99 protein-coding genes, 1 pseudogene and 2 riboswitches (1 of these 102 running past the window's edge) are annotated in these 115,343 nt (G+C 47.7%); of the genes and pseudogenes, 76 read left to right on the forward strand and 24 right to left on the reverse strand.

Annotated features, from left to right (window positions below; all coding sequences use genetic code 11):
- A partial coding sequence (locus GT1_RS12470) for a hypothetical protein (RefSeq protein ID WP_223226226.1) occupies positions 1-1,649 on the reverse strand: 1,649 nt, incomplete at its 3' end.
- Between the two features lie 20 nt (positions 1,650-1,669).
- On the opposite strand from GT1_RS12470, the gene GT1_RS22250 reads away from it, so the two are divergent.
- Positions 1,670-1,912, forward strand: coding sequence for a hypothetical protein (locus GT1_RS22250; protein WP_146196583.1), 243 nt, complete (start codon positions 1,670-1,672; stop codon positions 1,910-1,912).
- A 240-nt stretch (positions 1,913-2,152) separates the two neighbouring features.
- Here the strand turns inward: GT1_RS22250 and GT1_RS22255 are convergent, their stop codons facing one another.
- Positions 2,153-3,400 carry a collagen-like protein gene (locus GT1_RS22255; RefSeq protein ID WP_223226227.1) on the reverse strand — a complete coding sequence of 416 codons (1,248 nt, stop codon included), beginning with the start codon at positions 3,398-3,400 and terminating at the stop codon, positions 2,153-2,155.
- A gap of 454 nt (positions 3,401-3,854) precedes the next feature.
- Between GT1_RS22255 and GT1_RS12480 the strand changes: the two genes are divergently transcribed.
- The 21 genes from GT1_RS12480 to GT1_RS12580 all read left to right on the forward strand — a co-directional run bounded on the left by GT1_RS12480 (position 3,855) and on the right by GT1_RS12580 (position 29,359).
- Positions 3,855-6,098 (forward strand): glycosyltransferase, encoded by a 2,244-nt coding sequence (locus GT1_RS12480; protein WP_223226228.1) that lies wholly within the window; start codon positions 3,855-3,857, stop codon positions 6,096-6,098.
- A 110-nt stretch (positions 6,099-6,208) separates the two neighbouring features.
- Positions 6,209-7,573: a bifunctional glycosyltransferase family 2 protein/class I SAM-dependent methyltransferase gene (locus GT1_RS12485; RefSeq protein ID WP_188399025.1), complete on the forward strand. Its 1,365-nt coding sequence runs from the start codon at positions 6,209-6,211 to the stop codon at positions 7,571-7,573.
- A 26-nt stretch (positions 7,574-7,599) separates the two neighbouring features.
- The gene (gene rfbB / locus GT1_RS12490) at positions 7,600-8,637 is read left to right on the forward strand and encodes a dTDP-glucose 4,6-dehydratase (protein ID WP_188399027.1); all 1,038 of its coding nucleotides are present in this window, start codon (positions 7,600-7,602) and stop codon (positions 8,635-8,637) included.
- A gap of 22 nt (positions 8,638-8,659) precedes the next feature.
- Positions 8,660-9,553 carry a glucose-1-phosphate thymidylyltransferase RfbA gene (gene rfbA / locus GT1_RS12495; RefSeq protein ID WP_188399028.1) on the forward strand — a complete coding sequence of 298 codons (894 nt, stop codon included), beginning with the start codon at positions 8,660-8,662 and terminating at the stop codon, positions 9,551-9,553.
- Positions 9,540-10,094: a dTDP-4-dehydrorhamnose 3,5-epimerase gene (gene rfbC, locus GT1_RS12500; RefSeq protein ID WP_188399029.1), complete on the forward strand. Its 555-nt coding sequence runs from the start codon at positions 9,540-9,542 to the stop codon at positions 10,092-10,094. The genes rfbA and rfbC overlap by 14 nt, the downstream gene beginning before the upstream one ends.
- A gap of 12 nt (positions 10,095-10,106) precedes the next feature.
- On the forward strand, positions 10,107-10,964 hold the full coding sequence (gene rfbD, locus GT1_RS12505) for a dTDP-4-dehydrorhamnose reductase (RefSeq protein WP_188399030.1): 858 nt from the start codon (positions 10,107-10,109) through the stop codon (positions 10,962-10,964).
- A 727-nt stretch (positions 10,965-11,691) separates the two neighbouring features.
- The gene (locus GT1_RS12510) at positions 11,692-12,705 is read left to right on the forward strand and encodes an FAD:protein FMN transferase (protein WP_188399031.1); all 1,014 of its coding nucleotides are present in this window, start codon (positions 11,692-11,694) and stop codon (positions 12,703-12,705) included.
- A gap of 98 nt (positions 12,706-12,803) precedes the next feature.
- Positions 12,804-13,460 carry a CoA pyrophosphatase gene (locus tag GT1_RS12515; protein ID WP_188399032.1) on the forward strand — a complete coding sequence of 219 codons (657 nt, stop codon included), beginning with the start codon at positions 12,804-12,806 and terminating at the stop codon, positions 13,458-13,460.
- Positions 13,457-14,722: an ATP-binding protein gene (locus GT1_RS12520; RefSeq protein WP_188399033.1), complete on the forward strand. Its 1,266-nt coding sequence runs from the start codon at positions 13,457-13,459 to the stop codon at positions 14,720-14,722. Before GT1_RS12515 ends, GT1_RS12520 begins: the two co-directional genes overlap by 4 nt.
- 29 nt (positions 14,723-14,751) lie before the next feature.
- Positions 14,752-15,612: a response regulator gene (locus GT1_RS12525; RefSeq protein ID WP_223226229.1), complete on the forward strand. Its 861-nt coding sequence runs from the start codon at positions 14,752-14,754 to the stop codon at positions 15,610-15,612.
- A 110-nt stretch (positions 15,613-15,722) separates the two neighbouring features.
- Complete coding sequence (locus GT1_RS12530; protein ID WP_188399129.1) at positions 15,723-16,847, forward strand: glycosyl hydrolase family 18 protein; 1,125 nt, start codon at positions 15,723-15,725, stop codon at positions 16,845-16,847.
- Between the two features lie 81 nt (positions 16,848-16,928).
- The gene (locus tag GT1_RS12535) at positions 16,929-17,243 is read left to right on the forward strand and encodes an MTH1187 family thiamine-binding protein (protein ID WP_075758041.1); all 315 of its coding nucleotides are present in this window, start codon (positions 16,929-16,931) and stop codon (positions 17,241-17,243) included.
- 224 nt (positions 17,244-17,467) lie between these two features.
- Positions 17,468-18,934 carry an LCP family protein gene (locus tag GT1_RS12540; protein ID WP_188399034.1) on the forward strand — a complete coding sequence of 489 codons (1,467 nt, stop codon included), beginning with the start codon at positions 17,468-17,470 and terminating at the stop codon, positions 18,932-18,934.
- Between the two features lie 129 nt (positions 18,935-19,063).
- Positions 19,064-20,878 carry a penicillin-binding protein 2 gene (mrdA, locus tag GT1_RS12545; protein WP_188399035.1) on the forward strand — a complete coding sequence of 605 codons (1,815 nt, stop codon included), beginning with the start codon at positions 19,064-19,066 and terminating at the stop codon, positions 20,876-20,878.
- 253 nt (positions 20,879-21,131) lie between these two features.
- Positions 21,132-21,776 carry a bifunctional precorrin-2 dehydrogenase/sirohydrochlorin ferrochelatase gene (locus tag GT1_RS12550; protein WP_188399036.1) on the forward strand — a complete coding sequence of 215 codons (645 nt, stop codon included), beginning with the start codon at positions 21,132-21,134 and terminating at the stop codon, positions 21,774-21,776.
- Positions 21,745-23,097 (forward strand): glutamyl-tRNA reductase, encoded by a 1,353-nt coding sequence (gene hemA, locus GT1_RS12555; protein ID WP_188399037.1) that lies wholly within the window; start codon positions 21,745-21,747, stop codon positions 23,095-23,097. Before GT1_RS12550 ends, hemA begins: the two co-directional genes overlap by 32 nt.
- The gene (hemC, locus tag GT1_RS12560) at positions 23,063-23,998 is read left to right on the forward strand and encodes a hydroxymethylbilane synthase (RefSeq protein WP_223226230.1); all 936 of its coding nucleotides are present in this window, start codon (positions 23,063-23,065) and stop codon (positions 23,996-23,998) included. Before hemA ends, hemC begins: the two co-directional genes overlap by 35 nt.
- Positions 23,999-24,009: 11 nt before the next feature.
- Complete coding sequence (cobA, locus tag GT1_RS12565) at positions 24,010-25,527, forward strand: uroporphyrinogen-III C-methyltransferase (RefSeq protein WP_188399039.1); 1,518 nt, start codon at positions 24,010-24,012, stop codon at positions 25,525-25,527.
- Between the two features lie 124 nt (positions 25,528-25,651).
- The gene (gene hemB / locus GT1_RS12570; protein WP_188399040.1) at positions 25,652-26,617 is read left to right on the forward strand and encodes a porphobilinogen synthase; all 966 of its coding nucleotides are present in this window, start codon (positions 25,652-25,654) and stop codon (positions 26,615-26,617) included.
- 29 nt (positions 26,618-26,646) lie between these two features.
- Positions 26,647-27,966: a glutamate-1-semialdehyde 2,1-aminomutase gene (gene hemL, locus GT1_RS12575; RefSeq protein WP_188399041.1), complete on the forward strand. Its 1,320-nt coding sequence runs from the start codon at positions 26,647-26,649 to the stop codon at positions 27,964-27,966.
- 355 nt (positions 27,967-28,321) lie between these two features.
- The gene (locus GT1_RS12580; protein ID WP_188399042.1) at positions 28,322-29,359 is read left to right on the forward strand and encodes a diguanylate cyclase; all 1,038 of its coding nucleotides are present in this window, start codon (positions 28,322-28,324) and stop codon (positions 29,357-29,359) included.
- 214 nt (positions 29,360-29,573) lie between these two features.
- Here GT1_RS12580 and GT1_RS12585 read toward each other — a convergent pair whose 3' ends face one another.
- The 3 genes from GT1_RS12585 to GT1_RS12595 all read right to left on the reverse strand — a co-directional run bounded on the left by GT1_RS12585 (position 29,574) and on the right by GT1_RS12595 (position 34,776).
- Positions 29,574-30,866, reverse strand: coding sequence for a dicarboxylate/amino acid:cation symporter (locus tag GT1_RS12585; RefSeq protein ID WP_188399043.1), 1,293 nt, complete (start codon positions 30,864-30,866; stop codon positions 29,574-29,576).
- 261 nt (positions 30,867-31,127) lie between these two features.
- Positions 31,128-32,426 (reverse strand): hydroxylamine reductase, encoded by a 1,299-nt coding sequence (gene hcp / locus GT1_RS12590; protein WP_223226231.1) that lies wholly within the window; start codon positions 32,424-32,426, stop codon positions 31,128-31,130.
- A 193-nt stretch (positions 32,427-32,619) separates the two neighbouring features.
- Positions 32,620-34,776, reverse strand: a complete 2,157-nt coding sequence (locus GT1_RS12595; RefSeq protein ID WP_223226232.1) for a cell division protein FtsA — start codon at positions 34,774-34,776, stop codon at positions 32,620-32,622.
- Between the two features lie 178 nt (positions 34,777-34,954).
- Here GT1_RS12595 and GT1_RS12600 point away from each other — a divergent pair, with 178 nt between their 5' ends.
- From GT1_RS12600 to GT1_RS12610, 3 genes are read left to right on the forward strand one after another with little or no spacing between them, the layout of a single operon-like run.
- Positions 34,955-35,791: a DegV family protein gene (locus GT1_RS12600; protein WP_188399044.1), complete on the forward strand. Its 837-nt coding sequence runs from the start codon at positions 34,955-34,957 to the stop codon at positions 35,789-35,791.
- A gap of 21 nt (positions 35,792-35,812) precedes the next feature.
- Positions 35,813-37,426, forward strand: a complete 1,614-nt coding sequence (locus GT1_RS12605) for a DAK2 domain-containing protein (RefSeq protein ID WP_188399045.1) — start codon at positions 35,813-35,815, stop codon at positions 37,424-37,426.
- 11 nt (positions 37,427-37,437) lie between these two features.
- Positions 37,438-38,085, forward strand: a complete 648-nt coding sequence (locus tag GT1_RS12610; RefSeq protein WP_188399046.1) for a cyclodeaminase/cyclohydrolase family protein — start codon at positions 37,438-37,440, stop codon at positions 38,083-38,085.
- An 85-nt stretch (positions 38,086-38,170) separates the two neighbouring features.
- Here the strand turns inward: GT1_RS12610 and GT1_RS12615 are convergent, their stop codons facing one another.
- The gene (locus GT1_RS12615) at positions 38,171-40,345 is read right to left on the reverse strand and encodes a Tex family protein (protein ID WP_188399047.1); all 2,175 of its coding nucleotides are present in this window, start codon (positions 40,343-40,345) and stop codon (positions 38,171-38,173) included.
- Between the two features lie 255 nt (positions 40,346-40,600).
- On the opposite strand from GT1_RS12615, the gene GT1_RS12620 reads away from it, so the two are divergent.
- Positions 40,601-41,905, forward strand: coding sequence for an MATE family efflux transporter (locus GT1_RS12620; RefSeq protein WP_223226233.1), 1,305 nt, complete (start codon positions 40,601-40,603; stop codon positions 41,903-41,905).
- A 32-nt stretch (positions 41,906-41,937) separates the two neighbouring features.
- Here the strand turns inward: GT1_RS12620 and GT1_RS12625 are convergent, their stop codons facing one another.
- Complete coding sequence (locus tag GT1_RS12625) at positions 41,938-42,984, reverse strand: HD-GYP domain-containing protein (protein WP_188399049.1); 1,047 nt, start codon at positions 42,982-42,984, stop codon at positions 41,938-41,940.
- A 187-nt stretch (positions 42,985-43,171) separates the two neighbouring features.
- On the opposite strand from GT1_RS12625, the gene GT1_RS12630 reads away from it, so the two are divergent.
- The 15 genes from GT1_RS12630 (at position 43,172) to GT1_RS22540 (ending at position 58,147) form a co-directional block, all read left to right on the forward strand.
- On the forward strand, positions 43,172-45,574 hold the full coding sequence (locus GT1_RS12630; RefSeq protein WP_188399050.1) for an MASE3 domain-containing protein: 2,403 nt from the start codon (positions 43,172-43,174) through the stop codon (positions 45,572-45,574).
- A gap of 60 nt (positions 45,575-45,634) precedes the next feature.
- On the forward strand, positions 45,635-45,832 hold the full coding sequence (locus GT1_RS12635) for a ferritin-like domain-containing protein (protein ID WP_188399051.1): 198 nt from the start codon (positions 45,635-45,637) through the stop codon (positions 45,830-45,832).
- A 15-nt stretch (positions 45,833-45,847) separates the two neighbouring features.
- Positions 45,848-46,165, forward strand: a complete 318-nt coding sequence (locus GT1_RS12640; RefSeq protein ID WP_188399052.1) for a spore coat protein — start codon at positions 45,848-45,850, stop codon at positions 46,163-46,165.
- 167 nt (positions 46,166-46,332) lie between these two features.
- Positions 46,333-46,764, forward strand: a complete 432-nt coding sequence (locus GT1_RS12645) for a Fur family transcriptional regulator (RefSeq protein WP_188399053.1) — start codon at positions 46,333-46,335, stop codon at positions 46,762-46,764.
- 86 nt (positions 46,765-46,850) lie between these two features.
- Positions 46,851-47,513 carry a deoxyribose-phosphate aldolase gene (deoC, locus tag GT1_RS12650; RefSeq protein ID WP_188399054.1) on the forward strand — a complete coding sequence of 221 codons (663 nt, stop codon included), beginning with the start codon at positions 46,851-46,853 and terminating at the stop codon, positions 47,511-47,513.
- Positions 47,514-47,695: 182 nt separating this feature from the next.
- Complete coding sequence (locus tag GT1_RS12655) at positions 47,696-48,577, forward strand: peptidase MA family metallohydrolase (protein WP_188399055.1); 882 nt, start codon at positions 47,696-47,698, stop codon at positions 48,575-48,577.
- Between the two features lie 91 nt (positions 48,578-48,668).
- Complete coding sequence (locus GT1_RS12660) at positions 48,669-49,895, forward strand: hydrogenase small subunit (RefSeq protein ID WP_188399132.1); 1,227 nt, start codon at positions 48,669-48,671, stop codon at positions 49,893-49,895.
- Positions 49,896-49,910: 15 nt separating this feature from the next.
- Positions 49,911-51,287, forward strand: a complete 1,377-nt coding sequence (locus GT1_RS12665) for a nickel-dependent hydrogenase large subunit (protein ID WP_188399056.1) — start codon at positions 49,911-49,913, stop codon at positions 51,285-51,287.
- Between the two features lie 140 nt (positions 51,288-51,427).
- Complete coding sequence (locus GT1_RS12670; protein ID WP_188399057.1) at positions 51,428-52,771, forward strand: phosphomannomutase/phosphoglucomutase; 1,344 nt, start codon at positions 51,428-51,430, stop codon at positions 52,769-52,771.
- Between the two features lie 82 nt (positions 52,772-52,853).
- Positions 52,854-53,636 carry an MBL fold metallo-hydrolase gene (locus tag GT1_RS12675; RefSeq protein WP_188399058.1) on the forward strand — a complete coding sequence of 261 codons (783 nt, stop codon included), beginning with the start codon at positions 52,854-52,856 and terminating at the stop codon, positions 53,634-53,636.
- Between the two features lie 11 nt (positions 53,637-53,647).
- On the forward strand, positions 53,648-54,772 hold the full coding sequence (locus tag GT1_RS12680) for a S1C family serine protease (RefSeq protein WP_188399059.1): 1,125 nt from the start codon (positions 53,648-53,650) through the stop codon (positions 54,770-54,772).
- Position 54,773: 1 nt separating this feature from the next.
- Positions 54,774-55,253, forward strand: coding sequence for a 23S rRNA (pseudouridine(1915)-N(3))-methyltransferase RlmH (rlmH, locus tag GT1_RS12685; RefSeq protein ID WP_188399060.1), 480 nt, complete (start codon positions 54,774-54,776; stop codon positions 55,251-55,253).
- Between the two features lie 100 nt (positions 55,254-55,353).
- Positions 55,354-55,839, forward strand: coding sequence for a hypothetical protein (locus GT1_RS12690; protein WP_188399061.1), 486 nt, complete (start codon positions 55,354-55,356; stop codon positions 55,837-55,839).
- A gap of 355 nt (positions 55,840-56,194) precedes the next feature.
- A complete protein-coding gene (locus GT1_RS12695) occupies positions 56,195-57,361 on the forward strand; it encodes a GGDEF domain-containing protein (protein ID WP_223226234.1) in 1,167 nt (388 codons plus the stop codon).
- Between the two features lie 567 nt (positions 57,362-57,928).
- A complete protein-coding gene (locus GT1_RS22540) occupies positions 57,929-58,147 on the forward strand; it encodes a ParA family protein (protein ID WP_188399062.1) in 219 nt (72 codons plus the stop codon).
- A gap of 319 nt (positions 58,148-58,466) precedes the next feature.
- On the opposite strand, the pseudogene GT1_RS12705 reads toward GT1_RS22540, so the two are convergent.
- Positions 58,467-59,822: pseudogene (locus GT1_RS12705) on the reverse strand (molybdopterin oxidoreductase family protein); the annotation flags it as partial.
- 252 nt (positions 59,823-60,074) lie between these two features.
- Between GT1_RS12705 and GT1_RS12710 the strand changes: the two are divergent.
- Positions 60,075-60,614 carry a GNAT family N-acetyltransferase gene (locus GT1_RS12710; protein WP_188399063.1) on the forward strand — a complete coding sequence of 180 codons (540 nt, stop codon included), beginning with the start codon at positions 60,075-60,077 and terminating at the stop codon, positions 60,612-60,614.
- Between the two features lie 235 nt (positions 60,615-60,849).
- Here the strand turns inward: GT1_RS12710 and GT1_RS12715 are convergent, their stop codons facing one another.
- Positions 60,850-61,314, reverse strand: coding sequence for a GNAT family N-acetyltransferase (locus GT1_RS12715; RefSeq protein WP_188399064.1), 465 nt, complete (start codon positions 61,312-61,314; stop codon positions 60,850-60,852).
- Positions 61,315-61,607: 293 nt separating this feature from the next.
- On the opposite strand from GT1_RS12715, the gene GT1_RS12720 reads away from it, so the two are divergent.
- Positions 61,608-62,930 (forward strand): FAD-binding oxidoreductase, encoded by a 1,323-nt coding sequence (locus GT1_RS12720; RefSeq protein WP_188399065.1) that lies wholly within the window; start codon positions 61,608-61,610, stop codon positions 62,928-62,930.
- Positions 62,931-63,054: 124 nt separating this feature from the next.
- On the forward strand, positions 63,055-63,360 hold the full coding sequence (locus GT1_RS12725) for a hypothetical protein (protein ID WP_188399066.1): 306 nt from the start codon (positions 63,055-63,057) through the stop codon (positions 63,358-63,360).
- 191 nt (positions 63,361-63,551) lie between these two features.
- On the opposite strand, the gene GT1_RS12730 is transcribed toward GT1_RS12725, so the two are convergent.
- On the reverse strand, positions 63,552-65,993 hold the full coding sequence (locus tag GT1_RS12730) for a PAS domain-containing protein (protein ID WP_188399067.1): 2,442 nt from the start codon (positions 65,991-65,993) through the stop codon (positions 63,552-63,554).
- 658 nt (positions 65,994-66,651) lie between these two features.
- Between GT1_RS12730 and GT1_RS12735 the strand changes: the two genes are divergently transcribed.
- Entirely contained in the window at positions 66,652-67,569 is a 918-nt protein-coding gene (locus GT1_RS12735) for a helix-turn-helix domain-containing GNAT family N-acetyltransferase (RefSeq protein ID WP_188399068.1), read from the forward strand.
- Between the two features lie 80 nt (positions 67,570-67,649).
- On the opposite strand, the gene GT1_RS12740 is transcribed toward GT1_RS12735, so the two are convergent.
- From GT1_RS12740 to GT1_RS12755, 4 genes are all read right to left on the reverse strand, one after another.
- Positions 67,650-68,228, reverse strand: coding sequence for a nitroreductase family protein (locus GT1_RS12740; protein WP_188399069.1), 579 nt, complete (start codon positions 68,226-68,228; stop codon positions 67,650-67,652).
- A 140-nt stretch (positions 68,229-68,368) separates the two neighbouring features.
- Complete coding sequence (locus GT1_RS12745) at positions 68,369-68,911, reverse strand: CatB-related O-acetyltransferase (protein ID WP_075757605.1); 543 nt, start codon at positions 68,909-68,911, stop codon at positions 68,369-68,371.
- Between the two features lie 142 nt (positions 68,912-69,053).
- Entirely contained in the window at positions 69,054-69,608 is a 555-nt protein-coding gene (locus tag GT1_RS12750) for a CBO0543 family protein (RefSeq protein WP_188399070.1), read from the reverse strand.
- Between the two features lie 151 nt (positions 69,609-69,759).
- Positions 69,760-70,920, reverse strand: coding sequence for an acetyl-CoA carboxylase biotin carboxylase subunit family protein (locus GT1_RS12755; RefSeq protein ID WP_188399071.1), 1,161 nt, complete (start codon positions 70,918-70,920; stop codon positions 69,760-69,762).
- A gap of 252 nt (positions 70,921-71,172) precedes the next feature.
- Between GT1_RS12755 and GT1_RS12760 the strand changes: the two genes are divergently transcribed.
- Positions 71,173-71,862 (forward strand): esterase family protein, encoded by a 690-nt coding sequence (locus GT1_RS12760; protein WP_223226235.1) that lies wholly within the window; start codon positions 71,173-71,175, stop codon positions 71,860-71,862.
- A 62-nt stretch (positions 71,863-71,924) separates the two neighbouring features.
- Here the strand turns inward: GT1_RS12760 and GT1_RS12765 are convergent, their stop codons facing one another.
- Together GT1_RS12765 and GT1_RS12770 are read right to left on the reverse strand one after the other, a co-directional pair.
- Complete coding sequence (locus GT1_RS12765; RefSeq protein ID WP_188399073.1) at positions 71,925-72,713, reverse strand: alpha/beta hydrolase; 789 nt, start codon at positions 72,711-72,713, stop codon at positions 71,925-71,927.
- 151 nt (positions 72,714-72,864) lie between these two features.
- Positions 72,865-73,770: a LysR family transcriptional regulator gene (locus GT1_RS12770; protein WP_188399074.1), complete on the reverse strand. Its 906-nt coding sequence runs from the start codon at positions 73,768-73,770 to the stop codon at positions 72,865-72,867.
- Between the two features lie 128 nt (positions 73,771-73,898).
- Here GT1_RS12770 and GT1_RS12775 point away from each other — a divergent pair, with 128 nt between their 5' ends.
- Both GT1_RS12775 and GT1_RS12780 read left to right on the forward strand, forming a co-directional pair.
- Positions 73,899-75,098, forward strand: coding sequence for an MFS transporter (locus GT1_RS12775; RefSeq protein ID WP_188399075.1), 1,200 nt, complete (start codon positions 73,899-73,901; stop codon positions 75,096-75,098).
- A 120-nt stretch (positions 75,099-75,218) separates the two neighbouring features.
- Entirely contained in the window at positions 75,219-76,343 is a 1,125-nt protein-coding gene (locus GT1_RS12780; protein WP_188399134.1) for a radical SAM protein, read from the forward strand.
- 169 nt (positions 76,344-76,512) lie between these two features.
- Here the strand turns inward: GT1_RS12780 and GT1_RS12785 are convergent, their stop codons facing one another.
- The 3 genes from GT1_RS12785 to GT1_RS12795 all read right to left on the reverse strand — a co-directional run bounded on the left by GT1_RS12785 (position 76,513) and on the right by GT1_RS12795 (position 79,689).
- Positions 76,513-78,375, reverse strand: a complete 1,863-nt coding sequence (locus GT1_RS12785) for a methyl-accepting chemotaxis protein (RefSeq protein WP_223226237.1) — start codon at positions 78,373-78,375, stop codon at positions 76,513-76,515.
- A gap of 129 nt (positions 78,376-78,504) precedes the next feature.
- On the reverse strand, positions 78,505-78,963 hold the full coding sequence (locus GT1_RS12790) for a DUF441 domain-containing protein (RefSeq protein ID WP_188399077.1): 459 nt from the start codon (positions 78,961-78,963) through the stop codon (positions 78,505-78,507).
- A 72-nt stretch (positions 78,964-79,035) separates the two neighbouring features.
- The gene (locus tag GT1_RS12795; RefSeq protein ID WP_188399078.1) at positions 79,036-79,689 is read right to left on the reverse strand and encodes an RraA family protein; all 654 of its coding nucleotides are present in this window, start codon (positions 79,687-79,689) and stop codon (positions 79,036-79,038) included.
- A gap of 86 nt (positions 79,690-79,775) precedes the next feature.
- Positions 79,776-79,862, reverse strand: a riboswitch (cyclic di-GMP riboswitch).
- A gap of 292 nt (positions 79,863-80,154) precedes the next feature.
- Between GT1_RS12795 and GT1_RS12800 the strand changes: the two genes are divergently transcribed.
- The gene (locus GT1_RS12800) at positions 80,155-80,985 is read left to right on the forward strand and encodes a helix-turn-helix domain-containing protein (protein WP_223226238.1); all 831 of its coding nucleotides are present in this window, start codon (positions 80,155-80,157) and stop codon (positions 80,983-80,985) included.
- Between the two features lie 150 nt (positions 80,986-81,135).
- Here the strand turns inward: GT1_RS12800 and GT1_RS12805 are convergent, their stop codons facing one another.
- Positions 81,136-82,038, reverse strand: coding sequence for a DMT family transporter (locus GT1_RS12805; RefSeq protein ID WP_188399079.1), 903 nt, complete (start codon positions 82,036-82,038; stop codon positions 81,136-81,138).
- 320 nt (positions 82,039-82,358) lie between these two features.
- On the opposite strand from GT1_RS12805, the gene GT1_RS12810 reads away from it, so the two are divergent.
- From GT1_RS12810 to GT1_RS12890, 17 genes are all read left to right on the forward strand, one after another.
- Positions 82,359-83,030: an aspartate/glutamate racemase family protein gene (locus tag GT1_RS12810; protein WP_188399080.1), complete on the forward strand. Its 672-nt coding sequence runs from the start codon at positions 82,359-82,361 to the stop codon at positions 83,028-83,030.
- A gap of 125 nt (positions 83,031-83,155) precedes the next feature.
- Complete coding sequence (locus GT1_RS12815; RefSeq protein WP_223226239.1) at positions 83,156-84,106, forward strand: bile acid:sodium symporter family protein; 951 nt, start codon at positions 83,156-83,158, stop codon at positions 84,104-84,106.
- A 35-nt stretch (positions 84,107-84,141) separates the two neighbouring features.
- Positions 84,142-84,549 (forward strand): heme-binding protein, encoded by a 408-nt coding sequence (locus GT1_RS12820; RefSeq protein ID WP_188399081.1) that lies wholly within the window; start codon positions 84,142-84,144, stop codon positions 84,547-84,549.
- Between the two features lie 144 nt (positions 84,550-84,693).
- Positions 84,694-85,410 carry a FadR/GntR family transcriptional regulator gene (locus tag GT1_RS12825; RefSeq protein ID WP_075757618.1) on the forward strand — a complete coding sequence of 239 codons (717 nt, stop codon included), beginning with the start codon at positions 84,694-84,696 and terminating at the stop codon, positions 85,408-85,410.
- A 52-nt stretch (positions 85,411-85,462) separates the two neighbouring features.
- On the forward strand, positions 85,463-86,314 hold the full coding sequence (locus GT1_RS12830; protein WP_188399082.1) for a class II fructose-bisphosphate aldolase: 852 nt from the start codon (positions 85,463-85,465) through the stop codon (positions 86,312-86,314).
- A complete protein-coding gene (locus GT1_RS12835) occupies positions 86,307-87,110 on the forward strand; it encodes a 3-keto-5-aminohexanoate cleavage protein (RefSeq protein ID WP_075757620.1) in 804 nt (267 codons plus the stop codon). Before GT1_RS12830 ends, GT1_RS12835 begins: the two co-directional genes overlap by 8 nt.
- A gap of 12 nt (positions 87,111-87,122) precedes the next feature.
- Positions 87,123-88,562, forward strand: a complete 1,440-nt coding sequence (locus GT1_RS12840; RefSeq protein ID WP_223226240.1) for a four-carbon acid sugar kinase family protein — start codon at positions 87,123-87,125, stop codon at positions 88,560-88,562.
- A gap of 197 nt (positions 88,563-88,759) precedes the next feature.
- Entirely contained in the window at positions 88,760-89,140 is a 381-nt protein-coding gene (locus tag GT1_RS22265) for a hypothetical protein (protein WP_250728439.1), read from the forward strand.
- A 575-nt stretch (positions 89,141-89,715) separates the two neighbouring features.
- A complete protein-coding gene (gene larA, locus GT1_RS12850) occupies positions 89,716-90,984 on the forward strand; it encodes a nickel-dependent lactate racemase (protein ID WP_188399083.1) in 1,269 nt (422 codons plus the stop codon).
- A 162-nt stretch (positions 90,985-91,146) separates the two neighbouring features.
- On the forward strand, positions 91,147-92,373 hold the full coding sequence (locus GT1_RS12855) for an NADP-dependent malic enzyme (RefSeq protein WP_188399084.1): 1,227 nt from the start codon (positions 91,147-91,149) through the stop codon (positions 92,371-92,373).
- Between the two features lie 204 nt (positions 92,374-92,577).
- The gene (locus tag GT1_RS12860; RefSeq protein ID WP_075757625.1) at positions 92,578-93,042 is read left to right on the forward strand and encodes a hypothetical protein; all 465 of its coding nucleotides are present in this window, start codon (positions 92,578-92,580) and stop codon (positions 93,040-93,042) included.
- A 425-nt stretch (positions 93,043-93,467) separates the two neighbouring features.
- On the forward strand, positions 93,468-94,493 hold the full coding sequence (locus GT1_RS12865) for a tripartite tricarboxylate transporter substrate binding protein (RefSeq protein WP_188399085.1): 1,026 nt from the start codon (positions 93,468-93,470) through the stop codon (positions 94,491-94,493).
- Between the two features lie 76 nt (positions 94,494-94,569).
- Entirely contained in the window at positions 94,570-95,013 is a 444-nt protein-coding gene (locus tag GT1_RS12870; RefSeq protein WP_188399086.1) for a tripartite tricarboxylate transporter TctB family protein, read from the forward strand.
- A 12-nt stretch (positions 95,014-95,025) separates the two neighbouring features.
- Positions 95,026-96,549 (forward strand): tripartite tricarboxylate transporter permease, encoded by a 1,524-nt coding sequence (locus tag GT1_RS12875; protein ID WP_188399087.1) that lies wholly within the window; start codon positions 95,026-95,028, stop codon positions 96,547-96,549.
- Between the two features lie 102 nt (positions 96,550-96,651).
- The gene (locus tag GT1_RS12880; protein WP_188399088.1) at positions 96,652-98,616 is read left to right on the forward strand and encodes an aconitate hydratase; all 1,965 of its coding nucleotides are present in this window, start codon (positions 96,652-96,654) and stop codon (positions 98,614-98,616) included.
- Between the two features lie 15 nt (positions 98,617-98,631).
- Positions 98,632-99,408 (forward strand): aldolase/citrate lyase family protein, encoded by a 777-nt coding sequence (locus GT1_RS12885; RefSeq protein WP_188399089.1) that lies wholly within the window; start codon positions 98,632-98,634, stop codon positions 99,406-99,408.
- A gap of 30 nt (positions 99,409-99,438) precedes the next feature.
- Positions 99,439-100,068: an RraA family protein gene (locus GT1_RS12890; protein ID WP_188399090.1), complete on the forward strand. Its 630-nt coding sequence runs from the start codon at positions 99,439-99,441 to the stop codon at positions 100,066-100,068.
- Positions 100,069-100,107: 39 nt separating this feature from the next.
- Here the strand turns inward: GT1_RS12890 and GT1_RS12895 are convergent, their stop codons facing one another.
- Positions 100,108-100,977, reverse strand: a complete 870-nt coding sequence (locus GT1_RS12895) for a LysR family transcriptional regulator (RefSeq protein ID WP_188399091.1) — start codon at positions 100,975-100,977, stop codon at positions 100,108-100,110.
- A gap of 220 nt (positions 100,978-101,197) precedes the next feature.
- Between GT1_RS12895 and citD the strand changes: the two genes are divergently transcribed.
- Genes citD through citF form a run of 3 tightly spaced genes read left to right on the forward strand, consistent with a single transcriptional unit; the run spans position 101,198 to position 103,939 of the window.
- Entirely contained in the window at positions 101,198-101,482 is a 285-nt protein-coding gene (gene citD, locus GT1_RS12900) for a citrate lyase acyl carrier protein (protein WP_188399092.1), read from the forward strand.
- A 1-nt stretch (position 101,483) separates the two neighbouring features.
- Positions 101,484-102,392: a CoA ester lyase gene (locus GT1_RS12905; RefSeq protein WP_188399093.1), complete on the forward strand. Its 909-nt coding sequence runs from the start codon at positions 101,484-101,486 to the stop codon at positions 102,390-102,392.
- On the forward strand, positions 102,392-103,939 hold the full coding sequence (gene citF, locus GT1_RS12910; protein ID WP_188399094.1) for a citrate lyase subunit alpha: 1,548 nt from the start codon (positions 102,392-102,394) through the stop codon (positions 103,937-103,939). The genes GT1_RS12905 and citF overlap by 1 nt, the downstream gene beginning before the upstream one ends.
- Positions 103,940-104,052: 113 nt before the next feature.
- Here citF and GT1_RS12915 read toward each other — a convergent pair whose 3' ends face one another.
- Together GT1_RS12915 and GT1_RS12920 are read right to left on the reverse strand one after the other, a co-directional pair.
- Positions 104,053-106,032, reverse strand: coding sequence for a methyl-accepting chemotaxis protein (locus GT1_RS12915; RefSeq protein ID WP_188399095.1), 1,980 nt, complete (start codon positions 106,030-106,032; stop codon positions 104,053-104,055).
- A gap of 439 nt (positions 106,033-106,471) precedes the next feature.
- Positions 106,472-107,251 (reverse strand): nucleotidyltransferase, encoded by a 780-nt coding sequence (locus tag GT1_RS12920; protein WP_188399096.1) that lies wholly within the window; start codon positions 107,249-107,251, stop codon positions 106,472-106,474.
- Between the two features lie 267 nt (positions 107,252-107,518).
- Positions 107,519-107,613, forward strand: a riboswitch (guanidine-I (ykkC/yxkD leader).
- Positions 107,614-107,691: 78 nt separating this feature from the next.
- On the opposite strand from GT1_RS12920, the gene GT1_RS12925 reads away from it, so the two are divergent.
- The 6 genes from GT1_RS12925 to GT1_RS12950 all read left to right on the forward strand — a co-directional run bounded on the left by GT1_RS12925 (position 107,692) and on the right by GT1_RS12950 (position 113,103).
- Positions 107,692-108,027, forward strand: coding sequence for a multidrug efflux SMR transporter (locus tag GT1_RS12925; protein WP_188399097.1), 336 nt, complete (start codon positions 107,692-107,694; stop codon positions 108,025-108,027).
- Between the two features lies 1 nt (position 108,028).
- Entirely contained in the window at positions 108,029-108,343 is a 315-nt protein-coding gene (locus tag GT1_RS12930; RefSeq protein ID WP_188399098.1) for a multidrug efflux SMR transporter, read from the forward strand.
- A 382-nt stretch (positions 108,344-108,725) separates the two neighbouring features.
- Positions 108,726-109,940, forward strand: coding sequence for an MFS transporter (locus GT1_RS12935; protein ID WP_188399099.1), 1,215 nt, complete (start codon positions 108,726-108,728; stop codon positions 109,938-109,940).
- 162 nt (positions 109,941-110,102) lie between these two features.
- Entirely contained in the window at positions 110,103-110,681 is a 579-nt protein-coding gene (locus tag GT1_RS12940) for a hypothetical protein (protein ID WP_188399100.1), read from the forward strand.
- Between the two features lie 60 nt (positions 110,682-110,741).
- Positions 110,742-111,332, forward strand: a complete 591-nt coding sequence (locus GT1_RS12945; RefSeq protein ID WP_188399137.1) for a carbonic anhydrase — start codon at positions 110,742-110,744, stop codon at positions 111,330-111,332.
- A gap of 292 nt (positions 111,333-111,624) precedes the next feature.
- On the forward strand, positions 111,625-113,103 hold the full coding sequence (locus tag GT1_RS12950) for an Lsa family ABC-F type ribosomal protection protein (RefSeq protein ID WP_188399101.1): 1,479 nt from the start codon (positions 111,625-111,627) through the stop codon (positions 113,101-113,103).
- Between the two features lie 104 nt (positions 113,104-113,207).
- Here GT1_RS12950 and GT1_RS12955 read toward each other — a convergent pair whose 3' ends face one another.
- Positions 113,208-113,468: a hypothetical protein gene (locus tag GT1_RS12955; RefSeq protein WP_188399102.1), complete on the reverse strand. Its 261-nt coding sequence runs from the start codon at positions 113,466-113,468 to the stop codon at positions 113,208-113,210.
- Between the two features lie 183 nt (positions 113,469-113,651).
- Here GT1_RS12955 and GT1_RS12960 point away from each other — a divergent pair, with 183 nt between their 5' ends.
- Positions 113,652-115,343 carry the 5' portion of a BTAD domain-containing putative transcriptional regulator gene (locus tag GT1_RS12960; protein ID WP_188399103.1) on the forward strand. It continues 1,638 nt past the right edge of the window, so 1,692 of the gene's 3,330 nt are visible here — the first part of the coding sequence; it begins with the start codon at positions 113,652-113,654; its stop codon lies beyond the right edge, outside the window.

Consider the following 115,343-nt stretch of genomic DNA (forward strand, 5'->3'; position numbering starts at 1 on the left):
GGTAGGCCCTGTATCGCCAGTAGCCCCTGTGTCACCGGTAGGCCCAGTATCACCAGTAGGTCCGGTGTCACCAGTAGGCCCAGTGTCACCAGTAGGCCCAGTGTCACCAGTAGGTCCAGTATCACCAGTAGGTCCAGTGTCGCCGGTAGGTCCAGTATCGCCAGTAGGTCCAGTATCGCCGGTAGGTCCAGTGTCACCGGTAGGTCCAGTATCGCCAGTAGGTCCTGTATCACCGGTAGGCCCTGTATCGCCAGTAGCCCCTGTGTCACCGGTAGGCCCAGTATCACCAGTAGGTCCGGTGTCACCAGTAGCCCCTGTGTCACCGGTAGGCCCAGTATCACCAGTAGGCCCTGTGTCGCCAGTAGGTCCAGTGTCACCGGTAGGTCCAGTATCTCCCGTAGGTCCAGTGTCACCGGTAGGTCCAGTATCTCCCGTAGGTCCGGTATCGCCAGTAGGTCCAGTGTCACCGGTAGGTCCAGTATCACCGGTAGGTCCAGTATCTCCCGTAGGTCCGGTATCGCCAGTAGGTCCAGTGTCACCAGTAGGTCCGGTGTCGCCAGTGGGCCCGGTATCGCCAGTAGGTCCGGTGTCACCAGTAGGTCCAGTGTCGCCGGTAGCTCCAGTGTCGCCAGTAGGCCCAGTATCGCCGGTAGCTCCAGTATCACCGGTAGGTCCAGTGTCACCAGTAGGCCCAGTATCACCGGTAGGTCCAGTATCGCCAGTAGGTCCAGTATCGCCAGTAGGTCCAGTATCGCCGGTAGGTCCAGTGTCACCGGTAGGTCCAGTATCTCCCGTAGGTCCAGTATCACCAGTAGGCCCAGTGTCACCAGTAGGTCCAGTATCTCCCGTAGGTCCAGTATCTCCCGTAGGTCCAGTGTCACCGGTAGGTCCTGTATCGCCGGTAGGTCCGGTATCACCAGTAGGCCCAGTGTCACCGGTAGGCCCAGTATCACCGGTAGGCCCAGTATCGCCAGTAGGTCCAGTGTCACCGGTAGGCCCAGTATCTCCCGTAGGTCCAGTATCTCCCGTAGGTCCAGTATCACCAGTAGGTCCTGTATCACCAGTAGGTCCTGTATCTCCCGTAGGTCCAGTGTCACCGGTAGTCCCTGTAGCACCAGTAGGTCCAGTGTCACCGGTAGGTCCTGTATCGCCGGTAGTCCCTGTAGCACCAGTAGGTCCGGTGTCACCGGTAGTCCCTGTAGCACCAGTAGGTCCTGTGTCGCCAGTAGGGCCGCCAGAGGGTCCAGTGTTGCCAGTAGGCCCGGTATTGCCGGTAGCCCCTGTATCGCCAGTAGGTCCAGTATCACCGGTAGGTCCAGTGTCACCGGTAGGTCCGGTATCTCCAGTAGGTCCAGTATCACCGGTAGGTCCGGTATCACCAGTAGGTCCAGTGTCACCAGTAGGCCCGGTATCACCAGTAGGTCCAGTATCGCCGGTAGGTCCAGTGTCACCGGTAGGTCCAGTATCACCGGTAGGTCCTGTATCTCCCGTAGGTCCAGTATCGCCGGTAGCCCCTGTGTCGCCAGTAGGCCCAGTATCACCAGTAGGCCCAGTGTCACCAGTAGGCCCAGTATCACCAGTAGGTCCGGTATCACCGGTAGGTCCAGTGTCGCCAGTAGGTCCAGTGTCACCAGTAGGTCCAGTGTCACCGGTAGGACCTGTATCGCCAGTGATACCGTTTAATTCTTCTGGAACCTCAGTTATTGCTAAAAATGCTTTAGTAGGAACCAACGAAGAATATGCTACCTCGTTTGCTGATTGGCTTACTAAGCTGACAGTGACTGGGGCTGCTGCTTCAATAAGTGCAAACCCAACGACTTCCCCTGTTTTTATTGGTGAATTTGCTGGAATTACAACACTGTCTGAGGTTACAATGGCAAAAACCATACCCGGTGATCCTAGCGATGATTGAGTTGCTACCCACCAGTTGATCAGATATCTTCCTGCTTTGGATATGGTTATTACTCCTGAAACCGGATTATAACTTACAGGTCCAAAAGTACTCACTATATTATCAAATATTACATTAGCGTTTGGGACGACTGTTCCGGCTGCTAGTTTTTCAAGTTGAAGACCGACTGTATCCAAAATATATCTCCTCCCTGCTTTATGTCATGGAAAGTGTGAAGTAAACTTCCATGTGTTTTATTATTTAAAATGTTACATGAATGATGGTTAAATCGGCTTTAATTGGAGTTGCGCCAAAACCTACTGTGTTGTCAGTGGAATTTATAAGCTGCATATCAACTGGGGCTACTACAGAAATTAATGCACTTCCGCCTAGATTTTCTGTTACGATGGAACTGGAAGCTCCTATATTATCGCCTGCAGAAGTTGTGATGGAGAATCGTAGAAATAAATCAGTTCCGCCAATCATACCGTCTGCTGCTACCCACCAATTAATATAAAACACTCCTGATTGTGTGATGGTTAGTGTGCCAAGCCCGTTATAAGAAATGAAGGGGGATTCATTGGCGATGATTGTGTCAAATAGGATAGGCGCACCGGCGGCAATGGTTGTTGTATCCGGATCTTGTAATTGAAGCTGAAGGCCTCTTAATTGGACAGCAGCCCCAGTGTCACCGGTGGCTCCGGTAGGCCCAGTAGCTCCGGTGGCTCCAGTATCGCCGATAGCTCCGGTGGCGCCAGTAGGTCCAGTGTCGCCGGTAGCACCAGTAGGTCCAGTGTCACCAGTAACACCGGTAGCTCCAGTAACACCGGTAGCGCCAGTAGCACCGGTAGCGCCAGTAGCACCGGTAGCGCCAGTAACACCGGTAGCGCCAGTAACACCGGTAGCGCCAGTAACACCGGTAGCGCCAGTAACACCGGTAGCGCCAGTAGCACCGGTAGCACCGGTAGCTCCAGTAACACCGGTAGCGCCAGTAGCACCGGTAGCACCGGTAGCTCCAGTAGCGCCAGTAGCACCGGTAGCCCCAGTGGCGCCAGTAGCACCGGTAGCCCCAGTAGCGCCAGTAGCACCGGTAGCCCCAGTAGCGCCAGTAGCACCGGTAGCACCGGTAGCGCCAGTAGCACCAGTAGCGCCAGTAGCGCCGGTAGCACCAGTAGTCCCGCCGGTAGGTCCGGTAGGTCCGGTAGGTCCGGTAGGTCCGGTAGGTCCGGTAGGTCCGGTAGGTCCGGTAGGTCCGGGACATATTATTGGTGGGCATTTAGGTTTGCAGGGAGGACAAGTGGGGTACTCTATAGGTTTATAATGATAGTGACAATGGCGGGACGGATGCTGTTCGGTATATTGTTCTTGCTGTGTACTTCTGTTTTCATCATCTGAGTGGACAGATGGGTTAGCGGCAGGGGGGGAGTAGTTATCACGGGACGGATGTTTTTTGATATATTCTTGTGATTCTCCGAGCAGTTTTTCTTTAATGTCGTCTGGTCGACTCATAATATTCTCCTTCCTTATGTGAATAACAGGCATTACATAATATCTTATGAGAAGTTATGTATAAAGGTTACTTTTGCGGCAGATTAGTGGACCTTTCTTATGCTGTATTACAGTAATTTGCTGATGAAACCGTAACAAAGCCGAAGGACTGACCCGTAAGTTGGGTCAGTCCTTCTTTGTCCTAACAGAAAGTATAACTTTCTTAAGAACAGGATAAGGGCAACATCGGCTTCCACTGTCGCCAAAGGCTCAGTGCAAGCCGTGTTTTCTTATCGATTGGCAAATAGAAACCACAAATAGTGATGATTTTGTTTGCATTTTAAAGACTGGAAGCATATAAGTAAAAAGACACCAAAAGTCTGATTTTGGTGGCGTCTTGGTTATCAGAGCTCGTACGGTATCGGGGTGCAGCGAAACAGTATGCCGAACCAATAGTTCAGAGGAGGGCAATGGTGTGAGCCGCTCGAAGGATCAAGGTCTGACCAGTATCGTTATCTTAACGTATAATAAGCTTGATTATAATATGTTATGTATTGAAAGCATCAGGCAATATACGGAGCCGGATGCTTATGAAATCATTGTTGTAGACAATAATTCAGCCGATGGCACGGTGGAGTGGCTAAAGAGCCAGCAGGATATCCAATTAATTTTAAATAGTGAGAATGTCGGTTTTCCTGCAGGTTGCAATCAGGGAATTAAGGCAGCCAGGGGTGACAGCATACTTTTATTAAATAATGATACTGTCGTAACGCCCCGGTGGTTAGACAATCTTAAGCAGTGTTTGTTTAGTGCTGAGGATATTGGCGCAGTCGGGGCCGTTACGAACTCCTGCTCAAATTTCCAAAGCATTCCTTGCGAATATTCCAGTATTGAGGAAATGATACGTTTTGCCGATTATATGAACAATTCTGATCCTAAGCTTTGGGAGGAAAGAACACGGCTTGTTGGCTACTGTATGCTAATCAAAGCAGAAGTAATTGCTAAAATCGGTTTATTAGATGAAGCTTTTTCACCCGGCAATTATGAAGACGATGATTATAGTGTACGGATCAGAAAGGCAGGTTACCGGTTACTGCTTTGCCGGGATACCTTTATTCATCATTTTGGCAGTGTTTCCTTTGGTGAGGACAATACTTGCTTCAACAATCTGCTGGCAAGCAACCGGCAAAAGTTTACAGCTAAATGGGGCAAGGAGCCGCACTGCATTGCGCCATATGAGCCGACCCGGGACTTAGGTTTAAGAAAATGGATTGGCTATCAGCATGAAGTTGGCTATTATCAACAGCTGATGAAAAATAATGAACGTAATTTTTGGCTTTTAGCAGAGCAAGCAGAGTTCGCATTACTGTCAGGAAACGGAGAAAAAGCTATGCTGCTGGCCAAACAGGCAGCCGATGGTGCTCATCATTCTCATCCTGGCTTTTTTGCTTCCGCTAAGCTGGAGGGTGTACTGGGGAAATTTGCGCAAAAACTCCATAGTCAGGCAGCTAATCCGGCTATTGCCATATCCAAACCAGACCCGCAAAAAAGAAATATTTTACATGTGTTAAGCCAGGGATATTTCGGCGGCGGACATACGGCAACACTCGCGCGCTGGATAGATATGGATACCGAATCTGTTCATTCCTTACTAGTTACCTTACAGAGCACAACCAATCCGCCCGGTCTGGCAAAGTCGGCGCTTGCCTCCGGCGGTTGGTATAATACGCTGGATACGCAGAATCTGACTCTAAGCCAAAGAGCAAGGCTGCTGCATGCTGTGGCTAATATGTGGGCCGATATAGTTGTGTTGCATATTCATCCTCATGATCCGGTCCCCACGGTGGCCTTTGGTATTGCCGGCGGTCCGCCGGTGGTGTTTGTCAATCATGCCGATCATGCATTCAGCCTGGGGATGACTGTGGCTGATCTTGTTGCCGAGCATAGGGCCGGCGGACAATTCATAACGCAAAAGCGGCGAAGTGCTGCTGCATCTTATGTTTTGCCGGTGCCGTTAGGGCCGTCGCCGGAATTGCAAGCCAGAGAAACAGCCAAGGCGGCTCTGGGCATCGAACCGGATAAGATCGTGCTTTTAACAATTGCGCCACCTTATAAACTGCTGCCTTGCGGTGAATATAACTTTGCTAAGCTGCTTGGAGAAATCGTTAATCGACAGCAACAGGTTGAAATTTTGGTTGTAGGCCCGCCTGAGGCGGGAGAATGGGCACGGCTTAAGAGTGAAAGTAATGGACGAATCAGGACTTTTGCCGGGCAACAGGACTTGGTCCGGTTTTATAGTGCGGCCGATGTCTATGTAGACTCGCTGCCCCTCGGGTCAGCCGACGAAGCGCTGGCAGCGGCAGTGCTGGGGATTCCGGTTGTTGGATTAGCGGTTGATATTGCCACACATTTCTGTGAGGACATAGCACCGGATATTGTAAAAACCCATTTTCACAGTAGGGGAGAGCTGTTGGCTGTTATAGACAGACTGGTGCTTGATGAAGCTTACCGCGCCGCTCAGGGGGCTGTTAGCACCAGGATACACAAGCAGCATTTCACGGAGTGGACCGGGCATTTGCGGCAGCTATACTCGCTTCTGCCTGACAGGCATGAACCGGGCGGGATACGGAGTATCCGGCAGCAGCCTGCAGACGGCAGTGATGTTGTCTGGACGTATTTTCAGAATGTATCGGGATTAAACCGTTCAAGGTTTGGTTAGCAATATCTTCAAGGTCAGGGCTTCCATTTTTCTGTGGGTACGGCATAGTATGTTAGTAGCTTACTATACCGAAGCGATAAATTTTTCGAGTAATCAGTAAGGGGACGTTTATGAAAACAAGTATTGTGATTCTGACTCATAATCAACAGGAATATTTGCAGCGGTGTATTGAAAGTATCCGCAATTATACCGAATCAGGCCAATATGAGATTATTGTCGTAGATAATAATTCCGATGATGGTACTGTGCAGTGGTTAAAGAGCCAGCAGGAGGTAACAACAATATATAATGACCAGAATGTTGGCTTGCCGGCAGGCTATAATCAAGCAATCAGGCTGGCTGACGGCGATACTGTCCTGCTGCTGAAACAGGATGCTGTTGTTACCCAGGGGTGGCTTTGCAATTTGCTTGCCTGCCTTTACAGCCATGAAAAAATCGGTGCAGTGGCGCCGGTCACCAACATTGCACCCTATTATCAGGCCGTATGGGGCGGTTATAACAATATGGAAGAAATGCAGGTATATGCAAAAAGCCATAATCAATCCGCCCCCGGCAAATGGGAAGAAAGAGTAAAGCTGGCCGGGTATTGTATGCTGATTAAAAAGGAAGTAATCGACAAGGTTGGTTTATTCGACGAGGCCTTTAGTCCCGGAGGTATGGAAGATGATGATTATTCGTTTCGAATACGATTAGCAGGCTATACACTTTTTCTGTGCAAAGATACTTTTATCCATAATTCCGGCCAGGTGTTGTCTCACACCGACAATCGCAGTAAATTCGCTGCCAAATGGGGATTTGACTCCATATATTCGACATATATCAGGAATGAAATCGTTAATTTAATCGATAAACCCAAAGACCAGCCGATAAAGGTGTTAGAGGTAGGCTGTGCCTGCGGCGGTACACTGCTGCAAATAAAGAATATTTATGCTAAAGCCGAACTGGCTGGTATAGAGTTTAATGAACAGGCCGCCGCCAGTGCCGGTTTGTTTGCCGATGTGATAGCTGCAGATATTGAGAAGGCAACACTGCCTTACCCTAAAGGATATTTTGATTATATTATTTTTGCCGATGTTCTGGAGCATTTGGTAGATCCCTGGCAGGCACTGAAAAATGTAGAACCATATTTGCAAGCCGGTGGCCGGATTTTGGCCAGCATCCCCAATGTTATGCATGTTAGTGTAATTCAGAGTTTGCTGCAAGGCTACTGGCGATATGTGGATGCCGGTATTTTAGATAAAACACATATGCGTTTTTTCACTCTGAGCGAGATTGACAGGATGTTTACAAGCACAGGTTATCAATTGGCCGGATATCACCAAACCTATATTCACGAGAGCGAAACCGATAAACATTTTATCCAGGCATTAACCGCTCTGATGGGAAATCCTCAGTTGGCGGCTCAGTATCGGACTTATCAGTACATTGTTACAGCAGCCAAAGCAAACGGCGGAGGCGCTCTGCCGGCTGGATAATTTTATTTACCCGGGAGTGATAGTACGTGCGGACATTGCTTATTACAGGCGGGGCCGGTTTTATCGGCAGTAATTTGGTTCATTATGTTATGGCTAATACCAATTTAAACATTGTTAACCTTGATAAGCTAACCTATGCAGGCAATCTAACCAATATAAAAGCTATACTCCACCATCCCCGGCACAGCTTTATTAAAGGCTCCATCCAGGACCGGCCGCTGATCAAACAAATACTTGCCCAATACCAGCCGGACGGAGTTGTCCATCTGGCGGCAGAATCCCATGTAGACCGGTCAATTGACGGCCCCGGAGAGTTTATCCAGACCAACATTGTAGGCACATTTGAGCTATTGGAGGGGGTGCGTGCTTATTGGTCGCAGCAGGATTCGGCCAAGCAGGCTGCATTTCGCTTTGTACACATATCCACCGATGAAGTATATGGCTCGCTGGGACCGGCCGGCTGCTTTACCGAAACAAGCCGGTATGCGCCCAACTCACCGTATTCGGCCTCCAAGGCTGCCGCCGATCATCTGGTGCGGGCTTATTTTCATACCTACGGCTTGCCGGTGCTGATTACCAACTGTTCGAATAATTACGGGCCATATCAATTTCCGGAAAAGCTCATTCCGCTGATGATATTTACTGCACTGGGCGGCGAGCCGCTGCCTGTATATGGTGATGGCAGCAATATCCGGGATTGGCTGTTTGTGACAGATCATTGCAGCGCCATTTTGGAAGTGCTGGCACAGGGCCGTCCCGGAGAAGTCTATAATGTTGGCGGCAATAATGAAAAAACCAATTTGCAGGTGGTTGAAGCCATTTGCGATTTACTGGATACCATGCGGCCCCGCCAAAATGGCGGCAGTTACCGGGAACTCATTACTTTTGTCCACGACCGTCCGGGCCACGACCGCCGCTATGCTATTGACGCTTCGAAACTGAAAGCTCAGCTTGGCTGGACTCCACGGGAATCCTTTGCGACCGGTCTGGGCAAGACGGTTGCCTGGTACCTGGCTAACCCGGACTGGTGTGAAGGCGTTAGAACCGGCAGTTACCAGGGCTAATTAACGGTTAGGGGTGTGGAGTATGATTAAAAAAGGGATTATCCTGGCCGGCGGTTCAGGGACACGGCTGTATCCGCTGACCAAAGTAATCAGCAAGCAGCTTATGCCGATATATGATAAACCCATGGTTTATTACCCGCTGACAACGCTGATGCTGGCAGGGATAAGAGATATCCAGGTTATTTCGACACCGCAGGACTTGCCTTTATATCAAGAACTTCTCAAGGATGGAAGCCAATGGGGAATCAGCATCTGTTATGCGGCGCAGCCGCGGCCGGAAGGAATCGCCCAGGCATTTCTTATCGGCCGTAATTTCATCGGGGACCAAGGCTGCGCCCTGGTATTGGGGGACAACATTTTTTATGGTGACGGCCTGGCAGTTAAACTCCAGCAGGCGGCGGCTAAAAGCAGCGGGGCGACGGTTTTTGGGTATTGGGTCAGTAACCCGCAGCAGTATGGCGTAGTCGAGTTTGATAAGAACGGAGATGCCATCAGTATTGAAGAAAAGCCCAGGCAGCCTAAATCAAATTATGCAGTAACAGGCCTGTATTTTTATGATACTCAAGTTGTTGATATGGCAAAATGCCTCAGGCCAAGCGCCAGGGGAGAACTGGAAATTACTGATATAAACAGGCTGTACCTTAGCCAAGGATTGCTTGGTGTTGAACGTTTGGGGCGAGGGTATGCATGGCTGGATACCGGAACGCACACTACCCTGCTTCAGGCGGCAAACTTCATTGAAACCATTGAGCAAAGACAAGGGTTAAAAATTGCATGCCCCGAGGAGGTTGCCTTCCGGATGGGGTTTATTTCTGTTCAGCATTTAATAACCATTGCCGATGCCTACCGCAACAACGGTTATGGCAAATATTTGCTGACACTTGCGCAGGGGGAGGCGGCTGATGAAGTGTTATAGCACAGCCTTACCTGAGGTAAAAGTTATTGAACCGGCAGTCTATGAGGACAGCCGGGGATTTTTCCTGGAAACCTGGAACTTTGCTCATTATGTACAAGCGGGAATTACCGCAAATTTTGTACAGGATAATCTCTCATTATCTTCAAAAGGAGTTTTGCGGGGACTTCATTATCAGCAGCCAAATCCACAGGGGAAACTGGTATATGTGCTGCAAGGCGAAGTATTTGATGTTGCTGTGGATATCCGGTACGGTTCACCGACTTTCGGCCAATGGGTCGGAGTGCTGTTATCGGCGCTTAACCGCCGGCAATTGTATATCCCCGAAGGTTTTGCCCATGGATTTTGCGCTGTAAGTGACACTGTATTATTTGCCTATAAGTGTACTGCGTTTTATTCACCTGCAAGTGAAAAAGGAGTATGCTGGAATGATCCGGGATTAAATATTACCTGGCCGGTTTCTGAACCAATACTGTCAGACAAGGATAAACAATACCGGTGTCTTAGTGAGATAGCAAGGGAAGATCTTATTAAATATGAGTAGACAGGTGGCAATATGAAAATCATTGTTACCGGCGGCGCCGGCCAGCTTGGACGGGCGTTTGCCGCTTTAGCCGGCTCGTTTGCCGGTCAGTTGATTATACTGGAATCGCACGCGCTGGATGTTACCAACTTAGCTCAGGTTTATAGTATCTTTCATCAAACCAGACCGGATGTGGTAATTCATGCTGCGGCCTATACTGCTGTTGATGCTGCCGAGGCCGCCCCGGAGGAAGCATTCCGGGTAAATGTTATTGGCACCCGCAATATTGCCGCTGCCTGCCTGCAGTATGACAGCAAGCTGGTATATCTTAGCTCCGATTATGTTTTTGATGGCCGGCAAAGCCGGCCTTATACTGAGTTTGACTGCCCTAATCCTCTAAATGTTTATGGCAGGAGCAAGCTGGAGGGTGAATTCATTGCTGCGCGAATCTGCCCCCGGCTTTTTATTGTAAGAACTTCGTGGCTGTATGGTGATGGGCATAATTTTGTCCGGACTATACTGAAGCTGGCCCGCGAGCGGGAATATCTGACTGTTGTCAATGACCAGACAGGAACACCTACCTATGCCGCCGATTTGGCACAAGGCATTATGGCGCTTATTGAAACCGACGGATTCGGCACATATCATCTGTCAAACGGCGGTTATTGTACCTGGTATGATTTTGCGCAGGAAATTCTAAGGCTTGCCAGTCTGCCAACAGTGGTGCAGCCGGTGAGCACAGGCACTTTTGCCGCAGCCGCTTTGCGGCCCCGCTATTCCGTGTTGCGCAACTATATGCTGGAGCTTAGTGGCGGCGATTATTTTCGCTGTTGGCAGGAGGCCCTTGCCGATTATATAGCTAAAATGCCTCTTGGTATTTCTGAGCGATAATCCTGTGCAAAAGCATTTTCGGATAAGATTGCCAGTGGCTAAATGAACGGCTGCCGCATAGTATACATTGATTAATCCCCAAATTGACAGCTATGTGGAAGGAGGAAGTTTATATGGGCTTTGGTTTTGATGGTTGTGGTGGCGGAGGCCGTGGTAACTCATGGGTTGTGATCATTATAATCATAATACTGCTGCTCTGCTGCTGTGGCGACAACGATAGTTGTAGCTGTTAACTCCATATTCATGAATCTGCTACTTACAAATAAGCCGGCGCCTTTTTGGTGCCGGCTTATTTTGTCCTGTATAGCGAGTCAATACTCCTGTCTCTATAGGCAGTGCTCATTTGGATAAAATAGACTTTATAGCTGAATTCTCAAGGTTTACGCTATTCTGAAACAAGTGACTGAAACATGTCTGTATTGTGCACAAAGACAAATGTGTTTATCGGCTCAAAAATTCAGATTGATTTTTGTATACACCGATGTTATAATAAATTCAGAATAAAGTATACATAGCCGATCGGTGGCAGAATGAATGTATCATTCGGGGTCTGTCGCCGGTTGTGTCAAGTATACACGATAAAAAGACCCCGTCTTGGATTGGCGGGAACTTATTGCCAATCCAAGCTGGGGTCTTTTTATATCTGACAGTTTGCAGGTTTTTGTCTAATGGGGGCAGAATAGTAGGAAAGTGACTGCAAAAGACTGGGCTGGAGGCTATTATAATTATGAATAAGGTAAGTCGTTTACTAACAGGTGTATTGTTAATTTCTCTGCTTATTTTTAGTGCAGGCTGTTCCACCGGGAGTCTGTTTGCTCCCAAGCCGTATAAGGAAACACAGTTTCTCATGGATACCATTATTGAGATAACCGCATATGGTCCGGGCAGCGAGGCAGGGACCAAAGCGGCATTTGCTGAATTTAAGCGGATTAATGAACTGACAAACAGGTTTGATGAAACCAGTCAGGTGTCAAAGATTAATCAGGCAGCAGGTAAGGAAAAGGTACAGGTGGACCCGGATGTGATTGCCATGCTGAAGCTGGCCCGCAGCCGTTCCGAGCAGCTTGACGGTGCGTTTGACGTAACCATTGGCGCTTTAACAGAATTATGGGGTATCGGCCACAAAGAGGATTTTGTGCCAAGTGATGCCGAGATTCAGGCCCGGCTGCCGCTGGTCAATTTCCGGCTGCTGGAGATTGATGATCAGGCCAATACGGTATTTTTGCCTAAAGCGGGTATGCGGATTGATTTAGGAGCGGTAGGGAAAGGGTATGCTAACCGGAAGGCCGTTGAAGCGCTAAAAGCCCATGGGGTAAAGTCGGCGTTGGTAAACGCCGGGGGCGATGTCCGGATTATTGGCAAGCGGCCGGACGGTCAGCCGTGGCGTCTTGGTGTGCAAGACCCTCGCAACTCGGAGGGCATTGCCGCTAAACTGTCCTTAAGTGATTGGGATGTGCTGGAAACTTCCGGCGATTACCAACGCTTTTTTATCAAAGACGGTGTACGGTACTCGCATATCCTGGACCCGCGTACCGGCTATCAGCCGCGGGAAGTTGCCAGTATTACGATTGTAGCTAACTCGGAGAACCATGCGGATATACTAAGTACAGCCATGCTGGTGCTGGGAGTTGAAAAAGGGCGGGAACTGCTCAGGCAATATCCGGGGACAGAAGCCATTTTTATAACAACTGACGGAAAAAAGGTAATTACTTCAGGTTTAGAGGGAAAGATAGAACTTTAGCACTTTAGGATGCCGATTGCAGGACGAATATTGCGCTTGCTATAATGAGGTATAGTAGCTATAACAAAGATTTCCCCTACGTAAGAGGTGAGACTGCTATGAATAGCGATACAATAAGAAAGGCGCTGGTTAGTGTCCTGCACGGTCAGGCAGGCAAATTTGCCAATGCGGAAGATTATTTACAGTCGGCGGTTACGGTGCCGCTAATTGACGTCGACGGCGAACCGTCGGTGTTATTCGAAGTGCGTTCAGGCAAGCTCAACCGTCAGCCTGGAGAAATTTGCTTTCCCGGCGGCCGGATTGAAGCCCATGACACCAGTCCGCTGCAGGCGGCTTTGCGTGAGACGGTGGAGGAGCTTGGCGTAAAAAGGGAGAAGATTCAGGTCTTGGGTACGCTGGATTTTCTGGTTAGCCCTATTGGTGTTCTGATATATCCTTATGCTGTGCATATATCAGCGGCTTTGCCGCTTGCTCCCAACGCTGACGAAGTAGCGGAAGTCTTTACTGTACCGCTGGATTTCCTGTTTGCCGCTAAGCCGCGGATAGCCTCTATGGAAATGGCAACCAAACCGTTGGCGGGTTTTCCCTTTGATCTCCTGCCGCCGGATTACCCCCAGGGATACCGCCGGCGGGCCAAATACCCGTTGCTTTTCTATCAATACAAGCATTATGTCATTTGGGGATTAACTGCAAGGGTATTGGCCAATTTTATTGAGGTTTGCCGGCAGGGACTGGGCGGGGATTATTCAGTATGATACTCCATGTTATTTTGCTGGTCAGCATGACCGGTTTGATCTTTACCCATCCCTTTGATGGTCATTTCCGGTTTACCCTGGGTGTGGTTGTGCTGGCCACACTGCTCTTGTATTTTAGACGGCTGCCGATTATCAGTATCGCAGTCTCGGCCGGCGGGGTTATGCTCTTATTTCGTATTCTGATTAAATATCCGTTTCTTGAGGAGTCGCTGCTGAGTGCTTTTTGGCACAATGTGCCGGCTTTTAGCTATTATTTGGCTTATGGACTGCTGTTTAGCGTTTTCAAGGTACGTGATTATCGGGGCAATATTCCGGCACTTATCCTGCTGCTCAGCATCTGCGATATTGCCAGCAACTGTGTGGAGCTCATGATTCGCCAGGAACCAGGCGGGCGCACTTTGGAAACTGTTTTGACCAGTCTGGTGGCAGTCGGCATCGCGCGTTCCCTTTTAATTGTGATTGGGTATTATTTGATGAAGCGTTATCGCGATTTTGTGCTGGCCGAAGCTCACGCCGCCCGTTATGCCGAATTAATTTTTATTATTGCCAAGCTTAAGGCAGAACTGTTTTACTTAAAGAAATCCTCTGCCGATATCGAATTGGTCATGGAAAAAGGCTATACCTTGTATCAAACCCTCAATGCAGCGCAACCGGGCGAACTGGTCCGGCCCGAATCACCCTCCGCCCGGGCGCTGGCCATTGCCCGTGATATTCATGAAGTCAAGAAAGACTATTACCGGGTGGCCAGAGGGATTGAGGAAATCTTAGATGTGGCCGTAAGAAAAGAAGGGCTGCCACTGTCTGAATTTTTCCAGATTATCGAACAAAATACCAGGCGGTATATCAATAGTTTGGACAAGCCTGTTTCCATTTCGTTTACCTATTATGGAGAAGTGGTTACCGATAAATATTATGCCGTTGTTTCCATCCTGAACAACCTGATCATCAATGCTGTCGAAGCAGTCGAACCGGCAGGCATTATCACGGTGACGGCAAGGTACAGCGGCGGCAAACTGCACCTTGCCGTTGCAGACAACGGCCCGGGCATTAGCCCGGAAGATGTAGAGGTGGTTTTTGCACCAGGATATTCTACTAAATTTTCGGAAGTTACCGGTCAGATGTCAACAGGACTGGGACTAAGCCATGTAAAGAATTTGACGGAATCGCTGGACGGAGAAGTTACGTTAACTTCCAAACCGGGAAAGACTGTATTTACTGTATCATTGCCATTAACCAACCTGGAGGTAAGTGAGCCGGACTAACCAGGCCAATCTAATAGGGGTGTGAAGAAGTGCGTTTTGTTATTATTGAAGATGATCTGAGCGTCCGCAAGATTATGATAAATATTATTGAAAAGTACAAATTGGGAACTGTAGTAGCCGAATGTGGTGATGGCTGGGAGGCCGAGTCAATCATTACCGAATATGCCCCCGATGTAGCCTTGGTGGACTTACTGCTGCCCGGGCAGGATGGCGTTGAGCTAATCAGAAAACTCAAAGAAACTAAGATAGAAACCTCCTGGATTATGATTTCAGAAAGTACCAGCCAGCCGATGATAACCAAAGCGTACCAGACCGGTATTGATTTTTATATTCATAAACCCATTAACGTTTTGGAGATTGTATCGGTTATTGGCAAGGTGGAGGAAAGCCGGCGTCTCAGGCAGGTCATGTCGCTTATTTCCCAAACAACGGCCCGTTATGTCGGCCCTGGCGGCCGGGCGGTAGCACCTGACGATAATACTAAGAAGAACAGGCTGAACCGGGTTTTTTCCGATTTGGGAATTATCGGGGAAGCCGGAGTGAAAAATATTCATCAACTGGCTCAATTGGTAAATCTGCGTCTGGCCGACGGGCATAGCCAATCGTATCAGCTGCATGAATTGTACCAGGAATTATCCCAGGAGATCGGGCAGGATGTTAAAACTATCGAGCAGCGGGTGCGGCGGGCTATTGCCAAGGCTATGCAGAATGTAGCCAATATGGGGATAGAAGACTACCATAACGACAAGTTTGAAATGTACAGCGGCGCTTTGTTTGATTTTAAAGAAATCAGGCAGGAGATGGCCTTCATTCAGGGTAAAGGCTCCTATCGGGGAAAAATTAATATAAAGAAATTTCTTGAAGGCTTATTGTTTTTGGCTGCCGAGTAATCCTAAGGCTTGGCAGACAGTTTTCAACAAAACTTCAAAAAATTGCAGGCATAAGAACTGTCACCCTGCCAATACTAAGGTTGAAGAATTCAACTATAGTAGCGGAAAGGGTGACAGTTTTGCGCAATAAGATGTACTACAAAGTCCTTAGCAGTGTTCTCCTGATCCTGTTTGTTATGGCTGCCGTTTTTGCCGGCGGCTGTGGTACCGGCACACCGGCCCCTAAACCTTTAAATGACGATCAGACCGGTCAAAATGAGGATCGGACCGGTCAAATGGCTCCCGACAATGTGCCCATGCCGCCACGCATGGTAATTGGCTACTATGAAAATCCCTGGCCGGGCACTCCGGACCAGTCAGGCTCATTTCCCAGCATGAAGGCTCATGCTAACAGTATGACGGGAGTAGGACCCTTCTGGTTCAAAGCCACTAAAGAAGGTACTCTGGAGGCCAAGGACAGTCAACTGGTATATGATACCGCCCGGCAGCTTGGACTTAGCATGTACCCGCTGGTTACTAATAAAACAGGTTCCACCGATGCTGTGCTGGGCGACCCGGCGGTCCGGACAAAGGTAACTGACAGTATTGTGAAACTGGTACAGGAAAAAGGCTATGACGGTATCAATATCGACTTTGAACTGCTGCCGCCTAAGCATAAAGACAACTTAACTGCCTTTATGACGGAATTGTACCCTAAAATGAAGGCCATTAATAAGGTGGTTATTGTGTCTGTATTCCCGCGGGTAGAAGTCGCCGAAGACGTTGCCGGTGCCTATGACTATCCTAATCTGGCTAAAAACGCCGATTTTCTACAGATTATGACCTATGATAATCACTGGGCTACCTCAGAACCCGGGCCGGTTGCTCCGGTAGACTGGTATGAGAAAAACATCAAATACGCCATTGAGCAGTCTGGCGGGCCGCATAAAGTGATTATCGGCGTGAGTGCGTACGGCTATGACTGGGTTGGTAAAAAGGGAGAAACGATAAAATATGTCGATGCCATTGTATTGGCGGAAAAACATGGTGCAAAGATAAACTATGATGATAAAGCCCAAGCTCCCTGGTTCAAATACAAAGACCACGAAGTTTGGTTTGAAAATGACAAAAGCACGGCGGCTAAGCTGGATATTGTCGCTAAATATAATCCTGCCGGCATTGCTATCTGGCGCCTGGGGCAGGAACAGCCGGAGATTTGGGGGATTATTGATAAAAAGTTCCCCAAAGGCAAGTAATGTCGGCACCTGCCACAAATGTGGCAGGTATTTTTTTGTAAAGAAAGAATACTAATAATAATCAATATTGGAGGCGAGAGTATGAGTGTTGTCGAAGTCACTATTGTCCCTTTAGGTACCGGTTCGCCCAGTGTTAGTCAATATGTGGCCGGGTGCCACAAAATACTTGAGCAGGCTACGGATCTCAACTACCAGTTGACGCCGATGTCGACTATTATCGAAGGTGACCTGAACCGAATCCTGGAGGTTATCCGCCAAATGCATGATACACCCTTTGCCGCAGGGGCTCAGCGGGTATCAACCACCATTAGGATTGATGACCGGCGGGATAAAGAACTTACGATGGCAGGAAAAATAAAAGCAGTTACCGACAAACTAGATTTAGTTTCAGGATAAACTGTAATCTGACAAAAAAGTCCTTGACGTAAAACTACATATTTTGCTATACTTCAAACAAGCCCCCGTTGCTAGGGGGCTTGTCTTGTTATCCTAACAGAAAGTGGAATCTTTCTTAAAAACAGGATCGATATCGGCTTCCACCGTCGCCACAGGCTCGGCGCAAGCCGTGTTTTCTTTATGTACTATATTTTGCAAAAGACGACGAAGGGGTGATTGTGTTAATGACATCATCGCGTCTCGAAAAACGGCTTGTCGAACAGCGCAAATCCCGGCGCAGCCGGTTTTTACTGATAGTAACGTGTTTGTTGTTATTTGTCACTGTGGCTGGTGCAACTTACTACTGGTCATCAGGCGGCAAGTTTGAAAAAGCCCGGAAAACCGGTGCCGGTGTCGCAGGGCTGCCCAATAAAGTCAACATCCTGGTAATGGGTGTCGATGAGCGCAGTGACGATGTCGGACGCTCAGATACTCTGTTTGTTGTTACTGTAGATACGTCGACAAACCAAGTGGCACTATTGTCGGTGCCGCGTGATACCAGAGTCAGGATTCCCGGCCATGGCTGGGATAAAATTAATCATGCCTATGCCCTAGGCGGCCATAAGCTTTCTCAGCGCGCTGTTGAGGATTTGCTGGGCATTCCTATGGATTATTACGCCATTATTAATTTTGCCGCTTTCAACAAAATTGTTGATGCTGTAGGCGGTGTTACTATTGATGTCGAAAAACGCATGTACTACGAAGATCCTTATGATAATCTGGTCATTGACATTAAGTCTGGTGAACAGCAAATGGACGGACGTACCGCCATTAAATATGTGCGTTATCGTGATGAAGAGGGGGATATTGGCCGGATTGAACGCCAGCAGAAATTTGTTAAGGCCATGCTTAATGAAGTTGCCAGCCCCTTTATCCTGCCACGGATACCGGGTATCATCCGGGAAGTAACCGACGCCCTTCAGACTGATTTGACAACCGCTGAAATGCTGAATCTGGCAAAACTGTTAAATGATGCCGCCAAGGCCGGTTTAAAGACCGAGATGGTTCCGGGAAAACCAGCCTATATTCACGATATTAGTTATTGGCTGCCGGATATTGTTGAGCTGCGGAATTATGTGGCTTCATCTCAGGGGATGACGACAGATGGAAAATTTGTGTCGGCAGCGCATACGCTGGCCAGCCAGTATGAACGCTCCATCCCGCAGGAAATGAAGATTGTTGAAGTACCGAAAAAACCGGCAGTAGATGAAAAAGATTCGAAAAAGAATACCTTGAAGGATTCCGAAGAGCCGGAGGAAAAAGATCCGAAGAAACCGGCCATAACCGATCCGAAAGCTCCTGACAAGCCAAAAGACACGAAAAAAACCAGGGTGCCGGAACCCAAACCCCCGGCAAAAACCAAAACTCCGGCAGCAGATAGCGGCAAGCTGAAGTTTGAAGTAGTTAATGCCAGCGGTACTCCGGAAGCCGGCAACCAAATGGCGGCAGAGCTTAGGAGTCAGGGCCATGATGTCATCAGTGTGGCGGGGATTAGCGCTGCCAACAAAAATACGGTAGTGATCGCTAACAGCAGTGAAGCCGGCAGTCAGTTAGCTGGTTTGCCTTTCCGTTATGCGCTCCAGGTAAATAACGACGATAGCAAAGCCAATGTAGTAAAAATAATTGTGGGCAAAGATTATGTGAACCGGTAAGGAAAATAAATTGTTTCCCGGCGCCAATCGTAGCTTAGCTTCTGCAAAAGCAGCAGCTAAGCTATTTTTTTTGTCTATTATGGGATACTATGGATGTATTTACCGCATTACAGGAAGAGGGGACAGTAGATGTGGATTGAGCAAATCCGCCGTCTTAAGATAGTGGGCCTTGTTGTTGTTGGTATTGTCAGCCTATTGGTGCTCCGGCTGGTATGGCTGCAACTGCTCCAGGGAGCTCATTACAAAAAAAATGCCGAACAGAACCGTACCCGGCAAATCAGCGTCCAGGCGCCGCGTGGTGTCATATATGACAGGAATGGCGAAATTCTTGTAAGCAGCAGACCAAGTTTTGCCGTTTCCATTATTCCTCATGAATATACCAATCCGCAGGAAGCTACGCCGCTGCTCGCGTCCATTACCGGTGTGGCGGTTGAGGAGATTAATCAATTATTGGCAGACAGTATTGATTTTCCGTATACACCGGTACGGATACAACGCAATGCCGATGACGTTATGATTGCCAGGATACAGGAGCGCCAGTATTATCTGCCCGGAGTGGTCCTTGAAGCCATACCTGTCAGGCAGTATGTCTATGAAGAACTGGCTTCCCATGTGCTGGGGTTTGTCGGCAGAATCAGCCAGGAGGAATATGCCAGGAACAAAGAACAGGGATACCACCCTGCCGACTTAGTTGGCAAGGATGGTTTGGAGCGGGAATGGGAGGAAGTGCTGCGCGGTACGGACGGTATCCGGCAGTCAGAAGTTAACGCCAGCGGCGAAGAAGTCCGCCCTCTGGGGAACCGGCCGTCTGTTACCGGCCGGGGACTGGTATTAACCCTTGATGCGAATCTGCAAAAAGCGGCAGAAGAAGCGCTGGCCGCTCAGGTTGCAGCCAGCCGTACGATCGGTGAACCTGCCAAGGGCGGCAGCGTGGTTGTGCTTGATGTCAACACCGGCGGTGTATTGGTAATGGCCAGCAATCCACCCTTTAATCCCAATCTGTTTGCGGGGGGCATTAGCAGTAAAGCCTGGAATGAGCTGATTGCCAATCCTGATCATCCGTTAAACAACCGGGCTATCCAAAACGCCTATCCGCCTGGTTCGGTATTTAAAATTGTTACCGCGGCCGCGGCGCTGGAGATGAACCTTACCACGCCGCAGGAGATATTTGACGATAGAGGTGTTTATGTACTAAATGGCTGGCGCTTTTACGGCTGGAACGTTAAGGGCCTTGGTAAGTTAAACATAGTTGACGGTTTGTCTTTATCGAGCGACCCGGTATTTTATGAACTAGGGCGCCGGCTGGGGGCGGATAACCTGGCAGCATATGCTTTAACTTTTGGCTTGGGCAAAGCCACCGGGATTAAGCTGGCAGGGGAAGTGAAGGGAATAGTACCGTATATTGAGTGGAAACAGGCCAATTATGGTGAGCCCTGGTATCCGGGGGAAACTTTGATTGCCGCCATTGGTCAGGGTTATTATCTGGCAACGCCGTTGCAGCAGGCGCTCTTGACTATGGCTGTAGCCAACGGTGGTATTGTCTATAAGCCAAGGCTTGTTGACCAAGTGCTGACACCGGAGGGCAGTCTTGCCGTAAGTTTGCCGCCTGAGGTTTTATGGACAATCTATCTGCGGCCTGAAGTATGGGACACCGTGCGGCAAGGATTGATTGCAGTTACCACCCGTGGCACCGGTGCCGCCGCATTCAAAGACTTTCCGCAAACAATAGCCGGAAAATCCGGTTCGGCAGAAACCGGCAGAGGTACTACCCATTCCTGGTTTGCTTGTTATGTTCCGGCCGAAAAGCCGGAAATTGCCATGGCCGTTCTCGTGGAAGAAGGCGGTGATGCTTCTGTGGCCGCCGTACCGGTTACCCGCCGGGTATTGGAAGCTTATTTCGGCATACCGAACAAGCAACTGCCGCCTGCTCCAAAAACCGATTAAAGGTGGCAGACAAGGATGGTAGGATAGGCAAGATTGCGCAGCGATCTTGCCTTATAAGTTTTGTGTACCACACAAAATCCGCGCGGGCGGCCGTCATAAAGCGCTGCGCCGCTGGCGAGTAACCTTCGCTTATACATAACGGCGGCCTGCGCCTCAGTGGTTTTTATTATTGCAAGTGAAAGGAAATTACCATTTAATCGCGAAGTATGATAAAATATTTGTGAAACTATAACGTAATCCGGGACGTGAATGTATGCAAGTGTACCCCATTAATCTAAAATTGACCGGTCGGCGTTGTGCGGTTGTCGGTGGTGGGGCAGTAGCTGAGCGGAAGGCAGCGGCACTTATCGCTGCCGGGGCTGAGGTCACTGTGTTTAGTCCGGTATTAACGCCCGGGCTCAGTGCGTTGCAGGAAGCAGGCGGCTTGTGCTGGACGCCGCGTGTCTATGTTGATGGTGATTTACATAATTTTTTTCTGGTATTTTGCGCCACCGACCAGCCGGAGATAAACCGTCAGGCAGCCGAGGCCGCCCGGGCGGCAGGAGCCATGGTCAATATTGCCGATGCGCCCGAGTTGTCTGATTTTTATGTGCCGGCACACATTGCCCAGGGCGATTTGCTGATCACCGTATCAACAGGAGGCGCCAGTCCTGTTTTAGCCAGACGGCTGCGGGAGGAAATGGCTGCAAGGTATGGACCGGAGTACGGTCAATATCTGGAGCTGATTGCCAAGCTGAGGCCGGAGATGAAAAAGCGGCTGGCAACAGCCAAAGCCCGGGAAAAATTCTGGCGGGAAACCATTGATCAAGAGGTGCTTGATTTGCTTAGAAAAGGCAAGTTTAGCGAAGCAGAGGAGAGAATGCGCCATGCAGCTTGTTGTATTAGGACTGAACCATAGAACCGCCCCGGTAGAAGTTCGGGAATGCTTCTCCTTTTCCGAAGAGCAAATCAAGGCGGCTTACAAACGTATTCATGAATATGATGATATTCGTGAATGCGTCATTTTGTCTACCTGCAACCGGACAGAGATGTATGCTGTTGTAGAAGATTCTGATGATGCCTTACCGGTCATGCAGGAGTTTCTTGATCATATGTCGCCGGGAGTGCTGGCTGAGACCAGCTATGATTATTTATTTTATTTTCAGGCGGAAGAATGTATTAGGCACCTGTTCCGGGTGAGCTCCAGTCTGGATTCGCTGGTGCTCGGTGAAGGCCAAATATTAAGCCAGGTAAAAACGGCTTATACCCTCGCCCGGACGTCAGGTGCTACCAGTACGGTGCTAAATACACTGTTTAACCGGGCGATTGCTGTTGGCAAGAAGGTGCGTACAGCAACCCGCATTGCTTATAATGCCGTGTCGGTAAGTTATGCCGCCGTTGAACTGGCTAAGAAAGTGCTTGGGGATTTGTCAGATTCCAATGTGCTGGTATTAGGGGCCGGTGAGATGAGCGAGTTGACAGCCCGGTACCTGGTGGCGAGCGGGGTGAAAACCGTATTTGTGTCCAACCGCAACCTGGACAGGGCCGAGGCTTTGGCGGACAAGTTCCGGGGAGTGGCCGTGCCGTTTGAACACTTTATGAAATGTGCGGTGGACGCCGATATCGTCATTACTTCCACCGGTGCTCCCCACTACATTATCCGCACCTGGGATGTTGCTCATCTGATGCCTAAACGGCGGGGACGGCCTATCCTGTTTATTGATATTGCCGTACCGCGTGATATTGAACCCGAGGTTGAGGCCATCGCCGGTGTGACTCTCTACAACATTGACGCTTTGGAAGCGGTGGTGGAATCCAATTTGCGCGAGCGGGAACAAGAGGCAGCTGCGGCTGAGCAACTGATTGACGAGGAAATGGCCTGTATTATTGCCCGGTTTCGCTATCTGGCCTACCAGCCTACCCTTGTCCGTCTGACCGACAAAGCTGAACGAATCCGGCAGCGCGAGGTTAAGCGGGCGATGGCGAAGCTGCCGGACATTACGGCTGAGGAACGGCGCATTGTGGAAAACATGTCGAAAATGATTGTGCGGAAATTGCTGCGTGATCCCATTATCAGGCTTAACGAAGCCGCCGGTACGGATAAGGAATATTACTACCAGGATGCTCTCCGCAACATGTTTCAGTTGGACCATTCCATGGATATGGTGCGGGAGCGGGCAGGTCATCGAGGAGAGGAACAAGACAGTGAAGCAAAAACTTGTCATCGGTACGCGCGGTAGTAAGCTGGCTCTCTGGCAGGCCCAGCATATAGCCGCCTGTTTGCGTGAGCGCTACCCGGAAATAGCAATAGAACTGAAACATATGGTAACAACCGGTGATAGAATTCTGGATGTGCCGTTAGCCAAAATCGGCGGCAAGGGTTTGTTTACCAAAGAATTAGAGGTGGCCATGCTGAGCGGTGAAATCGACTTAGCGGTACACAGTCTGAAAGATATGCCCACCGAATTGCCGGAGGGGCTGGTGCTGGCCGCCGTTACCGACCGGGTTGATCCCGGTGATGCTTTAATTAGTCCTCAATATAAAACACTGGATAACCTGCCGGCTCATGCCAGGGTAGGAACCTCCAGCCTGCGGCGCAAAGCCCAGCTCCTGAACGTCCGTCCGGATCTTACCATTGTTGATTTGCGGGGCAATTTGGATACCCGCCTGAAAAAACTGACAACCGAGAAACTTGACGCCATCTTGCTGGCGGTGGCCGGCCTCAGGCGCTTGGGCTGGGATGAGCATATTACTCAAGTTTTGCCGCAGGATATTTGCCTGCCGGCAGTTGGGCAGGGAGCTTTGGCCATTGAAGCGCGGGAAAATGATCCGGAGACGCTTGCCTTGCTGGCGTTTTTAAATCATGAGCCAACCCGGCAGGCTACCCTGGCGGAGCGGACCTTTCTGGCAGAAGTCGAGGGTGGCTGCCAGATACCGATCGGTGTTTACGGAGAGATCAAAGCAACAGGACAGCTAAGCTTGCAAGCCGTTATTATGTCGCCTGACGGCCAGGAAGCCGTGCATGATGCTATTGACGGCAGTCCGGCAGACGCTAGCTTGCTGGGACATACTCTGGCCGCACGCATGCTGGCAAGCGGCGGGCGTGAAATATTGGCAAAACTATTTGCCAGGGAGATGTAGGGGAGGATTCTATGAACCAGCCAATTGTCTACTTAGTCGGTGCCGGTCCCGGGGATTACGGGCTGATTAGTTTGAAAGCCATAGAATGTATCAAACAAGCCGATACTATCGTGTATGACCGGCTGGCCGATGACCGCCTGCTGGATCAGGCCCGGCCCAATGTTGAACTCATCTATGTAGGGAAAGCTTCCAGTGACCATACCATGCGGCAGGAGGATATCAACCAACTGCTGGTGGATAAGGCCAAAGAAAATAAAATTGTTGTCCGTCTCAAAGGCGGTGATCCGTTTGTTTTCGGGCGTGGGGGAGAAGAGGCCCTCACTCTCTTGGCTAACGGTATTCCTTTTGAGGTGGTGCCTGGTATTACTTCGGCTATCTCCGTACCGGCCTATGCCGGTATTCCGGTAACCCACCGGGGGATTGCCACCTCCTTTGCCGTCATTACCGGTCATGAAGATCCGACCAAGGGCGAATCCGGCATGAAGTGGGATAAGCTGGCTACTGCGGTAGATACCCTGGTGTTTCTCATGGGAGTGGAAAATCTGCCCCATATTACTGCCAAGCTCGTTGAACATGGCCGTCCGGCCGACACTCCGGCCGCCGTCATCCGCTGGGGCACCAAACCGGAACAGGAAGTACTGGTGACCACTGTTGGGACGGCTGCCAGCGATGTTGCCGCCAGAGGCTTAAAGCCGCCGGCCATCTTCATTGTCGGTCAGGTTGTCACCCTGCGCGACAAATTAGCCTGGTTTGACAATAAGCCCCTGTTTGGCAAAAAAGTGCTGGTTACCCGGGCGCGCGAACAAGCCAGCGTTCTTACTGACGGTTTAGCCAAGCTGGGTGCCGACTGTATGGAAGCTCCGGCCATAAAGATTGTGCCGCCGGCAAGCTATGAACCGCTTGATGCGGCTATTGCCTGTCTACAGGAATATGATTGGCTGATCTTTACCAGCGTAAATGGCGTGGAGCATTTCTTTGCCCGTATGGCAGCCGCCGGACTGGATACCAGAGCCATTAAAGCCAAAGTGGCCGCTATCGGCTCACCGACTGCCGCCAGACTTAAAGGCTATGGGATTGTCGCCGATATCATTCCGGCCGAATTCAGAGCCGAAGGCGTTATTGAGGCGCTGAAACCCCATATAACGCCCAGTATGAAAGTACTTATTCCCCGGGCCCTGGTTGCCAGGGATATTCTGCCGGAAAAGCTGACCGAGCTGGGAGCCTGTGTCAATGTTGTCCCCGCTTACCGTACCGTTACCGGCGATACCGACGGCCAGGAGCTGGCTGCTGCTTTAGCGGCAGGCAGCATTGATCTGGTTACATTTACCAGCTCATCCACCGTTACCAACCTGTTGGCATTGCTGGGGCAGGACGGTGCCCGGCTGGTTGCCAAAGCCAAAGTAGCCTGTATCGGCCCGATTACCGCCGAGACCTGTTTGACTCACGGCATCAAGCCTGACATTATTGCAGAGGAATATACGATTAAAGGCCTCATTGAAGCCATTACCACCTTATATGGAATCGGCTAGAATTTTTCCGGATATGCTGCCGGTAACGCCTGCAAGGCTTTACCGGCTATTATATAGTTAGTGCTGCAGCCAGCGATAATATGAAGTATATCACCGGATGCAGCACACAAGGAGGAATTATATTATGTCCATGGTATATCGTCCCCGGCGGCTGAGAGCTACCAGCGGCATCCGCAATATGGTGAGAGAGACGGCTTTGACACCTGACAACCTGGTCTACCCAATATTTGTCGTACCAGGCACCAAGGTGAAAAAAGAAATTTCCTCGCTGCCGGGCAACTACCATCTGTCGCCGGACATGGCCGTTGAATTGGCACGGGAAGTATATGCTCTGGGCATACCTGCTGTGCTGGTATTTGGCCTGCCTGAATACAAAGACGAGCGCGGCAGCAGTGCCTGGGATATGAAAAGTCCGGTACAGCAGGCTATTTTAGCCATCAAACAGGCGGTGCCTGAACTTGTTGTCATTAGTGATGTCTGTTTGTGCCAGTATACCGATCATGGGCATTGTGGCCTGTTAAACGGACATAAAGTGGATAATGACCCGACGCTGCCGCTGCTGGCTGCGGTTGCCCTAAGTCATGCCAAGGCCGGTGCCGACATGGTGGCGCCGTCCGATATGATGGACGGCCGGGTGGCTGCCATCCGGACCGGACTTGATGCCGGTGGCTATAGTGATGTAAGCATCATGTCCTATGCCGCTAAATATGCTTCTGCCTATTACGGACCATTCCGGGCGGCCGCCGATTCGGCTCCCCAGTTTGGTGACCGGCGGGCCTACCAGATGGACCCGGCTAACTCCCGGGAAGCGCTAAAAGAAGTGGCGCTGGACATCGAAGAAGGCGCCGATCTTGTTATCGTTAAGCCTGCTTTGGCTTACCTTGATATTGTCCGGCAGGTAAAAGACCGGTTCCTGCTGCCTGTTGTTGCCTATAATGTGAGTGGCGAATATGCCATGGTTAAGGCAGCGGCGGCTCAAGGACTGATTGACGAACAGCGGTTGGTTATGGAGACACTGCTGGGGATGAGGCGCGCCGGTGCGGATATTATTATTACCTACCATGCTCTTGACGCTGTGCGGTGGTTATAACTTTTCTGTTTGAAAGGAGTTAGAATGGCATGAATTTTACATTAGAGAAATCAGCAACTGCCTTTGCGGAGGCTAAGCGCTATATTCCCGGCGGTGTCAACAGTCCGGTCCGTTCCTTCCGGGGAGTTGGCGGCACGCCGCCGTTCATTGCCAAAGCGGCAGGCAGCCGGATTTATGATATTGACGGTCATTCCTATATCGACTATGTTGGTTCCTGGGGCCCCATGATTTTGGGGCATGCCCATCCGGAAGTAACGCATGAACTGACAGACGCTTTAACGCGCGGCACCAGCTATGGCGCGCCGACGCTGCTGGAAACGGAACTGGCCCGTATGATTACGGAAGCTGTACCGTCGATGGAACTGGTCCGCTTTGTTAATTCCGGCACAGAGGCCACGATGAGTGTCCTTAGGCTGGCCAGGGCGTTTACCAAACGTAATAAAATTATCAAATTTGCCGGCTGTTATCATGGCCATCATGACAGCCTGCTGGTTAAGGCCGGATCGGGTGCTACCACCTTAGGTGTACCGGACAGTCCGGGTGTGCCGGAGAGCATTGCCGGCAATACGATAACGGTAGAGTATAATGATGCGGCAGGTTTGGCGGCGGTATTTGAGAAACAGGGCGAGGATATTGCCGCTGTTATCATTGAACCGGTACCCGGCAATATGGGGCTGGTGCTGCCACGTCCCGGCTATCTTAAACAAGTCCGGGAGATTACCGAAAAATATGGTGCACTTTTAATTTTTGATGAAGTCATGTCAGGTTTCCGGGTAGCCTATGGCGGAGCCCAGGAATTGTATAATATTACGCCAGATCTTACTTGTCTGGGCAAAGTTATTGGCGGCGGTTTGCCTGTCGGTGCTTATGGCGGCCGGCAGGACATTATGGAATTGATTGCGCCGGCCGGACCGGTGTACCAAGCCGGTACATTAAGCGGTAATCCGCTGGCTATGACCGCCGGACTTGCCACCTTGCGCTTATTGTCGCACACTGAGGGCTTCTACGAGCAGGTGACCAAAACGACAGCCGCATTATGTACCGGCATACAGGCACAGGCACAAAAGCAAGGCTTCGACTTCCAGTTCCATCAGGTTGGCACGATGTTTGGTCTATTCTTTACCGACAAGCCGGTTTACGATTATGCCAGTGCCAAGCAGTCTGATGTTGATGCTTTTAATATATATTTCCATGCGATGCTGGAGCAGGGAGTTTATCTGGCTCCGTCCCAATTTGAGGCCAGCTTTATGTCTGGCGTACATTCGCAGGCTGATATTGATGCAACCATTGCCGCTAGCGGCAATGCCTTTGCGAAAGTCGCTCAATACTATAGTCAACGAAGAGCTTAACTGGATCGACCCTGTGTACACGATACACTGGGTCGATTTTTTATCCCAACAGAAAGTATAATTTCAGCTTGGCGCAAGCCGTGTTTTCTTTATGTTTAACAAAATGTACACGTTTGCGCGCCCCCGAAGCCTTATAGAAAAGGTGCCGGTATAAGGCCGGTCGGGCGGACGCTATACAATGCTATGTCACCGGTGCTTACCTTATGTCGATTTTTGTAAAAACATAAGAGAAATTGCGTTTGATTTTTCTGGAAAATAACAGAAAATTTTTAACTTTTTATTTTGTGAATATGATAAGATAGTACTATTAGCAAAGTATATACTATACCCCTGCAGGTAAAGGAGCTTGAGGTTCGTGAGTTTTGCCAAGCGCATGTTGGTGATACGAATATGGGGTGATCCCGCCTCACAACTGCAAATTATTGTCAGGCGTATGAGCAGTATTTCCGCCTTATTCAGCATGATAGCTGCTGTGGCAATCTCCGGCCCGCAGTGGCTGGTAGTTGTTGCCTTGGCTGTTACGCATATTATGTATAACTTGGTTTTTTGCTGGCAGCGACCTAAACTGCAATTGGGTGAACTTGTTTTAAATTTGGCACTGTGTGCGGGTTTTACGCTGGCTGGGGCCTTGTATAGTGAAGTCTTATATCATTTGCTGTTGATGCGCATGGTGCTCAGGGGCGGGCGCAGCCGGGTCTGGCGAATGGTCGCGGTTGTTTCGTTTGTGTATATGGCCGCTCATTCGTTGGTGGCAGGAGCCTTTACAGCTGCTTTTTGGCTGGAGCACATTTATAATATTATTGCGTTTGCCGTGGTATCTTTTACTACTGTTTATATGCTGCGGGTTGTTGAAAGCCAGCAGCAGCAGGAGGGACAAATTGCCCAGCTTATGCGGGAAAATGCCCGGCACTATAAACTGGCCCATACCGACGAATTGACAGGCTTGCTGAACCATCGCTCCTATTTGGAAAAAACGGCTGATTTACAGCAATATGCCCTGTTAATTGTCGATATTGACCATTTTAAGCAACTCAATGATGCTTATGGCCATTTGTTTGGGGATCAAGTGCTGACAACCATCGGCAATATTATTAGCATGAATATTCGTAGTAAAGATATGGCTTTTCGCTATGGCGGCGAGGAATTCGCGCTGGTTTTACCGGGAACATCTTTGGAATTGGGGTTTAAAATTGCTGAGCGCCTCCGCTTTCAGGTAAGCAACTGCGATTTTTTCCATCATGGGGAGCGGGTAAAAGTCACTATCAGTATCGGGGTGGCACTCAAGCAGCAAGGACTGACCTGCCAGGATGCATTTCAGGAGGCTGACAGCGCTTTGTACCGGGCTAAACGGCAAGGCCGCAACCAATGTGTGGTGTTTGAAACCGCAATTTAATGTTTGTGTAGGTAATCCAGGCTAAAGAGGCCGTGGTGAAACGTAAAAGTCTCACCACGGCTCCTTTTTTTACTATTTTTAAACTCCCTTATCAACATAAATGGCAACATTCCGGTGCGGATATTTTCTTTCAATATCAGGTATATTTTTACCGTGCAAGTCTAAGGGACGAATCACGCAGGTGATTCGCCCCTTTTTAAGAAAATATACTCGATTAGCAGTCAATACTGCCGGTGGCGTTGAGCTCTTCCTCGGTAACGCTGGCGCTGACCAGTTTCGCGATAACTAAGTCGCCGGATACGTTCAGCGTCGTTCTGCACATATCAAGGAAACGGTCAACACCGAGAATCAAGCCAAGACCTTCAACCGGCACACCGACATTTACGCATAAAATCGCAATGATTGGCAAGGTGCCGCCAGGAACGCCGGCTGTGCCGATGCCGCCTAAAACAGCCGTTAATACGACAATGATTTGTTGTTCAATTGAGAGGTTGACGCCGAAAACCTGTGCCAGGAACAACAGTACCACACCTTCATAGAGACCGGAGCCATTTTGGTTGGCCGAAGCGCCGCAGGTGAGGACAAAGCGGGAAATCTTCGGCGGCAGTTTTAAGGTTTTCTCTGCGGTTTCCAGTGCGATTGGCAAAGTGGCATTGGAGGAAGCGGTAGAAAAAGCGTATACATAGGCTTCCTTGCAAGACTTGAAGAATTCCCATGGGTTGGTTTTCGCAAATATTTTAAGAAATGCGGAGTAAACGACAAGCTGCTGAATTAAGATACTGAGCACGACCACAGCGGCAAAATAAGCGACATTGGTCAGGAACCCGGCGCCCATCCGATAGGTCGTATTGAATACGATGGCAAAGATGCCGTAAGGAGCAAGTCTCATAGCCCAGTCAATGATTTTCAGTGAAATATCAAAGATGGACTGCAACATGCGAACAAGCGGATGATTTTCCTCCTTAATGACCATGCTCATGGCATAGCCAAACATTAGTGCGAACACCATGACGGCAATGATTTCGCCGCCAAAGGCTCTGGCGGCAGAGTCAATCGGGTTTTGCGGAATTAAGTCAGTAATATAAGTAGTCCAGGGCTTATTTTGTGCAAGCTGCACATTTTTATTGATGCTGATAACCCCTTGGTTCTTGGCCAGCGCTTCTTTGTCAAATTCCACGCCAGCCCCGGGCTGCATAATGTTGGTCATGGTTACGGCGAGCATAACGGCAATTACGCTCAGGGCAACCGTGTACATGAGCGACTTGGCGGCAACCTTGCCCAGGTTGCGGCCTTTGCCAAGCTCATACACACCCAGCATTAGCGCCGAAACCAACAGGGGAACAACCACCATGAAAATCATTTTGAGGAATATGGCACCGGTCAGGGTGCACAAATCGGTGACTGTTTTCATGAAGGGATAGGATTTTTCCGGAAAAGAATAATAACCAATTAGACCGACGATGATACCTAAGACAAAGCCTAACAGCAGTTTTTGATATTGCTTCATACTTTTAACCTCCTATCTTAATCTTTTGATTTCGTGTTATGCAGTGAAGACAAACACCTCCCTTTTTAAAATGATCTATAAATGGAAAGTATTACAATAAATGTATAATTTGCTTTTTTTATAATTATTCCTTTTATTTTAAATTGAATATTGCAAAAATTTTTAAAAATACAAAATACATTTGGCATGTCACTGGTTTTAAACAAAGCAAAAAAGGGACGAATCACGCGTGGTGATTCGTCCCTTGACACTTTATTTCTATTAGCCTAAGATGGCTTTCAAATCTTCATCCGGAGTGGTAATTGGCTGAAGACCGAAATTGTCGTTGAGTACTTTGAATACTCCCGGGGTTACGAAAGCCGGAGCTGTTGGCCCTAAGCGGATGTCCTTCACGCCGAGGTGCAGGAGGGTAAGCAGGATGGCAACAGCTTTTTGTTCAAACCAGGAGAGTACGAAGGAGAGCGGCAGGTCATTTACGCCGCAATTGAAGACTTTGGCAAGAGCAACCGCCACTTGAATACCCGAGTAGGCGTTATTGCACTGGCCGAGGTCGATGAGGCGGGGAATGCCGTCAATGGTGCCGAAGTCAAGATGGTTAAAGCGGTATTTGCCGCAGGCTACGGTAAGAATTACGCAATCTTGCGGAATTTTTTCAGCCAGTTCGGTGTAGTAGTTGCGGCCGGGTTTAGCGCCGTCGCAACCGCCGATGAGGAAGAAGCGTTTAATTTTTCCGGCTTTAACAGCATCGACAATTTTGTCAGCCAGGCCGAGAATGGCGTTGTGGTGGAACCCGGTAGTCAGAGTGTAAGCGCCTGCTTTGTCAGCAAGCTGCGGCAGAGCCTTGGCTTTAGCGATAATTTCCGAGAAGTCGCGGTCGGCGATGTGGTTGCCACCCTGGAGGCCGGTTACACTGCGGGTATAGATGCGGTCACCGTAGGTCTCATTGGCTGTCAGCGGCATTACACAGTTGGTAGTCACTAAGATTGCGCCGGGGAAGGCTTCAAATTCTTTGCGCTGGTTCTGCCAGGCAGTACCATAGTTGCCAACAAGATGTTTGTATTTTTTGAGCTCAGGATAAGCATGGCCTGGCAGCATTTCACCATGGGTGTAAATATTGATGCCGGTGCCTTCGGTTTGTTTTAAGAGTTCTTCCAAATCAAGCAGGTCATGGCCGGTAACTAAGATACCGTGGCCGGCTTTAAAGCCTGTGAATACTTCTGTAGGTACAGGTGAGCCAAAACGGTCAACATGGGCTTTATCCAACAGTTCCATGACCTTAAGGTTAATTTCACCACATTTCAATACCATGGCAATATGTTTTTCCAAGCTGAAATTTACGTTAGTCAGCGTGAAGAATAAGGCGTCATGCATGAAAGCGTCAACTTGCTCGTCACGGGCACCCAGTTCGCGGGCATGGTGAGCATAGGCGGCAATGCCTTTGAGGCCGAAAATCAGGGTATCCTGTAAACTGGCAATATCTTCGTTTTTTCCGCAGACGCCAATTTTGGTACAGCCTGAGCCACCTGCAGTTTGTTCACATTGATAACAAAACATACTCATTTCTCAAATCCCCCTTGTTTGTTTGTAGCTTATGCTGTCATTATAAGGGATAAAGCAACTTGGGACTGTGACGTATGTCACAGTCCCAAGTGATTTTTCTCATCCCAACAGAAAGTATAACTTTCTTAAGAACAGGATAAGGGCAACATCGACTTCCACCGTCGCCAAAGGCTCGGCGCAAGTCGTGTTTTCTTTAAATTTCAGTTGTTTTAATATCCACCTTGTCTCCATTTGTAACAACTGCCGTATATTCAGTGGGTAAACCATTGAGCAATACGGTAATCCTGCCAACCGGCGGCAGGGTACGGGGATCAAAATCAGCAGCCAGCAGTACATCGCTAATAAGTGGCTGACGGTCAGGAGATATAGTAAAGTCAATGGTACTGCCGGGAACCGCAGTTTGGCCGGCTTCCGCCGGCTGACCATCCAATAACACGCTATAGCGGCGGACCGGGATGGCGCAGGGGGCGCCGTTGAATAACACATGGATGGTATCCTCATCTTTAGCGGTAATGCCCAGGACTTCTGCCAGGGTGGGCAGCGCTGGTTTGAGGGTTTCAATATTGTCACCAGGGGAAAGTGGGCTGTCCAGGGAAGCCGGAGCGGCATTAATCGTATATTTGGGCCATACTCTGTAGGAACGGTCGGTACCGTTAACCTGGTAGCGATATTCAGCAGGTGTGGCGGCGAGATTTAACCCGGCAAGCACTTGTTCTAATGTTTCTATAGGTGTGATACAAATTTGGTCACGATCGCACAGGCGCGTATCAGGCTCAGCCGGAATCCCGTTTACCGTTACCGGCGATTCCAGTTGATAGCTTTGACCGTCAAGCTGAATGGTCAGTGGTTCGGGTATGGGTGCGATTTCTCTGAGCAAAGGTGTCGGCGTTATACCGTCAGAGCCTGGTGTTATTTCCAGGATATCCTGATCACAGAGAATATCGGTAAGCTTGGCTGGCTGGCCGCCGCGCATAATTTGACCGGCAATGCCATGACCGCCGGGAATAAAGCGGGTTTGGCCATTGACGGAAATGGTCAGACCCATACCTGGCCGGCCGCGCAGCGCCCGGATATCAATGCCGGCGGCCAGGAGCGCATCGGCTATTGTTAAGCGGCTTAGGTTAAACAAGCGGATGGGTCGCTCGTTGACGGTAATATTAATGAAGTTTAAGGTACGTCCGCCGGCCAGTTTTAAAATTCCCAGTGGAGTCACCGCATCAGGGGTACATAAGGCAGAGGGTATGCCGGTAATGCCTTCAATGGAATCAGGGCGGCGAATGGCAACTCTCGCTGCCGGAATGTCCAGAGCCTCCGCTAATGCTTCCGGTAAGAGCGGTGTCAGGGCGCCGCCGCCGACCAGGAGGACGGCCTGCGGCTGCTGGGTATTGAGAGTCAGAATTTCGCCGGCAATAGCCTGGGCCAGTTCAACTACCTTGGGGGCCAGGGAATCAATAATGGTCTTGGCCGACTCTTTGTGAGGCATGCCCAGCACGTCGGTGAAGGCAATTTTTTTATTATTACTGCCAAGCTGGCGTTTAACCGTTTCGGCGACATTGAAATCAAGCAAAAAATGCTGTGATATGGCTTCGGTAATTTCATCTCCGGCCAGTGGCACCATGCCATAGCCAATCACTGAGCCGTCGCGGGTTATAGCTACATCGGAGGTGCCTGCGCCGACATCGACAAGTACGAGATTTAGATGGCGCATGGTTGAGGGGATGAGGACATTAATGGCGGCAATGGGTTCCAGTGTAAGGGTTGCCATTTCCAGACCGGCGGCTTGAATGGAGGACTGCAGGGAATCAATGACCTGCCGGGGCAAGAAGGTGGCAATGACTTCGATAGACGAGCGTTTGCCGCGCTGGCCAACAAGGCTTTTGATGCGGGTGCCGTCCAGGCTGAAGCTGACGACGCTGTAGCCGACACAGTAGTAATCGGCCGGGTCAGCCACCGCACCGGAGGTAGCCAGTTCGGCCTGGGCCGTCTGGATGGCCGCCAGTTCAAGGGAGCGTTCATCCTCCGGGGTAAGTGGGCCGCGGGAGGCTGTTTCCAGCTCGGCCGAGATCCGCAGGGTGCACAGGGCGCGGCCGGCGGCAGCTACCGCGACTTTGGTCAACTTGCCAACAGTCGCCTCCAGGCGGGAAGTGACTGCCGCCAGTACTTCGGCAACTTCCAGCACATCGTGGATCTGCCCGTCAAGCATAGCCCGGGTATGATGTTCTTCCCGCTCTGAGGCTATTAGTTTTATCGTGCCGTTTTGCACCTCGCCGACAAGTCCGACGACACTTCTGGTACCGATATCTAAAGCAAAGAGGAGTTGGTTATTGTCCATAAGTACTCCTTCATTCATTGTATTCAGAATCAACAATGCTAATTTCGCCGCAGGATATCCTATATCCTGTCAGTAAATTTAAGAATATGGCACACATTTATGATTTTTGTCTAAGATTCATAACAATATTTTAGTGTATTGCGTCAGATTATTTGGTAAGATATAGTTTAGGTAGTAGGAGAGGAGGTTACGTAAGTTGTCTACTATACATATAATACTTGACAGTACTGCTAATGCACCTGAAGAAATGCTGGCAGCTCACCCCAACCTTCATATAGTACCGCTAAAAGTGATTATCGGGGATACTGACTGGAATGAGCCTGAACTGAGCAATACAGAACTGTTTCGCATAGCTAAAGAAAAAGGGATACATCCGCGCACCTCGCAGCCGGCACCGGGCGATTTTGCCCGGGTATTTTCTCCGGCAGCCGAGGGGCATCCTATAATAATGATTAGTGTTTCGGGTGGTTTAAGCGGGACCGTTAACGGTGCAAGAGCGGCGGCCAAAGAATTCAAGGGCCGTGAAATCTATGTGATTGATTCCCGTACGTCGTCAATTGGCATGATAAAAATGGCAGAGGCGGCACTTAAGCTGGCTGCTGCCGGCAACCCGGCAGCGGCTATTGCCGAACAGCTGCAGCAGATGGCAGATGCCACCCACACGCTGATTCTGCCTGACTCTCTGGATTATCTGTATAAAGGCGGCCGGATTGGCGGTGCAGCAGCGCTGGTTGGTTCGATTTTGCAAATTAAGCCTATCCTTACCTTGCGCGAAGGTAAGGTAGTGGTGTTTGATAAGGTGCGTACCAGGACGCGGGCGGTGGCACGGATGCTGGAGGAACTGGATAAGCATGGTGAACTTGAATATATTGGGGTGGCGCATGGCGAAGCCCAGGCAACAGCCCAGGAGATATATGATACGGTTTGCCAACGCTACCCCAACATTCCGGTATTACTGAGCGGTATCGGTTCGGCACTTGGCGCCCATTTGGGTCCTGGTGTCCTTGGCCTGTTTTTTCAAAAGAAGCAGTAATACAGTAGAGGAGGGAACTGTATGCAATCCAGCATGGATGTCATTAATGGGAGAGATTTTCGCCGCATGATTGCCGGGGCGTATGGAGCCTTCATGCGCGAACACGAATACATCAACAGTCTCAACGTATTTCCTGTACCGGATGGCGATACCGGTACGAATATGCTGCTGACATTGGGGGCGGTGGCCAAAGCGGTGGCCGAAGCGCCTGATGAGGGGATTGGTTCTCTGGCGCGCCGGGGTGCGGACAGTGCCATTATGGGGGCCAGAGGCAACTCCGGGGTGATCTTGTCGCAACTCTTGCGCGGCATTGCCCGGGGGCTGTCCGGCAAGGACACGGCTACGGCGGCGGAAGTGGGCAAAGCCTTTCAATATGGCGTATTGTACGCGTACCGGGCAGTAGCCCGGCCGGTTGAGGGCACAATCCTGACGGTGGCGAAGGGCATTGCCAAGGGGACGCACCGGGCGGTGCGGGACCGGGTGGCTTTTGCCGATATTTTGACAGAAGCAATTAGCGCCGGACAGGAGGAACTTAAACGGACGCCGGACTTATTGCCGGCGCTCAAGGCCGCCGGCGTAGTTGATGCCGGTGGTCAGGGCCTGATTGTGTTTCTGGCAGGGTGTCTGGAAGGGCTGGAGGGGCGGTTCAGCGGGCCTGAAGCCGATTTTGGCCGTACCTTGACAATATCCGGCATGACTGCTGAGGTTACTATTGCCCATCCGTATTGCACCGAGTTTGTGGTCAAGCGATTTGCCGCCAGTAAAGCAGAAGTTAAGCGTCAGTTAGAGCAGATGGGTGATTCACTGGTGCTCGCACCCGGTGAGGGCATTTTAAAAGTACATATTCATACCGCTCACCCGGGCGCCGTACTGGAATCGGCAATCGCCTGGGGAACGCTGCATGATATTAAGATTGATAATATGTCTGATCAACACCGGCAAACGCTGGAGACTGCCGGGGAGGCGCAGGTCAGGTCAGGACTGGCCGTCATTAGTGTGGTGTCAGGCGAGGGGCTTGCCAACATTATGCGGCAAATGGGGGCAGACATTGTTATTACCGGCGGGCAAACCATGAATCCGCCGGTGGAGGAGTTCGTGGCCGCTATCCACAACAGCTCGGCCGAAACCTATATTATATTGCCTAACAACAAGAATATTGTGCTGGCTGCCGCGCAGGCGAAAAAACTGTTGGGCGACGACCGGGTGGCTATTGTGCCTACCACCAATGTGCCGCAAGGCTTGGCGGCTGTGCTGGCCTTTGATGCCCAGCGTGATCTGGCTGACAATCTGGCCCGGATGGCCGAGGCGCAGGCTGCGGTGAAATCAGCCAGTCTGACGATTGCTGTCCGCGATTCGCTGGTGAATGGTCAGAAGGTGCCTGAAGGCGCATATATCGGCGTCATAGACGGCAGTGTGGCGGTGTGGGCTGACGGGTTGTCCGCGGCATTGACGCAGGTCGTTAAACAATTGGTTGATCCTGATACCGGCATCGTGAGCCTGTACTACGGAGCAGAGCTTGACGAGGCTGAAGCTAAGGTCCTGGCAGCAGGGCTTGCCGAACAGCTTGATGCTGTGGAAATAGAAGTGTATTTTGGCGGGCAGCCGCACTATCAATTTATCATCAGTGTGGAGTGACAGGGAGGGAAATGATGTTAAGCTCACTAAATATCAGCGACTTTGCCGGCAGGCTGGCTGCGGCAGAGGTACCGCCAGGCGGGGGAAGCGCGGCAGCTATCAGTGGTCTGATGGGGGCGTCGCTCCTGGAGCTGGCGGTAAATTATTCGTTAAAGAGTCCGGGACAGGTGGTGTGCAGTGAATTGCTGCTTGCCAAGCAGGCCGACTTGAGCAGACTGCATATTGAACTGACTATTTTGATTGACAGAGATGCCTTAGCACTGCGGGGATTGCTGGCGGCAGCCGGTTTACCGGAGAATGGTGCCGAAAAGCAGCAGGCGCGCCGGCTTGCCTTGCAGAAGGCGGTAAAACTGGCCGCAGAGGTGCCGATTGAGACAGCCAGGTCTTGTTTGGAGGTTGTTGAGATTGCCAAAACCATTGTGGCAAAAGTAGACAAGATGGTAGTGAGCGATTTGATGGCCGGCGTAGCCATGGCCTATGCCGGCATTGTCGGCAGCCTGCTCAGTACGGCCATTAATCTGAATGAGCTGGAGGATGAGCTTCTGGTTAATGCCCTTAAAGGCCAGATCTATCTGTTGCAATCAACGGCCGATGAACTGAAGGCCGCCATTGAGGACAAGGTCTATGCCAGTGCTCCCTTTAGTGTTGTCAGGGGATAATTCTCCGGTCAACATAGGAAACCGATAGTGTTGTTAACAAAGCCCTGTATCCAGGTTGTAAGCCTGGATACAGGGCTTTGGGTGCTTATGCTTTGGGAACTTGCTTTAAACTAAGCGCAATGCGTTGGCGGGCTTCGTCCACATTAATCACCATTACATCAATGATATCGCCGACAGATATGACATCAATGGGGTGGCGGAAATGTTTGTGGCTGAGCTCGGAACGGTGAATAAGACCGTTGATTTTGATACCGATGTCAACAAAGGCGCCGAAGTCGGTAACGTTATGGACTGTGCCTTTGACAATGGTGCCTGGTGTGATGTCAGACAGCTTGACAATGTTTTTGCGGGTTTGCGGCGGGGGTACATCTTCTCTGGGGTCACGTCCGGGCTTGGCTAATGCGGCCAGAATATCCCGCACGGTAGGTTCGCCGGCTCCGAGCTCGGCGGCCAGTTTGGCGGCGTCGGCAGCCGGTGCTGTTTGCTGGAGGGCAGCCAGCTTATTTTTGTCAGACAAATCTTTTAGGGTAAAGCCAAGTTTGCCTAAGAGGGCTTCCGCCAGTTCGTAGGATTCCGGGTGAACCGGCGTGTTGTCAAGCGGATTGGCAGCCTTGGCAATGCGTAAAAAGCCGGCACACTGGGTAAAAGCGGCTTTGCCCAGGCGGGCCACCTTTAAGAGCTCTTTGCGGCTTTTAAACTGGCCGTTTTCGGTGCGATAGGCAACAATGTTCTTGGCGACACCGGCATTAATGCCGGCAACATGGGTTAACAGCGCCGGGGATGCGGTGTTGAGTTCCACACCAACATGGTTAACGCAGGATTCCACGATATTGGTTAAGGTGCCGCCTAATTCCTTCTGATTTACGTCATGCTGGTATTGACCGACACCGATGGATTTGGGATCGATTTTTACCAATTCGGCCAGTGGGTCCTGAATCCGGCGGGCAATGGAAACGGCGCCGCGAATGGAGACGTCCAGATCAGGCAGTTCGTCCTTGGCCAGCTTGGAGGCCGAATACACGGAAGCGCCGGCTTCGTTGGCAATGATGTAATGAATGTTTAGATTATGGGTATTGATGAGGTTGGCAACAAATTCTTCGGTTTCGTAGGAAGCTGTGCCGTTGCCAATCGAAATCAGGGTTACGCCATGGGTTTTGACGGCCTCCAGGACTTTGGCGGCGGCTTCTTCGCGCTGGCGCTCACTCATGGTCAGGTAGATGGTATTGGTGGTGAGAACCGCCCCGGTAGGGCTGACGACAGCCAGTTTGCAACCGGTACGGTAACCCGGGTCCAGTCCCATAACTGTATGACCGGCCAGCGGCGCTTGCAGCAGCAGCTGGCGCAGGTTAAGACCAAACACTCTGATGGCCTGTTTTTCGGCATTTTCCGTTAAGAGGCTGCGGATTTCCCGTTCCAGTGCCGGAAACAGCAGCCGTTTGTAACCGTCGGCAATGGCGGCAAGCAGGATTGGGGTGAAAATAGAGCTGCCGGTAATCAGCTTATTGGCAATTAATTTGATATTGCCTTCGTGGTTGGTAACCAGCTCAACTTTAAGCGTACCTTTGGTTTCACCGCGGTTAACAGCCAAAATCCGGTGGGACGGCATGCGCTTAACCGGTTCCTGATATTCTTTATACATGAGGAATTCCCTGGCTTCGGCTTCTGCCACGGCAAGCTGGCTGGCAATTTCCGCCTTTTGCCACAACTCTTTGCGGAGCATGGCACGGATGTCGGCCTGCTCGCTGACGGTTTCGGCCAGGATGTCCTGGGCGCCGGCCAGTGCCAATTCAGCGGTGGTTATTTCGTGTTCGGCATTTAGGTATTGTTCGGCAAGCACCAGCGGGTCACCGTCAGTAAGTTCCTGGGCCAGAATGGTTTCCGCCAAAGGCTCCAGCCCTTTTTCCCGGGCGATTTGGGCCCGTGTCCGCTTTTTGGGGCGGTAAGGGAGGTAGAGGTCTTCCAGCTCCTGCAGTTTGGTTGCTGCCTGGATGGCCTGTGCCAGTTCCGGCGTTAACTTGTCCTGGGACTCAATGCTGGCAAGGATATCTTCCTGCCGTTTGATCAGATTGCGCAAGTATTGGGTGCGCTCTTCAATGGTACGGATATGTTCTTCGTTAAGTTCACCGGTGACCTCTTTGCGGTAGCGGGCAATAAAGGGTACGGTATTGCCGTCATCCAACAAGGTCATTGTGGCCGATACCTGATGCGGCTTAACGGCCAGTTCGCGGGCAATAATAGCGGGGATTTCGGTAATAAGCATCTGTTCACCATCTTTATTAATATGTTTTAACTTCTATATTATATCAGTTTGTGCCGTCAGGACAATATAATTGCAGTCAATTGTTGCGGTAAAGGATTATTTTTCAAAGAGCAGAATGATATATAAGTGAAGCTTGCTTCGCTGCGCCCGCAATGACCGGTTCAGGGGATCGCCTTAATGGCCGGTGCGGGTGCTTCCATGCTTTAAATGGTTTGTCAGGGGGAGCCTAGCGTGCCTTTAGCTATAAAACAATACATGAACAGACAAATTATAAAACTTGCCTGGCCGGTGATCTTTGAAGGTGTGGTCATCGTGGCGGTTAATGTGCTGATTACCGCCATGGTCGGGCGCCTTGGGGCAGTACCGCTGGCAGCCGTCGGGTTGGCCGTCATGATGCAGTTTTCGGCGGCTATGATATTTGCGGCGGCAGGCACAGGTGCTGCCGCTATTGTGGCCCGCGAAACCGGGGCTTGTCACTGGCAGGAAGTCAGAAAGATTACCGGACAGGCTATTTTACTGGGGGGCGGGTTGGGAATTGCGCTGGCGGTACTGGGGCTGGTATTGGCAAAGCCGATATTGGATTTGACGGCGGCTGATCCGGAAATCAACCGGCTGGCGACTGTTTTGGTCAAAATTTCGTTTGGTTTTACTCCCTTCTTTTTGCTGATGTCCGTCGGCAACGCCATTTTGCGGGGGATGGGGCAGACCCGGATTGCTTTTTATATAACCATCTTCAGCAATACGCTGGCTCTCATTATTGCTTACACTCTGGTATTTGGTTATGCCGGCATGCCGGCACTGGGACCGTATGGCGCGGCCTGGGGTCTGGGGGTGTCGCAACTGGCCGGCGGCTTGGCGGCCCTGGCTGTGCTTAGGCGCCGGGAAACGGTGGGGCTGACTTTGCGGGATATATTGACAGTCGATAAAGCAGTCATTCAGCGGATTGTGGCTATTAGTGTTCCGGCGGCGCTGGAACAACTGGCTATGCAGGGCGGCCGTATGGTATTCATGTTTATGCTGGCCGGCGTGGGGGCGGTGCAGTTTGCCGCCCACCAAATCGCAGTACAAATTGAGTCCATGTCGTTTATGCCCGGTTTTGGCTTTTCAATAGCCGCCATGACGCTTGTCGGACAATATTTAGGCAAGGGTATGCCGCACCGGGCCGAGCAGTTCGCCTGGCTGACCAATAAGATTGCTTTCTGGAGTATGGCGGTTATGGGGGTAATTATTTTTGTGTTTGCCCGGCCGTTGGCGGCACTGTTTATTGATGATCCGGCGGTTATTTACTGGGGTTCGCTTTGTGTGATGGTTGCCGTGCTGGAACAGCCGACAATCGCCCTTTGCTTTGTTCTGGGCGGGGCGCTGAGAGGGGCGGGCGATACGCGCTGGCCTATGTATGTCACAACCCTAGGCGTATGGCTGATCCGCCTGCCGCTGGTATATGTATTTATTATTGTCTGGGGCTATGATATTACGGCTGCCTGGTATATTACGGCAGGCGATTTTCTCATCCGCAGCGCCATTTTATGGCGGCGGTTCAGCTCGAAAAAGTGGCTGTAAATAGCAAACGTCACGCCTAGGCGTGACGTTTTTTAATCTGCGATTACGTCGACAATCGTTATTTGGGGTTTCATCGCTAAATCAATCATTTGACCGGTGATCATACTGTAGCCGCGGGGCCCGCGTTCGGCAATCTGCACGGTGGGAGTAGCGGTAAACCGGGCTTTATTCTTTATTACATAGGCCATTTGATTGGTACTGAGTTTTACCAGCGTGCCTACCGGATAAAGCGGCGTGGTATGAAAGAAGGCTCTTAACAGGTACATATCAAATAAGGCATTGCCATTGGCCAGCATGGAATCGATAATCTTGCCGCGCGGCTGGCCTGTTTTGGCAGCCATATTCATGTTATTGTCAAAGTGATTGGCGATGGTCACTATGCGTGACAAAGGATGAATTTCTTTTCCGGCCAGTCCGAGCGGATACCCCTGGCCGTCGTATTGCTCGTGATGTTCGGCGGCAATACGGGCCACAATGGTCCCGAGCTTATTTTTCACCAACAGCTGTTGGCCGTAAATAGGATGCAATCGCCCGGGATCGGAGGCAATCGATCCCTCGATGGTCGGCATAACTGTCTTGCCTAAATCATGAAAAAGCGCTCCCATAGCCAGGTCCATCAGTACCGGACGCGGCAGCTTAATATACAGGCCGGTGGAAATGGACATCAGGCAGACATTTATGGCATGAGCAATTTCATCTTCGGTGGGCTGGCGTACCTGGACATTCACAATTTGTCCCAGGTTTTTTTCGGTATTGTCAATTACCTGGCCGACGGTTTGCTGAATTTGTTTTAGGTAAATTGTCCGCAGGCCGGAATTGAGAATATCCTGGCTTTTTTTGTTAAATAATGACCGAAAGCATAACGTAAGCTCTTCTCTGACCTCCGGAGCAATTACGGAATGCTTTTTTAGCTCAACTGCATATGGATCATAAATAGGGATACTGGTTATACCGAGCTGAGTCAGCCGGGTAATGTAGTATTCCGTAAGGGCAATGCCCTGTTCCAGAAGCAGATTGCCATTGTCATCAATAATATCGCGTGCCAGTACCATGCCGGCTTTTACCTCGCTGATAAGCATAAGGCAACCCTCCTTGTCCTGCTTACCATTATTATACATAAACCGCGCCAGAAAGGAAATATGCAATATGCCTAGTTATCTGGGACTTTTGGCTGATATCCGACACAAAGCACATCTGCTTTTGGCGAGGCATATTATGTTAGTAAGAGTAACAGAAAGGTTGCTTGGTCTGAAGGGGGGAATAAAGGTGTCTTTGTTGATAAAAACCCTGAAAGCTAATGTACGCTTAGCAGCGCTTGCCACAGTGCTGTTTGGTATAGTGGGGCTGATTTCCTGGATGCCTGAACATTTCTATGTCATCTATCCGGAAAATTTGTATCTTAGCATCCACACAGTAGCTGAAATCATTTGTCTGGTTATTGCTTTAAGCGTATTTGTTGTAGTGTGGTATGGCTGGCCGCAAACCAACAATAGCCGTGACCTGGTTATTGCCATGGTTTTCCTGGCAGTAGGCATTTTGGATTTTGCTCATTTGCTGTCATACAAAGGCATGCCTGATTTTATAACCGCAAATAGTGAAAATAAAGCCTCTATTTTCTGGATTATCAGCCGGCTGCTGGTCAGCGGCGGGCTGTTGGCGGCAGTTTATATTCCCCGGCGCAGTATAAGTGCGGTGTTTCACCGGCTGTACCTTCTGACAATCACAATTTCAGCAGCGGTATCACTTGTCGGAATGGTTATATTGTTTGAGCGTTCTTTGATTCCGATGTTTATCGCCGGACACGGGCAAACGGTGGAGAAGATTACCCTTGAATATATCGCTATGGGCTTCAATCTGTTGGCCATATACCTGTATGGCTGCCGTAATCCATCCCAACAGTCGGTATTTTTGCTGCGTGTCAGTCTGGTATTTAGTTTGGTGGCCGGGATGTCGTTCACCTTGTACGCCAATACGTATGACAGTTTTCATTTTCTTGGCCATATCTACAAAATTATGGCATATTACTGCGTGTTACGGTCGTTGCTGCAAACCTCCATTTTACGCCCCTATATGCGTATCTCACGTCTAAATCAGGCACTCAAGCATATGGCTGAAAAAAGAATGAGTTTGTATAAAGAGACCCGGGACTCGGACCGTATTTTGCGGCAGGCGTTTATTCAGCTTGGCGCCACGTTGGCCTCCAAACATGATCTGGCAGCCATGCTGCAGCAGGTAGTCACCGCTACCGGAACCGTGTTTCAATGTGAGCATGTTTTTTTGTCTCTGGTTGAGGGCAAAACGCTGAAGATAGTGGCATATCTCAGCAGTTTTAAGCCGCCGGAGAGACTTCAGCCTGAGAAAAGCTTTATGGGGAAGGTCTTTTTTGATAAGAGATCGGTAGTAATTGACAATGTTGAGAATCATTCGGATATAATTCAGGACACCTTGTGTCAGGCACAGCTGAAGTCAATGGTTGGCGCACCGATCAGGCATAACGGCGATGTTATCGGCGTGCTGGTATTATTCTCCCGGAAGGAACGCGCCTTTACCCAGCATGATGCTCAATTTTTAAGCGTGTTTTCCCACCATGCCGGCGAAGCCATTAAAAATGCCAGGGCCTATGAGACAACGGTGGAAAGCTTTACCCAGCTCACGCTGCTCTATGATGTTGTAAAAGATCTGGCTGTGCAGAAGTCGCCGGGTGCCATCCTGACAAGGGTAGCCGAAAAACTCTACAGTTTGTTTGCCGCCGATGGAACGGTAGCTTTCATCATGCATCACCGGGATGACGGTATTCACACCGAACCGGTATTTACCACCGGGTTTGAACAAAAAGAAATCGATCACCTGCAGCGGGTATTTTCTGACGGAAAAATGACCTGGCCCTGGAGCGGTCTCAGCAGTATGGACGAAAGTACGGCATATGACAGTGAGCGGAGTCTTATCACCATGTCGGTACTTATGTCGCGCCGGCTTAATATTTTGCCGCTGTTAGCCAACGGTAAACTGCAAGGACTGATTGTGCTCGGCTGGAATGATACCACCAAGGAAATTCCCCAGGGAAAAGAACTTATGCTTAGTACCATTGCCAGCCAGACGGCAATTGGCCTGGAAAGAGCTTACCTGTATGACCATTTCCAAGCCATGGCACTTACCGATCCGCTCACCCGCCTGGCCAATCGCCGTCAGTTTGAGATGGCGTTAGGCCGTGAGATTAGCCGTACACTGAATTATAACCGCCCGCTCAGCTTAATCATGCTGGATATCGACTTTTTCAAAAAGGTCAATGACACCTGGGGGCATCTGGCCGGAGATGTTATCCTGCAGAAAATGGGCGCGATGATTAAAGAGCATTTTCGCACAACCGATATAAGTGCACGCTATGGCGGTGAAGAGTTTGCGATAGTTTTACCGGAAACCGGTTTGGCGGAAGCCCGCAGACTGGCAGAGAATTTCCGTAAATTCATTGAAACCGCCAAATTTGAAGTGGACGATACCGTAATTACCATTACCATAAGTTTAGGTGTAGCTACTTTTGAAATTTGCACAGGCTGGGAAGATCCGAAAACTAAGATTATTGATGCCGCCGACCAGTCGCTGTACCGGGCAAAACAGCAGGGACGCAACCGCGTTGAATGTCATATATCACCAAATTGCCCATATATATAGAATAGTTCTGCCAGGACTTACGCATGCTAAGCCTATAAACTGTAAAGGAGGGGATTATAGGTGTTAACATCAAAAGAATTGATGCAGCTGGAAGATTTCCTGGGCATGGAACAAAATTGTGCCAAAACCATGAGTTACTTCGGTGCCAATATCCAGGATGCTCAGACTAAACAGCTTTTTCAGCAAATTGCGCAAAAAAGTCAACAGCATTTTCAGACTATGACCAAACATTTGAATGCCGGACAAAATTTACAATAATTGAGGTGAATAACTGTGGCACAGACGGGACAACAATCCAATCAAAGTATGCAGGCCGGCATGAACGGTCAAGGGGCCACCATATCTGAGCGTGAACTTCTGCAGCTGGCGCTGTCAGATGCCAAATATACAGCTACTGCTATCAATACATTTGCCTTGGAGTGTGTCAGTGAAACACTCCGCCGTGATTATTTGACCATCCTTGGTGAAGTGCATAGTCAGGAAAAGCAAATTTTTGATCTTATGCAGCAAAAGGGGTACTATACCGTCCAAAATGCTAATCCGCAAGATATCGCGCAAGCTAAATCCAAGTTTAGCAGCCAGGCGCAGTAATATAAGGCACATGCCCCGCGTTTAACGCGGGGCTTTTTATGTCCTGTTTCCCCAATTGCTTCGGTATAAAAAGGCCTTGACAGTCTATGAAATCAGAGTTAGAATTAACTAAGAATTACTCGATAACTATTTTCCAGTGGTAATTTGTAGTAAAGTAGGGGATAAGAATGGACATTTGTGTTACCACATTGTTAAGGGACAAGGGATTCAAGGTTACGCCGCAGCGGTTGGCTATTTATAGTGCTTTGGCCGCTACTAAGGCACATCCAAGCGCCGAAATGATTTACAATGAGCTGCAACCGGTTTATCCGACTATGAGTTTGGCAACCGTGTACAAGACCATTGAAATCTTGAAGGAATTGAATTTGGTGCAAGTACTTAATGTCGGTGAAGATAGTTTCCGCTATGATGCCGACACCACTAATCATCCGCATGTCCGCTGCATGGGCTGCGGACGGGTTGATGATTTGTACGGAGTGGATTCTTCCGAGTTTATCAAACAGGTTTCGTCTCAGACCGACTATACTCTTCAGGGCCAGCAATTCTATTTTTATGGTATGTGCCCTCGATGTCAGAAGCAAACTGCGGCGGTCAGCTAAGGAGTAAACAACACCTATAAAGCACGAAGAGATTGGCGTATGACGGCAGTCTCTTCGTTATTCCATGTTAAGGGCAGGTTAGAATTATGAATCTGGCAAAGTACATCGATCATACGCTGCTCAAACCGGCAGCCACGGTGGAAGAAATTATCCGGCTGTGCGAAGAAGCTGCGCAGCATAAGTTTGCTGCCGTCTGTGTCAATCCGATCTATGTTGACCTGGCAGCCCATCATCTGGCCGGAACCGGCGTGAAAACAGCGACAGTTATTGGCTTCCCCTTAGGGGCTACTTTTTCCGCCGTTAAAGCGGCTGAGGCCAAAGAGGCGGTACTGCGAAAAGCCGATGAACTGGATATGGTCATACATATCGGGGCCGTCAAAGCCGGACTGTGGGAAGCTGTTAAAGCCGATATTGAGCAGGTTGTGGCGGCGGCTGACGGCGCTATTGTCAAAGTCATTATTGAGACCGGATTGTTAACCGATGAGGAAAAACGCCTGGCTTGTCAGGCGGTCATTGCCGGCGGAGCCCATTTTGTTAAAACCTCTACAGGCTTTGGCCCCGGCGGGGCGACCGAGGAAGACATCCGCTTGCTCAAACAAGTGGCTGGCGACAAGATCGGGATAAAAGCGTCAGGCGGTATTCGCACCCGCGACCAGGCGCTGGCATTTGTTGCTGCCGGAGCAACCCGTTTGGGAACAAGCGCCGGCATCGTCATTGCAGGCGGAGACAAGCCGGCGGTTGACGGTTAAAAAGGTAAGCTACAGAACTGGATTGCTGCCCGGTGTTTCACAATGATGGAGAAGGACGGAATCATTGCGAAACACTGGGATAAGCAGTCTTATTTTTATTTAGTTTACATAAAATACATGTAGAAGTAAACTGGAATTCATGATATACTGTCCTTTACTTGCTCGAAAGGAGGGCAGCTATCATGCGTAATCTGGTTGAAATGATCCCAGGCGGCGTGCCGGTGGTAGTTGGTCTGATGTTAGCCAGTCTGCTGCTAAGCAGCATGGTGCCTATTCGACCGCAAATGTGGCTGTACCCACTTGTACGGCAGGCGGTTGTAATGAAAATTGATTATCAGACTAAAAACATGCTGGCACAGGAAACGCCGCATTTTATTATTCGATACACACCAAGTGATGCCGATATGGTTGCTATGGTGGCAGAAGCGGCTGAGGCTGCTTATGAGCCGGTAACTTCGGCGCTGCATTATGCGCCCGGTAAAAAAACACTGATTCTGATGCACCCTGACCGTCAAGCGATGAAACAGGCGTACGGCTGGTCCGGAGATGCCAGTGCTATGGGCTTTTACTGGGGCGGCGTTATTCAGATTCTTTCACCCAAGGCGTGGATGAAAAACCCGTCGCTTAACGAGTTTATTGCTACCGGTCCGTTGGCCCACGAATACACTCACTTAGTGCTTGACCATATGGCCAGAGGCAACTATAGCCGCTGGTTTACCGAAGGGCTGGCACAGTATGTGGAATACCAGGTTAACGGTTACGAATGGGTGACGGCAGATAACCGTTTAACAGGCAAGCTCTACACGATGGACGAGCTTGACGGGGATTTTGATAATCTGGATAATCAAGCGCTGGCTTACCGTCAGTCGCTGGCTGCTGTCCGTTATATTGCCGAGGTGCATGGGGAGGCCAAGCTGACTCAGGTGCTGACCTATCTTACCAAGGGCGAAAAAGTCAATAAGGCGATTGAGAAATCGCTGGGTATGGATTATGGCAGCTATGAGACGATGGTTAACCTATGGGCTCAAGGCAATATGAAACAATATAGCAAAATCGCAAAATAAGGGATGTGCCGGCTATACTGGCATATCCCTTTACATATATATACCAAACTTGGGAAAATTAACAGAGATATTGCCGATAAGGGGGGAGCCTATGCTTACCCGGCGGGAGTTTCTTAAACTCTGTACTTCTGCGGTTTTAACAACTGGTTTGAGTCAGCAATTAATACCTGTCATGTGTCAGGCCTTTGCAGAAAACAAGACGGTAAAACCGCCGGTAATCTGGCTGGAACTGGGGTCTTGTACCGGTAATTCCGTCTCCCTGGATAATGCCGTTAATCCCAGTTTGGATCAGCTGCTTACCCAGATGATCGATATGCGCTATAATTGGCTGCTCAATGCGGCGCAGGGGACTGAGGCCGTACAGGCACTCATCGATACTGTGGAAAACGAAGCCGGTAAGTTCTGGCTGGTCATTGAAGGCTCGGTGATGACCGGGGACAATGGCCGGTTTAATCATATTTTTATACGTGATAATCAGATGGTGACCGGCATGGCAGCCCTGCAGGAATTTGCCCCGAAAGCCAAATATATCATTGCCGTTGGCACCTGTGCCTGCTTTGGCGGCCCCGGAGCAGCCTATCCCAATCCGGGAGGCGGCAAGGGGGTGTGGGAGGTAATCAAACAACCGGTTATCAACATACCCGGCTGTCCGATTAACCCTGATTGGGTGACAGGTACTTTCAGCCATCTTATGCTGTATGGCCTGCCTGAGCTTGACAGCTATAACAGGCCAAAGCTGTTTTTTAGTCAGACCATTCATGATTTATGCCAACGGCGCCAACAGTTTGAAGACGGAATTTTTGCGTCATTTCCCGGCGAAAGCGGCTGCCTTTACAAGGTTGGCTGCAAAGGACCGGTTACGTATGCAGACTGCCCCAAGCGGCAGTGGAATCATTATGTAAATTGGCCGGTAAGAGCCGGTGCACCCTGCATTGGTTGCGTCAATCCGGGATTTCCTGACAGCAGTATGCCGTTTTACCAGCACCTGCCCAACATCCAGACACCGTTGGGGGCGCTTAATGTTAAAAAGTTTGGTGCCGCGGCTGCCGGACTGGGGGTTGCCGCAGTAGGTGCCTATCTGGCGACCGGCGTTGCCGCCAAGCGGGTCGGCAGAAATTGGCAAAAGGGTACCAAACCCAAGGAAACTGAGCCGCCTGAGAATTTGGAGCAGCTTAAACAGGAGCTTGATGATCTCATTCGCCAACAAAATGAACTCATTGGCGAGAGTCAAAGTCTGGCGCGAAGCAAGGGCAGAAAAAAACTGCGCAGGACCTTCCGGCAGAAAGTGGCTGCCTTTTTCCGCCGGGGACAAAAATAGAGGAGGTAGTGCGGCATGGCTGTGCAGACCGTTTTTCCGGTAACACGTATTCACGAACCGCTGCGGGTCGACATTGAAGTAGAGAATGGTAAAATTGTGGATGCCTGGTTGGGAGCGCATTTGTTCCGGGGGATTGAATGTATGCTGAAAGACCGTGACCCGCGGGATGCGGCCCTGTTTACCCAGCGCATCTGCGGCATTTGCTCAGCCGCTCATGCTGTTGCCGCCGGCATGGCTCAGCAGCAGGCCTTCGGCGTTACTCCCACCACGACCGGGCAGCATGTAACCAATTTAATTTTCGCTGCCGACATTATTCAGAACCATCTCCGGCATTTTTATGTTTTGGCATTATATGATTATGTAAAAGGGCCTGATATGCCGCCATACATACCCCGGCCGCAAGCAGATTTTCGTCTGCCGCCCAAGATAAATGCCGAACTTTTACAACATGCCAGGGAAAGCTCAATTAAGGCGATGCAGGCCCATGAGGCCATGGCTGTATTTGGGGCCAAGGCGCCGATGCAGCAGACAATTATCGCCAGCGGGGTTACCGAGCAGGCTACGGCAGAGCGGCTGATGATCTACCGCAGCCTTTTGCAGGAACTGACCGAGTGGGTAGAAACCGTTTTTATCCATGACGTTATGGTTCTTGCCGACTACTATCCGGATTACTATACCATCGGGGGCGGGTATGGTAATTTTATGTCTTTTGGCATGTTTCCTGCACCGGTAACCGGTGACAGAGTGTTTGCCCCCGGACTGATAGTAAATCAGGGACAGGCTCTGCCGCTGAGTGTCAGTCATATTGGGGAAGAAATCCGCTTCAGTTGGTATAAAGACGAGCAGGAACGGCGAACTCTGCCGGCAGGCCGCACCATTCCCGACAGGGATAAGCCGGAGGCATATTCCTGGGTAAAGGCGCCACGCTATCAAGAACTCCCGGTGGAGGGCGGGCCGTTGGCCAGAGCTTTTATCAACGGCGAATACCGGCGGGGCGTGTCGGTGATGGATCGCCTGGTGGCCAGGGCCCAGGAGACGCTTAAGATATGCCGCCTGGCGCAGGAATGGATTAACGAAATTGTACCCAATACTCCCAGTTGTCAGCCATTTACGCCACCAGACAGCGGGGTGGGAGCAGGTTTGACAGATGCTATGCGGGGGGGACTGGGGCACTGGATGGAATACCGGCATAATAAGGTGACCCACTATCAAATCATAACGCCAACAACCTGGAACTTCTCGCCCCGCGACAACCGCGGTGTCCGCGGTCCGGTAGAGCAGGCGCTTATCGGCACACCAGTGGCCGACGAGTCCAACCTTGTGGAAGCCGGACGAATTATCCGTTCCTTTGACCCTTGCTTTACCTGTGCGGTGCACATGCTGGAGCGCTAGAATTATCGGCTATAATGTCAGGTATCCGGACCTTGTGAGCAGTTGAAGCAAGCCGGAGTGCGTGATACAATAGAATAGGTAAGAGAGTATGCTAAACTTGGCTTTATGCCAAGTTTTTTACATCTGGAAAGGGGACAAGTATGAATATATTTCAAGCTTGTGATATACGCGGGGTTGCCGGCAGAGAGTTAAGCGATGTGATGGCCAGGCGCATTGCCTTGGCTGTTGGTGTCAGACTTACCGGGCAAAAGATCGTGGTAGGGGGCGATATCCGGTTGTCGACTCCCCGGCTGCAGCGCATTATGATTGACGGGCTGGCTGAATCCGGCTGCCAGGTGGTTGACATTGGGACAGTGGCGACCCCGGTATTTTACTATGCGCTTAAGGCAACCGGTGCAACCGGCGGTATTATGGTAACCGCCTCGCACAACCCATCCCAGTATAATGGCTTTAAGTTAGTCCTTGGTCCTCAGCCTGTCAGCGAAGAAGATGTGGCGCAAATAGGCCATATGGTGGCAAGCAACGCCCGGACGCAGGGGAATGGCCAGATATCGCAGCGTCCGGTTATTACGGACTACCTTGCGTATACGGCAAGCAAAGCCTGCCCGGGCAAGCTAAAAGTGGTCCTTGATGCCGGCAACGGGGCAACGGCCACCATTGCTCCTAAGCTGTTTGAACGGCTGGGATATGAGGTAATTGCCATCAACTGCATCCCTGACGGGCGCTTCCCCAACCATCCGCCCAATCCGGCACTGGCCGAAAACCTGCTGGCACTCGGTGAAGCTGTGCGTACACATGGCGCAGCGCTGGGGATAGGCTTCGACGGTGATGGTGACCGGGTAGGATTTGTTGACGAAAATGGCCGTCCGCTGGACAATGATGATATTATGGTGCTTATTGCCCGGCATTACCTTGCCGGTGAGAAAGGTGCTATTATCTATGATGCGAAATGCTCCATGGTAGTACCGGAAGAGGTGGTTAAAGCCGGCGGGCGGCCTGTTATGGCCCGTGCCGGGCACACTTTCAGCAAAACGGCTTTTTTGCGGGAAAATGCCTTATTTGCCGGAGAAATCAGCGGTCATTTCTTTTTCCGCGAGTTAGGCTATGATGACGGTATGTTTTCCGGATTAAAAGTCTGCCAGCTGGTAGCCGACCAAGGCAGTCTGGCCGCGCAGGTGGACAGCATACCCAACTATCTTTTAACTCCCGATATCCGGGTTCCGTATCACAAGCCGGATAAAGCGGCGGTGCTGGCACAAGTGGCGGACAAGCTTGCCGCCTATAAGCCTAATCTGATTGACGGTGTCCGGATTGAGTTTGACGACGGCTGGGGGATGATTCGCGCTTCGGTAACCGAGCCATTGTTTACTCTGCGGTTTGAGGCCAAAACAGCTGACAGGCTGCAAGCCATTACGGCCATACTCCTGGAGGCGCTGCCAACCGATGTCAGGGAAGCCGTTAACGCCAAACTGCCGCAGGTATGAGTTGACAAAAAAAAGGATTTGCAGACAGGAAGAGCGAAATAAATACCTGTTTTGGAATAAAGCTGCACAGTAAGGGGTAATTATGCAAATTCACGTTTTAGCCAGCGGTAGTACCGGAAATGCTACTTACATTGAAATGGAAAATACTAAATTGCTGGTGGATGCCGGCATTAGTGCCAGGCGCATTAAACAGTCACTTGACAAAATTGGCACTAAGATAGAAGACATCGATGGGGTGCTGATAACGCATGAACATCGTGACCATGTCAATGGTTTAACAACATTACTTAAAAAATATAACCTGCCAGCCTATACCCAACCTGATACCTGGCAAGCGATGTATTGCAGGAACGCATTGCCGGAGGCATGCTGCAAATTACTGTCTGACAGTTTTACTATCGGCAAGGTAAAAATAGAACCTTTCAGCATCTCCCACGATGCGGCAGATCCGGTAGGTTTTCGCCTATACGCCGGCAGCAGCAAAGTCTGTGTTGCCACAGACCTTGGTTTCGTTACCCCTACAGTGAAAGCAGCACTGGCTTTGTCTGACGCTGTGGTCTTAGAAGCCAACCATGATGTCGATATGCTGCAAAATGGCAGTTATCCCTGGTATTTAAAAAAGCGTATTATGAGTAATCGCGGTCACTTGGCTAATACCGACGCCGGCTGGACTCTGGCGCGACTTGACCGTAAAGCGCATACCCATGTTTTCCTGGCCCACCTAAGTAAGGAAAACAATAGCCTGGAGCTGGCGGAAAAAACGGTAGCCGATATTTTAACAACACAGGGCTGCAAACTTGGTCAGGATATCACTCTCCATCGTACCTACCCTGAACAGATTTCAGGACTTAGCGAACACAAATAGGAGGCGATTGCATGAACTGGTATAAAAGGTTGACTCCCTATATTGCAGTATCATTAATAAGTATGATTATTGGCGCCACCCTTATGGTGGGTTGTGCCGGTGGCATTAGCGGCAATAAAGCGCAAAAACCCAATACGGCTGAGTCGCCGTTTACGGCTCTCCAGCCGCCTACGGCTCAGGCGCAAGTATCAGAAGCGCGCAATACTCCCATTGTGCGGGCTGCGCAAACGGTTGGTCCGGCGGTTGTTGGCATTACCAACAAAGGTATTGCCCGTGATTTTTTCAGCAACCGCAAAGTTATGGTGGAACAGGGCAGTGGTTCCGGCGTTATCTTTGATGCCCAGGGCTATATTGCCACCAACTATCACGTGGTAGCCAATGCGCAGGAAATCTCGGTCTCTTTGGCTGACGGACGCACCATGGACGGGAAAGTTATCGGTGTTGATGCTGCCACCGATTTGGCAGTCGTTAAGGTAGATGCCCAGGATTTGCCTGTTGCTATCCTGGGAGATTCCGACGCCCTGATGGTTGGCGAACCTGCTATTGCCATCGGTAACCCACTGGGGCTTGAATTCAAAGGCAGCGTAACTGCCGGTGTTATCAGTGCGCTCAACCGTTCACTTGATATCGGCGAACGCCGTTTCAAGCTTATTCAGACCGATGCGGCCATCAACCCCGGCAACTCAGGTGGTGCTCTCGTTAATGCCGACGGTGTGGTTATCGGCATCAACAGCGCCAAAATTGCCCTCTCCGGCGTGGAAGGCATTGGTTTTGCTATCCCTATTAACAGTGCCCGGCCCATTCTCCAGTCATTAATTGACAAAGGGCGGGTAATCAGAGCATACCTTGGCGTAGGCGCGCTGGACCCGACTACTGCTGCCAAGTATGGCTATGAGCTTAAACTTGAAAAAGGCGTATATATTGTTAAAGTATCCTTAAACGGTCCGGCCGCTAAAGCCGGTATCCGCGAAAAAGATGTAATTCTTAAGGTTGCCGGAGCCGAAACCAACAGTGTCGCCGAACTGCGGGCCATTCTCGACACCCACCAGGTAGGCAGCACTGTTGAAGTCGTTATCTTACGCAATGACAAGAAACAAACTATCGATGTTCTGCTGGAAGAGATGTCTGAACAATAAGATGAAGATTACTATTATTGCGGTAGGCAAAATTAAAGAAAAATACCTAACTGCCGGTATCCAGGAATTTGTCAAGCGCCTGACGCCGTACTGCAAGCTTGATATTGTTGAACTTGCCGAAGAGCGCATGCCTGATAATCCCTCACCGGCCGAAAAAACACAAGCGCTCACCCGTGAGGGTGAGCGCATTTTAAAAGCTGTCAAGCAAAGCAGCTATCTGCTTGTCCTGGATGTGGCAGGACAGGCCATCTCATCAGAACAACTGGCGGCGAAGTTTGATAGTCTGGCCCTGAGCGGACAAAGCGATATTACCTTTGTAATCGGCGGCGCCTTTGGCCTGTCAACTGAAGTTTCTGCAGCAGCCAAAGAACGGCTGTCATTTTCTAAAATGACCTTTACCCACCAAATGATACGTCTGCTGTTGGTGGAACAGGTGTACCGGGCGTTTAAGATTTCTAGGGGGGAACCGTATCACTGGTGACGGCGGAAAACAGTGGCACTTAAAGTATTAGTATTGTTATTGGAATATGTTGGTTTATGCTCGTATTCACCATCATAAGTAAAGGGAGGTGAAGACGAAAATGACTAAAAAAGAGTATCAGGAACAAGTAGAGAAAACTTTTAAAAAATCTCTTAAAAACATTATGTATGACTTATGTGTCATCCAGGATTTAGTACCTACTGAAGGAGCGCACATATTAAAAGTGCCCAAAGATGTATTTGTTTATTGGCGAAATCAATTTAGATTTGGCCCTCTTCAACGTAGGTGCGATCAAGCTAAAAAAAAGGATACTGAAAGGCTACTAGGATATGATGAGAAACTTAAGGATAAGCAAATAAGTAGACCTTTCCAACACAGCCAAGAGCAGTCCTTGGCAGGTTTCCAAGAGTCACTAGAAAGGTATCTTGAAATGCTAATGGCCAAAGAGCTAATTTATCCAAGCGAAGGATTTCCCAAAATAAACTTCGATTTAAATATTGCTTGCCTTGAACAGACGCTCCAGTGGTTAGACGACTACCGTGCAAATAAGTTCTATAATAAATATTTAATGGATATTGAAAAATAGAAACTGAAGTGCGGGAACTAACTAGAGAGTCAGGTGACGGTTTTTTGACTCACAAGGTGATTTGTTCTAAGGTTTTTTGCAGGGCAATTGGAAGCACAGGGACATACACCTTTACTTTTATTGTATTCAGAAGCTATAAGAATAAGTATTGTTGCGAAGCAAATTTTACGTCCCCTTGCTTCCCGTCCCCTTGCTTCCCTCTGGACGGAAATCAAAGACTTATGATGTTTACTTAGAAAGATAATTGCTGATATAATATAACAAAATGTGGCGAAAAAGTAATGACAGTTTGATACTAAGCAATGGGGGATTCAAAATAATATTGTTAACAGTATTGCTGCATGGGATATGAGAAATGGCTGAAGGGAGTGGGATGATAATTAATACAATGCTTGCAATTCAGATGAATATTTTTATGGTTATATTATTGTCACTCATTGCCGCTCATGCTTTCTTTAAGTTGAATAGAAAAGCGCACGACCAAAGGTTGTTTCTAGAATTAATATTCTTAACTATACTAATATTGATATTAGAAATTTTAAGTGTGTTATTAAATTCTGGTGATTATATTGATTTCATTATTGTCCACAAATTAGTTGATACGCTTGGATTTGCACTGACACCATTGGTGCCAATTCTTGCATTACTATTTGTATATAAAAAAACAAACAAATACAAAAAAATAAATATAAAAAGTGTTTTTTTGTTAAGTGTTCCGCTTGTTGTAAATAGCATTGTATCATTAGGCAGTTTCAATTTTAACTGGATATTTGCTATAACCAATGAGAATATTTATATGCGGGGGCCACTATGGTTTGTTTCACCAATAACGAGCTACTTTTATTATATTATAAACTTATTGCTTTTATATAATGTTCGAGAGAAAATTAATAGGGAAGAACTGCTAATACTTAGTTTGTTTACAATTATCCCCTCTTTGCTGTCTGTTTTTCAATTATATTACTTTGTGTATCTAACGATTTGGAATAGTGTAGCGATTGCTGTTGTAATTAACTATATTTTTCTTGTACACAGTCAGACAAAGATTGATCCATTAACACGATTGGGTAACCGCATAGCCTACGATGAATATCTTGCCCTTTGGGAGAGGAGACGCAATATTGTCTTAGCGGTGGTAAATATTGATTTGGACGACTTTAAAATTATCAATGATGTTTTTGGACATTATGAAGGAGATAAAGTGTTAAGGGTATTCGCCAGACAATTGGAAGAAGTATTCGAAGGAAAAGGAGTTTCTATCCGCTTGGGTGGCGATGAATTTATAGTCTTAGTTAATGAGAACCGAAGAGAAATAGTAGAAAAGTATATAGAAACATTAAAAGATAATATCGATACATACAATAAAATCAGCGACAGGCCTTATCATGTTAAATTTAGTTATGGAATGGCTATATTTAACAATACGTATAACAATATACATGAGCTTATTCAGCATAGCGATAAGCTCATGTATGAAGAAAAAAATAAACGAATAGGGAAATATCAAAAGCCAGCGAAATAATTCAACTAGTGGGACGATAATTTATGCATTTAGTAGTTATACCAACTTGAGTACACCGTCTTCCACATCTGCAAATGATACTGTTACACCCGCTACGGGGAGTTACTACCATTGACAATGGGGACGGTCCTTTTTTGTCACAAAGCGAGGTGCCAAATTAGGACCGTCCCTGCGTGTCCCTGTTTACGGTTCAAGGTAATAGTACGGAATCCATGGAGCATGAATTTGGAGGTGCGTTATTAGCGACCGAGAATCTTAAGGCAATTGAGCTAACAATGGATGTAAGGGAGGACGCACTACGATTTTTACGACATAATGGTGTTACCACTTTTTCAATGTTTCCTGAGTTGGATGGATTATCACGTCATCTTAACCATAGTTTGATAAGGCCTGCTTGGCTTTGATTATAGCAGTCTCAAACTTTTCGCAATGCTAGGCATTGGAGTTCCCTTTTTACGGGTTATGCTTTAATTGCCATTTCCACATTTTTTGCCAAACAAAAAATTAAGTAGACGTAGACGTTACGGAGCCTCTAAGTCTACATTTTTTTGATTTGGAGGAATCCCTATGAAAATCATCAGCATAGCCAACCGCAAGGGCGGCGTCGGTAAGACGGTCATTTCGGGCAACATCGCCTACGAACTGTTGAAAATGGGATACCTGGTCCTGATGGTGGACCTCGATTCCCAGTGTGACCTCAGCAAAATCTATCTGCCAGGCGGCTACGAAGGCAGCAGACGACCCTTGTGCCCAATTTGGGGAAGAGGGTCGTCTTTTACCAGTTAGGAAACCTTTATAACTTGTTTGTTACTTTATCAGTTTTAATATTCTCTTTAAATTGACAGCAAAGATCGCCATAGCCCCCTGTAACTCCATGTCAACAAGACCTGAAGATGACGCTACGTCATACCAAGTCCATAGCGGACTTTCACCGCCTAGTTACTGTCCATGCCAGGCGAACCAGTAAAACTATCTTGGGGTACCTATTCCCAAGGTAGTTTGAGCAGTGGAATTAGTCATTTTAACTTCTCTACGTGTCTGCTAAGCAAGGGTCATTATATTTCAACTGCTCCATAAAGGGGTATTTTATTCTCAGTATAGTAGATTACTCCCCGGCAACTTTCGCAACTTTTACCGCACAAACTTTATATTCATAAGTTTTGGTAACTTTATCACCGCAGCCACTAGTAATTTCATTTGTTGGGCATTCTGGATAATGGAAGGACATCCAGATTCCACCAGGCAATACGTCATCAGTTACCCAAGCTTTAGCCTGTACTGAACCACGGCGCGATGTGACGGTGACAAAATCTTGATCAACGATATTTAGACGTTTAGCATCATCAGGATGAATCATAGCACGTTCTTCAGGACGGTATTCCGTCAGCTGTTTGGAATAACCAGCCGTAGTTATGCAATAATGATAGAGAATACGTCCAGTAGTAAGCAAGAAGGGATATTCGGCGTCTGGCAATTCAGCAGGCGACTGATGTTCGATGGCTTTAAACACGCCTAATCCATGGGTGAATTTTCCATCGACATGGAGATACTGGGTGCCAGGATGCTCTTTATCCGGTACTGGCCACTGCAATCCATTTTTATCAATTCGCTCAAAGGATAGGCCGGCAAATATCGGACTCAATGAAGCCATTTCATCCATAATTTCACTGGGGTGGGTGTAAGACATTTGATAGCCCATTTTATTTGATAAGTCTCTTATGATTTGCCAGTCAGGACGACTGCCGCCGATAGGGTCAATCGCCTGACGTACCCTCTGCACCCGGCGTTCGCAGTTGGTAAAAGTACCATCTTTTTCAGCAAATGAAGAGGCGGGCAGTATAACATCAGCTAATTTGCCAGTCTCAGTCATAAAAATGTTTTGTACTACCAAAAACTCCAGATGCTCAAAGCCTTTACGCACATGATGGGCATCGCCATCAGAACGTATGGGGTCTTCTCCCATAACATACATGGCTTTTAGTTTGCCCGCAATGGAGGCATCAATCATGTCCGGCAGCATGTAACCGACTGTATCAGATAATTTCACTCCCCACGCTCGCTCAAATTTTGCGTGTACCTGAGGGTCATTTACCTTTTGATAACCCGAATAAACATTAGGCAGAGCTCCCATATCGCAAGATCCTTGTACGTTATTCTGACCACGCAGCGGGTTTACACCTGAGTAAAGTTTGCCCACATTGCCGGTCAGCATGGCTAAGTTAGCCAAACTCATAACGTTATCGGTACCGCAGGTATGTTCCGTAATACCCAGGGTATAGAATATGGAGGCCCGTTCAGCGGTGGCATACATTTTAGCCGCCTCAAACAATAAATGTTTAGGCACACCAGTTAGTTCCTCCACATATTCAGGGGTGTATTTTTCCACGACCTCTGCCATTTTATCAAAATCAGTGGTATTTTTGTTAATAAATTCCTGATCGTGCCAGCCATTTTTCAGTAGTGACGGTAGGGACGGTCCTTTTTGTCACACTGGTTTTCTCAGAAAAGTTGTCAATTAGGGTAGTGACGGTAGGGACGGTCCTTTTTGTCACACTGGTTTTCTCAGAAAAGTTGTCAATTAGGACCATCCCTAGGGACCGTTCCAGAAGGGAGGAGCGCCAATAATCCCGCTCCAGTGGCATCCAACTGCCCTGAATTTTAATCAAGAAAATATAGTACAATAGTAGTAAAATCGTTGACGGGTGAAAAGTAGATGAAAATACATATTAGGCAGGAAAATGAAGCTGACTTTGATAGGGTGTATGAAGTTGTGCAAATGGCATTCCACAATGCAGAGCATACCGACCATGATGAACACAATTTGATCAATAGGCTAAGAAAAAGTTCAGCATTTATTCCAGAACTATCACTTGTAGCCGTGGTTGATGATGAAGTTGTTGGGCATATCCTATTTACGCGTGTAGAAATTATCAATGCTAACGAAAGCCATACTGCACTTGCTCTAGCCCCTGTATCCGTTATACCTGCCAGGCAAGGCAACGGTATCGGGGGAACGCTGATTTTAGAAGGTCATAAAATTGCAAAAGAATTAGGATTTACGTCAGTGATTGTGCTTGGACACCCTGGATACTACCCTCAGTTCGGGTATATTCCTGCTAGTAAATTTGGCATAACTGCACCCTTTGAAGTACCAGATGAAGCCTTCATGGCATGTGCACTTACGTTAAATGGGTTGTTTAATGTATCAGGTACGGTTCAGTACGCAAAGGAGTTTTTTTCAAAAGCTAAATAAACGGAAGCACGGGGGACGCGTACCATTTTGACTTTAGTGTATAAGAAACCATAAGAGTAAGCATTATTGCGAAGCAAATTTTACGTTCCCTTGCTTCCGTCCCCTTGCTTCGTCGTTAAAGCCTATCAACCCTTATTTTTCAAGGATTGATAGGCTTTTATTCCTTAACAACTGCCAAAGATGAGATTATACTTCTATTCTGCCGCAAACTAATTAGTCATTTGACACTAAGATTTTACGAAATAGAAAGACGCATTGTTCTGGATATCGTAATAAATTGTTCCCGTTCGTAGAAGTTTTGCCCGATTTGGTTTTTTTCTAATACCATTAACTCAATATATTCAAGATTGCGGGATTGCGCCCAACTTTCCACTTTTTCTAAAAGCAAATGCCCGATCTTTTTTCTTCTATATTGTTCTTTTACAATAAAATCAACAATACAAGCGTATTTATGAGGCTTAACAGAAGGGTACGGCGGCGTTGCGTCTTCTTCAACATGTACCAACCCGACAATTTCATTGTCAATTTCAGCTATAATAAAGTCACCAGAATTGCCGCTTATTACAGCACACGGATATTCACCGTTTTCTGTCACAGAAACATAATTTGCAGGCTGTTGAGCAGCGTTATATGCAAAAAATTCTGTTAATAAGTTGCTAATTGATCGAAGGTCATCAAGAGTTGCCAATCTTATATTCATATACTGTCTCCTTGCCTCGCCAGCCTGATATTTCAAATGGCTACTATTGCTTCACATTACTTTAATTATGAGCCTATAATAACTTCATTTTACTACATAAGCCCAACTCTGTCACTTTCATTTCTTCCTGCCCCGCTTTTTGCCCTGCCCTTCAGAATGCTTGGATTTTTGAAGCACTTTCATCATTACTTCAAATTCAACATCAGTCAGCTTGGTATAGTCAAGTTGCTGCGAGTAACAGTTGATAGGTACTTAACATAAGATATACAAGAAGATGGTGGGAGGAGGAGCGAATGAAATATCAGGGCTTAACCGGCAAGGTAATACTCCCTGGAGATCCTGAATATGACCGGGCCAGGAAAGAGTACAACCTTGCAGTCAATAAATATCCGATTGCCATAGTGTACTGCTTTAACCAACATGACGTAGCTAACGCCGTTGTTTGGTCAAGAATGAATAAAGTACCGTTGCGCATCCGTTCTGGCGGCCATAACTACGAAGGATATTCAACCGGTAATGGCTACCTGGTGATTGATACCAGCTGCATGAATGATATAATCGTGAATACTGTCGATAATACAACAGAGGTCCAGGCAGGCACAAGACTGTTACCCCTATACAAACGTCTATCTGAATATGGTTATACCTTCCCGGGGGGGACCTGCCCGACGGTTGCTATTTCCGGTTTAGTGCTGGGAGGTGGCATAGGACTGTCCACCCGGCTGTTTGGCCTGATCGCAGACAGTCTTCTGGAGGCTGAGATGATTAATGCTGATGGGGACTTGCTAACAGCGAACAGCAACTGTAACTCGGATCTCTTTTGGGCGCTGCGAGGAGCAGGGGGCGGAAATTTTGGCGTTGTGACCAACTATAAGTTCGGCTTACAGAAAGCTGATAAAATAACTTTGATACAATTACGATGGGACCATAATGTGCTGGCAAGAAACAAATTTATAGGAATCTGGCAAGATTGGTTGCCAAATTTAGACCGGCGTATGAGTTCATTCAGTGGCATATATAAACGCGGAGCCTGGATGAACGCATTCTTTTACGGATTGCCGGAAGAAGCGCGAGAAATTCTTGGGCCGATATTGGATATACAAGGAATCAGCCAAGAGGTTATTGAGTATGTCCCGTTCATTAATGCAGTAGAAAGAATTGGGGCGATTTATGCAAAACGCGATGCCTTCCAGGCACCGGGGAGATTCGTGTTTTGCCATTTCACAAAAAGGCAGTTAGATAACCTGGGAACTATTATGGATAGGGCGCCCTCCGAGACGGAGTCGTCCATTCGGGTATATTCGCTGGGGGGAGCGGTCCGGAGCACCGGATCGGAAGCAACGGCCTTCCCGGCTAGAAATGCCGATTATATCATGGTGATTACGTCTTCCTGGGAGGAAAAAGATGAGGAGCTGTTGCACCGGGTGTGGATAAAAGAGGGTTATGACTATATTTATCAAATAACCAAAGGTTCTTATGTGAATTTCCCTTATGACCGAACACCATGTTATGAGGAAGCATATTTCCTGGAGAATTTGCCGAGATTGCAATGTATCAAGCAAAGATATGATCCCCACAACGTCTTCCATTTTCCCCAGGGTATCAGGTTGCCGTAACAACTGGAACAGTTCCAGGCAGACGAGGGGATGGTGGATATTTGACTTTTTGGCAAACAGAAAAATTAAGTTATCCAATGCTTAAGGGCATCATATAGTTTATAAAATGCTTCAGGTGGGTGCCATGGAAGAATCAATTCTCTTTTCTCTTGACTCTGAGCAGCAGGTACTACTCGCAGCTTTACTGGCGATAATAGTAGCTGATAAGCTTAACGAAGACCAACAAAATATTTTCGGGAACTTTCTAGAAGCATTGGGGCAAAACATTTTGCTAATACAGGCGATAGTATCATCTAATCCTCCATCAACAAAATCGGACAGTTTCTCAGATACACAAGTTCAAAACCTGCAAAAAAGCATTAATATGTTACAGCAGGATTTAGAAACAATCAAGGCAAAGATTGCCGCATTAGAAGAAAAACAGCAATAGGTATTGTAACAATAACATGGATTGTTACTGATTTAGAAAAAACGGGTATTTCGGCAGCAATGAGATAGATGGTTGATATGGAATCGGATTATACTACTTATTGTCTCAGCTTTATCCTGCTATGAATAAAGCCCGAAGGCAGCGGAGATATTGTCCACTGCCTTCGGGCTTTATTTTATCTAATACCTGTGTTAGGCTTTTTCACTGTATACCTGACGAAATTTAAGTGCCATCCCTAATGCCAGCCTGGTTTCAAAGTTGTCCAGTGAAACGCCCAGTACCGTCTCAATCCGATTCTTACGGAATAGAACTGTCTGGCGGTGAACATAAAGCCGTTTAGCCACTGTGGTTAAATTGTCAGTATGTAATATCACTTCCAGCGTATTCATTAGCTCCGTGCCTTGAATCCTGTCATATTCCACTAACCGGCCCAACGTGCGCTGCATGAAATCTTTTGCATAGCGACTGTGGACGACAGCCGGAAAAAATTGAAAAACGCCGATATCCAGATAATGTTGAATCATCAGCTCTGTTGCCCGTTTTCGCCCTAACTCCACGGCCAGCTGTGCCTGCTCATAAACCTTGGCAAACTGCCAGAATGTTCCAGCATGAAACTCGGCAATGCCTATGCGGCAGCGGCTTCCCGGCACGTGCCGATGTACCAATTCCCTCCAGCGGACGGCTTGCGCTATTTCATAATCCTTATCTATCTGCTTCTCTGATCCAACAGGTACCAGGAGTGCAATTCCATCCCTGCTTTCCCAGGCGATTACATCCTGTTCTTCGTGCAGCCGCAACAAAAGTAAATCCACCGCAGGTTGCTGTTCTGCGCGCTGTTCCTGCTCCTGGTCATCTTTTTTGCCTGGGCACGACTCCAGTGCTAAAAGATAACAGGAAAAATCCTGTGTCAAATTAAGATTCACTTGCCATGCCTGATCCAGAACTTCCTGCGTAGGCAACAGTTTTCCCTCGGCAAGATCATTTAACAATTCGCGCTGTCGGCGTTTTTCATAAGTCGATTCCAACAACGCTTTCGTACGCCGCTGCTCAGTCGTATCTGTCAAATAGCAGGCTGCCATTGGATGCTCCTCCTTCAGGCAGCTGAGTGGAGCAATTCTAACGTCGAAGGTTCTCCGTCCATGGCTGAGCTCCAGCGTATATTCACCGAATTGCAATCTGCCCTGATTGATTGAATAGCAAATTGCTTTGAGCAGGTTTTCCGCCGATTCCGCCGGCAACAGGCTATTAAGCTTTCGTCCTGGCCAGCTTGTCTTCGCATCTGCTGCCAGCAATCCGTTATCATCAAAAACTTCGGCCACAATACCCTCAATGTCAATAATCATCCCGGCTCCGGGCATTGTCCGCGAAAACTCCCGCAGCCGCAGCAGTGCTTTCTTCCTAGCCTCCTCAAGTGCCCGCCGTTCTGTAACATCTGTAACAGTTCCATAAATTTCAGCCGGTTGACCAGCAGCATCGGTTCGTACATTTCCCTTCACCCAAACCAGGCGGGTGTTGCCGTCAGGTAGCGCCAGCCATACTTCAATACTCAAGCTTTCCTGTACAGCCAGCCATTCCAAATCCTCCCACTGACGAATCCGTTCCTGATCCTCAGGTTGCAGCCGAGACCAGAAAATCTGCCGCCCTTGGATGGCAAACTCGTCCCGGTTGGACGCGTACAAGGCCAACAGGCCGTCCGAGCACGAAAAACGGCCTGTTGGCAAATGCAAATACCAACTGCCTGTCTTGCCAATTTTTTCGGCTTCAGTTAGTTGCCGTTTCATCTCCTGCTGTTCTGTTACATCCATGATGGCGGCAATCACTTTTTTTACCAGTCCGTCTGCCGACATAACCGGCTTATATTTACCGTAGACCCAGTAATCACTGTTTTCTCCGTTCGGTCGGTATTGGTTCAAAAATTCCACCGTTTGTCCTGTCAGGCACTTGGCAAAAATCTGCTCATGCTGCTCACGTATTTTTGGATCGTCTGGCAGCATCTCCAAAAAGTGGCGCCCCGGCGCACTTCCCCGGTCTATGCGGCAATTGTCGGCAAACCGCTGATTAACCAGAAGAAACAGGCCGTTAGAATCCATACAAGTGAGCATACACGGTGCGGCATCCCAAATCACCTGCAAAAACCGTTCACTGTCTGCCAATTGCCGGCACACATCCGCCAATCCTTTTTGCTGGCCAAGGCTGCGGCTGATGCCTACTAACTCCGCCCCGCCATCGGTGCGGCGAAAAAGAGAACAGGCCACCTCAACCCACACCGTCGAACCATCCCGGCAAGGCTGTTCAACCACCTCAAAGATTTTAATCCCATCGCTGCCAGCATCAGCAATTTGCGCTCGCCATTCATGGATTCTTTCAAGAATTCGGCGATAAGAAGATGGGGTCAGCATATCTTTTAACGTATGTCCCATAATTTCGTCTTTTTCATAACCCCGCAACTGTTTTATTGACGGACTCGTATCAAGCAATGCCAGTGTTTCCAGATCAATTCGCCACACTACCTGATCTAAGAATTCTGTTATAATTTGAAGATACATTTCCTGCCGGCGTAGTTCGTCTTTCTGTTCCATTTTTCTGCTACCTTCATTCTCAGGCAAGCCTGCATTTTTCTCACTATTCGTCACACACCACACCGCCTTTACAATATTATCTTATCCTTGAATCAAATATCGAACACCATTACCTGTAAACGAGGTTTTTTCATCTTATAGTACAACTTGAGCAGCTCCGTATTATACTAACAGTAAAATTGACGCCATACTCTTTTTAGATTTAACATAGTATTGAAATCATATTCTTGTATTAGCATTATATACTGAACGTATCAAAAGACAATAGCAAATAATAGGGGGTGTTAAATAAGAAACTATTTCTTATTCTAACGATTATCGCTGTCAAAGACCCGTGCACGTGATAACTGACAGCTAGTTTCCCCAGCAAGCCCGAGAGCTCCCTTTCCGGAAAGAGTCTCCGGGCTTGAAACACATTGGCAATATAACTGGCGAAGCAAGGGGACGTTGAGAAGCGAGGGGACGTTCATTTTGCTTCCCTTTGCTTATGTCTTAAAAATAATATTTAACCTGATATGGAGAACCATACCACCGGTAAAGGCGAAGCATGACCTCAATCCTTGCAATTTCCAAGGGTTGAGGTCTTATTTTTTCCTCATTTAAAACATGGGAAAAAGTAATTGACAGGTTGTCAACCGATAAATACTTGACTAAGTCAACTAATTGCTGATAGACTAATTATTGGTACTATTTATTTGCAGGGGGAATGAAAATGAATGATTTTATTGACCACCGTGTTTTAAAGGTTAGGAAGTTTAATCGATTCTATACCAATATTATTGGCCTTGTAAATAAGACCATCTTGGAAAGCCCCTACTCATTGGCCGAGACACGGGTGCTGCTGGAAATTGATAATGCTGTAACTTGTCTTGCCAGTGACTTAACAGAAATACTCCAGATTGACCCTGGGTATTTGAGTCGAATTTTAAGAAGACTGAAGAAAGAAGGCCTGATCGAAACAAAAAAATCTGCAACTGATGGCCGTTCACAGATTTTATCTTTAACAGACAGAGGCAAGGACACCTTTACCCAATTGTCAAATGCTTCTTCTGTTCAGATCGTTAAGTTATTAGAGTGCTTGCCACTTGGGGCGCAGCAACATCTCGTTGAGCATATGGCTACAATAGAGAGAATGTTATCAGGACGTATAGATGCCTCGGTTAGTATACGTGATTTCCAACCCGGGGATATCGGTTATATTGTCTACCGGCATGGAGTTTTATATGCTCAGGAATATCAGTTAGACTCGGTTTTTGAAAAATATGTCTTAGAGAGTTTGCTCAAATTTTTGGACAAACCTTCAGCAGGTAAAATTTTAATTGCTGAATGCTGCGGCACAATAGTAGGTTTTATTGGCATTGTTGAAATTAGCCCAACAACAGCCCAATTACGATGGTTCCTGATAGAACCCGAATTTAGAGGCGCTGGCCTGGGGCGGACCTTAGTAACAAAGGCCATGGAGTACTGTAATAGTAAAAACTATAATCACGTATTTCTTTGGACTTTCAAAGGGTTGGAAGCGGCACGACATCTGTATGAAGATTTTGGGTTTACGCTGACAGAGGAAAAAGAAAATAACACCTGGAAAAACCGGTTGATCGAGCAGCGGTTTGATGCCAGGCTATGCTAAAGAAGGAATGGGATACAACAAGAAAAAGGCGATGGTGTTGCTCATGCTGAGTTATGCCGATGAGTAACCGCAGAAGATAGTTAGATAATATAGATTACATCTTTACGGGGAGCCGCAGGTTTAAGTTCGCCTGCTGCATAACCCATAACAACTGAGCCATAGGCAATATGATCTTGGGGGATGCCCAATTCATCCAAAAGCTCCCGGATCTGTGGCATATGCGTAAGCCCTGGCAGTTGATTTAACCAGCAAGAACCGATACCAAGAGAATGAGCTGTTAGCATCATATTGCCAATTGCCAAAGCAGAATCCGGCATAGAGTTGCCGTTGTCTTTTAAATTCGAGACAAGGATGAAGGTCGGAGCATGATACAAAAAATCTGCATTCATATCTTTGGCTTTTTCAATTAGGCTAACGATATAGGGATGGGTTTCCGCCACTACAGGAATGGCCAAAAGTGTTTGACGAATTGCTTCATTAACTTTTGTTAAAATAGCCGGATTTTGGATAGCGGTAAATCTCCAGTTCTGCAATCCCATCCCGTTGGGAGCATAGCTTCCCGCCATGAGAATTGTTTGTAAGTTTTCTTTGGAGATTTGCTTTTTTTGATAAGCACGGACACTTCTTCTGGTCAGTATATTCTCTAATACGGCATTCATAGTTTCCTCCGTTATTGGTTCAGAATTTTTTCTATATAGGACAGCTTTGGCTTAGTATTTCCCCAAACCTCTTACCATATAAAAACGGCTGCTTTAAAAAGCAACCGTTTTTTTGAGTTTTACGGGCCGCCATCGTGCCGCTATCCATAAATCCGGATAAAGTCAGAAATCCTATTGGACAATAATAAAGGCCAGGCTTCTTTGATTTTTTCAAAAGGCCATTCCCACCAGGCAATTCTTAATAAATCACGTATCACCTGCTCATCAAACCGTAATCTGTACAGCTTGGCGGGATTACCCGCCACAATTGAGTAGGGAGCGACATCTTTGGTTATAACACTATGGGCCCCAATAACCGCTCCATCGCCAATTTTAACACCCGAGAGAATGAGTGCTTTGCTTCCTAGCCAAACATCATTCCCGATAATGACATCACCTTTTGACTTTGGATGGCCTGTAAAAGAATGCGCCTGCTCGCAAAGAACGTTAAAAGGATATGTGGTAATCCAATCTGAGCGATGTTCTCCGCCCAACATAATCTCCACGCCATTTGCGATAGAACAGAAACGGCCGATTTTCAAGGTTGTTCCTTCACCCCAAGATAAAACTGCAGGGGTGCCATAGGTCCAATCGCCGATATCATATTGCCGGTAGTGTTCATTTTGATTTAAAAAAAAGGACATAGTATCATTTCTCCTCTATACTGGATGTGTCGATAAAATATTATATAGAGAAATATGATGCTGTCAGGATGTCCTATTACGATATTTTCTGGCGATATATTTGGATTAGTAAAGGGTAATGAAGGCGTTGCTTCATTACCCTTTACTCCTTGGTTCCAGCTAAGCTATTAACCTTTTGAACTCCCCATTTGGTAACTAATCCAATGGCTATGTAAATGGGAAATCCGTAAGTCGGGTTCCATTTTAAGGGAATGTAAAGGTTCAGCCAAATCAATATTGGTTCGCAAATCCAAGTAAATATACCTGCAGCAATTGCAATTGCCAGTGTGTATCTCTTCCAATCCTTATAATTTTGATAGATAAGCATATATGTAACTGGCAAAGCAGAAAAGTTGACTTCTTCAAATCGAGGGAAAAGTGGAAAAATCTCAACTAAGTATGTCCACATGCCAAGTTCGTAGCCGATATGGTCAAATGATTCGGAAATAATCAGCACCCACGAGCCTAATAGCAGCGTTGCGGGTAATTGTTTCTTATCGACCATTTTTATAAAGATAATCCAGGGGATAATGAATACTGTTACCAGAAGCCACCACTGCCAGGTAAAGAGGTCAAGGTATCTCCATTCATATATACTAAGGCGAGTGATTTCCAAGGTCAAATCAAGGATTCGATTTGCGATTTCTTGATCATTCAAGCCATGCTCCACTCCCTAAGCTAAATATTAATGCAATTTCAGTGATTTTTTTATCTTCTCCAAAATCTCAATATATATAGTTATATTTCTAAAAATAATAAACAGGCCGCCCCAAAAGGCGGCCTGGCAGCTTGACGTTTACGGGAATATACTATTCCTTTTGATGAATAAACTCAACCATTTCCATAACTTCGCTCAGCCCCGGCGAGCGCACCAGATAGCCGTAATTGCCCAGTGCCGCGCTGAATACGCCGCTGACCGCTTCGTGCTGTACAATATACCGGCCGTATTTCCCGATGATCTCTTCATGGGAATGAACATAATTCTTGTTGAATTTACGTCCGATGTAAGCGCAGTGATATTTTCGCTGGTAATCGAGCGCGGTAGTACCGTTCATAACGATATTTGCCCACTCGTAATAAAGGTTAATGTCATTGGCAAAGTTGAACATATCCATGGTAAAACCGCCTGGCGGCCGCATATTGACCTCCAGTCCCATGACTTTCTTCCTGGCAGTCAGGAAGAACTCAAAATGGAAGAAACGCTCACGTATGCCGAAAGCCTTCAGCGTCGCCAGCCCCGCTTTTTCCAGGTTCGGGGGAAGCTTCCGCAGTGAGTAATAGTAGATGTCCTGGTCGTCATTGACTGTCTCCATTATGCCGGCAGAATATGTATGGGAGGTATAAAACACCGGCTTGCCATTGCTGTCAACAAGCCCGTCAAAGGTGTACAGCTTGCCCTGGACAAACCCTTCCAGGAAATATTCCCCAGAATTGCCGTCGCCGAATAAATCGGTCAGTTCCGCCGGAGTGGTAATTTTGTGAGTGCCGGCGGCGCCAACCCCGCTGTCAGGCTTTGCCACAACCGGGTAGCCCACTTCGCGAATAAATGCCTCAGCCTCTGCCAGCGAACAAACCACTCGGCCTGGAGCTACCTCCACACCTGCTTCGATAAACTTTTGCTTCATCAACGATTTGTGCTTGATTTCATCGATTGTGTCATTTTTTATGCCAGGGATATTAAAATCCGTACGGATTCTGGCATCTGTCGCCAGCCAATATTCCGTATGCGACTCAAACCGGTCAATTTTACCATATTTGTGGGTGAAATAACCCATCGCCCGCACAAGCTGGTCGTAGTCATGCATGTCGCTGACCCGATAATACTCTGTTAACGCCTCGCGCAGCGAATGGCTTAAATTTTCGTATTTCTCGTCAGCGATTCCGAGCACATTGGCACCTAATTTGCGTAAGTTAACACAAAAATGTAAATAGTTACTGGGGAAATGTGGTGATAAAAAAACAACATTCATAGGAAGTCCTCCTGTTCCTTTTAGTGTTCAGCCTGCTTATCATAGGACAGCACAGCTATTCCGCTGACTCAGTGATGTATTCATGCATGATACATAAATATTATAATATTAATATATATTTGTTGCTTTTTGACGAAATCCTGCTTTTGTCTTGCGTTTTATGTTATAATCAGTACTAAAAGGAAATGGATGATTGGAATGCACATTGAATATCATAAACATTGGAGCACCAGTCTTTGGAAGGACATGGAGATGAAGGTTTATGGACATGCAGGCAAACCTATTCTTGTTTTCCCGTCTTCCGGAGGAACATTTTATGAATATGAAGATTTTAAAATGGTGGAAGCCTGCCAATCATTTATTAATGCAGGCTCCGTTCAGTTTTTTACCGTAGAAAGCGTGGATGAGCAAACCTGGCTGCATACGAACAAGAACGCGGAGCAGCGCGCCCACCGGCACAGGGAATATGAAAATTATATCCTGGCGGAACTGGTGCCATATATCCGCAGCCGCAGTCCGTTTCATCAGCTAATGACCACAGGCTGCAGCCTCGGCGCCTTCCATGCCCTGAATTTTCTCTGCAAATATCCTGGCGTTTTTGATGCAACCATCGCTCTGAGCGGCGTCTATGATTTGCGCTTCAGTATGGGCAATTTTATGGACGATAATATTTATTATAATAGTCCGGTTCACTATCTTGCCAATTTGACAGACCCCTGGTTTCTCGATCAGCTCCGCAGCAGCACGATGATTATCTGTTCCGGGCAAGGGGCCTGGGAGGAAGAAACGCTGCAAGACACATATAACCTGATGAAAATCTTCAAAGCCAAAAGCATTCCTGCCTGGTTTGACATCTGGGGGCATGATGTGGCGCATGACTGGTCTTGGTGGCGGATACAAATGCCGTATTTCCTTGATAAACTGGGATATCATCATTTTTGATGCAGAAAAAACGTAAAAAACGGTCCGTATCACAATGACGTGATACGGACCGTTTTTTGCGTTTAACCAAAGAGCCACAAAAAAGCTTCAGGAAACCGTCTGGCCCAGTCTGCCTCGTTATGTTCAGCATCCTTTTCGATAATCAGCTTTACTTCCTCTTGACTAAAACCGGCGCAAATAAGCCGGTAATAGCTGTCCCAGACAAAATCCGCGTATTCGCGGGCGCTATTATACGAAAGCAGTTCCTTGGTTCCCACGTCAAGATAGATTCTCATATCGTCTTCCTTACACCAGCCGTTGAGACAATCCCCGGCAAAATGCATAGCCGGGGAAAAGGCGCCGATGCGGGAGAATACATCCGGTCGTGTAAAACCCATATACAAAGAAATGAGCCCACCCAGTGAACTGCCTGCCGTACCCGTATTGTACCGGTCCGGCAGAGTGCGAAATTTGCTGTCGATAAAAGGTTTAAGAGTATCCACAATAAAAGCCGCATATTTATCCCCGCTGTAGCCCGGGATATACTCATCAAAACGGACGGTGGCTCCGTTGTCAATGCCAACAACAATCGCACCGTTCGTTCTGTTTTCTGTACAAAGCCGGTAGAGGCTTTCGTCAACCCGCCATTCTCCCGAATACGAGGTTGCCATATCAAACAAATTCTGCCCGTCATGCATATATAAGACGGGATAACTCTGCTCCGGCTGCTCATAACCGGGCGGCAGATAAATCCATATTCTGCGGTAACGGTTGAGCTGAGGCAGCGGGAACCTTTCGATAATCTTTATGTTGCCGGTCACTGTATGCCCGTGAGGATTGGGTACGTAATCCTCCCAATCGATTATTTTCATGTAAACCTCCATTGTGCTGCTGCGTCATTACATTATGCCATAATTCCCCCTGGGAAAACAACGCTGATCTTTTGCCTGAAAGCAAGAAGAAGGCCGGAGTTTAATAAGGAGATAATCGTGCCAATGTACTGCGGGATGAAATACAGACCCTTCAATCAGGGAAGGCTTTTGCTTTTGCGGATGAAAAATATTCAATGACCGATTTGCTGAAATTACGCATGGCTTCAGGCAGATAACGCTCCTTCCTCCAGGCTAACCAAAAGGTTCGCCGGCAGGAGGGTGCTTCAATATGCAGGCTCACCGGCGAACTCTGCTGCCTTTCTTCCTGATACCAGCAGGCAGGCAGAAAGGCTACACCCAGTCCGGCATTGACCAGGCTTGCTATTACATCAATGCTTTCAATCTCAAATGCAACCGTGGGAGTAAAACCGGCCTGCAGGCAAAAATTATTTGTAATGGTCCGGAAGCCGAAATCGGTGGTAACACTGATAAAGGATTCGTTGGCCGCCTCCTTCAGGTGTATGCTGGTCCGTTCAGCCAGGCGATGATTAGGTGGAACGGCCAGGAAAATCTCCTCAACCAGCAGCGGTTCGCAATGAATTTCCGGATGTACAATTGGCGAGAAAAATATACTAAGGTCTATTTTCCCGGTTATAAGCTGCGTTTGCAATTCCTGTTGATTGGTGATATGACGAAGCCGGAACTTAATACCCGGATGAGCTGTCAAATATTCTTTCAGAAAATTTTGCAGCAGACGGGAGGAGGAGACGCCGACAGTAACGCTTCTGTCTGTGAGACCGGCCAGGTCTGCCAAATCACGCTGCCCGTTTTCCAGTTCGTTAAAGATCCGGTCCACCCTTTTCAGAAAAGTTTCGCCAAACAGGTTGAGGCGGATTCGTTTTCCTGTACGCTCAAACAAGGGAACACCCAGGCTTTCCTCCAGACGGGCAATGGTTTTGCTGAGAGAGGGCTGGGCAATATGGAGTTCTTCGGCGGAACGCGTTATATTTTCCAGCCGGGCAACAACCTGAAAGTATCTTAATTGAAGCAAATCCATAGGCATCACCTTTTCATAGCTTTTGAGGAATGAATATATAGTTAATTATATCTTTTTAATTATAAATCCTCAATGCTATAATTACTCACATCGGAAAGAACTGCTATACATTAACAGAGGAGATAAACATGACAAAGGCACGAATATGGACAAAGGATTTTTTGCTTAATGCGCTGGTGAACTTCCTCGTATATCTGGTGTATTTTCTGCTGATGATTATAATCGCGGGTTACGCAGTGGATAATCTGCAGGCCTCTTTGAGTGAAGCCGGTCTTGCGGTAGGCCTTTTCATTGTGGGGGCGCTTTTTGCCCGTTTCTTCGGCGGAAAATCAGTCGAGCTGGTCGGACGGCAAAAGATGCTTTATATAGGCTTGACCGTGTATCTGATTGCCACCTTGTTATATTTTAAATCAACCAATCTGCACTTTCTCTTTTTTGTCCGATTTTTGCACGGAGTAGGCTTTGGGCTGGCTACAGTCGCCACCGGGACCATTGTCGCCAACATTATTCCGGGGGCAAGGCGCGGCGAAGGTATCAGCTATTACGCAATGAGCAGTACGCTGGCGTCGGCTTTTGGCCCGTTTTTAGGAATATATCTGAACCAGCAGGTAAGCTTTAACGCAATTTTAGGTATCTGTATTTTGCTGGTGGTCATTTGTTATATTGCGGCGTTTTTGCTAAAAGTGCCGGAAGCGGCGTTAACGGCGGCGCAGCTGGAGGATATGAAGCGCTTTACATTGAGCAATTTCGTTGAATTTAAAGCACTGCCGATTTCGGCGATTGGGGCAATTCTCGGCTTATGCTATTCCGGAATTGTCGGTTTTATCGCCTCCTACACAAGAGAAATTAATTTAATAGAGGCAGGCAGTTTCTTCTTTATCGTTTATTCGGCAGCCATCCTGATTTCCAGGCCGCTAACCGGTCGCTGGTTTGATTTAAAGGGAGAGGGGTTTGTGCTGTATCCGTCTTTTGTTCTTTTTGCGATTGGCCTGGCTATACTAAGCCTGGCGCGGCAGGATTTCATCCTTCTGCTGGCCGGGATGTTCATCGGGCTTGGTTTTGGCACCTTTTTGTCCAGCGGGCAGGCGGTCGCCATTAAGTCGTCGCCAGACCATCGCATGGGGCTGGCAACATCGACTTTTTTTGCCATTACAGATATCGGGGTGGGATTAGGGCCGTTCTTTTTGGGTCTGTTGGTTCCTTTCTTCGGTTTTCGCGGTCTATATATGAGTATGGCCGGAGTCGCTCTTTTGGCAATGGGCTTATACTATCTTTGGTGCGGGAAAAAAGCGCAGCCTGAAAAGCGGTTTATTTCCTGTTCTCCTTGACATTCCCGGTGACCTTGTTGAAAACTGCGGCATAACCCAGTATAATTTAAATATTATAGTTTGATTGTATTCACACTTGGCGAAGCGTGTGAAGTATTAAATTAGATAGGCGGATACATGATGAGAATTTCCAAGAAAGATGCGTTGATATGGTTTGATTTTTTTTCACAATTGTCTGAGGAAGAAGAAATTAGCATCAAGCATGAAGAAATCATTTACGCTACCTTTGCGCAAATTGAGGCAGCAATTGATCATCGAAATGAGATGCTGATGTCGGAAATCAGAGGCTTGCAAACCTTAGAAAATAGAACTCTTTTTGTGGGAAATGAAAGCAAATTCCCCCAAGGCTGCCGTTCTTGTCTGTTGGGTACCGGGCTGAGCGCAATTAGGAAAACGAACACATGTAATTTAGAATGTAAGTTCTGTTACAATTATGGCGAACTGGACGACATTCATCCGGTTGGCGAAGGCCTGTGGGAAATTGGCGGCACAAAATTTTACGAGAAGGATATTGATTTGCTGCTTTCCATTTACCAAAAACCCACTGGCATTTCCTACGTTTATTTAGAGCCTTTTATGGAAATAGAAAAATACTATCCGATTATAAAGAAATTCAGTGCTGCTCAAATTTATCAGCATTTATACACAAATGGCACGTTAGCTACAGAAGAAACACTGAAAGCATTAGGTGAAGCCGGGCTTAATGAGATACGTTTCAACTTAGGTGCTTCTAATTGTTCGGACAAAGTAATTAAAAATATTGGCCTGGCGAAAAAATATATTAAACATGTAGGTATTGAAACTCCAATGACTCCCGAGTTTTTCGAAGTGTTTTTTAAGAAAAAGCAAGCAATCTTTGAAACGAAACTGGATTTTATCAATTGTGCGGAATTACATTTGAATGAGAATAACATAGGTAATTATTATGGGGAAAATATGTATATTTCCCGGCATGGCTATATATCTCCCGTTTGGAGCAGGGAATTAACTTTGAAATTCATGAAAATAGCTGCTGAAGAAAACTGGGATGCAGCTGTGCATGATTGCTCCAACTACACAAAGTTTGCAAGAGGGTTAAATTTGAGCAGCAAAGCGGGTATGTTATTCGGAGCAAGCAATTATGCCTGTGAGTTTTCTATGATTCCGTACGAAATATTTATACCAATACTGAATGACGATAGTTTCACATTTTTACATGAAGAAGAATTGCCTGACGGCTATAAACCGGAAATTATGGATTTTTAGATTGGGGTATCTAATTGAAGTGGGTGCTGCCTAACCGTTTTGTATATAGATAAGAACATATAGAATTTTAAAGTTCCTGCAAAATGGTCTGATAATTTGCAGGAACTTTTGTATTTGATGGCAAGTATTCATAAAACTGTAACAGGTTTTGGTTTGGAGAACAGTCCTATTATAACGAAAACTTTTTAACTGCGTTTTGCAGTGCATCAGCCGTATTGACCAGTACGTGCTGTACCTCTTCGATAGCCGTAACCTGGTCCTGGGTGGCTACTGAAACCTGCGTTGTCTGCGTTACTGTATTTTTGCTCATGGATTCGATATCCTGGACTGCAGTCAAGATGTTCTGGCTATTTGTGGCAATCGTTTCTATAGAGGCAGTGATACCTTGAATTTGTCCTGATACTTGGTTGGTCATGGCAATAATTTCATTGAAGGTATCACCAACACTGCTAACCATCGAGACTTCCAGTTTGACTACATCACTGCTTTTGTTCATTGCGGCAACGGCGTTATGAGTATCTGCCTGGATCTCGATAATTAACTCGCCGATTTGTTTGGCGGCGAGTTGGGATTGTTCCGCCAGTTTGCGCACTTCATCAGCTACAACAGCAAAACCGCGTCCTTGTTCGCCGGCGCGAGCCGCCTCGATAGCCGCATTCAATGCCAATAAGTTGGTTTGACTGGCAATTCCTGAAATAGTATCAAGAATTTGCCCAATTTCTTTAGAACGATCATCCAGCTTTGTTACAAGCTTAGAGGATTCTTCAACATTGACCGCAAGGTTTTGCATTTGGGAAACTGCCTGTTCAATTGATTTGCCGCTGTCCATTGCTGATTGAGCAGTCCTTTCTGATACGGAAGCAACTGCAGTGGAATCGGCAGCAATTTGTTGAATGTTGTCAACAATTTCGGTTATCAGCGAGGCGGTAGTATCAAGAGTAGCCACTTGTTCGTTGACAGAGTCAGTAATGCTCGCAATGGAATTGGCGACTTGTCCTGCCGTAACTTCAGAATGGGCCGCGCAGGCTGTTAACTGTCCGGATGACGATGAAACTGCCTCAGCCGTGACTAATACTTGTCTAAGCAGGCTCTTGAGTCCGCCAATCATTGCATTGAAGTTCTGTGCCAACTTACCGATCTCATCATTTTGCTGGTTGGTTATTTCAATGTTCAAATTACCGGTTTTCATAGCTTCAGTGGCGTCTACCAGTTGGATAATAGGCCTGGTAATGTAATTGGCAACAAACACACTGATGAAGCCTACCACCAGGATGGTAATCAGCAGAATAGAGAGATTTGCCATCAGTAGTCTGTCATTTTTAGCATTAAATTCATCGAAGGATTTTTCCATGCAAATAATCCAGCGTGTTTTAGGATCATACACATAATTGACCAGCTTACGGACACCATTATCATCAATGATTTCTTCCCTGCCGCTTTGACCTTGTTTTGCCTTCTGCACAAAGGGGAGGCTGCTCATATCCTTGCGTTCGTTTGAAACCTGTTCATCGGGATGGGCGGTAATTTTTCCGTCCTGATCGAGGATGTAGGCGGTAACTCCGTTTTGAGACCGCTTAATGACAAAGTCTTTAAGAAATGAGAGATTGATGGAGGCTTGCAAAACGCCGGTCACTGCTCCATTTTCCGTACGTATCGGTGTGGCGATAGCAACTACCGGTTTGCCGTCTGTCTTACTAATCAGAACTTCAGAAATTACTTCCTCTTTTCCTTGTATCGCTTCCTGATAAAAAGTCCTGTCGCCAACCTTTACTAATTTGGCATTATCGCCTCTTACCAGCTGATTACCTTTATTGTCATCAACAGTCATGGCAAGTGCGGTAAATACTTTCTGTGTGTCACTCAGCAGCTGACCTGCCGCCGGGAGATCGTAATTTCTTACCGGGGCGGTCTGGGCGGTCCCTCTAAGTACCTCAAGGTGTTTATCGATATAATCCCGGGTTTCTGACTTTAATACTTCCAGTTCACTGGTACTAAGTGAATAGAAATCGTCCTGGAGGGATTTATAATACAATGAAAAAGAAAAAAGAGAGGCTCCGAGCAATGGGATACAACTAATAATTATCAACAGAATAAAAAACTTTTTTTTCATTAGTCATTAGCTCCTTGTTGAAATGCACGAATATAAGTTACCCGTGCTTGTTCATCGTTTGAATAACCCCAATACATTTACTAAAAGTGCCACCAAACCGCCGGCAATAAGCGGCCCGACAGGCAGCCCGCGAAAGAAACAAACACCGATAACTGTGCCGATAATCAGAGCCGACACTGTTTCCGGCGATTCTTTCATAAAAATGACTCCCTGACCTGCCACCCAGGCCAGGAAAACCCCAATCACAACTGCGAGAAAGCCAACCGGTGACTTGAAAATAGCCAGCATGTCATTCATAGCTATATGACCCTGGGCAACCGGGCTCAGGACGGCAATTGTCAGAATGACAATACCAATATTTATACCGTGCTTGTCTATAAACGGCAGGTAATTTTCAAGACCTAATCTGGGAATGAGCAGCAGAACCAAGGCAGCTACAGCTACAGTATGGTTATTGCCGATAATCGATAACGCCAGTATTATCAATAAAGGAAGGCTATCCCAATTCATTTGTTCACATCCTAGCCATGATTTTCAGTGGTTCATAACAGCAACTGTCAGCTTGCAGTGAGCTATCCCGGCTTATTTAATTTCATTGTATTTTTTTAAACAAATAGTATCAAAAGTATCCCATTGTAACCGGTTAATACAATCAGACCAGACAGCTTCCTGTTTTCCCAGAAATTCCAACCGTTCCAGCATATGCTGGGTAATCTGGTCTTTTTTGATTACGATAACACCAGAATCATCAGCAACGATAATTCCACCGTCCAACTCCTGTTTACGTTTGTTATAATAATCCTCATCAAAGCCGGTATCTGTATTAATACAACCGATTGGCGACCGGCCATAAGTCCACATGGGATAATTTTCTTTGATCAGTTGTTGAACATCGCGTACCAAGCCGCTAACCACGATGCCTTTGGCCTGACGATGGGAAAAAATATATTTTGCAATCAGATCACCAATAATCGCTTTGCCGTCGCAATTCACTGCATCAATATAAACTACAGCGTCTTTAGGCGTACTGCGGATATAATTATGTACATGATAATTAGAGCTGTTGAACGCAGGAATATAGTGAATGAGTCCTGCTACTCTGCTGCCAGGCAATAAAATCTGCAATTTGGGATCCAACTCTCCCGTTTTATGCATAGCATCGGCTATTTCGGTTGTACTCATCCGGTTGTAATCAATATACTCCAGTATTTTTTTTTGCAATGAGGTCAACTCCATTTCGCCAACTCCTTTCATAATCTGTTTTTCCCAAACAAATAAACCAGCCCCATAGCTGGTTTATGAGGCGTTTAGCGGTTAAACCAAACGGCAACCTGGCAGTCATAGGCATCCTCGCCCTTAGATCCATGGCTTTGCGTCCTTACCTTTCGATAAGTATGCTCAATATGTATTTATGTATATTCCAGGCTTTACATTTGGCTAATACCCTATACGCTAAGATAATAACATGAATTTGTATAAACATTCTATAAATGTTAATAGATGTTAATAAACCTTGCCAAATCTTAATAGAAGCGACGGGACGCTCCCGGGTTTTTAACAGTTCAATATACCAGTAATATAAAAACAACCACAGGTTGAATTAGCCTTGAACACTTGCAACTATAGTTTGCTGGACTTATAAATTGCGGTTAGTTTACAATGAGGTTGTCAGTACTGAACAACTCAAAGAGGGAAGATGCTATGATTCATAATGATAGTGAACTAGGGCGGCGAATTGCTTTGCTGAGAAAAGAAAAAGGCTATACACAAGAAAAGGTTGGCGACTTACTAAAGGTAACGCCGCAGGCCATTTCCAAGTGGGAGCAGGGCAATGCCTTGCCGGATACCCTGCTGCTCCCGCCTTTGGCAAGATTGTTCGGCGTGTCCATTGACTACCTGCTGACAGGAGAAAGTCTTGCAGGCAAGGCAGGGCCGTATGACGGAGAGTATCGGAAAGAGAACTTCTATTGGGGAATACAGCCTTCAGAGCTTGCCGGGCAAATTATCGACATTTTGCAGGGCGACACAGCGAATAAACGGTTGCTGGATATTGGCAGCGGCGAAGGCCGGGATGCAATCTACTTTGCCAAATGCGGTTTGCAAGTAGATGCCTTGGAGCTTTCCGCGCCCGGTGTGGAAAAGATTAAACGCTATAGCCGGTTGTCAGGTTATGCGGTGAATGTTATTCATGCTGATATGATTGGCTATGACCTGGCGGAAGAGTATGATGTGATTTACTCTCACGGCTCACTCCAATTCTTGCCGCCGGCAGAGCGGCGAAAGCATTTTGATAAGTATAAACAATATACAAAGACCGGTGGCTTAAACGCTCATCTTATTTTTGTTGAAAAGCCATTCATTAAGTTAGCACCTGATTGGGAAAGGAATGAATTTTTCTTTTCGTCGGGAGATTTGGCCGGGTATTATCATGACTGGGAGATTTTGCGCTGTGGGGAAGAAATCATTGACTGCGATTCGGCAGGAATTCCGCATCGCCATGCGGTGAATTGTATTCTTGCCAGGAAGATATAGTTCCGTGTTAAAGAATCTGGCAGGTTCAGGCGGGTGGTGCCTTGCCAGACAATAAAACGGCTGAGAGATGTACTCTCAGCCGTTTTATTAGTCACAGGTGATTGGTTACCAATTTCAAGTAGAGGTAGGGGTTTACCGTGGAAGATACGTTTATGCTGTCCGTACCGCCCGGGTTTTCTTGGTAGTAAGATATACCCCGAAGATTATCCAGATGCCGCCGGCAATTTCATGCCAGCCTACATGTTCGTGAAGCAATACTACCGACAGCGCCATTGCGGCTAGCGGGATTATATTTGTGAAGATGGCGGCGCGGTTAGCGCCTACCACTCTGACCCCGGTGTTCCACCAGTTCATTGCTAAAATACCGCTGCCGATTATCATATAGCTTAATGAGAGCAGGGTGTCATAAGACAGTCTGGACGGTGCTGCCACTCCTTCATAGAGTGCGGCTATCCCCATAAAAATTGCTCCGCTGAACCCGGCCCACGCCGTTACCCCCATTGGCGACACATCTTCCATTACCCTCCGGCCAAGCAGGGTATATACTGCCCAGGAGGCCTGACTGACCAGGAACAATAGGTCGCCTTTATTAAACGACAGGTTTTTAATAATTTCCATTGAGCCGTGGGCTACCAAGTAAACAACTCCCAACAGTGATATGAAAATTCCCAGCCATTGTTTTTTGTTCATGGTTTCTTTTAGAAATAGTACTGCCAGGATGGCGGTTATTGCCGGGGTTGTTGCCGCTACCAGTGAGCAGTTGACAACCGTTGAGTATTGCAAGCCGATAAACTGAAGGCCATTGTTTAGCACAATGCCGGTAATCCCCATCAGGATGAGGGGCAGTATTTGATGTTTGGGCGGCAGGGCATGCCGCCCTTCTTTTATGAACATGATGCTTAAGAGAATGGCACTGATGCCAATATAACGGATGAGAACTGTCATAATGGGGGTTATTTCGCCAAGCACGCTTTTAACGGCAACCGGATTACCGCCCCATAAAACAGCCGTCAGCACCAGGAAAAAATACATTTTATCGTTTTTTGAATGCATGATTCATTTTCTCCAGTTAAACACTACTTTTTCAATAAGAATATTCTAGCACAAATTTGTAATTTTTGGGCGCAGTAAATTTATTTATAAAGTAAAAAAGCCTTTTATCTTGCGTAACTCTTTTTTATTCTGCCAGATTGGCTGAGTTTACTCTTTTTTCTTATAATATGATGAAAAATGTTAAAGGTATCTATTAAAAATTAACCCGATTGAAATATCTGAAAAGTCGCTATTTACTTTAAAAGAGAAATATGAGATAATGTGAACAGTTAAATGTAGGATGTAGTATGTATTACATACTATAAAAGGGAGGAATCATAATGAAGGTTGCTTTGGTGTATACGAGTACTACCCCGGAATTGATTGAATTGGTGGAGAAGGAGGTTCGTCAGTTACTGCCGCAGGGTACGGAGATTATTAGTAATCAGGACCCGTCAATTCTGGCAGAGGTCCGGGAGGCCGGATATGTTACGGCACCTCCGGCGGCCAGACTTGTCGGCATGTATATGAAGGCAGTAAGCGATGGGGCTGACGCTATTCTCAACATCTGTTCCTCAGTAGGGGAGGTGGCGGATGCTGCCCAGGATATTGCCAAATATACAGGTATTCCTATTGTGCGTATCGATGAAGACATGTGCAGGGAAGCTGTCCGGCAGGGTGTCCGTATCGGTGTGATGGCTACCTTGCCGACAACGCTGACGCCCACTAAAAATACCATCTTACGGGTGGCGCGGGAAATGAATAAGCATGTGGAATTGGTTGATGTTTTAGTTGACGGTGCTTTCGGGCTTGATCAGAAACAGTTCAAAGAACTGATGACAAACTATGCGGGGGAAATCAGCGATAGGGTTGACGTGATTTTATTTGCCCAAGGTTCAATGGCCTATTGTGAAGAATATATCCATGAAAAATGCGGGAAACCGGTGCTATCCAGTCCGCGATTCGGGGCTGCTGCACTCAAGGAAGCATTGGTAAAAAAGGGCTTATTATAACGCGAACTGGCAATGGAACTTGTATTAATAGGTACAAAGCAATATAAATTCAGTCTTAACCAAAAAGCAACTCAGTTTGATTAAGGTGTAAAGGAGCGTAAATAATGCTGGAAAAATTGGGGAGTATGGTAAAGTTTATTACAAGGTATTTTTCCGTGTGGATTATTTTAGGTGTTATTGCTGCCTATTACAATCCTGAACCGTTTAAGCCGTTATCCCAATATGTACCCTACTGCATTATGGCCGTAATGTTGAGCATGGGACTAACCGTATCAATAAATGACTTTAAGCTGGTTTTTTCACGCCCTAAGGATGTTTTTTGGGGTATCGTTTTGCGGTATATCATCATGCCGTTTATTGCGTTATTTTTGACCAAGGTTCTTAGTTTACCGCCGGTTTTGGCAGCCGGGTTAATTCTGGTAGGCTGTTGTCCCAGCGGCGTGGCCAGCAATGTTATGACATTTTTGGCTAAAGGGGATACGGCGCTGTCGATCACAGTATCTACCATTAATACCATCATTGCTCCGTTAATTACTCCCTTTATGTTCGCTTTTCTGGTTGGCTCGTTTGTTCCGGTTGATGCAGAAAAGATTTTGCTGGATATCTTGAAGATCGTCCTGGTACCCGTATTTTTAGGCGCTGTTATTCGCGGCGTTGCTTCGGATTTTGTTGACAGGATTATGCCGGTCATTCCGATTGTCTCGGTTATCGCTATCTTCATTACGACAAGCTCAGGCTTTGCGCTCAGCGCCGGATCGCTGGCCCAGGTTGCAGTGATTTCCATAATTGCCGTATTTCTGCATAATATACTTGGTCTTACAACCGGCTATTGGGCGGCACGTGCTGTGGGAATGCCTCATTTCAAAGCTAAGGCTATTTGTTTTGAAATCGGCATGGAAAATGGAGGACTGGCGATGGCATTGGCCTTAGCCCATCTTGCCCCGTTAGCCTTCATACCTGCCGCGATATTTAACTTGGCTCACAATCTTACCGGTCCGCTGTTGGCCAGCTACTGGCGTGAGCAGGAAGAGAAAAAGGAATTGGCTATGGCTCAAGCCGGCAGCACCCGGCAATAACAACGCTGGCGAAGTTAAAGAAGGGGTTGAAGATATTGGATAATATCACCTTGACAACGGCAAAAAAAGTGGCAGACTACGCCGAAGAGCTTGTTGCCCAAGAATATGGCAGGAAGCCTTTTAGTGTGGCGGTTTGTGATAAGGATGGCTTCCCGGTTCTGTTTCACAAGCTGGACGGAGCCAAATTGTTAACCATCAACCTTACTCCCAATAAAGCGTATACCGCTGCCAGGATGGGAGTAAGCACGGCCGATTTTTTACAGCGTCTACAGCGGGAAAATCTTAATATTTCCTACTTTTCCGACGAAAAGTTTGTGGGATTGCCGGGCGGAGTGCCTATTGTTAATGACAGGCAGCAAGTTATTGGCGCCGTAGGTATTGGCGGTATGAAAGAAGACGGAGAAATTGCCGCTAAGGTTGCTGCCGCTGCACCAACTTTATAAATGGAGACTTGATTCAGGTGGGGGTTTAACCCCATCTGAATCCGCTTGCCTGTGAAAGAGTATTGTGCCGCAAGATGCCTTATATTGTTTTGGGCCAATGTATGATGTTATACTTAAAGAATAAATATCATCAGGGGGTCCAACATGCCGGTGCAAACTTTTTTAAAAGAAATAGGCGGAAAATCTGTTGTTGATCAGATTGTTGACAATATTACCAATGCGATTATTAATGAACAGTTGAAACCCGGAGACAAGATTCCAACAGAAAATGAGCTTTGCGCATCCATGGGCGTTGCGCGAAATTCTGTGCGTGAGGCAATAAAGATATTGGTTGCCTACGGTGTCCTTACCATCAAGCGGGCAGAAGGAACTTTTGTAAACCAAGGCTTTGACAGCAAAATGCTCTACCCTGTTTTGTACGGAATTATTTTACAAAAGGATTCGGCCAAACAAATTGTGGAATTGCGTAAAGTAATTGATGCAGGCATTTTTCAATTGGCTATGGAAAAGCTGGACTTGGATTCCGTGCATAAAGTCGAACAGGCGATGGAGGCACTGGAACAGAAAATTGCTGAGGAAAACATGGATGCCAATGCTATATTTGAAGCCGATACAGCCTTTCACATGGTGCTTGTCGCGATTACGCAAAATGCGTTATTAGAAGGAATCTGCTCCTATATTGATCAAATAACCAAAAAATCCAGGCTAAAAGCCACCGAAAAATTTATTAATGAAAATGCAACACAGCAGTTTCTGCTTATGCATAGAGAAATGGTCCGTGTACTCAAAGAAAAGGACCGGACTAAAATCAATGAAGTAGTGGAAACTCATTATCAATATTGGGAAAAGGTAACCGGTTAAAGCTGAGACTGAGCGCAAAACCGTGCCGATAACCAACTAAGGGGCATTTACCATGCTGGTGAATTTGCAAGACATACTTAAAGACGCTTATCGCAATCATTATGCGGTTGGTTCTTTCAATGGCTATAATTATGAAACCTTTAAAGGCATCATTGATGCTGGAGCGGAAACGCAGAAACCGGTTATTTTGGCCTTTGGCGCCAAGTATCTGCAGAATATGTCCTTGGAAACGGCCTATACCCTTGCTAAAAGCCTAGGCGAGGGGAGTGCCGCCCCTGTTTGCCTGCATCTTGATCATTGCAGTGACTTAGCTACTGTTTTTCGCGCTATTCGTACAGGGTTTGGCTCGGTAATGTATGATGGCTCGGAACTGCCCTTTGCAGAAAATGTAAAGAATACGGCGGCAGTTTGCCGGGTAGCTCATGCCTGCGGTGTAACGGTCGAAGCCGAACTGGGGTGTCTGGCGGCCGGTGAACATTCCCACGAAGGGTCTGCAACCAGTGTACAGGTATATACCGAGCCTGCACTGGCAAAACAGTTTGGGGAAATGACACAGGTGGATGCTTTGGCTGTTTCTATTGGGACGGTACATGGGTTATATCAGGCAGCACCGTTGCTGCGGCTTGATATATTGGAACAGATTAACAGGCTGATTGCCGTGCCGCTGGTTCTACACGGCGGCTCGGGGCTGCCGGAGCAGGATATCTTAGCCTGTATCGCCCGGGGCATTGCCAAAATCAATGTCAATACCGAAATCTCGGTATATGCTGTCCAACAGACAACCGGACTGTTAGCAGCTCAACAGCCTCATTTTTCCGAAGTTTCCTTAAACCAGATTGGCTATGTAAAAGATATTGTAAAAAAGTATATAGCGTTTTCCTACAAGGAGGGCAATAATGGATAAAGTAATGATTTCCGTTGCTCCGGTAGCGAGTACGGATAAACACATTGTTCCTGCTAACATTGCGGCAGAAGTTTTACAATGCTGGCAAGCCGGCGCTGCGATGGTACATTTGCATGTCCGTGATGCTGCCGGCAACCTGACTACCGATATGAGTCTCCTGGAGGAAACACTCCGGTTGATCCGCAAAGACTCGGATATCATCATTGAAGTATCGACAGGCGGTGTTTCCCGGCTTTCCATACAGGAACGCTGTGTTCCCCTGTATTCGGAGCTTGTCGAGGCCTGCTCTCTGAATGTCGGCTCCACCAATCTGGGGAAGGCTGTATATTGCAATCCGCTTGATGATGTGGAATACTGCATTGGTGAATTATTAAGGATGAACAAGACACCGGAAGTGGAAGTTTTTGAAATTGGCCACATCTTTGCCATGAAGGAATTTATGGAGCAGTACGATTTTCGTGCCCCGGTGCTGTTTAGCATCGTTCTGGGGCATAAGGGCGAAGCGCCTGCTACCCCGCAGGCACTGGCTGCCATGATTCAAATGATACCGCCGGAGGCGCTGTGGGGGATTACCCATGCCAACAGACGGGATTTTTCCATTATTGCCGCCGCGTTAGGCATGGGGGCCAGCACGGTTAGAATTGGTTTTGAAGATAGCAACTATTTGGATGCTCATACCACTGTTGACAGCAATGTACCGCTGGTGGAGAAAACCGCCCGGTTGCTCAAAGCCATGGATAAAGAGCCAATGACTCCTGCTGAGGCCAGAAAATACTTCAATATACTCAGCAGATGAATAGGATGTTGAATGATGAAATCACTACCACACCTGAGTGCTGACCGGCTGAAGTCCTATCCTAAGGTCGATGAAAATCATGTGGCGTTGCTGTTACAACAAGCTGTTGCCGGTGACCCCCGCAAAATTATTGTACTGGATGATGATCCGACAGGTACGCAAACCGTTCACGACATTTCGGTATATACCGACTGGACTTATGAAAGTGTTAGTCAGGGCTTTCAGGAAAAGAACAAAGTATTTTACATTTTGACAAACTCGCGCGGGTTTACCCAAGAGCAGACAAGCAAAGCCCACCGGGATATCGGGGCGATGATTGCCAGGGTTGCCGGCGAACAGGGGCGGGATTATCTGATTGTCAGCCGCAGCGACTCGACCCTCAGGGGGCATTATCCTCTAGAAACCATGATGCTGCAGGAGCAATGGGAGCATCATACAGGCAAAAAGGTTGACGGGGAAATCATCTGCCCTTATTTTAGAGAAGGCGGCCGGTTTACCATTGATAATATTCACTATGTTCAGTATGGTGATGCCCTGGTTCCGGCAGGGGAAACTGAATTTGCCAAGGATAAGACCTTTGGCTATACATCATCGGACTTATCCTCCTATATTGAAGAAAAATCCCGGGGACTTTACAAAAAAGAAAATGTGGTTGCCATTTCCCTGCAAGAGCTGCGGGCACTAAATATTCAGGGGATTGCCGACAAACTCATGGCTATGACCAATTTCGGCAAAGTAGTTGTCAATGCCATTGATGCCTGTGATATAAAAGTGTTCTGTATCGCGCTTTACCGCGCAATGGCCCAGGGCAAACAGTTTCTGTTCCGCACAGCGGCCGGCTTTGTCAAAGAGCTGGGTGCAATCACCGATAAGCCGCTGCTGACCAGGCGGGATATGATAACCGGCGATATTGCCGCCGGCGGTATCGTTGTGGTTGGCTCTCATACGCAAAAGACGACAAGCCAACTGGAAGAGTTAAAAACCTTGCCGGGAATACAGGTTATCGAGTTCAATTCCGACTTGGTTCTGGATGAAGAGCGTTTTCAGGCGGAAATTGCGTCGGTCGTAAAGCAGGAAGAAGAACTGTTACGCCAAGGCACTACCGTAGTTGTCCACACCAAACGGCGGCTGTTGTCATTAGAAGATGATTCTCCCCAGGACGCATTGGCCCGTTCTGTCAAAATATCGGAGGCCGTCCAGTCGCTGGTTGGCAGGCTGCAGGTGACTCCGGCCTTCATTGTCGCCAAGGGCGGCATTACTTCCAGTGATATTGGGACAAAAGCGCTGAAGATCAAGCAGGCAAATGTGCTGGGCCAGATCCGGCCAGGCATACCGGTATGGAAAACCGGCGCGGAAAGTAAATTTCCGCAAATACCTTTCATCATTTTTCCGGGCAATGTCGGTGAACAAAATACACTCAAAGAAGCCATAGAGGTATTATTGGCAAAATAATCGCAACAGCCAGCAAAGCCCCGATAGTGGAAATAATAATCCATTATCGGGGCTTGCGTATCTCTTTGGGGAAACAATTATAAAATTTGTAAAATAAAAAGGAGGGGCCATTTTACGCTGTTATGCATAGAGCGTTTTGCGCCACCTCCTTTTTCTGTTATTTGGTTTCAGTTAAATTGACGGATGAAACTTACGTTATGGACCACCGGATTTACAGCGAGGGTTCAGTTGGCTTAATGTCCCGCAGTGCAACAAACTCCTATGAAACGGTGAATGAAATGACCAAGAACGGTATCGGCCAATCTACTTGTGTAGGTGTGGGCGGTGACGTAATTCCCGGCACCTCGTTTGTCAAGCTGCTGCCGATGTTTGAAAAGGACGAACAAACGGAGGCCGTTGTTTTAATTGGCGAGATTGGCGGAACAGATGAAGAGACTGCCGCCAGTTATATAAAAAATCACATGAAAAAGCCGGTCATAGCCTACATTGCCGGCAGACACGCGCCGAAAGGCAAAGTAATGGGTCATGCAGGCGCTATCGTGGGTGCGGATGGCGCGGGCAGTGCTGAATCAAGATAGATATTCTGACGGCCGCCGGTGTTCGTATTGCCGACAGCCCGACCGAGATCGTCGAACTGTTAAAACAAGTTCTATAAGGTAGCAGATTGAGCTTAGGCCGTATAAAAGGAAAATTTATTTTATGCGGCTTATTCGCTTATTCGGTATCAATTATTGCGCCTTCAAACCTGCAACTAAAAAAGGAGAACAGTATGATAAATATTTTGGTAGTGTTACTGACGTTGGTGCTCGTCGTAATTCTACTCTCGCCGGCCCACTTATGCCTCTTAGTGACCCTGGATTACTTTAAAGCCGATTTTCTTAGAACCCAGCGAAGTATTGCCATGCTGCTTTGTTCTTGCTGTTGGTTCTGACAATTAAAACAACAATTTTTTATATACCTTGTTAGTCTATTAGTCCACCGGTTACAATAATTATTGTTATTTGGAATAAAATCCATCTAATTTATTCACTTTAACGGTAATTTGAAGTGTATTAAGATTGACCTATTCCGGAAGGCGGTGTCCCGGAGACTATTGGCAAAAATCTGGTTACATGGGCAATCTTATAAATAAAAAGTATGGAGTGTATTGAGTATGCAAAAGGATTATACTTATAAGTATGGCAAAGGAAAAGTCAACTTCACTATTGACGACTCGTTAGTAACTGATGAATTATATATTAAACAATGTTCGGTTTTGCCTGACCCTGCAGAGTCTGTCCGAGAGGCAATTCGTAACCCGATCGGGTGTAAGCCGTTACGGGATATTGTCAAGCCCGGTGAAACTGTTGTATTTATTGTCAATGATACTACCAGGGTAGCCAATAGCCATATTTTTATGCCAATACTGCTTGATGAGCTTAACAGTGCAGGGATTCCGGACAAGGATATGTGGATTGTGTTCGCACTGGGAACGCACCGGCTGATGACTGAAGAAGAGATGGTTGGTGAAGTTGGTAGTGCTGTGGCACAAAGGGTGAGGATGTATAACAGCGATTGCCGGGATGAAGGACAGTTCCGGTATTTTGGGACAACTTCCTATGGAACGCCCGTTTATTTTAATAACAAGGTTGTGGAAGCCGATCACATTATTTGTACAGGCAGTGTCGTACATCACTTTTTTGCTGGTTTCGGCGGCGGGCGCAAAGCCATGCTGCCGGGTGTCGCTTACTATGAAACTGTTCGCAAAAATCATAGTTTGATGCTGGATTCCAATGCTGTAATCGGTAAACTAGAGGGAAACCCAATATATCATGATCAGGTAGAAGGTACGGAAATGTGCCGGCCCTCCTTTTTGATTAATGTCGTGTTAAACGAAAAAAAAGAATTTTTAAGAGTATTCGCAGGCGACTATATTCAAGCCCACCGGGAGTGTTGCGAGTTTGTAAATGACGTGTACGGGGTGCCTGTGGAGAAAGAAGCTGATTTAGTCATTGCCTCTTGCGGCGGCTACCCCAAGGATATTAATGTCTATCAGTTACAGAAGACAATGGATAATGCCTGGTGCGCGGTCCGGAAGGGCGGCGTAGTGATTATTCTCGGAGAATGTGCGGAAGGTTCCGGATCGGCAACCTACGAGAAAACTATGCAGCAATATACGACACCTGAGCAAGTGGAAACTGCTGTTAGGGCGGATTTTCAGATAGGTGCACATAAAGCCTTCGCGGTTACCCGGTTAATGAAAAAAGCTCACTTTATTCTAGTTTCATCCATGCCGCCGGAACTTGCCCGGCTGTTACTATTCACACCGGCCAAGGATATGGAAGAAGCAATGAAAATTGCTATGAATACATTAGGTATGTCACAGCCGCGTATTATTCTTATGCCAATGGGAAGCATAACCGTTCCTTTAATCAATAAATAGCAGGGATACAACCCCAGCGACTCATTCGTAAGTTATTGGAGCCGGCTGTAAGTTTGCTTTGCCTTGTCGAAACGGTAACCGGTCAGTGTCCTTAAACATTGTAGCACATAGCCCTTGGAGAGGGGCTCTAATCACTACTACTTTATAATACGAGGGGATTACATGGACATTAGAGAAGAAGCCTTAAATGCGCATAAAGAACATCAGGGGAAATTGCAGGTTGCCAGTAAAATGCCGCTTAAAAATATGCATGACCTCAGTATTGCCTATACTCCCGGGGTTGCTGAACCCTGTAAGGAGATAGCACTAAACAAAGATCTTTCTTTTGAGTATACCTGCCGGGGCAACATGATAGCTGTTATTTCTGACGGTACCCGTGTTCTCGGTCTTGGTGATATCGGGCCTGAAGCCGCCATGCCGGTTATGGAAGGCAAAAGTGTAATTTATAAGACCTTTGCCGATGTGGATGCCGTGCCTATTTGTCTCGGTACGAAAGATCAAGCAAAAATTATTGAAACAATAAAACTGCTTGAACCTAGCTTTGCAGGCATAAATCTCGAGGACTTCTCTTCGCCTAAATGTTATGATATCGAGGATATTCTGAAAAAGGAAATGAATATCCCCGTATTTCATGACGACCAGCATGGTACGGCGATCGCCGCTCTGGCTGGCATTTTCGGTGCGTTAAGATTTGTTAAAAAAGATATAAAAAACGTGAAAATGGTTGTTAACGGCGCTGGGGCTGCCGGAACGGCTATCGGCAGGATACTGCTCAACGCCGGTGCAGAAAACGTTATTATGGTGGACATGGCCGGCGCGCTGTATGAAGGTATGCCTGGATTAAACCGGGTGCAGGCTGAATTGGCTAAAGATACCAACAAGAATAAATTGCAAGGGAACCTTGCGGAGATCGTTGCAGGGGCGGATGTCCTTGCCGGAGTTTCTGCTCCAGGTGTATTTACCAAGGAGATCATCGGCAGTATGGCGAAGGATTCAATTGTTATTTCGATGGCTAACCCAGTCCCTGAAGCCTACTATGCCGACGCCAAAGCAGCCGGAGCAAGAGTAGCCGGAACCGGCCGATCGGATGCGCCAAACCAAGTCAACAACTCATCGGTTTTTCCGGGACTATTCCGCGGTGCCCTGGACGTAAGAGCCCGGCAGATTAACGAAGAGATGAAACTTGCGGCAGCGTACGCTATCGCCAATATTATCCCTGAGAATGAACTACGGGAGGACTATGTTGTCCCTGATGTATTTAATCCAATGGTAGCTCCGGCAGTGGCCGCTGCGGTGGCACGGGCGGCTATGGAAACTGGCGTGGCCAGGATTAAAGTCGATCCGGAGGAAGTGCGGGCAAAAACTGCGGCGCGGGTAAAATTAGGCTGATAGAAAAAGTATAGTGTAACCCCTTAGCCGGCAGGAGTATGATTGAAGCAATGCCCCGATAGTGGAAATAAATAATCCATTATCGGGGCTTGCGTATTTTATTGAAGCGTTGCAGGATTTCTGCGCTTTATTGGGAATATATTCGATAGGGAAGCAGGGGCTTGTCCAATCCCCCAATTCATTCCTATAACGGAGGACAGCTATATGAAAAAGTCTGTAGTATTCCTTTTGCTGGTTTGTATGGCCGTATTTTTGAGCTCAGCAGTGGCAATGGCAGGCCCGGCTCCGGCCTTAACCAAAGTTGATATTCACGCCTTTACGGCTCAGAGTTGTAACTACCAATGGCAATTTACGCCGGCTAACTATCCCAGAAGTATGCACGACTATTCATTCTCAGGTCCGGAGTTGTATATGAGTGTTATCTATACCGGCATTCCAAACTGGAACCTGACTTTTATCAAGGTAAATGGAACCCAATATAAGCATTCGCAACTCTTTGAGAAACAATTTTTTATTACTGACAGCGGACGGATGGTTGGCGGTTACGAGATTGTTTATAAAATACCGTCAACCTATCTGGGTGTTTCGAATACAATCATTGTCACTTCCCGCGGAACAAACGGTGGCTCGGGAGACAACGTAGCAACCAATATAAAATTTGTAAAATAAAAATGTTTGCCGTTCGCTGCGCAATCGCAGCAGGAAGGGGCGCTTAAACATTTGGTTTGCATACACGGATTTTGCAACAAAAGCTCGGCCTCCGGCTATTCCCCGGTTGCCGTTTTTTTGTTTTGATTTGATCTCTTAATATTCTGATATTTAATATTTGAATGGATTTCCATTTTTTATCTGAATTATGCATCCTTACAAAAATTAGTTATAATTATACCAGCAGCTATACTTTGCGGCATGACAGCCTATAAGGAAAGCTGATACCTTTGCTGCCTGGAATAGGTGGCAATAATGTACACCGTCGGACTCACCTTCATAATAATGTTCTGAATATTTAATAAATTAGAGGAGGGATGGAAGGGAGCGGATACAACAGTTATTGGCAAGGTTTTGTATCAATTATTAAAAGGGAGTGTGCAAAGATGTTTTCAAAATCAAAGCTATTATCAGTGCTGCTCGCCATTGTGCTGGTAATCAGTTTGGCCGGCTGCAGCAAACAAGCGGCAGCGCCTGACGACAAGAAAGCCTGGACGCCGCAGAAGCAAGTAACACTGCTGGCCGTCGCAGGGGCAGGCGGTGGGCTTGATATGGTTGCGAGAACTATGGCAAAAATCTTTGATCAAAAGAAAATTGTTACCCAGCCACTACTGGTCGAGAACAAACCCGGTGGCGGACAGGTTACAGGCACGGTAGCGTTTGCTACCCAGGATGGAAAGAATGATCACAAATTAATGATCGCGTCTACTCCTTTTATCTTAAATTATATCAAGAAAGACGGAAACAGCCCGATTGGTCCTGAACAGGTATATCCTGTGGCATTATTGCAGGAAGACTACGGAGTTATTGCCGTCAGAGCGGATTCCAAGTATAAAACCTTAAAAGAACTGTATGATGCCGCTAAAGCTGATCCTGCGAGTGTACAATTCTGCGGCGGTGGTGCTCCCGGGACCTGGGATCACCTTAACTCAGTCCTGATTGCACGCAAAGCCGGTGTTGATATTAAAGGCATGAAATACAATACCTATGATGGCGGCGGCGAAGCCTTGACAGCTCTGCTTGGCGGCAATGCCGACGCGCTGACCTCCGACGTATCTTCCATTAAACAGTATGTTCAAGCCGGCAGGGTAAGAGTATTGGGTGTTTCATCGGCAGTAAGAATTGCCGAAGATGAAGTTATGAAAGATATTCCCACCTATAAAGAACAGGGTTTTGATGTTGTTACCACTAACTGGCGCGGAGTTTTTGCCGGGAAGGATATACCTGAACCTGCCAAAAAATACTGGGCAGAAAAGGTAGCAGAACTGTGCAATACGCAAGAATGGAAGGACGAATTGAAAAAGCAAGGGGTTATTTACACTTTTAAAGATGCAAAAGGCTTCTATGACCATATTAAAGCCGAACAGACTATGTATACCGAAATCTATAAAGAGATGGGCATGGCGAAATAAATCTTCGATCATGTAAAAAAACAGGGAGAAGAGCACCGTCTTCTCCCTGTTTTTAGAAAGGAAGGTGAAGTATGTTGTGAATAAAGCGTTTGACCGCTATTTGAGTATACTTTTTATAGTTTTAGGTGTCGCACTGTATCTGTATGCAGAAACATTAACGGTATCCAATGTGGGGATTGCTATCGGACCGAAGGCCCTTCCCAGCTTTTTGGCGGTAATTCTCATTATTCTTAGTACGGTGAATCTTATTGCGGCACTTCGGTCAAAAACCCCTGATAAACAAGAGAAGCTTGAGTATAAGAAGTTTTTTATTATTTTTATTTCACTGCTGCTTTACGCGCTGTTGATTGAGCCGCTTGGCTATGTTATTTCTACTTTTTTGTTTCTGTTCGCTGGTTTTCAAACTATGGAAAGAGGAAAGTACCTGCATTCGGCAATTATTGCAGCCCTATTTTCCGGCGGCATTTACTATTTTTATGTGGAAATATTCCTGGGCGTATTACCGCCGCTGCCTTTTTAAGGAGGGATGAAAGTGGAAGCGTTACAATTTCTTTTTCAAGGTCTCGCAATAGCCTTAGAACCCACTAATGTATTTTTCGCATTTTTCGGCTGTCTGATTGGGACGCTGGTGGGTGTGCTGCCGGGAATCGGCCCGATTAGCGGCGTTGCCCTCCTTATTCCGGTTACCGCAACGCTGACAAGCGGGCTGCCGCCGGAACAAGCTGCCACCAGCTCTATAATCTTACTGGCAGGCGTATATTATGGGGCAATGTACGGCGGGTCGACGACCGCCATTTTGATCAATACGCCGGGTGAGAACTCCTCGGTCTGCACGACTTTGGACGGCTATCAGATGGCGAAACAAGGCCGGGCCGGCCCGGCCCTGGCGATTTGCGCCATTGCTTCGTTTGTGGCCGGAGTGATTGCCTGCATCGGGCTTGTTTTTATGGCTGTTCCGCTCGCGGAACTTGCCCTTAAGTTTAGTCCTGCCGGTCAATTTTCCCTGATGATTCTGGGGCTTTGCGCCCTGAGCAGCCTGGCCGGCAAGTCGCAGATCAAAGCCTTTATGATGACCGTCTTTGGTTTAATATTGGCTACGGTGGGTGTTGATCCCATATCCGGCGTTGCCCGGCTTACTTTTGGTTTTTCGGAACTTTATTCCGGTATCGAATTTCTGACGCTGGCAGTAGGCATGTTTGCGCTGGGAGAGGTATTTAAAACCATTTTAACCAATGACTATGCCAAGGGTCAGGCGATTAAAGTCGGCAGGGTAATGCCGACCAAGCAGGATTTGAAAGACAGCACTGTTCCCATCCTCCGCGGTTCGCTGTTAGGATTTTTTCAAGGGCTGGTGCCCGGCTGCGGGGCTACACTGTCTTCCTTTATGGTATATACCGTAGAGAAAAAGCTGAACAAAAACAGGGCGAACTTCGGTAAGGGGGCAATTGAAGGAGTCGCTGCGCCGGAAGCCGCCAATAACGGAGCTGCCGGGGGAGCCATGATTCCGCTCTTAACGCTGGGAATACCCGGCACAGGGACCACCGCCGTCCTAATGAGGGCGCTCATTATGTTTAATATTACCCCCGGGCCGCTGTTGTTTCAGGATCACCCGCAAATTGCCTGGGGTTTGATTGCCAGTATGATTGTCGGTAATGTCATGCTGCTGATTTTAAATCTGCCGTTGGTTAAAGTTTTCGCAAAGGTAATTGAGACACCGCCCAAATATCTGATTCCCGGGATTGTTGCTATTTCGGTATTCGGTGTTTACGCCGTACAGGTCAGTGTGTTTAACCTGCTGCTGATGATTGGCAGTGGTCTGGCGGCGTATTATCTGGCTAAAAATGATTATCCTATCGCGCCGATTGTCCTGTCCCTGATTCTGGGGCCAATGATTGAGAATAATCTGCGCCGGGCCATGAACCTGTATAACGGTGATTATGCCATGTTTGTCAAGGATCCGGTTTCCTTAACCTTTTTGGTTATTGCCGTTCTGTGGATTCTGGTGCCGGCCATCATGAAGTTCAGGGGCAAAAAGGTAGTTGTGGAAGAAGCGTAAATCATTTTCAACCAAGCAAATGGGCATACGTGTTGCAAGCTTGCGGCCAACTTGCCAATACCGCATTCGCAGTGAAAGACAGAGGCTATGGGAGGGGTAACAGTGGGGCTGACGCTTACGGAAAAGTTAATTGGTCAATCGCTGGCGGACGGACAAATGATCAGGGGGCAGCGTATCGGCATACGTGCTCATCAGACACTGTCCCATGATGTAAACGGAGTTATGTCCTATCTGGTACTTGAGGCTATGGGGCTGACGAGGGTTAAGGTTGAACTGGCTGTCCATTATATTGACCACAATATGATTCAGGCCGATTACAAAAACTCGGATGATCATCGCTTTTTGCAAGACATAACCGCAAAGCTGGGAGTTATTTGTTCCCGTCCGGGCAGCGGCATTTGCCATCAATTGCACCTGGAGCACTGGGGAGTGCCTGGTAAAACCCTGATTGGAGCCGATTCGCATACTGTTGCCGCCGGTGGCATTGGCATGTTTTCTGTTGGCGTAGGCGGGTTTGACGGAGCTATGACCATGGCAGGCGAACCGTTGTATCTGACAATGCCTAAGATTGTCAATGTGCGTCTTACCGGTAAGCTGCCGCCCTTTGTATCGGCAAAAAATATTATTCTCGAATTGCTGCGCCGTGTTTCCATACAGGGCGGTGTCGGTAAGGTTTTTGAGTATACCGGACCTGGAATTGCTACCCTCAATGTTGCGGAAAGATCCACGATTACCAATATGGGTCAGGAAACCGGCGCAACTACATCAGTGTTTCCCAGTGACGAAAATACCCGCCGGTGGATGCGGGCCTATCACCGGGAGGAGCAGTGGGTGCCGCTGCAGGCGGATAGCGATGCTGTTTATGATGAAGTCATCGAGATTGACTTATCACAGCTTGAACCGCTGATTGCCCTGCCGCATCAGCCGGACAGGGTTGTGCCGGTACGGGAAGCGGCCGGGGTCAAGGTTGACCAGATAATGCTGGGCAGCTGCACCAATACATCACTGCAGGATGTGCTGTCTATTGCTCATATGTTAGGCGGCAAGCCCATTCACCGTGATGTAGATGCCGGCTTGTACCCTGCAACCCGCACTGTGGTGCGGGAAAGTATTGCCAGGGGGGCACATGATAAAATCCTGTCTGCCGGTGTGCGTATTTTTGAACCTGTTTGCGGGGGCTGTAATGGCTGCGGCTTTGCCCCCCAGAGCAACGGCGTTTCTCTGCGGACAACCCCCCGTAATTTTGTCGGACGCAGTGGTACGGCCTCTGACAGGGTATATCTGGTCGCACCCGAGACAGCGGCCGCATCGGCGTTAACCGGTGTCATAACCGATCCCCGCGATTTGAAGCTGACACCGTTTACGTATGAAATGCCGGAAGTATTTGTCGATGACCGCGATATGTTCCAGCCGCCGGCGGCTGAACCGGAAAACATTGTTATCCGGCGCGGGCCTAATCTCAGGCCGATTCCGCCAATGCCGGCCCTGCCGGATGTTACCGGCGGTGAAGTGCTGGTGAAAGTCGGGGACGATATCACCACCGACCACATCTGTCCGGCCGGGGCTCTCTATTTGCCGATTCGTTCCAATATTCCGGAGCTTGCCAAGCATGCTTTCAAAGTGGTGGATGATACCTTTGCCGACCGTGCCGCCAAAGCGGGCGGCGGACTAATTGTCGGCGGCTCCAACTATGGTCAGGGATCAAGCCGGGAGCAGGCGGTAATGGTGCCAAGGTATCTCGGAGTTAAAGCGGTGATTGCCAGGAGCTTTGCCCGGCTGCATTTGGCGAACCTGGTAAACTGGGGGCTTTTGCCGCTGACTTTTGTAAATGGCGATGACTTTGACAAAATCAGCCAGGGTGATTGGCTGACGCTTGATACCGAGGTTTTAACCGAAGGACAGCAGATCATTGTCAGAAACGAGACTAAGGCTGTGGCTATTGCTGTTTCTTCCCCGCTTTGCCAGGCCGATCTGGACTCGATAAAAGCAGGCGGCCGCCTAAATCAGGTAAAGGCCAAAAATCAAAACAGCCAAACACACAATGCCGCAGACACGGCAAGCGGCTGAAAAAGGCGGGATAGGATGAATGCTCTTGAGAAAAAGCTGGTGGAATTGCTCAAAACCTTACGGCAGCAATATGGCGCTGTAGCTGTTAAGTGCAGCCTGGAAGCCGAAGGAATCCGGCTTGAGGAAATCGCCCGCACCAGGGAGCTTACACTCCGCGCCGGTGTTGGCCTTACCATCAAGCTTGGCGGCTGCGAGGCGCTGACAGATTTGCGCCTGGCCAAAATGTTCGGGGTGGACACGGTCATGGCGCCCATGATTGAATCCAAATTTGCGCTGGAGAAGTATCTTGCTATGGTTAGCGCTGAATATGCCGCCGAGGAACTGGCGGCTATGAACGTGTTTATCAATATCGAGACAACCGACGGCTATGAAAAAATTGACCAGATACTGAGGGCTGAAAATATTTGCCGGTTGAACGGTATTGTACTGGGGCGTTCCGATTTGGTGAAGGCACTGGGTGTTGCTGATGTTAATGCCCCGCAGGTGCTCGACATTGCGAAAAATTTATTTACCACAGCCAAGCGTCATTCGCTCCTTTGCCTGGTGGGTGGAGGGGTTACCGCCGCATCGGTTCCCTTTTTGCAACAGTTGAACGGAGTGCTGGACGGTTTTGAAACCAGAAAAGTGGTGTTTGCCGGCACTGGTGAAGCCGGGGGACTGACGGAGGCGGGGATTTTGCGGGCACTCCAATTCGAATACCACTGGTATGAGTTGAAGCAGCACTATTATGGCCGGCTCTGCAACGAAGACACGGGTAAAATGAAAACACTGGCTGCTGTCCTGAAGCTCTAGCCCAGGCGGCAGACAGCTTAGGAGGCGAACATGCGGCAAGTCATTGAGGAATTCGGGAGGTTACCGACTACCTGCATATCTGATGCTATGCAAGGACTGCATAATTTCGACCCTGCGGTCAAACCCCTGAAAGAGGAGTACAGAATCTGCGGCAGGGCGATTACCGTCAAAATGCCGGCCGGTGATAATATGATGGTGCTTGCGGCGATGAAGGAAGCCCGGCCAGGCGATATTCTGGTGATTGATTCGGGGAATTATGCTTATCGGGCGGTTGCCGGCGACTTTGTTATCGGTTTGGCGCAGACGCTTGGGTTGGGCGGCGTAGTGGCCTATGGCACCATTCGTGATGTGCAAAGCATCAAAGCGCTGAATTTTCCCGTTTTCTGCACCGGAACAACTGTTGCCTGCAGTCAAAAAACCGGAGCCGGTGCAATTAATGTCCCCATAGCCTGTGGCCATGCCACAGTGCATCCCGGCGACATAATCATCGGGGATGCAGACGGTGTTGTTGCTGTGCCGCAGGGGGAGGCGGCGGCTGTCCTGGCGGCAGCCCGGGAAAAACTGGAGAGCGACGAAGAACGTGCCAGGCGTGTTTTAGCGGACGCCCGGTCGGCAATGGAGTATATCGATCACCTTGTTGCCGCAGGCAGGGGTAAATAAGCGTAACACCCCTTGCATGGAACCATGCAAGGGGTGCTGCTAGAGCTCTAAATAATCAATAGTATCGGAAAAATCGACAAATGCCCTGACGGCATTGATGGATAACGATTCTTTTTGATAAATCATCCAGGTTCTGCGCATAACGGGCTGATTATTCTTATCCCTGATGACAATTTTATATACGTCGTCTGTCTTATGCAATATCATGCTCCCCATTATGGCATAACCATGGCCATTTTCCACCATGTCCTTGCAGGTATCCAGACGGTCTACTTCCATGCTGATAGAAGGGGGAACGGTAAAGTTTTCCCGCCACCAGCTATCAATTAATAGTTGTACCGATTCATCAGTACGATAGCTTATTCTGGGGAGATTCGGCAGGGACTGGATTGCAACCGGTTCTTTGGAGGCAATGCACATGGTCTCTTCAAACAATAGTTTTCTTTCGTCCGGCCAGGAATATTCTCCCCGCATAAAGCCAATATGGGCTTCCTGCGTGTTGACCAGATTCAGCACTTCTTTGCTCCAGACGGTATTTACCTTAAATTCCATTTGCGGATAGTTTGTCTTAAACAGTTTCAAAAGACGCGGCAGTTTATATTTTGTCATATAGTGTGTTGCCGCAATGCGCAAGGTTCCTCTGACGCCTTCATGCATATTGGTAATTCGGTCTTTAATTTCCTGTATCCGGGTCAGCATTTCTTTGGAACTCTTGGCAAGATACTCACCCTGGGGCGTGAAATGGATACCCTTGCCTGAACGATAGATTAGCTTTGCTCCTACTTCGTCCTCGATCTGGCGCAGGCGGGTGGTAAGCGCCGGCTGGGAAATGAAAAGCGTCTGTCCTGTTTTCGTAATGTTTCTTTTTTCATACAGGATATGCAGGATAAGCCAGTCGCGTTCATCCATAGCGTTTCTCCTTGGGTGTTATTATGAATTTTGAATTGTAATTGTTATTCGAGTCGGCAGCAATTATTTCCTCTATGAGAACAAAGTATACAAGATACCGATTATCTTTTATTATATCTGAATTTTTCATACCTGTTATCTTCCGGCCTGGTTTTTATAGAACCTTGTGGCGCGGATACAGATGACAGTGATGGCTTTACCTTAGGAAGGGGGATTGTTTATGGTCAGGCTGTTAAAACCGGCGCAGGCAGGTACGGTTGAATCGTCGGATGTCCTTATCATACTGGCTCCAGCGGCGGCAGGCACCGGTATACAAGTAGAGTTAACTACGCCAACTATGCAGCAATATGGGGAACACATCAGGAAGCTGATCATAAAAATACTAGAGGATCAGGGGATACAGGACGCGATTATCCATGCCAATGAAAAAGGCGCTTTAGACTACACGATCGAAGCAAGGGTTAAAACGGCTGTTAAGAGATCGCTGGGACAGGGGGGATTCTGACATGGTGAAGGAAAGACTTCGGCGGACCGTTATGTATGCGGCCGGAAATAATCCCGGACTGCTGCAGAATGCGGCAATATACGGAGCCGATAGCGTAATCTTCGATGTTGAGGACTCTGTGGCCGTTGCGGAAAAGGACAGTGCCCGGGAGCTTGTCTATCATGCGTTAACAAGACTGAAGTTTTCCTGCGAAATCGGGGTACGCATTAATCACATCAGCACTCCCTGGGGATATGATGATCTCGAATACCTGTTGCCGGCCAAGCCGGATTATATTCGCTTGCCTAAAGGGGAAAGCGGGGATGAAATTAAGGATATTGATGCCATTATTACCAAGGCAGAGGCCGAGCATGGCTTTGAAGCCGGAAGCATTAAGCTTATGGTTTCAATTGAAAGTCCCAAGGGGCTGCGCAATGCTTATGAAATCGCCTCCGCCAGCCCGCGAATGATCGCAATTGCCATTGGCGGCGAAGATTTTGCGGCTGCGATTAAGACGGAAAAAACCCGGGGAAACAGCTTTACCGGCGGCAGGGAACTCTTTGTCGCCAGAAGCATGATTGTCTTTGCCGCAAGGGAAGCCGGGATTCAGGCAATTGATTCGGTATTTTCCGATTTGCGGGATGAAGAAACCTTGATTAATGAAGTAATGCTGGTTAAAGAACTGGGATTTGACGGTAAATCCTGCATCAACCCCCGCCAAATCGATATTATCCACAAGGTATTCACCCCTTCGCTGAAAGAAGTGGAGTATGCCCAGAGAGTGCTGATGGTTTTTGAGGACGCCTTAGCCAGGAATTCCGGTGTTATCACTTTAGATGGAAAAATGATTGATATGCCTATGGTGATAAGAGCAGAAAGAGTATTGGCAAATGCCTGTGCTGCCGGCATTTACCGTAAGGAGGGCACCTGATGATTAATGCAGCAGGCAGGGAAATTCCGGCTGACATTCAAGGCTACAAGCAAGTAAAAGGCTATGCGGGAGCGTTTGCAACCCAGCCGCCGGCAGGCGCGCGCAAAGCAGGAGCAAAGCTTAAGGCGGTATATCCGGGCGAAAATAAACTGCTGAACTCCATTGAGGAAGCCATTGAGGCAGCCGGTTTAAGAGATGGTATGACGATTTCGTTTCATCATCATTTCCGCAACGGCGATTATGTGATGAATGCGGTTATTGCCGCGATTGCCCGCAAGGGTATTAAGGGGCTGACCCTGGCGCCAAGCTCTTTTTTAGATACCAATGACGAATTGATCCCGTTTTTTCAGCAAGGAGTCCTTATTGCTGCTGAAACCAGCGGACTGCGAAATAAGCTGGGACACTTTCTGACAACAAACCACATGGCAAGGCCGACCATCCTGCGTTCACATGGCGGTCGGGTACGGGCGATGGAGAGCGGGGAACTGAAGATTGACGTTGCCTTTATCGGCGCGCCTGTCTGTGACACCTATGGCAACATCAACGGCGTTCACGGTTCTGCGGCCTGTGGCTCGATGGGGTATGCCATGGTGGACAGCCGTATGGCCGATACGGTGGTGGCAATAACCGATAATCTGGTAGAGCATCCGCTTTGTCCGGTAAGTATTCCGCAATATCAGGTTGATTATATTGTAAAAGTCGATTGCATCGGTGACCCGAAAGGAATTTCAACAGGCGCATTGCGGGTTACCTCCAATCCCCGCGACCTGCATCTTGCCAAACTGGCCGCGAGAGTAATCGAGCATGCAGGCTATTTCAAAGAAGGCTTTGGTATGCAGCTGGGGGCAGGCGCGGCCACTGTGGCTGCCGGCAAATACCTGAGAGAGGTTATGCTGAGAGAGCAAGTGGCGGCAAACTTTGCTATTGGCGGTATAGTCGGTTCGTTTTGCGATTTGCTGGACGAAGGCCTGATCAAAACTTTGTTTGATGTGCAGAGTTTTGATGCCCGGACCATCCAATCACTGCGTGACAACCCGCGGCATCAGGAATATGACTGCACCTTCTATGCCAATCCCTGGAATAAGGGACCGATGGTAAACAAGCTTGACTATGTAGTGCTTGGCGCCACCGAAGTGGACATTCATTTTAACGTTAATGTAATGACCGACTCCAACGGCATTATGATGGGAGCTCTCGGCGGCCATCCGGATGCTTCTGCCGGTGCAAAGTGTACCATTATCTGTGCACCGCTTTTAAGGGGGCGCCTGCCGATGGTTACCGACGCCGTACAAACTGTTTCCACACCTGGCGAAACGGTAGACATAATTGTTACCGACCGCGGTGTGGCAGTGAATCCCAAGCGGCAGGATCTGCAGGAAAATCTGAAGCATTCGGGGCTGCCGCTGATGGCAATCGAAGAGCTTCGCGATATGGCCTATGAGCTTGGCGGCAAACCGGCACCACTGAAAATGAGTGATGAAATTGTCGCCATCGTGGAATACCGTGACGGCACCGTATTGGACGTAATCAGGCGCCCGATTGTGTAGAAGGGACGCGGGGACAGGTCCCTTGTCCCTGTATCCGAAGAAAAGTTTATTTTCCGGTAGAATAAAAAGACGACTTTTGCGGTTGATACCGCAAAAGTCGTCTTTTATTTTGCCTAAATACGGAAGTGATTGACAGTTTCCTGCAGCTGTTGCGCCAGGGTGGCAAGATTCTGGCTGGCGGAAGCAATTTCCTCTATCGAGGCCGATTGTTCTTCGGTGGCCGCCGATACTGTCTCAGCTTCAACTGAGGCCTTGTTGCTCAGCTCATCTATGGTTTTTACCGATGATACAATCTGCTGATTACCGTTAGCCACAACCTGCATGGCAGAAGAGATTTGCGTCACTTGCCCGGATACCTGCAGCACTAATTCTGCGATTTCCCGGAAGGCCTGGCCAGCCTCATTGACTACTTTGGCTCCCAATCCCACTTCGCGCGTCCCATCGTCCATCGAGGCAACAGCCATAGCCGTATCTTGCTGAATTTCCCCGATAAGGTTGGCAATCTTTTTGGCCGCATCCTGCGATTGTTCAGCCAGTTTGCGGACTTCTTCGGCCACTACCGCAAAGCCGCGGCCTTGTTCACCGGCGCGCGCCGCTTCGATGGCGGCATTCAGCGCCAGCAGATTGGTCTGCCCGGCTATTCCCGATATGGTATCTACAATTTGACCGATTTCTTTTGACCGCTCGCCTAAGTTAGTGACTACCTTGGCCGAATTATTTACGGTCTGCTCAATAAGTGCCATCTGCTCAACAGCCTTGCTGACGGAAATGCCACTAATCTGGGCTTTATCCGCAGCCTGCGATGACTTAGTCACAGTTTGCGCAGCATCGCTGATTGCCGTTTGGATGCTAACCGACATTTTTTCTACCGCAGCAGCCGTTTCTGTTACGGCATTTCGCTGCAGATGAGCCCCTTGGGCAATATCTGCAACCGAGCCGGCCACTTGGTTGGAGGCCTGAGCCGATTCCAGTGAGCTGGCAGTCAATTCTTCCGAAGAAGCTGCCACCTGTTCGGCACTGGTATGTACTTGCAAAATCAATTTATGAAGGTTGGCAAGCATCGTATTGAAGCTTGCCGCCAGGTCGGCAATTTCGTCCCGGCCTTCAACAACGGCCGGTTTCGTAAGATCACCTGCGGCAACCAGGTTGACTTGAGCGGCCAGATTTTCAATGGGTTTGGTTATGCGTTTAGCCACAATAAAGGTAATAATAGTTACAATGATTACACAAACCAGGGCAATTACCGCAAATATCATGGATAACTTAGCCAATGGCTTGAAAACCAGTTCCTGCGGCACACTGATTGCTAAAATCCAGCCTGTTGCCGGTATCCTCTCATGAACCAGGAAAAAGTCTTTCCCTTGATCACGGTAGGTGGTCAAGCCCTGCTCGCGTCCCAGAACTTCTTTGAATACAGCTGTCATATTCTTCAGCTTATCTGTCTCAAGAACGTTTTTTGACATTAGCTCCGGGTCAGGATGGGCCAGCAATACGCCTTTGGCGTCAAGTAAAAACGCAAAGCCTTCCCCGTATAATTTAATATCTTTTACATTATCAACCAGTGTATTCAACAATATATCTTCCGCAATAATACCGCGAACTTGTCCGGCAGAGTTTTTGATCGGCATAGCCACCGATACTGCCATTTGCTTAGTTACCGCATCCAGATACGGTTCGGAGAAAACAAGTTTCCCTTGTGCGGCAGCTGCTTTATACCAGGTACGGGTGCGCGGATCGTAATCAGCCGGAGGAATCCAGCCACTGCCATCCACCATCTTGCCGTCAGTTGTGCCAAAATACATATCGGACAATTCTTTATCCACTGTTTTATACCCGGCTAACATGGGTGCTGTTATCTCGCCGTCACCAATTGCGCTGTGAATGGTACCGGCCGTGATTTCCAGCATTTTAGCTTTGCTTATCAGCCAACCGTCAAAGCTGTTCACGTGTGAGTGGACGTTGGCCTTCAGTTCTTCCTGAATGCCTGCCGTGAGCTGTTCTTTTGTGAATTGGTATCCGGAAAAGGTTGATACTGCTAAAATGCCTATGGTTAGTAACGAAAATAGCAGTGTTAGTTTAGTTTTTAATTTCATTATTTTCCCTCCCCATTTGTCCATAAGCAATTTGTAAAAAAATCAATTACCTATCACCCTCTTCCCCTGATAAACAAAGGCCTTCGCACAATAATTGTCGAAGGCCTCTTTGCCATAGAATGCTGCATAAATTATTCCTCTATGACAATATTCTACATTATTTTGGCATTTTTGTAAAGACAAAGACTCTTGAACTATAGGACTTTAGTACTATAAAAACAGGACATTGCTACTAGGAATTTCTTGACAAGCTAATTTTGGCATGAGACAATAATACAATCTTATAAGCAAAATTTAGAGTATAGGAGTATAGAGTGACAATGAAGGAACAACCTGATATAGACCTGACACCGGAAGAGTTAGAAGAACTGATACGTGATTTGCCGCGTATCCTGCGCGAACTGAATATAGAAGTTGCCGGGGAAGGGCTGGCGTGATGTCAGACCTCAATATAGTCAATCAGACGTTGAAATAGTTCATAGTCATAATTAAAGCTGTAGCGGGATGAAAGCTTTCCCACCACTTCTCTGGCGGCAAATAACAATTCTTTATAAGCCGAACGCAAATTATTCTCGTTAAGGTCACTTGTGCATTTTTGGTAACGCTGATAATTTGCTGCCAATATTTCATCTTCCAGGCATTTGGTTGGATTTACCCAGTGGTCTGTTGTATTTTCTTCCAGACGAATTAATTGTAAATAATACTTCTGCACATACCAAAGGCATTCAAGGGAACGAGCGGTCTCTCCCCTTTTTAAAACATTGATTCCAAATAGGATTGCATTGAAATAGTTATTGATGACAGATTCTATACTTTCCGCAGAATTTCTCTCAATCATACTGTTTTTTAACACACTAAGATGTTGTTTTAATGTATTGTTTTTGTCATACAGACACATCGCGTTTACATCCGGAAAAAAGCCTACAGCAGCAAAGGTTTCGATAATAGGCATGTCTGTTACCGGCAGAAAGTGAAATTCACCTCTGACTAAGTTTTCGAAAATAAATACTTCTGTGCCGAATTCATTAATCAGATGGATATAGAAGGGACATATACCGGCAACCCATGCTTTTGAACTGAAGCTTTTATAACTTTCATCCTCGATAAAAATATAAAATTCAATATCGGAAAAGGCGTCGCCAGAGCCTTGCGTAAAGGAACCATACATCATAATGGCATTCACGCCAGGTGTTTGGCCGCCTAGTTCTTTTACTTTCATAATCAGTTGTTCTTGTAATAGCATATTTTTTCTCTCCTTGTCATTAAGTCACTTATCAAAGAGATAATCTATCTACCACAGCTACACCGCAACACATGACCCTTCATCCTTTCCATTTGTTAGGTTACATTCTCTTTAATAAAATTACTATACCATAAAGCACAATAATAATGTAGGACTTTGCAGCAAAGGCACAAGATGATGGCAGGCCAAATGAGAACATCTTGACAACTCCGGCCAACTGTGCATAATATATACTCAATATAATAAATCGTTTTCTAGGGTTCCGCAGTTCGCTGGTCTGGTCCGAGAGAAAACGCAGTCTAGGGACTGTACCACGGAGGGACAAAAGCCCGGGAGAATAGCCGCATTGGCAGCTATTTCCCGGGCTTTGCTTTTCCTGTTTGTTATTTGGTAATACTAAAGCTGGAGGTAAGGATATGAACAGAACCTGGATATCGGTTTTTATTGCTGCTTTTTTTGAAGTGGGCTGGGTAATCGGACTGAAGCATGCGGAGGGTACATTGGAATGGGGCGGAACGTTAATTGCCATAATCGTTAGCTTTTATCTGATGATTATGGCTGGCCGCGATATTGCCGTGGGAACGGTATATGCTGTTTTTGTCGGACTTGGCACAGCCGGAACCGTATTGGCAGAGATTCTATTATTTGATGCACCTGTCGTACCTGCTAAGCTTGCCCTGATTATACTCCTGTTGAGCGGTGTTATTAGTCTTAAAATGCTGAGCAATCAGCAAGAGAAAGAGGTGATATAATATGGATTGGCTGTTCTTAATACTGGCAGGCATCTTTGAGATGATGGGTGTTGCCATGATTAACAAACTGCACAAAGACCGCAACTGGCAGGCTGTTGCCCTGCTGTTCGCCGGCTTTGGCTTAAGCTTTTTCTTTCTGGCACTTGCGATGAAATCCTTGCCGATGGGAACAGCCTATGCGGTGTGGACAGGTATTGGAGCTTCGGGAGGAGCAATATTGGGAATGCTGGTATATGGTGAACCCAGAAATGTATCGAGAATTATTTCTATTGCCGTTGTGCTTGGCTCTGCTGTCGGCTTGAAGTTGATTGGTTAAAGAGTGCGGGGCGAAAAGCACCCGGTGTGTCATCAATGCCAGTCACAGGATATTGCTTTTGTGAAGGATTTGGAAAGTGAAGCATTCTTGCTTTTTCGCAGGAAGTAAAGTACAATAAGTTTAAATTTGTTTGGAGGTGTGTAAAGATGTGGATCATTGCCGGAATGCAATTGGCAACAGTCAATATGGCTTTCGTCACAGCGTCTGTCTATAGGGATAGGTTTGCCCATGTTAACCAACAGAATTATATAAATCCGGGGACGGCACATCTTTATTACTAACCTTTTTGATATTATAACAGGATTAGTATTGGTAAAAGGCGGTAGTGTCATCTAGCGTCTTTTTTGTGTCCTTTTCCCGATATATGCGGAAGGACGATTTTATGAATACGAAACAATTGCCTGACGGGAATTCTTCCTGGAAGAAGATAGCTTTATTTTTAATCAGCCAAAATATATCCCTTTTTGGCTCCTCTGTAGTTAGTTTCTCCATTATCTGGTATATCACTCTGCAAACCTCATCCGGTAAATGGGTCATGCTTTTTACCCTCTGCGCATTATTGCCGCAGGTGCTGATTTCGCTGTGGGCCGGCGTGTGGGCCGACCGTTATAATCGCAAATATCTCATTATGCTGGCAGACGGCTTCATTGCCCTGGCTACGCTGGGGATGGCCATCGCCTTTTTCGCCGGGTATCAAAGTATGGAACTGCTGCTGGCAGTTTCTCTTATCCGCTCAATCGGTGCCGGGATTCAAATGCCTGCCGCCAGTGCCCTGTATCCGCAGATTGTACCCAGGGAGAAGCTGACTAAGGTGCAGGGCATCAATCAGACACTCAATTCTGTGTTGCTGCTGCTCTCGCCTGCGGTGGGCGGAATCGTGCTCGGGTCTGTAGGGATTTTCTGGGCTTTTCTGATAGATGTGATTACCGCCTCGTTAGCCATTGCGGTTCTTAGCTTTATTCGTATCGAAAAGGTTGCAGCAATTACGGAACCTGCGACTGTTTTCGCTGAATTGCGCCAAGGGATAGACTATGTTATGAGTCACAGACTATTGCGGCGGGTAATCATCTGTTTTGGTGTTTCCTTTTTTCTCTTCACACCGGCGGCAGTATTGACACCTTTATTGGTGGAGCGCAGCTTTGGCGGTGATGTTTGGCGACTGACCGCCAATGAAATGGTTTGGACAATTGGCTCTTTGCTTGGCGGGGTTTTTGTTTCCCTGCGAGGTGAATTTAAGGATAAAATCCGGACTGTTGCCATTTGTCTGGCAGGCTTCGGTGTTACGTTTGCGTTAGTGGGTATTACCAGTAATTTTACTGTATATCTGCTCATTATGGGGATAGCAGGTTTCTTTTTGCCGATAATGTCGACCGCGCAAACGGTGTTAATTCAGGAGAATGTGGAAGCTGCCATGATGGGGCGGGTGTTTTCTCTGATCCAAATTGTCACAGGCAGTGCCATGCCTATGGCCATACTGTTTTTTGGACCACTTGCAGATATTGTGTCCATTGGTTCAATTCTGTGGGTAACGGGTGTGCTACTGATCGCAGTAGGGGTGTTGTATCAGGTTACCAGTAAGCGTGCCGGTCTGAATTAATGTCCGAATGACCTTAACCTTGCCATAGGCATAGTTGAGGTCATTTCTCTATTCGCTTGAATACAGGAGCCCTTCGGAAAAAATATTGCAGTAAGTAGTAATTTACTTCGCTTACATATTATGGTACGATATTTTGTGGATATCATGATAGGAGATGGGAATATGAAAAAAGCTGTGAGTGTATTGGTATTCTTAAGTTGTTTATTTATCATGACGGCAGCATTGGCTGCGCCTGGCGGGGAGGCTAAAGTTTCTCAGAAAAAAGTTGTTATTGTTCCTTTTATCAATTCTACTGAAGAAACCAAAGAGTATATTGGACAAACTATTAATGAAAAATTTAAAGAACAATTCTCCGGTGATAAATACGAGATCACTTCCGATGCTATTGTACAACCTATTCTTGTGGTCAATGGCTATGATGCAACCAATAATGAATTGGCGGACAATGCATTATTGATGAATCTGGCTAAAGAAACAGATGCCGATTATGTTATTGCAATGGAAATTCTTCATTTTATTAATTCAAGGCATGCCAGCTTTTTTTCAACATCTGCCAAGAGCGAAGTAAAACTTCGATATAAAGTATATTCAAAAGCAAATGATAAAGTAACCACGTTCCAAGTAGTAGGCAAAGGCAACAACAAAGTGACGTCCATTGGCGTACCAGGGATTGGTACGGCGATGAAGCGCGGCATTGATGAAGCAATGGACGAGGCTTTTGTTAAAATTGAGAAATTGTAAAAACAGCCTCAACCCCTATTGAGGGTTAGGGCGAGATCGCGCTAAGCGGGGGGAACTATGATGAATAATATACTTGCACAAATCCTTCAGGCCAATAAAAATTTTGTTGCTGCAAATCACTCGAAAAATTATGTAGACTTGTTTCCTGCCCCGGATAAACTGCCTTCACGTCAACTGGCGATCTTCACCTGTATGGATACAAGACTGGTAGAGTTTTTGGAGCCGGCGATGGGGATATCGCGCGGTCAGGCAAAAGTAATAAAAAATGCAGGAAATTCTATAACCGGTCCTTTTGAAGCCACTATCAGAAGCTTAGTAATAAGCATTTTTGAACTCGGGGTAAAAGAGATTGTCGTGATTGGTCACTTGGATTGTGGCCTGGCAGCTACTGATTCGCAGAAACTTATTAAAAAGATGTTAGACAGAGGCATATCGGCAGACGCCATCAAGATGATTCAAAAGGAAATGGAGAGTTGGGTGGATCATTTTCATCATCCCCTGGAAAACGTCGAAGAAGCAGTATTTAAGATTCGCAGCAATCCTCTTATTCCGCAAGACGTACCTGTTCACGGACTGATGTTTAATCCCACTACGGGAGAGCTTAGTGTTGTGGTAGATGGTTACTGTCATACAAAGCCTGAATGCCAGTAGCATTTTTGGCAGGTTTTGATTATTGAACTTTGCCGGGTAGAATGCTATAGTAGGTATAACTAAAGTGATTGGAGTTGAAGAGATGTAATCTTTCTTGCTGTTATATTGCATAATAAAATTACGGGAGCGGAAAATGCTGCCTGTTTTGTTATGCGTATGCAAGAAAGTTACTCATTCTTTTCACTCAGACAATATCCTCGTCATGCCTGTGACCGGGCTTGGCTTTGCTGTATGTATGAGCTGCAAGAATGGACTTTCTTGCAGCTCTATTATTTTTTGCGGGAGGATAATTATGTCTTTAATAAATGTTACCAATCTGACCTTTGGCTATGACGGCAGTTATGATAATATATTCGAAAATGTGAGTTTTCAAATTGATACAGACTGGAAGCTGGGTTTCACCGGAAGAAATGGCCGAGGCAAAACTACTTTTCTGAACTTGCTTACCGGCAAATATGAATACCGCGGTAGCATTTCAACCAAAATCAATTTCGAGTATTTTCCTTTTGGCGTAACCAACCCGGAGGATTACACCCTTGATGTAATTGAGACTGTTTATCCGGACTATCTTCAGTGGCAGGTCATGCGTGAGCTGTCTTTGCTGCAAGTTTCAGAGGCGGTTTTGTATCGTCCGTTTGCCACGCTTTCCCCAGGGGAGCAAACCAAGGTGTTGCTTGCCACTTTGTTCCTTAAGGAAAATAGCTTCCTGCTGATTGATGAACCGACAAACCACCTGGATATGCATGCGAGAAAACTTGTCAGTGACTATCTTAGTACTAAACATGGCTTCATTTTAGTGTCACATGACAGAGCCTTTCTTGACAATTGTATTGATCATATTCTTTCGATCAACAAAACAAATATTGAAATTCAAAAGGGAAACTTTTCGTCCTGGTGGGAAAATAAAAGGCTGCAGGACAATTTTGAGCTTGCAGAGAACGAAAAACTGCGAAAAGATATTACCCGCTTGTCATCTGCCGCAAAACGCACCGCCGGCTGGTCGGATAAGGTGGAAACAACAAAGATTGGCACCAGAAATTCAGGGATAAAACCCGATAAAGGTTATATCGGACACAAGTCTGCCAAGATGATGAAACGCTCTAAAGCAATCGAAGCAAGACAACAAGCCGCTATTGAGGACAAGTCCAGGCTTCTCAAAAATATAGAAAGCTCTGAGCGGCTCAAAATTTCCCAACTGAACTTTCATGCCGACCGTTTTATAGAATTTGGCAATATAACGATCTTTTACGGCGACAAGGCGGCTTGTGAAGGTGTAAGTTTTACCATTGAGCAGGGTGACCGTTTAGCGCTTTGTGGTAAAAACGGCTCAGGCAAATCAAGTCTTATAAAGCTGATTTGCGGAGCTGACCTCACTTATACAGGCACTTTCAGCAAAGCAAGCCAGCTTAAAATATCCTATGTTTCACAGGATACCGCTCAGCTTAGCGGCAGCTTAAGCGATTATGCCGCAGCTAACAATATTGATGAAAGCCTGTTTAAGGCTATTTTGCGAAAACTTGATTTTTCCAGAGTTCAATTTGAAAAAGACATGTCAGATTTTAGTGGCGGGCAAAAGAAAAAAGTGCTGATTGCCAGGAGTCTGTGTGAGAAAGCTCATTTGCACATCTGGGATGAACCCCTTAATTTTATCGATGTTATTTCGCGCATGCAGATAGAAGCATTGCTGCTTGAATATGCCCCAACAATTCTGTTTGTGGAGCATGACACTGCATTTTGCAACAACATTGCAACCAAGACGGTTGAGCTGTAAGCTATTATGCCCAGGCATCGGCAGATGGGTCGGTCATTCCCCGGCTATAGTGCCAGGAAAACATGGTTTAGCTCTATACCACAGGTTGAGCACAAGGGGCCGCCCTAAAAGCTGCATGCTTTCAGGGCGGCCCCTTGATATGTTGGCGGCAGTTGCACTAGTACCTGGCATAACACCATGCCCCAGGCGTCGCCGATATCCCATTGACCAGACCAGCCGGCCCGGTTTTCAAACTGGGAAACCGTGACTGTGTAACGCAAACCGCCGCCTGCGGCTGCCGCTGCCGTTTGCGGCACTATGCTGAAAATAAACGCGATTAAAACAGATACCGTAAGTGTCAAGGCTCTGAATATATTGGTTTGCACGATAGAATGACCTCCTTTTATTTAGTATACCAGCGGCACTCTTACCAAAAAATTAACAAAACCGGAATTTATAGATGAGTAAAGCGCTATTATAACGAATTTTTTTAAGGAAAATAAAGGAATTACAGCCTGTGCTGAAAAATTAAAATATACAATAAATACGCAACAGCGGGGGGAGGAGCCATGGACGAATTGCTGCTTGCCAAAATCATGCCGCCACAGCGCGGCGGCATGCTGGACAGACCGAGAATCGCCGATAAAATTGCCGGAACAGGCGGGTGCCAGGTTGCGTTTTTAACAGCGCCTGCCGGTTATGGTAAGACGGTGGCCATGCTGCAGGCAGCGAAGGCAATGGACCGGAAGCTGGCCTGGTGTCAATTGGACGTATATGATAATGATCCGGTGGTATTTCTGCGTTATCTGGCAGCAAGCCTGGAGCAGGTGCTGGCCGGTTTCGGCGCCCAGGTGCTGCCCTTGCTTGGCGGCGGAGCAGCGGGCCGGCAGCGGCTTTTTGTTACCGCCTTTGTCCGGGAACTGTCACGGCAGGAAACGGTTCCGCTCCTGGTGGCTTTGGATGATTACCATGTGATTGCCAATTCTTTTGTACATCAGTTTGTAGAAGATTTGCTGCTGCATCTGCCGGAGCATATCCAGGTTATGATTGCCAGCCGCACCCTGCCGCCGTTTAATGCCTACCGCTTGCGGGACACAGCCGGACTGTTGACGGTAGGGGCTGAACAGCTGCGGTTTACAGACGAAGAAGTGCAGGCATTTTTGCCGGTCAGGGGTCCCGGCTGCCTGTCGCCGGAGCGGGAAGCTCTGGTTCGCAGGCTCAATGGCTGGCCGGTGGCTGTAACGTTTGCGGCCAATATGTATAAAGAAGGCTCCGAACTCAGCCTGCTGGCAGGAGAAGAGGCCGATTTGCACGGTTATCTGGCAGAGGAAGTGTTGGCCCGGCAGCCGGCAGAACTGGCCGATTTTATGCAAACTATTTCGGTGCTGGATGTCATCACCGCCGAAGCTTGTGACCGGCTGCTGGAGCGGGACGATTCGCACCGGCTGCTGAAGGTGCTGCATAAAAGGGAACTGCTGCTCAGCCGGCTGGAATGCCCGGAGGAAGCATACCGTTACCATCAGCTTTTGCGGGAATTTTTGCTGGAACGGTTAGGGGAGAAGCGTCCGCTCTGGCAGCATAAGGCCGGTAAGCTTGCCCTGCAAAGCGGGGAGCTAAACGCTGCAGTGGAATATTTCCGGGCTGCCGGCGATATGGAAATATTATGTGATACGGTTAGGGAGGCCGGCCTCCGGGCGCTCGGTCAGGGGCTTTGGCATACAGTGTCCCGGTGGCTTGACAGCCTGGACAGACAAAGGCTGCAGAGCGATCCCTGGCTGCGTTATCTCCGGGCGACGGTAGAAGTATATAAAGGGTGTCTGGAGGAAGCGGAAGAGTGGCTGGATGGCCTGGAGACAAGTTTCGCCGCGCAGGGGAATCAGGGCGGGCTGACCGAGAGCCGTTTGCTGCAGGCCCGGATATGGCGCTGCCGCGGACTTTTCAGTCAAAGCCTGGAACTGCTCGAACAGGTCGTTGGCCAGATACCGCCTGAGCAAAGAGCGCAGCGGTTTGATTTGCCGATGGAAAAATCACTGATTTTGCTGGTGCTTGGCCGTCTGCAGGAGGCGGAGGCTGTCTTACAGGAAGCGTTCGCCTCCGCCCGGAGCAGCGGCAACAACTATGTAATGGCCCACCTGCTGGAGGGATTGGGCAATATCTACTATATGCAGGGCGAATATCCGAAAGCACTGCACCAGTACCAGCAAGGAGCCAGCCTGCTGCCGGAACGGGTTTTGCCCGGTTATTACGCACAGGACAGCATT

Origin of the sequence: Sporomusa sp. GT1 (assembly GCF_014634905.1) — a bacterium.
GTDB classification, from domain to species: Bacteria; Bacillota; Negativicutes; order Sporomusales; family Sporomusaceae; genus Sporomusa; species Sporomusa sphaeroides.

What these genes read in the sequence shown, in the direction of transcription:
- GT1_RS22255 (WP_223226227.1), bottom strand. Translation starts at nt 3,400, where the DNA reads ATGAGTCGACCAGACGACATTAAAGAAAAACTGCTCGGAGAATCACAA.
- GT1_RS12485 (WP_188399025.1), top strand. Translation starts at nt 6,209, where the DNA reads ATGAAAACAAGTATTGTGATTCTGACTCATAATCAACAGGAATATTTG.
- rfbA (WP_188399028.1), top strand. Translation starts at nt 8,660, where the DNA reads ATGATTAAAAAAGGGATTATCCTGGCCGGCGGTTCAGGGACACGGCTG.
- rfbC (WP_188399029.1), top strand. Translation starts at nt 9,540, where the DNA reads ATGAAGTGTTATAGCACAGCCTTACCTGAGGTAAAAGTTATTGAACCG.
- rfbD (WP_188399030.1), top strand. Translation starts at nt 10,107, where the DNA reads ATGAAAATCATTGTTACCGGCGGCGCCGGCCAGCTTGGACGGGCGTTT.
- GT1_RS12510 (WP_188399031.1), top strand. Translation starts at nt 11,692, where the DNA reads ATGAATAAGGTAAGTCGTTTACTAACAGGTGTATTGTTAATTTCTCTG.
- GT1_RS12515 (WP_188399032.1), top strand. Translation starts at nt 12,804, where the DNA reads ATGAATAGCGATACAATAAGAAAGGCGCTGGTTAGTGTCCTGCACGGT.
- GT1_RS12520 (WP_188399033.1), top strand. Translation starts at nt 13,457, where the DNA reads ATGATACTCCATGTTATTTTGCTGGTCAGCATGACCGGTTTGATCTTT.
- GT1_RS12535 (WP_075758041.1), top strand. Translation starts at nt 16,929, where the DNA reads ATGAGTGTTGTCGAAGTCACTATTGTCCCTTTAGGTACCGGTTCGCCC.
- GT1_RS12540 (WP_188399034.1), top strand. Translation starts at nt 17,468, where the DNA reads ATGACATCATCGCGTCTCGAAAAACGGCTTGTCGAACAGCGCAAATCC.
- mrdA (WP_188399035.1), top strand. Translation starts at nt 19,064, where the DNA reads ATGTGGATTGAGCAAATCCGCCGTCTTAAGATAGTGGGCCTTGTTGTT.
- GT1_RS12550 (WP_188399036.1), top strand. Translation starts at nt 21,132, where the DNA reads ATGCAAGTGTACCCCATTAATCTAAAATTGACCGGTCGGCGTTGTGCG.
- hemA (WP_188399037.1), top strand. Translation starts at nt 21,745, where the DNA reads ATGCAGCTTGTTGTATTAGGACTGAACCATAGAACCGCCCCGGTAGAA.
- cobA (WP_188399039.1), top strand. Translation starts at nt 24,010, where the DNA reads ATGAACCAGCCAATTGTCTACTTAGTCGGTGCCGGTCCCGGGGATTAC.
- hemB (WP_188399040.1), top strand. Translation starts at nt 25,652, where the DNA reads ATGTCCATGGTATATCGTCCCCGGCGGCTGAGAGCTACCAGCGGCATC.
- hemL (WP_188399041.1), top strand. Translation starts at nt 26,647, where the DNA reads ATGAATTTTACATTAGAGAAATCAGCAACTGCCTTTGCGGAGGCTAAG.
- GT1_RS12585 (WP_188399043.1), bottom strand. Translation starts at nt 30,866, where the DNA reads ATGAAGCAATATCAAAAACTGCTGTTAGGCTTTGTCTTAGGTATCATC.
- hcp (WP_223226231.1), bottom strand. Translation starts at nt 32,426, where the DNA reads ATGAGTATGTTTTGTTATCAATGTGAACAAACTGCAGGTGGCTCAGGC.
- GT1_RS12595 (WP_223226232.1), bottom strand. Translation starts at nt 34,776, where the DNA reads ATGAATGAAGGAGTACTTATGGACAATAACCAACTCCTCTTTGCTTTA.
- GT1_RS12605 (WP_188399045.1), top strand. Translation starts at nt 35,813, where the DNA reads ATGCAATCCAGCATGGATGTCATTAATGGGAGAGATTTTCGCCGCATG.
- GT1_RS12610 (WP_188399046.1), top strand. Translation starts at nt 37,438, where the DNA reads ATGATGTTAAGCTCACTAAATATCAGCGACTTTGCCGGCAGGCTGGCT.
- GT1_RS12615 (WP_188399047.1), bottom strand. Translation starts at nt 40,345, where the DNA reads ATGCTTATTACCGAAATCCCCGCTATTATTGCCCGCGAACTGGCCGTT.
- GT1_RS12620 (WP_223226233.1), top strand. Translation starts at nt 40,601, where the DNA reads ATGAACAGACAAATTATAAAACTTGCCTGGCCGGTGATCTTTGAAGGT.
- GT1_RS12625 (WP_188399049.1), bottom strand. Translation starts at nt 42,984, where the DNA reads ATGCTTATCAGCGAGGTAAAAGCCGGCATGGTACTGGCACGCGATATT.
- GT1_RS12645 (WP_188399053.1), top strand. Translation starts at nt 46,333, where the DNA reads ATGGACATTTGTGTTACCACATTGTTAAGGGACAAGGGATTCAAGGTT.
- deoC (WP_188399054.1), top strand. Translation starts at nt 46,851, where the DNA reads ATGAATCTGGCAAAGTACATCGATCATACGCTGCTCAAACCGGCAGCC.
- GT1_RS12655 (WP_188399055.1), top strand. Translation starts at nt 47,696, where the DNA reads ATGCGTAATCTGGTTGAAATGATCCCAGGCGGCGTGCCGGTGGTAGTT.
- GT1_RS12660 (WP_188399132.1), top strand. Translation starts at nt 48,669, where the DNA reads ATGCTTACCCGGCGGGAGTTTCTTAAACTCTGTACTTCTGCGGTTTTA.
- GT1_RS12665 (WP_188399056.1), top strand. Translation starts at nt 49,911, where the DNA reads ATGGCTGTGCAGACCGTTTTTCCGGTAACACGTATTCACGAACCGCTG.
- GT1_RS12670 (WP_188399057.1), top strand. Translation starts at nt 51,428, where the DNA reads ATGAATATATTTCAAGCTTGTGATATACGCGGGGTTGCCGGCAGAGAG.
- GT1_RS12675 (WP_188399058.1), top strand. Translation starts at nt 52,854, where the DNA reads ATGCAAATTCACGTTTTAGCCAGCGGTAGTACCGGAAATGCTACTTAC.
- GT1_RS12680 (WP_188399059.1), top strand. Translation starts at nt 53,648, where the DNA reads ATGAACTGGTATAAAAGGTTGACTCCCTATATTGCAGTATCATTAATA.
- rlmH (WP_188399060.1), top strand. Translation starts at nt 54,774, where the DNA reads ATGAAGATTACTATTATTGCGGTAGGCAAAATTAAAGAAAAATACCTA.
- GT1_RS12690 (WP_188399061.1), top strand. Translation starts at nt 55,354, where the DNA reads ATGACTAAAAAAGAGTATCAGGAACAAGTAGAGAAAACTTTTAAAAAA.
- GT1_RS12695 (WP_223226234.1), top strand. Translation starts at nt 56,195, where the DNA reads ATGGCTGAAGGGAGTGGGATGATAATTAATACAATGCTTGCAATTCAG.
- GT1_RS22540 (WP_188399062.1), top strand. Translation starts at nt 57,929, where the DNA reads ATGAAAATCATCAGCATAGCCAACCGCAAGGGCGGCGTCGGTAAGACG.
- GT1_RS12710 (WP_188399063.1), top strand. Translation starts at nt 60,075, where the DNA reads ATGAAAATACATATTAGGCAGGAAAATGAAGCTGACTTTGATAGGGTG.
- GT1_RS12715 (WP_188399064.1), bottom strand. Translation starts at nt 61,314, where the DNA reads ATGAATATAAGATTGGCAACTCTTGATGACCTTCGATCAATTAGCAAC.
- GT1_RS12720 (WP_188399065.1), top strand. Translation starts at nt 61,608, where the DNA reads ATGAAATATCAGGGCTTAACCGGCAAGGTAATACTCCCTGGAGATCCT.
- GT1_RS12725 (WP_188399066.1), top strand. Translation starts at nt 63,055, where the DNA reads ATGGAAGAATCAATTCTCTTTTCTCTTGACTCTGAGCAGCAGGTACTA.
- GT1_RS12735 (WP_188399068.1), top strand. Translation starts at nt 66,652, where the DNA reads ATGAATGATTTTATTGACCACCGTGTTTTAAAGGTTAGGAAGTTTAAT.
- GT1_RS12740 (WP_188399069.1), bottom strand. Translation starts at nt 68,228, where the DNA reads ATGAATGCCGTATTAGAGAATATACTGACCAGAAGAAGTGTCCGTGCT.
- GT1_RS12745 (WP_075757605.1), bottom strand. Translation starts at nt 68,911, where the DNA reads ATGTCCTTTTTTTTAAATCAAAATGAACACTACCGGCAATATGATATC.
- GT1_RS12755 (WP_188399071.1), bottom strand. Translation starts at nt 70,920, where the DNA reads ATGAATGTTGTTTTTTTATCACCACATTTCCCCAGTAACTATTTACAT.
- GT1_RS12760 (WP_223226235.1), top strand. Translation starts at nt 71,173, where the DNA reads ATGAAGGTTTATGGACATGCAGGCAAACCTATTCTTGTTTTCCCGTCT.
- GT1_RS12765 (WP_188399073.1), bottom strand. Translation starts at nt 72,713, where the DNA reads ATGAAAATAATCGATTGGGAGGATTACGTACCCAATCCTCACGGGCAT.
- GT1_RS12770 (WP_188399074.1), bottom strand. Translation starts at nt 73,770, where the DNA reads ATGGATTTGCTTCAATTAAGATACTTTCAGGTTGTTGCCCGGCTGGAA.
- GT1_RS12775 (WP_188399075.1), top strand. Translation starts at nt 73,899, where the DNA reads ATGACAAAGGCACGAATATGGACAAAGGATTTTTTGCTTAATGCGCTG.
- GT1_RS12780 (WP_188399134.1), top strand. Translation starts at nt 75,219, where the DNA reads ATGAGAATTTCCAAGAAAGATGCGTTGATATGGTTTGATTTTTTTTCA.
- GT1_RS12790 (WP_188399077.1), bottom strand. Translation starts at nt 78,963, where the DNA reads ATGAATTGGGATAGCCTTCCTTTATTGATAATACTGGCGTTATCGATT.
- GT1_RS12795 (WP_188399078.1), bottom strand. Translation starts at nt 79,689, where the DNA reads ATGGAGTTGACCTCATTGCAAAAAAAAATACTGGAGTATATTGATTAC.
- GT1_RS12800 (WP_223226238.1), top strand. Translation starts at nt 80,155, where the DNA reads ATGATTCATAATGATAGTGAACTAGGGCGGCGAATTGCTTTGCTGAGA.
- GT1_RS12805 (WP_188399079.1), bottom strand. Translation starts at nt 82,038, where the DNA reads ATGCATTCAAAAAACGATAAAATGTATTTTTTCCTGGTGCTGACGGCT.
- GT1_RS12810 (WP_188399080.1), top strand. Translation starts at nt 82,359, where the DNA reads ATGAAGGTTGCTTTGGTGTATACGAGTACTACCCCGGAATTGATTGAA.
- GT1_RS12815 (WP_223226239.1), top strand. Translation starts at nt 83,156, where the DNA reads ATGGTAAAGTTTATTACAAGGTATTTTTCCGTGTGGATTATTTTAGGT.
- GT1_RS12825 (WP_075757618.1), top strand. Translation starts at nt 84,694, where the DNA reads ATGCCGGTGCAAACTTTTTTAAAAGAAATAGGCGGAAAATCTGTTGTT.
- GT1_RS12830 (WP_188399082.1), top strand. Translation starts at nt 85,463, where the DNA reads ATGCTGGTGAATTTGCAAGACATACTTAAAGACGCTTATCGCAATCAT.
- GT1_RS12835 (WP_075757620.1), top strand. Translation starts at nt 86,307, where the DNA reads ATGGATAAAGTAATGATTTCCGTTGCTCCGGTAGCGAGTACGGATAAA.
- GT1_RS12840 (WP_223226240.1), top strand. Translation starts at nt 87,123, where the DNA reads ATGATGAAATCACTACCACACCTGAGTGCTGACCGGCTGAAGTCCTAT.
- GT1_RS22265 (WP_250728439.1), top strand. Translation starts at nt 88,760, where the DNA reads ATGGACCACCGGATTTACAGCGAGGGTTCAGTTGGCTTAATGTCCCGC.
- larA (WP_188399083.1), top strand. Translation starts at nt 89,716, where the DNA reads ATGCAAAAGGATTATACTTATAAGTATGGCAAAGGAAAAGTCAACTTC.
- GT1_RS12855 (WP_188399084.1), top strand. Translation starts at nt 91,147, where the DNA reads ATGGACATTAGAGAAGAAGCCTTAAATGCGCATAAAGAACATCAGGGG.
- GT1_RS12860 (WP_075757625.1), top strand. Translation starts at nt 92,578, where the DNA reads ATGAAAAAGTCTGTAGTATTCCTTTTGCTGGTTTGTATGGCCGTATTT.
- GT1_RS12865 (WP_188399085.1), top strand. Translation starts at nt 93,468, where the DNA reads ATGTTTTCAAAATCAAAGCTATTATCAGTGCTGCTCGCCATTGTGCTG.
- GT1_RS12885 (WP_188399089.1), top strand. Translation starts at nt 98,632, where the DNA reads ATGAATGCTCTTGAGAAAAAGCTGGTGGAATTGCTCAAAACCTTACGG.
- GT1_RS12890 (WP_188399090.1), top strand. Translation starts at nt 99,439, where the DNA reads ATGCGGCAAGTCATTGAGGAATTCGGGAGGTTACCGACTACCTGCATA.
- GT1_RS12895 (WP_188399091.1), bottom strand. Translation starts at nt 100,977, where the DNA reads ATGGATGAACGCGACTGGCTTATCCTGCATATCCTGTATGAAAAAAGA.
- citD (WP_188399092.1), top strand. Translation starts at nt 101,198, where the DNA reads ATGGTCAGGCTGTTAAAACCGGCGCAGGCAGGTACGGTTGAATCGTCG.
- GT1_RS12905 (WP_188399093.1), top strand. Translation starts at nt 101,484, where the DNA reads ATGGTGAAGGAAAGACTTCGGCGGACCGTTATGTATGCGGCCGGAAAT.
- citF (WP_188399094.1), top strand. Translation starts at nt 102,392, where the DNA reads ATGATTAATGCAGCAGGCAGGGAAATTCCGGCTGACATTCAAGGCTAC.
- GT1_RS12915 (WP_188399095.1), bottom strand. Translation starts at nt 106,032, where the DNA reads ATGAAATTAAAAACTAAACTAACACTGCTATTTTCGTTACTAACCATA.
- GT1_RS12920 (WP_188399096.1), bottom strand. Translation starts at nt 107,251, where the DNA reads ATGAAAGTAAAAGAACTAGGCGGCCAAACACCTGGCGTGAATGCCATT.
- GT1_RS12925 (WP_188399097.1), top strand. Translation starts at nt 107,692, where the DNA reads ATGAACAGAACCTGGATATCGGTTTTTATTGCTGCTTTTTTTGAAGTG.
- GT1_RS12930 (WP_188399098.1), top strand. Translation starts at nt 108,029, where the DNA reads ATGGATTGGCTGTTCTTAATACTGGCAGGCATCTTTGAGATGATGGGT.
- GT1_RS12935 (WP_188399099.1), top strand. Translation starts at nt 108,726, where the DNA reads ATGAATACGAAACAATTGCCTGACGGGAATTCTTCCTGGAAGAAGATA.
- GT1_RS12940 (WP_188399100.1), top strand. Translation starts at nt 110,103, where the DNA reads ATGAAAAAAGCTGTGAGTGTATTGGTATTCTTAAGTTGTTTATTTATC.
- GT1_RS12945 (WP_188399137.1), top strand. Translation starts at nt 110,742, where the DNA reads ATGAATAATATACTTGCACAAATCCTTCAGGCCAATAAAAATTTTGTT.
- GT1_RS12950 (WP_188399101.1), top strand. Translation starts at nt 111,625, where the DNA reads ATGTCTTTAATAAATGTTACCAATCTGACCTTTGGCTATGACGGCAGT.